The organism is Nocardiopsis suaedae (assembly GCF_027706745.1).
Lineage (GTDB): Bacteria > Actinomycetota > Actinomycetes > Streptosporangiales > Streptosporangiaceae > Nocardiopsis_A > Nocardiopsis_A suaedae.
On record NZ_JAQFWP010000011.1, the window covers coordinates 1 to 111,029 of the forward strand.

Sequence of the window (111,029 nt, forward strand, 5' to 3'; positions counted from 1 at the left end):
CTTATGATGTCCGTTTCAACCCCGACTTCCCCGAGATCGACAAGGGTGCCCACCGCCTCGCCACTCGCGCGATGATCTCGACGGAAGTGCTGTCATTCCGGCGGTTTTGGCAGCACGTTTGTCGAGATCAACGCGGGGAGGGCATCCGGTGGCCCGGCGGACGGCCGGGGCCTGTCAGCGGGGTACCGGCCGAGCCGCCCCCGCCCGCACCGCGAGGGACCCGCCGCCCGGCAAGCAGGCCAGGGGAGCCGCCCCGCTTCTGCCGTCGCCGCCCATCACGGCGACCACGCACACGCCAGACGGCCGACTGAGCAGTAGGTAGGGGCGCTGACCTCCGTCGTCGCCGCCATCCACCCCGCACCCCGGCGGCCCGGCGGACGGCCGGGGCCTGTCAGCGGGGTACCCGCCGAGCCGCCGCCCGCCCGGACCGCGAGGGGCCCGCCGCCCGGCAAGCAGGCCAGGGGAACCGCCGCGCTCTCGCCGTCGCCGCCCATCACGGTGACCACGCACCCACCCGGCGGCCGACAACGCTGCAGGTAGGGCCGCCGACCTTCGTCGTCGCCGCCGAACACCCCGACCACGCACACGCCAGACGGCCGACTGACCCGCAGGTAGGGCCGCCGACCTCCGTCGTCGCCGCCATCCACCCCGCACCCCGGCGACCCGGCGCCCGGGTGGGGCTCGTCAGCGGGGTACCCGCCGAGCCGCCTGACCCCCCGGACCGCGAGGGGCGCGCCGCCCGGCAAGCAGGCCAGGGGAACCGCCGCGCTCTCGCCGTCGCCGCCAACCACCCCGACCACGCACACGCCAGACGGCCGACAACGCACCAGGTCGAGCCGCCGACCTCCGTCGTCGCTCCAACGACACCGCCCCGAAACGACGGGCCCCGGCGGCGCGATGCGCCGCCGGGGCCCCAAGCGCTACCGGTGCTCCCCGTGTCACCAGCTCGTCGGGACCGGCTTGCCCTCGGTGAAACCGGCCGTGCTCTGCACGCCCACCGTGGCGCGCTCGGCGAACTCCTCCAGGTTCGCCGCACCCGCGTAGGTCATCGAGCTGCGCACGCCGGCCACGATCTCGTCGATCAGGTCCTCGACGCTGGGGCGCTCCGGGTCCAGGTACATCCGGCCCGAGGAGATGCCCTCCTCGAACAGGGCCTTGCGGGCCCGCTCGAAGGCCGAGTCCTCGGCGGTGCGCAGCCGGACCGCGCGCGCCGACGCCATGCCGAAGCTCTCCTTGTACATGCGCCCCTGGGCGTCGCGCAGCACGTCGCCCGGCGACTCGTAGGTCCCGGCGAACCAGGACCCGATCATCACGTTCGAGGCGCCCGCCGCCAGGGCCAGCGCCACGTCGCGCGGGTGGCGCACCCCGCCGTCCGCCCACACGTGGGCGCCCAGCTCCCGGGCGGCCTGCGAGCACTCCAGCACCGCGGAGAACTGCGGCCGCCCCACCGCGGTCATCATCCGCGTGGTGCACATGGCGCCCGGCCCCACGCCGACCTTCACGATGTCGGCCCCGGCCTCGACCAGGTCCCGGGTGCCCTCGGCGGTGACCACGTTCCCGGCCACCAGTGGCACCGACGGGTTCAGCCCGCGCACCTTGCGCAGCGCCGCGAGCATCTTCTCCTGGTGGCCGTGGGCGGTGTCGATGACCAGGGTGTCCACCCCGGCCTCCAACAGCTCCGCCGCGCGTCCGGCCACGTCGCCGTTGATGCCCACGGCCGCGGCGATCCGCAGGTCGCCGTCGTGGTCCACGGCCGGGTCGTACAGGGTGGCGCGCAGCGCGCCGGTGCGGGTGAGCACGCCCACCAGGGCGCCCTCGGCGTCCACCACCGGCGCCAGCCGGTGCCGGAAGTCGTGCAGGGTCTGGAAGGCCTCCTTGGGCTCGGTCCCCTCGCGGACCGTGAGCACGTCCCCCGACATCACCTCGTGCAGCTGGGTGAAGCGGTCCTGGCCGACGCAGTCGGCGTCGGTGACCACGCCCAGCGGGCGGCGGTCGCCGTCGATGACGATGACGGCGTTGTGCGCCCGCTTGGGCAGCAGGTTGAGGGCGTCGCCGATGGTGTCGGCCGGCCCCAGGGTGATCGGGGTGTCATGGACCAGGTTGCGCCGCTTGGTCCAGGTGATCACATCGGTCACCACGTCGATCGGGATGTCCTGCGGGATCACCGTGACGCCGCCGCGGCGGGCCACCGTCTCGGCCATCCGCCGCCCGGCGACCGCGGTCATGTTCGCGACTACGATGGGGATCGTCGTCCCCGTCCCGTCGCCGGTGGACAGGTCCACGCCCAGCCGCGAGCCCACCGCGGACCGCCGGGGGACCATGAACACGTCGCTGTAGGTCAGGTCATGCTGGGGTACCTGGTCGTTCAGAAAGCGCACGCCACTACCTCGGTCGATGCTGTCCGGGGCCGACCGGTCGGGTCACTGCCCGGCCGAATCCCGTCTTACTTGTCAATTATGACCGCGCCGATTGGAAGACCCGACACCGCGTCTGGGATGATCTTCCGGCCCGAACCGACCTCCCCTCCCGCAGGCGCCCTCCCGCAGGGGAATCCTCCGCCGCGGACGGACCGCCGCCGGAGCCGACACGCGGCGCCGGGGGAGGCCCGCAGGAGAAGAGATGACGACCTTTACCCTCGCCGACGTCCGCGAGCGGACCTATAAGAGCCGCGACGCCTGGTGGACCGTCTTCCTGGTGGACCCGCTCGCCTCCCGCCTGGTGGTGTGGACCGCCAACCGCACGGCCATCACCCCCAACCAGATCACCTTCGGCGCGGGTGTGCTGGGCGCGGGGTCGGCGGTGGCCTTCGCGATGGGGTCCTGGCCGTGGCTGGTGCTCGGCGCGGTACTGTTCCACCTGAGCTTCGTCCTCGACTGCATGGACGGCAAGATCGCACGGCTGAAGGGGACCGGGTCGGTCTTCGGCGCCTGGGTCGACTTCGTCTTCGACCGTATCCGCTTCTTCGGCTGCATGATGGCGCTGCTCGTCGGCCAGTGGGCGGTCACCGGGCAGGCCGTCTACCTGATCCTGGCGCCGGTCGCCGTCTTCGTCGACCTGCTGCGCTACCTGAACGGCGCCCAGGTCGCCAAGACCCGGCAGAGCATGCGGGAGAAGCTGCGCGAGGCCGCCGCCGGGGGCGAGGTCGACGCCTCCGTGGCCGACCCGGAGTGCACCGAGCCCGCCGTCGGCGCCGCCCCCGAGGCCGAGGGGGAGGAGGGCGCCGAGCGGGTCGTCTTCATGGAGGAGGCGCTGCGCGAGGACCCCTCCCTGGACCGTGAGCAGGTCTACGCCCGCGCCAAGGCCGAGGGCCTGCGGGTGGTCGACGTGCACGCCGGGTTCAGCGACCGGATGGGCTGGTACGAGCGCCTGCGGCGGTGGCTGCTGCGCAGCCGCGTGCGGCCGCACCTGTTCAGCGGCATCGAGTTCGAGATGTTCGTGTGCGTGGTGGCGCCGCTGACCGCCGTGCTCGCGGCGGTGTGGCCGGGCACCACGCTCATCGTTCCGGTGACGGTGCTGTCCTGCGCGGGGCTGCTCGCCTTCGAGTCCGCCATCGTCTACAAGCTGTGGATGGCCACCCGCGACTTCACCCGGGAGCTGTCCCGGCTGCAGGGGCGGGCCTGACGCGCGAGGGGGCCTGAAAAGAGGGCCTGAGACGAGACCTGAGACGAGACCTGAGACGAGGACGTGAGGAAGGGGCGGGGCCGATCGGCCCCGCCCCTTCCCCGTGTTCCTCCTCAGCGTCCCCCGGGGAGAGGCAGCGCCGGGGTCGGCCGTTCCTCACGGTCGCGCCGCAGGACCCAGTCGAGCTTCGGTTCGACCAGCCAGCCGGTCGCCTTGCGCATCCACGCCGACATCAGCACGAACGTCAGCCCCAGCCCCAGCAGGCCGGTGGCGGCGAACGCGCCGAGCCCGCCCAGCGTCCCGTTGGCCCAGTCGTAGTAGCCGAACCCTTCGGCGATCCGGATGACCAGCCCGTGCAGCAAGAACGCGTACATGGTCAGCGCGCCGTAGCGGGTGAACCACGTCTTCGCCCGCGGGGTCAGCGACAGCACCGCGATGGTCAGCGAGAACGCCAGCGCCATGAACAGGATCCGGCCGGGGATGCCCACCGGCAGCAGCTCCATGTCCCGGTCGGCCAGGCTCTCCCGCCAGTAGATCCACTCGCGGCTGAGCTGCTCCAGGTAGAGGTAGCTCATCGCGGCGGTCACCACCAGGACCCCCGCCGACCAGGCCCGCACCCAGCCCGACGTGAGCAGGTCCAGGTGGCGCTGCTCCATCAGCAGTCCGGCCACGAAGAACGGCAGCAGGCTCACGATGCGCGACATGCCCAGGATGTCGCCGGTGGCCACCAGGCCCCCGGCCAGCGACACGGCCACCGCCACCGCCATCGGGTAGCGGATCCGCTTCCACAGCGGCACCGTCAGCCGCCACACGAACAGCGCCGCGAGGAACCAGGTCAGCCAGAGCGGCTCCAGCGGGCCGTCGGGCAGCTTGCGGTCGACCGACAGCGACTGCAGCGCGTAGACGCCCCAGAAGATGAGGTAGGGCGCGGCGACCGTGGTCAGCAGCTTGTCGATGCGCCGCCCCGAACCGTCCTGGGACTTCGACAGGTACCCGCTGATCAGCACGAACGCGGGCATGTGGAAGAGATAGACCCAGAAGTAGACGGCCTCGGCGATGCGCGTCTCGGTCGTCGGTTCGATCGCGTGCCCCACCACGACCAGCACGATCAGCAGGAACTTGGCGTTGTCCAGCAGGGCGTCGCGCTTGGCCGGTGCGGGGCGCCGCTGCGCCGCCGGGCCCGTGCCGCCTGCGGCGGCCGGGGCTGGGGTCTCGTCGGGGAGTCGGGTCGTCGAGGCCACGGGGTCTCCGGGTCACCTTCTCGGGGCGTGGGAGTCGTCGGGACGGCCGCCCGCGCGGGGGGTGCGGCCGGGCTCCACGGCGCGGCCGGACGCCGCGGGCGGTGAAGCTGAGAATCCTGGGAGAACTCTGAGCAGGCACCATACCCGCCGTGGGGCGGGAACGGCCATACCCGGGGGTGCGCGGCCGTGTGCAGGGGAGAGTAATTCCAGGTCATGGCCGCCTGCAAGAGCCCGCGAAGGCACCTTGTTCCCGGCGGCCGATAACGTGACGATAACACTCGGCCGCCCCGGCCGCACCCGAACCTGGGCGATCTCACATGATCGGCGCGCCCCGGGGGCGGGCCGCGGAACCGACCCCGCGTTTGAGTTCCCCCGGGCCGGACGAGAGAATCGGCGGGCGGGCGAGGTGCCGGTGACCTGTGCCGTCCACCGCCGGTCCGCGGATCACGGAAACGGAAGGCGGTGGAGCACGTGCCGCAGGCTGTCGAACCCACCCGCGCCGCCCAGCACGGCGGCGCCGTCATGCGCCTCGTCGACGAGGTCTTCCCCCCGGTGGAGGGCTTCTACGTCGACCTGCACAAGAACCCCGAGCTGAGCCACCAGGAGTTCCGCACGGCCAGCGCCGTCGCCGAATGGCTGCGCACCGCCGGATACGAGGTGCACACCGGCGTCGGCGGGACGGGCGTGGTCGGACTGCTGCGCAACGGCGACGGGCCCACCGTCATGCTGCGCGCCGACATGGACGCCCTGCCCGTCGAGGAGAAGACCGGGCTGCCCTACGCCAGCACCGCCCGGGGCACCGACACCGACGGCTCCGACGTGCCGGTGATGCACGCCTGCGGGCACGACGTGCACACCGCCTGCCTGGTCGGCGCCGCCGACCTGCTGGCCCAGGCGCGGGACCGCTGGCACGGCACCCTGATGGTGGTCGCCCAGCCCGCCGAGGAGCACATGGACGGCGCCGCCGGGATGCTCCGCGACGGCCTCTACACCCGCTTCGGCCGTCCGGACGTCGTGCTCGGCCAGCACGTGGGGCCGCAGCCCGCCGGGATGGTCAGCCACCGGCCCGGGGTCATCCTGGCCGCCGGCGCGGTGCTGCGGGTGCGGGTGCACGGGGTCGGCGGGCACGCCTCCCGGCCGCACACCACGGTCGACCCGGTGGTCATCGCGGCCAACATCGTCACCCGGCTGCAGACCGTGGTGGCCCGGGAGATCAGCCCGGGGGAGATGGCCGTGGCCACCGTCGGCGTGCTGCGCGCCGGGACCAGGGCCAACATCATCCCGGACGAGGCCTACCTGGAGATCAACACCCGGGCGCTCAATGACGCGGTCGCCGAGCAGCTCCACGAGGCGATCCGGCGCATCGCCAAGGCGGAGGCGGCCGCCTCCGGCGCCCCGCGCGAGCCCGACGTGGAGGTCGCGCTGCGGGCCGAGCTCACCGACAACGACCCCGAGCACACCGCCGAGGTGATGGCCGCCCACCGCGCCTACTTCGGCGAGGACTACGTCCTGGAGATGCCCGAGCCGTTCACCGGCAGCGAGGACGTGGGCGAGTTCGGGCTCCCGGGCGACCCGCAGCCGGTGCCGTACGTCTTCTGGTTCATCGGCGGCACTCCGCACGACGTGTGGGAGCAGGCGCCGGGGCAGACGCCCTACGAGAAGCTGTCGGCGTTGCCCAGCAACCACTCGCCCTTCTTCGCGCCCGACCGCGAGCCCACGCTGCGCGCGGGGCTGGCCTCGCTCACCGTGGCGGCCCTGACCTACCTGGGGAACGGGACCGACGTCCAGGCGGCGCCGACCGGGGCCCAGACCCCGATGTACGCCGACGCCCCGCCGATGGCGCCGCCGATGGCGCCCACCGCGCCGGCGGAGGAGGCCCCGGTCTCCACTCAGCAGGCCGACATGGACGCGCTGCTCGCCATGGGCGAGTCCGCGCCCGGCGAGCCCGCGCCCCGCGGCGACGAGCAGTGGGACCTCGGGGCGGAGCCCACCCCGCCCCCCCCCCCCCCCGCACCGCCGGGGCCCGAGGGCTACCCGCCGGACCCGTACGCGCCCCCGGCGGAGCCCTACGCCGAGCCCTACGCCGACCCGTTCGGTGCCCCGCCGCAGGGCGTCCCGCAGGCCCCGCCGCCTCAGGGCCCGCCGATGGCCGCCCCGCCCCCGCAGGGGCCCCCGGTCGCCGCTCCGCCGCCGTCGGGTCCGGCCGTGTCGGCGCCGCCGCCCAGCGGTGAGCCCTTCGGCGACGCACCGCCGCCCACGGGCGACCCGTACCGTGAGCCCGACCCGTACCGGGACCCGCAGGACGGTGACGGCCGTGACGGCGGCTACGAGGATCCGCCGCAGCGCTTCTAGCCCCTTTCACGCTTCTTGCGGGTTGCCCCGCCTATCCGCGCGGACACAGGGCGGGCGCGGCTCGCGCACCCAGAATGGGGGCATGGCCAAGCGGTGGTTGTGGGGGGACCGGCGGCACGCCCGTGAACTACGGCACCCCTGGGAGAACATGCTCCTGGGGTTGTGCGTCTCGGTGACGGTGCTGGCGGTGGTCGGTGCCATCACGCGCGCGCTCGGGGGTGACACCGGCGAGCCGCTGATGCTGCTGGCGATCCCGGCGTTCGTGTTCTTCGCGCGCGGGCAGCTCTACGCCAAGCAGCGCGTGAACGGGGTGCAGATCACCGAGGACCAGTTCCCCGAGGCGCACCGGATGGTGCGGGAGGCGGCGCAGGCGTTCGGGATGGACAAGGTGCCCGACGCCTACGTGGTGCTGGGCAACGGGCAGATCAACGCCTTCGCCTCGGGGCACGGGTTCCGCCGGTACGTGGCGGTCCACAGTGACCTGTTCGAGATCGGGGGCCGCCTGTCGGACTCCGACGCCCTGCGGTTCGTGATCGGCCACGAGGTCGGGCACATCGCGGCGGGGCACGGGTCGTTCTGGCGGCAGTTCGGCGTCTCGGTGGCCAACGTGATCCCCGGCATCGGGGCGACGCTGAACCGTGCGCAGGAGTACACGGCGGACAACCACGCCTACCGGTTCTGCCCGGAGGGCATGTACGGCCTGCGGGTGCTGGCGGCGGGCAAGTACCTGTACGGGTCCGTCGACTTCGACGCCATCGCGGCCCGGGGGAACACGGACAACGGCCTGTTCGTGATGCTGGTGAACTTCCTGTCCACGCACCCGGTGAACACCTGGCGGTTCCAGGCCCTGGCCGACCGCTCCCGCCCCGGACGGGTGTTCTGAGGGGGATCCGAGGGGGAGCGGCGGCCCCGGGCCGGGTCACCTTCCCGCCAGGAAGTCCTCGAATGCGGGGCCGGCGAGGGCGTTGTCCGGGACGAGGTTGCCACCGGCGCGGAAGCCGCGCATGGTCGTGCCGGGGAGCGGGACTGACACCACGGGGCGGGCGCGGTAGGCGCGCGCGAGGTCGGCCATGGTGCGGATCTCGGGGCCGCCGAGGTCGGGCACGCGCCCGGATTCGCCTTCCTCGGCGAGGTCGGCCATGCGCTCGGCTACGACTCGCACGTCGACCGGCTGGAACCGCACGCCGGAGAGCACCGCGGTGACCGGCAGCGCGCGCTGCGCGGAGAAGAAGCGGGCGATCAGGTCGTGGAACTGGGTGGTGCGCAGGATGGTCCAGGGCAGGCCGGAGTTCTTCACCACGTGCTCGGTCGCCAGCTTCGCGCGGTAGTAGGACAGCGGGATCACGTCGATGCCCGCGATCGAGATGTAGAGCAGGTGCGGCTTGGCGCCCCCGCGGCGGGCGGCCTCGGCCAGGAGCCGCGTGGTGCGCACGTCGTCACGGCCCAGCGTGGTGGCGCAGTGGACGATGGTGTCGGCACCGGACACGGCCTCGGCGACCCCGGCCCCGGTCCGAAGGTCGCCGACGTACCTCTCCGCGTCCCCGGAGGGGCCGGGCCGTCGGCTCAGGACCCGCACCTCCCGCCCCGGAGCGAGAAGCCGCCGCACGACCGCCTTGCCGAGTGTCCCCGTACCACCGGTGATGAGAATCGTCTCCATGCCCTCAGGACAAGGCGGAACCCGAGGGTGTGACAACCACCGCCCCGCCCCTGGTGTCGAGGCCGACGACGGGGGTCACCGCAGGGGTTCGAGGACCGGGGCGCCGATGTCCAGGGCCGTCCCGTACAGGCGCGCCACCGGCAGGCGGATCACCAGGCGGCGCTCGGCCACCAGCCGTTCCAGGAAGGCCTGCTCTCCCTCGGGGCGCTCCTCTTCGGGGACCATCGCGAGCAGCTCCCTGCCGACGGCGTCACCGGGGGTGCGGGTCGTGTCCGACGGCTCGGCGTCGCCCTCGGCGACCGCGAACGTCCACACGTCCCCGCCCAGGACGTGCAGTGCGGCCCGGGGGTCGGCCGTGATGTGGCGGACCTTCAGCCGGTCGGCGGTGGTGGAGAAGCGCACCATCCGCGCCTCGGGGTCCCAGGTGTAGACCATGGTCGACAGGTGCGGGTGCCCGCTCCGCTTGACGGTCGCGAGCGTGCCGAACCGCTGCCCCGACAGGAGGTCGGACAGCTCGTCGTCGGACAGGGACCGGGGGGTCGGGCGATCACTCATGGCCACGCCAACACCGGCTTCCGGGCGGGAATTCCGGCTCGGGCGCGGATCCGCCGCGCGGACGGGGCGGCGGCCGCCGCCCCGTCGCGGGCTCAGTCGCGGCGGGTCACGGGTTGGGGGCCCGCGATGGGCCCTCCTGGCCCGGGAACCTGCGCGGTGTCTCGTTGTCGGGCGCGGTGGCGGGGCAGATGGACATGGTTGCCCTCGGCTTTCGCTGGGGTCGATCGCTCAGGGATGAAGGCGCCTCCATGAAGATGTGACGCGCCGCGCCCCGCTTTGGTCGTGGCCGTGACCGGACAGCACGCCGGAGCAGGCGGTCATGACCTCCGTCATGTCACCGCGGACATGCCGTGCGGGGCGGAACGGTGGCCGTGATCGTGACTCCGGGAGGATGTGCCCTGGTCACGCGCGCTTCTAATGTTCGGCCCCTGGCCCCCGGAGCGCAGCCGGGCGGCACGGGGCACGATCGAGGGGGAGAGCGATGCGGGAGTCTTCCGGACCCGGTCTCCGGTTTCCATGCGCCGGTGCGGCCTGCGCGGCCGCCGGCCTCGTGGCGATGGCCGCGGTGAGCTGGGCGGCCTGGGGGAGGATCCCGGAGACCCAGGCGCCGCGCTGGATCCCCGTCGCCCTTCTCCCGTCCCTCCACCTGCTCGTGTCCGCATCGGTGGTGGCGGCGGCCCCGCTGGGGCAGGTGATCGAGCGCCGTACCGGCGGAGGGTTCGCAGGCGCCGACTCCCGGCGCGCCGCGGGCCTCGATGCGGTCCTGGCGCTTCTATCGCTGATCTTCCTGGCGGTGCATGCGGTCGTGATCGCGGTGGGGACCGGGACCGAAATCGCGGTGGGACCGGTTGCGGCGGCCCTGTGCGGTGCGGTCCTCGGGGCGACCGGGCTCGCCCTGCCGCTCATCGCGGACGGGATGCGGGTGTCGGGAGCCCTGGTGCCGGTGCGGATCTGCGAAGAATGGAAGAGGTCGCACGTGCTTGGAGGACGGGTCATGGTGGCCACGGGCACGCTGCTCACGGTTTCGGCTCCCGTGCTCCCAGCCGTCGTCCAGGGGCGGGCCGCCCTGTTCGCGACGGTGGCGGTCGCGGTCGTAGCGGCGACATCGGCACCTTTCGCCGCGATGGCCGTGCGGACGGCGATGGCGGTGCGCGGGTAGCGCACGCAGGGCCGCGCCGAGGGGACGGGGCGGGCGGTGGGAAGCGCGGCGCTCCCGGCGTCCGCCCGCCGCGGCCCCTCAGCCCTCCGCCGCGACCTCCTCGCGGAACTTGCGGGCCAGGTTCGCCGGGAGCGGTTCGTGGCGCAGGTAGCGGCGGCTGAACGACCCGGTGCCGTGCGCCACCGACCGCAGGTCGACCGCGTAGCGCACCGTCTCCAGCTCCGGCACCTCCGCCTTGACCAGGGTCCGGCCGCCCTCCACCGGCTCGGTGCCCACCACCCGGCCGCGCCGCGCCGCCAGGTCGCTCATCACCGCGCCCACGTAGGCGTCGTCCACCAGCACCGACAGCTCGTCCACCGGCTCCAGCATGGCGGTGTCGCCGTGCTCGGCCGCGTCCCGCAGCGCCAGCCGCCCCGCCTTCTGGAACGCCATGTCGGAGGAGTCCACCGAGTGCGCCTTGCCGTCGTAGAGCGTCACCCGCAGGTCCACCAGCGGGAACCCGGTGCGCCCCCCGCTCTCCATCTGCGCCCGCACGCCCTTCTCCACCGACGGGATGAACTGGCGCGGCACCACCCCGCCGACGATCTTGTCGACGAACTCCAGGCCCGCCCCCGACGGCAGCGGCTCCACCGTGATCCGGCAGATGCCGTACTCGCCGTGCCCTCCGCTCTGCTTGACGTTGCGCCCCAGCCCCTGCGCCGGGACGGTGAAGGTCTCCCGCAGCGGGATGCGCACCTCGCCGGTCTCCACCTCCACCCCGTACCGGGACCTCAGCCGGTCCAGGGCCACGTCCAGGTGCGCCTCGCCGGTGCACCACAGCACCATCTGCCGGGTCTCGGCGTTCACCTCCACCTTGAGCGAGGCGTCCTCGGCGGACAGCTTCGCCACCGCCTGCGCCAGCCGGTCCTCGTCGGACTTGGCGGCCGCGCGCAGCGCCACCGGCAGCAGCGGCTCCGGGAACGACCAGGGCCGCACCGTCATCGGGCGGTCCCGCCCCGAGAGCGTGTCCCCGGTCTCGGCCGCCGACAGCTTCGCCACCGCGCAGATGTCGCCCGCCACCGCCTTGCCCGCCGGGAGCAGCCGCCGCCCCATCGGCACCGACAGCGCGCCCACCCGCTCCTCGGCGTCCCGGTCGGGGCGGCCGCGGTCCTCGGGGCTGCGGCCGGACACGTGCACCGACTCGTCCGGGCGGAGCGTCCCGGAGAACACCCGCACCAGGCTGACGTGGCCCACATAGGGGTCGCTGACGGTCTGCAGCACCTGCGCGAGCAGCGGCCCGCCGGGGTCGCACTCCAGGCCCTCCACCGGGCGCCCCGACGGGTCCTCCGTCTCGGGCACGGGGCGCTCGACGGGCGAGGGCGTCGACTTGGGCAGCTCCTCCAGCAGCTCGGCCACGCCCGGCCCGTGCACCGGCGAGACCGGCAGCACCGGGTGCAGCCCGCCGCGCGCCACCGCCGTCTCCAGCGAGGCGACCAGGCGGTCCGGGTCGAGCTCGCCGCCCTCCATGTAGGCCTCCATGAGGACCTCGTCCTCGCTCTCCTGGATGACCTCCTCGATGAGCCCGTTGCGCAGCTCCTCCGCGCGCTCGGCGACGTGCCCGGGGATCGGGCCGCCGACCGCGCCCGGGCGCGGCGCGTCGGGCCCGTAGTCGAAGTACCGCCGGGACAGCAGCCCCACCAGGCCGGTCAGCGTGCGGTCGTCGCCCTCGCCGGTGTAGACGGGCAGGTAGGCGGGGGTCACCCCGGCGCCCAGCTCGCTGCGGAACGCCTCGACGGTGGCGGCCACGTCGGCGCGCGGGTGGTCGACCCGGGTCAGGGCGACCGCGCGCGGCATCCCGGCGGCGGCGCACTCCTCCCACAGCAGCCGGGTGCGCGGGTCCACCCCGTCCAGGGCCGAGAGGGTGAACAGGGCGGCGTCGGCGGCGCGCAGCCCCGCCCGCAGCTCACCGAGGAAGTCGGCGTAGCCGGGGGTGTCCACCAGGGTGATCTTCAGGCCGCCGGCCGACAGCGGGGCGGTGCTCAGCCCCACCGACCGCTTCTGCCGGACCGCCGCCTCGTCGTGGTCGCCGACGGTGGTGCCGTCCTCCACCCGGCCGCGGCGGTCGGTCGCCCCGGCGGCGTGCAGCAGGGCCTCCATCAGCGTCGTCTTGCCCGCCCCGCTCGGGCCGACCAGCACGACGTTGCGGATGTCCGCGGGCCGGTCGGCCTCGGGTGCCCTGCCGGTGGTCGCCGGTCCGGATTTGTCCGCCATGCTTCCCGCCTTCTCTCGCCCATCGGGTGTGATCCAGGACACTTCCCACCGTCGCCCGAGCGGCCCCGTATCACAAGGGGGTGTCGGCGCGTCGAACCGGGGGTGTCGCCGGGGTGTGCACGGGGACGGGCGGAGACGGGCGGAAAGTTCCGGAATGTGCCGCCCGGGGGCGCGCATCTCCTAGGCTGAGCTCCGTGCCGTGGTCCGAGAGCATTCCTCAGTTCAGTCTCGCCGGGACGGTCCTGGCGGTCGTCCTGCTGGTGTACGCGGCGGTCGGCGAGCCCGTGCTCGGCCGCTTCGCCTACCGGAGGGTCTCCGCCTCCCGTGAGCGGGACCCGCGCGCCCTCGTCCGCTTCTACGGGCTGACCCTCGGGATCCAGTGGGCCTGGGCGGGCGTCATCGCCGCCGCCGTCCTGCTGTCCCCCGGGGTGGCCTGGGGCGACCTGGGCCTGCGCGCCCCCTCGGCGTGGGGACCGCTGGTGGCTGCCGGGCTGGGATTCGCCCTGGCGCTGGCGGTGATCTGGGTGCTCTCCCGGGCCTCCCGGAGCGGGCGCCCCGGGCCCGCCCTGGCCCCGTCGCCCGAGCCGGGCGGCGACGTCATCGCGGGCCTGGCCCCGCAGACCCGCGGGGAGCGGCGCATGGCCGCCGCTCTGGCCGTCACCGCGGGCGTGTGCGAGGAGCTGCTCTACCGCGGCCTCCTCACGGTGCTCGGCGTCTCCGTCGGCCTGCCGGTCTGGGCGGCCGCCGTGCTGTCGTGCGCGCTCTTCGCGCTGGCCCACCTGTACCAGGGGTGGTGGGGCCTGGTGGGCCCGGGCGTGCTGGGGGCCCTGCTGACGGTGCTGTACCTGGGGACCGGGAGCCTGCTCTTCCCGATCCTGCTGCACGTCGCCGTGGAGGCCCGGTCGCTGCTGTTCACCGGGCGCGGCAGGCGCCACGCGGGCCGCCGCGGCGGGCACCGCGGAAGGAAGGGGCCCGCCGGCGCCGCTCCCGAGGAGGAGCCGTACGAGCCGGAAGGGCGTGAGCGGTATCACGAGCCCTACCACGCCCCTGGGCCTGCGACGCCGCCCGCGCCGATGCCGGGCCCGCCGCCCGCGCCGATGCCGGGCCCGCCGCCAGGACCCCAGGGGCCGCAGGCACCGCCCTACCGCCCCGGCGACGGCGGGTGGCCGCCCCGCTAGCCTCCCCCGGCGCCGGTGGGGCACGCCCTCCCCCCCCCCCCCGGGACACAGGCACCCACGACCGCCGATCCCCGGACCGGTCGGGCACGATGGTGGGGTGACCGACGCACCGCTGCGAACCGCCTTCCTGAACCTGCCCGAACGCCGCATGCTCACCGCGTCCGACGGCGTGCCCATCGACACGGTCCTGCTGCGCGGCGCCCCCGGCCGCACGGCCGCCGTCGTGGTCGCCAACGGCTTCACCGGGACCTGGCGCAGCCCCGACACCCGGATGATCGCCCAGCGCCTGCTGGCCGCCGGGGACGTGCTGCTCTTCGACTTCCGCGGGCACTACGGCTCCGGCGGCCTGTCCACCGTGGGCAACGAGGAGGTCCGCGACCTGGAGGCCGCCGTCGCCCACCTGCGCGGCCTGGGGTACACCGACATCGCCACCGTCGGCTTCTCCATGGGCGCGGCCGTGGTGGTGCGGCACGCGGGCCTGCACGGGGGCGTCGGCGCCGCCGTGTCGGTCAGCGGCCCGAGCCGCTGGTACTACCGGGGCTCGCGGCGGATGCGGCTGCTGCACTTCGGGGTCGAGCGCACCGCCGGACGCTTCTTCCTGCGGGCGGCCCGGCGGGTGCGGGTGACCGACCGGCACTGGGACCCGGTCCCGCCCGACCCCACCGAGATGGCCGCGCACGTGGCCCCGGCGCCGCTCCTGGTGGTGCACGGCGACGCCGACGCGTACTTCCCCCTGGAGCACGCCCGGCGCCTGCACGAGGCCGCCGACGGCGGCGGCGAGCTGTGGATCGAGCGGGGGATGGGCCACGCCGAGCGCGCGATGACCTCCGAGCGCGCGCAGCGCGTCGCCGACTGGATCGCGGCCAACCGGGTCCCCGCACCGGCCCCGCGCGTGCACGGATGAGTACCATCATCGGATGAATTCCCTCGCCGCGGCCCCCGGAGGGGCGCGCACCGGCCTGCGCGGACGGCCCTTCCGGCTGCTGATGGCCGCCACGGTCGCCAGCTTCACCGGCTACGTCCTGATGCTGCCCCTCGTCCCGCTGTGGGCGGTGCGGCACGGCGCCTCCGAGGCCGGGGCGGGGGCCGCCACCGCGGTGTTCATGGGGGCCACCGTCGCCGTCCAGCTCTTCATGCCCTGGCTGCTGGGCCGGGCCGGGGGCTACCGGTGGACCTTCCCGGTCGGCGCCCTGCTCATCGCCCTGCCCACGCCGCTGCTGCTGCTCAGCGGCGACCTGGGCCCGGTGCTCGCGGTCAGCGCCGTGCGCGGCGCCGGGTTCGGCCTGTTCAGCGTGGCCGGGGCCGCCCTGTCGGCGCGGCTGGTGGAGCCGCGCGAGATCGGCCGCGCCGCCGGGTACTACGGGCTGGCGGTCGGCGTGCCCAATGTGGTCTTCCTCTCCACCGGCGTCGGCGTCGCCCTCCAGGTCGGCTTCGCCCCCGCCTTCTGGACCGCGACCCTGCTGCCGCTGCTGGGCGCCGCCGCCTCGGCCTTCATCGGCCCGGGCCGCGTGGCCGGGGGAGGGGCCGCCGCGCCGGCCGCGCCCGCGCCCCCGCGCCGGGAGCAGGCCGCGGCGATGGCGGTGCCGCTGGCGCTGATGCTCGCCGCCGCGGCCGCGGCCGCCGGGTTCCTCACCTTCCTGTCCATCCCCTTGGAGCGCCTGCCCTGGGCGGCCGCGGCGGCGCTGCTGGGATACGGGGCCGGGTCGGTGGTGCTGCGCTGGGCCGCCGGGGCGGCCAGCGACCGCTGGGGGCGCCCGGCCCTGCTGGTGCCGGGGATGGCCGCCTCCGCCGCCGGCGCCGCCCTCACCGGGTGGGCGCTGTGGAGCCCGGCCCCCGACGGTGCCGCCGCCTGGATCGCCGTGGCCGGTGCGACGCTCTTCGGCGCCGGGTTCGGCGCGGCGCAGAACGACACCATCACCGTCATGTTCCGGCGCGGTGGGCCCAGCTCCTACGGCACCGCCAGCGCCGCGTGGAACATCGGCTTCGACGGCGGCACCGGCGTCGGCGCCGTCGCCCTCGGCTGGGCGTTCGGCGCCGCCGGGTACGGCCCGGCCTTCCTCGGCGCCGCGGCGGTGGTGCTGGCCGCCGTGCCCGCCGCCGCGCTCACCGCCCGGCCCCGCGCGTGAGAAGGCCCTCCCCGCGCGGTGCGCGGGGAGGGCCGAGGGCCGGCCACGGGCCTCAGAACGACGAGATGTGCACGTGGTCGTAGTGGTTCTGGGTGGGGCTGCCGCGGTCCTCCATCTGCTTCCACCCGGCGCCCGGGTTGCGGGAGTCCCAGATGCGCTGCTCCCAGATGATGTACTTCACGCCCAGCCGGTCCGCGTTGCTCTTGGCGTAGTCGGCGACGTTCTGCCCGATCTGCTGGTTCTGCCCGCTCGGCATGGACCCGCCCGCGCTCATCATGAAGTCGCACGCCTGGCCGGTGCCGTGGTCGTCGGCGCTGTTGCGCACGCACCCCACCTCGTAGGGGAGGGAGAAGTTGGCGATGATCTCGTCGCGGATCGCCGCCATGCGCGGGGTGGCGCCGTCGAAGCCCCAGCCCTTCAGGCGCTCGGGGACCGGCCCGCCGCCGGTGCCGCCACCGCCGCCGGAGCCGCCCTCCTCGGGCGGCTCGGGGACCTGTTCGGCCTCGTAGCGCTCGATGCGCTCCTTGATCTCGTCCTTCTTGTCCTTGAGCTCGTCGACGATCTCCTTGGCCTCGTCGAACTCGGCGTCCGCCTGCTCGGAGGCCTCCTCGAGCTCGGCCTTGGAGTCGGTGAGGGCCAGCAGCCGCTCGCCGTTGTTGTGCGACACCTGCCCGGCCATGGCGGCCTTGCCGAGGGTCTGCTCGGGGTCGCCGCTGAGCACGACCTCCATGGCGGGGTCGATCCCGCTGCCCTTGTACTGGGCGGCGGCGAGCTCGGTGACGTTCCCGCGGGCCGTCTCGTACTGCTCCTCGACCTTCTCCAGCAGCTTCTGGGCCTTCTCGGCCTCGGCCTTGGCCTCGTCGTAGACGACGAGTTCGCCGTCGAGCTCCTCCTCCAGGCCCTCGGCCTCGGCGTTGAGCTCGTCCAGGCTGGGCTCGTCGTCGTCGGCGTAGGCCGAGGGGGCCGTCAGCAGGAGGGCTGCCGAGGCGGCGGCGCCGATGATCGTGGCGCCCGCGCGGACACGGGTCGAGCGTCTATGGATTCTCACTTCAGGGATCTCCGTCGGGGAGGGGCTGCGTCCGGCCCCACCGGGGCGCTCAGCGGGAGGGGCGGCTGAGGCCAGGGGGCCGCGCGATGCTGCGCCACACCATACGTGATCCCGTCGTTATCCGCCTAGTGGGCCGGTCCGGTGCCGCCGAAGGCGCTCGGGAGCGCGGAGGGGGCGGGGGCCTCAGCGGGGAGGAACCAGTCCGAGCGGCGCACCTCGCGCAAGGCCTGCCGCCGGGCCTCCTTGTCCAGCCGGTCCAGGTAGACGATCCCGTCGAGGTGGTCGGTCTCGTGCTGCAGGGCGCGCGCCATCAGCCCCGACCCGCTCACCTCCACCGGCTCGTTGCGCAGGTCCACTCCGCGCACGGTGGCGTGCATCGCCCGGCGTGTGGGGAACCACAGGCCCGGCACCGAGAGGCAGCCCTCCTCGTCGTCCTGGACCTCCTCGGACAGCTCCGTGATCTCGGGGTTGATCACGTAGCCGGTCCTGCCGTCCACGCGGTAGCTGAACACCCGCAGCCCCACGCCGATCTGCGGCGCGGCCACCCCGGCGTGCCCGGGTTCGTCCACGGTGTCCAGCAGGTCGCCGACCAGCTTGCGGGTGTGGTCGTCGAACCGTGTGACCGGGGCGGTCGGGGAGACGAGGACGGGGTCGCCGAAGCGGACGATGGGGCGCTTGCTCATGCCCCAAGCCTATTGCCCCGGAGGGACGGGAGGTCCGGGAACGGGCGGTCTCAGGCGGCCGAGGGCTCCAGGGCGTCGTCGAGGACCATCTCGATGTAGTCCAGGGCGGCGCGGCGGCGCTCCAGCGCGTTCTCGAACAGCGGGGGCAGCTCGCTGCCGCGCCGCACGCGGAGGCACTCGTTGACGATCTTGTGCCAGCGTTCCGGGAAGGCGTGCAGGGCGTACGCCCCGGCGCCGGACTTGGACGTGATCTCGCTGGTGCGCAGGGTGAAGTGCAGCCGCGAGACGCTCAGCACGCTCCACGACGGGGCCAGCGACCCCAGTGCGGCCAGGCCGCGCGGGGTGAGCAGCCGCCCGGCCTTGGCGCGCCAGCGGCGCCACTGCTCCTCCAGGTTGCCCAGGGACCAGGCGCGCAGGCTGCCGGTCTGGTCGCACACGGCCAGCTCCACCGGCGCCGGTCCGCGCACGGCCACCCCGCGCTCGGCGAGCACGTGCCAGGTGACCGGGTTGACCTCGGCCCGGGTGGCGGAGCGGAACCGGCCGCCGACCACGGCCGGGACCGGGCCGCAGGCGGCCGGGTCGCGGGTCAGGTCGTCCCAGGTGAGGTGGACGCCGTTGAACTGCGGGCGGTGCACGCGGGCCCGGGTGGCCCCGTGGGCGCGGCGCAGCGCGGCCCGCTCGTCCGGGGTGGGCGCCTGGTCGGTGACGACCACGAAGTCCACGTCGCTGGTGTGCGGCCGAAAGTCCCCGAGCGCCACCGACCCGGTCAGGTAGAGCCCGCGGACCAGCCCGGGCGCCTCGGCGTCCGCGTTCCGCAGGAACTCATCGGCCAGCGCCTGCACACGCGGGTGGATCATTGCGGGGCACTCCAGATCTGCTCGGGGCGGGGGAGGGGCGGCCGTGCGGAGGGGGCGTGCCGCGTCCCTCCACGTCACGGCACCAAGTCTGAGCGGCGCGGGCGGCGATGGCAAGTGATCGCGCCGCATCAGCGTCCTGTCTCCCCACGTCAGGAGGTGTGCGGCTGTGGAGACAAGGTGGTGCGCTCCCCCTTGACGAGCCGCTCGCGGACATGCTACAGGCAGCATTCGCGGGATTGCAGATGGGAAATTCGGCCGCGACCCGCCCGGACGCGCCGGTGCACGGCCCAATGCACGTTCATTTTCCGTTTCGCCATGCGGATAGTCGTGGAAAGTCTTTTTAAAGGTTTGTCGCGCGCGTTCCCATGGGTATTCAAGATTTCCCTGATGATCCCCTGCAGTCGTGCGCCGCGCGTTACGGGTTCTTCTCTGGAGAGCTTGTCGGATCGGCGTTCCGGAGTAGCCTTCATGGTTCCGGTGTCCGCGGCGTGCGCGCGTCTGACGTGCTCTGGGGCGAGTGGAGAGGAAGGCGTGAATTCCCATTCGGAGAAACGTGCGATCCGGGCTATCGTCCGTCCGTCGCCTGCCCCGGCCCGGGCCGCCGCGCGCCCTCGCGCCGCGCGTTATCGCGCGCGTAACACCTGGTCACCGGAGCGAAACCGCCGGACCCTAGCATTCGGGCGACGGGCCGGCGCCATGGCGATCGAAAAGGAGGCGGTAATGGTCCCCACGATGGTCCTCGTGGCCGACGACTCGCACGACGCCCACCGCGCGCGCTCCCTGTACGGCCTCGCCGACGCCGTCGCGGGGCGCGGCGAGGCACCGGTGGTGCCCGCGTTCGGCTCCCGGAAGGAGGTGCAGCGCGAACTGGACGCCGTCACCGGGCCCAAGGTCGTGGTCCCCGCCTACGTCGCCGGGGGCTGCGTGGACAGCGCCGGGCTGTACGCCTCGCTCGACCTGGGCGGTGGGCCGGACACCGAGGGCGGGGTGTGCGCCACCGCGCCGCTGGGCGCCGTGCCCTCCATCGTCGCCGACCTGGCCGGGCGGCTCTCCGACCGCGGCTGGGAGCCCGGCGACGGGGTGGTGCTGGCCGCCGACGGCGGCGAGTCCGCCGAGGAGCGCCAGGCCGTCGCCGAGGTCGCGCGGATGCTCAGCCGTCGCCTGCGCGCGCCGGTGCAGGTCGGGTACGTGACCGCCTGGGCGCCGACCGTGGCCGACGCGGTCGAGCGGCTGCGCTCCGCCGCCGCCGGCCGGGTGGCGGTCGCCGCCTGGAGGCTGGTGGCCGATGCCGACTTCGACCGGCTGCGGGCGCTGGACGCGGTGGTCACGCCGCCGCTGTGGCCCTCCGACAACGTCGTCGACACCCTGCTGGCCCAGCACCGGGCCGCCACCGCGCGCCTGGCGGTCTGAGCGGTCCGGTAGGTTGACCCGCATGATGGGCGTCTCCATTCTCATTGTCCTCGCGATCGTGCTGGTCGTCGTGCTGGTCGTGGTCGGAATCGTGGTGGCGGTCGTGGTCGGGGCCCGCAAGTCCCCGGCCGGGCCGCAGCAGCCGTACGGACCCCCGCCGCCTCCGCAGCAGGGGCCCGGCCAGGGGCCGCCTCCCGGCCCGCCGGGACCCGGTCCGTCAGGCCCCGGGCCGCAGGGGTACCCGCCGCAGTAGCTGGGCGTTGAGCGCCACCACGATGGTGGACAGGCTCATCAGCACCGCGCCCACCGCCGGCGGGAGCACGAAGCCGACAGGGGCGAGCACCCCGGCCGCCAGCGGCACCGCCACCACGTTGTACCCGGCCGCCCAGACCAGGTTCTGCACCATCTTCCGGTAGCTCGCCTCGGAGAGCGTCCGCACCGACAGCACCCCGCGCGGGTCGTCGGAGGCCAGTACCACCCCGGCCGACTCGATCGCCACGTCCGTCCCGGCCCCGATGGCCACGCCCACGTCCGCGCGGGCCAGGGCCGGGGCGTCGTTCACCCCGTCGCCGACCATCGCCACGGTGTGCCCGCGGCCCTGCAGGTCCCGCACCACCGAGTCCTTGTCGTCCGGGCGGACCTCGGCGAAGACCTCGTCCACGCCCAGCCGGGAGGCGACCGCGTCGGCGACGTTGCGCGCGTCCCCGGTCACCATGGCCACCCGCACCCCGCGGGCGTGCAGGTCCCGCACGGCCTCGGCGGACTCCGGCCGCACCTCGTCGGCCAGCGCGAGCGCCCCGGCGATCTCCCCGTCGGTGATCACGTGCAGCACCGTCGAACCGGCGGACCGCCAGTCGCGCGTCTGCTGGGCCAGCGCCGCGGGCTCGGTCAGGTCGCGGTCGGCGAGCATCCCCGGGCCGCCCACCGACACCTCGGTGCCCTCGACGGTGGCGTGTACGCCGCGCCCGGTCTCGGAGCGGAAGCCCTCGGCCCGCGGCATCCCGCCGCGCTCCCCGGCGGCCCGCACGATGGCCTTGGCCAGCGGGTGCTCGGAGTCGGCCTCGGCCGCCCCGGCCAGGGCCAGCACCTCCTCCTCGGTGCGCCCGGGCGCCGCCGCGGTGCCGGCGACCGCCGGGCGGCCCTTGGTCAGCGTGCCGGTCTTGTCGAACAGCACCGTGTCCACCTGCCGCGTCCGCTCCAGCGCCAGCCGGTCCTTGACGAGGATCCCGGCGCGGGCCGACTTGGCCGTGGAGATGGCGATCACCAGCGGGATGGCCAGCCCCAGGGCGTGGGGGCAGGCGATGACCAGCACCGTCACGGTCCGGGTGACCGCGTCGGAGGGGGCGCCCAGCAGCGACCACACCACCGCGGTGATGATCCCGGCGCCCAGGGCGAACCAGAACAGCAGGGCCGCGGCGCGGTCGGCCAGCGCCTGGGCGCGCGAACGCGACTCCTGGGCCTCGGAGACCAGCCGCTGGATCCCGGCCAGGGCGGTGTCGTCGCCGACCGCGTCCACCCGCACCCGGATCGCCGAGTCGGTGGCCACCGTCCCGGCGACGACGGACGCGCCGGGGCCGCGGCGCACGGTGCGCGACTCGCCGGTGATCATCGACTCGTCCATGGCGGCGCCGCCCTCGGCGACGGTGCCGTCGGCGGGGACCCGGCCGCCCGAGCGCACCAGCACGGTGTCCCCGGCCCGCAGGTCGGAGACGGGCGCCTCTTCGACCGCGCCGTCGGGGCCGATCCGCTCGGCGGTGTCGGGCAGCAGCTCGGCCAGGGCCTCCAGGGCCCCCGAGGCCTGCCCCAGCGCCCGCATCTCCAGCCAGTGGCCGAGCAGCATGATGACCACCAGCAGCACCAGCTCCCACCAGAAGTCGAGCTGCGGGCCGACGGCGCCCAGGGAGGAGAGCAGGCTGGAGCCGAAGGCGACGGTGATCGCCATGGCGACGAGCGTCATCATCCCCGGGCGCAGGGAGCGCAGCTCGGAGACGGCGCCGCTGAGGAAGGGCCGGCCGCCGTAGAGGTAGACGGCGGTGCCCAGCAGCGGGGGGACCCAGGCCAGCGGGGAGGGCACGGTGTAGCCGAGCCATCCGGCGACCATGTGGCTGGTGAAGACGACGGGGACCGACAGGGCCAGGCTCAGCCAGAACCGGTCGCGGAAGACCGCGGCGTGGTCCCCGTGCCCGCCGTGCCCTTCGTGGCCGCCTTGGCCCCCGTGTCCTTCGTGGTGGGCGTGCTCCGCGTGGTCGGCCGCCATGATCCGCCTCCATGGGGTGTCGTCGTCGGGCTGTCCGTCTTCCTTTTATACCCCTAGGGGGTATTGGTATGTCAAGGGTGCGGGGCGGCGGGTCGCCGGGGCTCCGGGAAAGCGGCGCGCCGCATGGGGGCGGGGGGTATAGAACGCGGAGCGCGGTGGGTAGGAGTCCCGCGACGCCGTCCGGCACGGGGGCGGTTCCACGGTCATCGCGGCGTCGGCAAGGGGGCGACATCAAACCCGGACCACGGGGCGTACCGATCCCTAAGGTGGACCCATGAGCTATGGCACAGCGCAGTTGGTCGACGACAGGCAGCGACAGCGCTTGGTGCGCAGATTCGGCGGCGGCGCGACGGGGTGGCTGGACGGGCTCCCCGAGCGGGTGGAGGCGCTCGCCCGCGAATGGGGCCTGACCGTCGACGGCCCCGCCCCCCACGGGCGCACCTCGGTCGTGCTGCACTGCACGCGCTCCGACGGCTCGGCCGCCATCCTGAAGGTCTCGCCCGACCCGGGCCTGGGCACCTCCGAGGCGCGGGTGCTGCGCCTGTGGGAGGGCACCGGCCGGGTCCCCCGCGTATGGGGCGTGGACCGGGCCCGCGGCGCCCTGCTGCTGGAGGCCATCGGCGAGGGCCGCACCGTCGCCATGGGCAGGACGGTCCCGCCCATGCGCGAGATCGGCGCCCTCATCGCCGACCTGCACGCGGTGCCCGTCTCACAGCAGGAGCGGATGGAGCTGAACCCGCTCGTCAACCGCATGCAGTTCCTGTTCGACCAGTGGGAGCGGGTGCGCGCCGACGGGCCCGCCGCCGACCTGGTCCCCGCCTCGCTGCTGCACCACGGCCACGCCTGGGCCCGCGCCCTGGCGCACGGCGCGAGCGAGGAGGACCGCGTCCCCCTCCACGGGGACCTGCACCCCGGCAACGTCCTGGACGGTGGGCCCGAGCGCGGCCTGGTCGCCGTCGACCCGCGGGCCTGCCTGGGCGACCCCGCCGCCGACGGGATCGACTGGGTGCTGTGGCGCACCCGGGGGTGCGACGAGGCCCGCACCCGGGCCGCGGAGCTGGCCGAGGCCATGGGCGTTCCCACCGAGCGGCTGATGGACTGGTCCCGCGCGGTCGCGCCCGTCTACGCCGTGGCCCTCGCCGACCGCGGGCGCGCCGAAGGCGACCAGTTCGCCTTCCTCATGGAGCTGGCCGACGGCCGCTGACGCGCGGAGCCCGGGAGGCGGCGGGCGGCGGCGGGTGGCCACAAGCGGACCGCCCATTTACTTTTCCGGTGCGCGTGGGTTTTCGTTCAAGCCGAGTGAAGCCCGGCGACGCACGGGTGCGGAAACGTCCCATGGCGCCCGTGCACCACCCGCGGACATAAGGAGACCCATGCCGCGCACCCCCAGATGGATCGCCCTGGCCGCCACCGCCGCCACCGCCGGAGCGCTCCTCGCCTCCGTGCAGGCCCCCGCGGCCGCCGCCCCGGCCGAGCGGCCGGTCCCGGCGCCCACCGAGGAGTCCCTGGTCGAGGAGCCCTGGGTGATCGCCCACCGCGGTGCCTCCGCCTACCGCCCCGAGCACACGCTGTCCTCCTACCGGCTGGCCTACAGGATGGGCGCCGACGTCGTCGAGCCCGACCTGGTGCCCACCAAGGACGGCCACCTGGTGGCCCGGCACGAGAACGAGCTGAGCGGCACCACCGACGTCGCCGACCGGCCCGAGTTCGCCGACCGCCGCACCACCAAGACCATCGACGGGCGCAGCGTCACCGGCTGGTTCTCCGAGGACTTCACGCTCAAGGAGATCAAGACCCTGCGGGCCGTCGAGCGCGTGCCCGACATCCGCCCGGACAACACCCGCTTCGACGGCGCCTTCACAATCCCCACCTGGGAAGAGGTCGTCGCGCAGTGGGAGCGCAAGACCAGGAACCCCTGGCACCGGGACGTCAAGCTCATCCCCGAGCTGAAGCACGGCGGCTACTTCGACTCCATCGGCCTGGACACCGAGGAAGCCCTCGCCGCGTCCCTGGAGGAGCACGGCCTGGACGGCGAGGACGCCCCCGTCATCGTCCAGTCCTTCGAACCGGAGAGCGCGCGCGAGGTGGACGAGCGGGTCGACACCCCCGTCGTGCAACTCATCGGCTCCGGCCAGCAGGAGCTGACCACCCCAGAGGCGCTGGACGGCATCGCCGAGTACGCCGACGCCATCGGCCCCGATATGCGCTGGGTGCTGCCCATCGGCGAGGACGGCCGCGCCGGGGAGCCCACCGGTCTGGTCGCCGACGCCCACGAGCGGGACCTGCTCGTCACCCCCTACACCCTGCGCAGCGAGAACGGGTTCCTGCCCGAGGGGTACCGCACGGGCGACGACCCCACCGCCTACGGCGACTACCGGGGCTACTACACCGCGGTCCTGCGCACCGGCGTGGACGGGGTCTTCACCGACAACCCCGACCACCTGCGCCGGGTCCGCGACGCCTGCCTCCGCGCGTGGGCCTGAGCCCGCTCGGCCGCTCTTTCAGCCGCTCTTCTCGAAGCGGTAGCCCATCCCCGCCTCCGTGATCAGGTGGCGGGGGTGGGCGGGGTCCGGCTCCAGCTTGCGCCGCAGCTGCGCCATGTACACGCGCAGGTAGTTGGTCTCGCTCTGGTACGCCGGGCCCCACACGTCGTGCAGGAGCCGGCGCTGGCTCACCAGCCGCCCGGCGTTGCGCGCCAGGATCTCCAGGATGTGCCACTCGGTGGGGGTGAGCCGCACCTCCCGGCCGTCCCGCTCCACCCGCTTGGCGCCCAGGTCCACGGTGAAGGAGTCGGTGGCCACCACCGGCGCCTCCTCCACGTGCACCGAGCGGCGCTGGGCCGCGCGGATCCGCGCCAGCAGCTCGTCCATCCCGAACGGCTTGGTCACGTAGTCGTCGGCGCCCTGGTCCAGGGAGCGCACCTTCTCGCTGGCCGAGTGGCGCGCCGAGAGCACGATGATCGGCACCTGCGTCCACCCGCGCAGCCCCTCGATCACGTCGCCGCCCTCCATGTCGGGCAGGCCCAGGTCGAGCAGGACCAGGTCCGGGGGGCTCTTCGCGGCCGCCTGCAGGGCCGAGGCCCCGTCGAAGGCGGTGGCCACGTCGTAGCCCCGGGCGCGCAGGTTGATCCGCATGGCCCGGATGATCTGGGCGTCGTCGTCGACGACGAGAATCCGCATCAGGCGTCCTCGGTTTCCGGTTTGGGCCCCGCGCCCCCGGGGGCGGCGGAGCGCAGGGTGAAGACCATCGTCAGCCCCCCGCCAGGGGTGTCCTCGGCGGCCAGGCCGCCGTCCATGGCCTCGGCGAACCCGCGGGCCACGGCCAGCCCCAGGCCGATGCCGGTGCCGCGGGGCGCGTCCCCGAGGCGTTGGAAGGCCTCGAAGATGCGCTCCTTGTACTCGTCGGCGACCCCGGCGCCGTGGTCGACGATGCGCAGCTCCACGGTGCCCCCGTGGGCGCTGGCGGCCACCCGCACCGGCGGCCCGCCGACGGGGGAGTGGCGCACCGCGTTCTGCAGCACGTTGGCCACCGCCCGCTCCAGCAGGCCGGTGTCCACCCGCACCCGCGGCAGCGCGTCGGGAACGTCCACCTCCACCGCGGCCGGGGGCACCCCGATGAGCGCGGCGGGGACCACCTCCTCCAGCCCCACCTCGCGGATCTTGGGCGTGACCGTCTCGGTCTGCAGGCGGCTCATGTCCAGCAGGTTGCCCACCAGCCCGTTGAGGCGGTCGGTGGACTCCTCGATGTTCTCCAGCAGCTCGCCGCGGTCCTGGTCGTCGAGGTGGATCTCGGGCGAGCGCAGACTGGACACGCTGGCCTTGATCGAGGTGAGCGGGGTGCGCAGGTCGTGCGAGACCGCCGCCAGCAGCGCCGTGCGGATCTTGTTGCCCGCCGCCTGGCGCCGCGCCAGGGCGGCGTCGCGGGCCAGCCGCTGGCGCTCCAGGGCGATGCCGATGTGGCTGGCGAAGGCGCTGAGGATCTGCCGGTCGGCGGCGGGCAGCACCCGCCCGCGCAGCGCCAGGGCGAGCGAGTCGCTGACCGAGACCAGGGCGTCGGCCTCGTCGGGTGTGGCGCAGGGCGCCTCGCCGTGGCTCTCCACCAGCGACCAGGTGCCGTCGTCGCGCTGTTCCAGCAGCGCCACCGAGCGCTGCGCGAACGTCTCGCGGATGCGGACCAGCAGGGCGCGCAGCGGGTTCTCCGAGGCCAGTACGCTCCCCGCCAGCAGGGAGATGGTGGAGGCCTCCGAACGCGCGCGGGCGGCGGCCAGGGAGTGGCGTTTGGACAGGTCCACCACGAACGCCACCAGCACGCCGACGAACACGAACACCGCCAGCGCGAGCGCGTTGTCGGGATCGGCGACGGTGCCCCGGTACAGGGGCGGTGTGAACAGTACGTTCAGCAGGAGGCTGCCCCAGACCGCGGACACGATCGACGGCCACATGCCGCCCACCATCGCCACCCCCACCGTCCCCACCAGGAACAGGAGCAGGTCGGTGGTGAGCCCCAGGCCGTCGAACGGGGGCAGGTGCAGCACCCCCGCCAGCAGCGGCGGGAGCAGCACCCCCATCACCCAGCCCCAGGCGGCGCGGGCCCGGCTGATCGACCCGCGCAGCGGCGGCAGCAGCCCCCGGCCGCTGCCCACCTCCTCGTGCGTGACGATGTGCACGTCGATGTCGCCGGACTCGCGGGCCACCGTGGCGCCCACGCCCGGTCCGAACGCGTGCTGCCAGGCGCGGCGGCGCGAGGAGCCCAGCACGATCTGGGTGGCGTTCACCCCGCGGGCGAACTCCAGCAGCGCCGTGGGCACGTCGTCGCCGATCACCTGGTGGTAGGTGCCGCCCAGCTCGGCCAGCAGCCGCTTCTGCCGCACCAGCGCGTCGGTGGCCACCCGGGCCAGCCCGTCCCCGGCGGCCACGTGCACCGCCATCAGGTGGCTGGGCTGGGGCTGGCCGCCGCGCAGGCGCGCCGAGATGCGCGCCGCCCGCCGGATCAGCGTCTCGCCCTCGGGGCCGCCGGTCAGGGCGACCACGATCCGCTCGCGGGCCTCCCAGGTGTGCCGGATCTTGTGCTCGCCGCGGTACCGGGCCAGCCCCTCGTCGACCCGGTCGGCCACCCACAGCAGCGCCAGCTCGCGCAGGGCGGTCAGGTTGCCCTCGCGGAAGTAGTTGGACAGCGCGGCGTCGACCTTCTCGGCCGGGTAGATGTTCCCGTGCGACATGCGGCGCCGCAGCGCGTACGGGGACATGTCGCACAGCTCGATCTGGTCGGCGCGGCGCACGATCTCGTCCGGGATCGTCTCGCGCTGCCGGGTGCCGGTGATCTGCTTGATGACGTCGTTCAGCGACTCCAGGTGCTGGATGTTCACCGTGGAGATCACGTCGACCCCGGCGTTGAGCAGCTCCTCCACGTCCTGCCAGCGCTTGGCGTTGCGGCTGCCGGGGACGTTGGTGTGCGCCAGCTCGTCGACCAGCGCCACCTTCGGGGCGCGGCGCAGCGCGGCGTCCACGTCGAACTCCTCGAACACCGCCCCGCGGTGCTCGATGCGGCGGCGCGGCAGCGCCTCCAGGCCCTCGGCGCGCTCGGCCGTGCGGCCGCGGCCGTGGGCCTCGACGAAGCCGATGACCACGTCCGTGCCGCGGGCGGCGCGGCGCCGGGTCTCGCTCAGTGCGGCATAGGTCTTGCCGACCCCGGGCGCCGCCCCGAGGTAGATCCGCAGCCGTCCTCGTGTCACACCAACCATTGTGGGTGATTTCGCCTGGTCTTCCACTGCAGACCGGTCCGGCGGGGGCCGCGCGCCTCCGGGGACCGGAACCGGCCGATTCGCCATTGAAGTGGGTATCCGGGGATGAATCGCCGCATCTTAACGGGGCCCTGACGCCCGTCCGGGGGACCTTGACGGGCCGTTGACGCCGCCCGGGGCGGGGCCCACCGGTTGTACGGTGATTCGCGTCCCGAAGTTCCGGGCGTTTCCCCCGTGTCCCCCCGAGGAGTCCCCACGATGTCCGTCAATCCCCCCAACCCGCCGTACGGTCCCCAGGGGCCGGGGGGCGGCCCACAGTTCCCCGGGGCGCCCGGAGGCCCGGCCTTCCCCGGTGCGCCGGGCGGCCCCACGCCCCCTCCGCCCGGAGGGATGCCGCCGGGCGGTACGCCTCCCGGAGGCCCGCCCCAGGGCGGGATGCCGCCCGGAGGGATGCCCCCGGGGGGAATGCCCCCGGGGGGAATGCCCCCGGGGGGACCGGCGCAGGGCGGCCGGCCCAACCGGGGCATGCTGTTCGCCCTCGTGGGCGGCGGTGCCGCTCTGGTCCTGGTCGTCGCCGTCGTCGCGGTGGTCCTCGCCACCCGGACCGGCCCCGCCTACGCGGCCCTGCCCGGCTGCGACGACATCCTGCCGGAGGACGCCCTGGCCGGGATCGGCGACCTCGAAGGGGCCGATATGGAGGAGTCGGCCGGGGGCGCCGGCGAAGACGAGGACATCGTCGAAGGCGTGATCTGCACGGACGTCGACGGCGGCGGTGAGGACCTGCCGCGGTTCAACGTGAGCATCGCCCTCTACGACCCCGACACCCGCGAGCGCGACTACCGGCAACTGGAGCGCGAGTTCGAACGGGCGACCGAGGACTACGACGACATCCTGGCCGGCGACATGGAACCCGACGACGAGGAGTACCTCTCCGAGCCGCTGGAGGAGCTTTCCGTGTCGGTCGGAGACGACCGGCGCGGGTACCTGATGTCGGACGACTTCATGACCGAGGAGGTGGAGTACGGCGTCGTCTACTTCCGGATGTCCAACATGTTCGCGATCGTCAGCTACTACGGCGAGGACGAGCCGGTCGAGGAGAAGGGCGACCTCGCCGTCGACTTGGCCCAGGAGGTCGCCTCCGGGCTGAAGGGCGAGGCCGAGCGCGCCTGAGGCGCCCGGCCGGGGTCCGGCAGGCGGCCGAGGAGCGCCGTCGCGTCGTCGTGGCGCTTGCCCCGCGGCGGCGCGGCCCGCACCTCCTCGTTCCGCACCCAGGAGACGAGCGCCCCGGGGCCCACGTCCTCCAGGCACTTCCACACCCGGTCCCACCCGTGGCCGAACCGCTCGGCCAGCCGGGTGCACCCGTCGGTGAGCAGGGCGAACCGGCGGTCCGGGGAGCCGTCCGGCGCCGCAGGGAACGGGCGCACCCCGGTCAGCGCCTCGCGGGCGGCCTCCGGCCGGGAGCCCGCCACCCAGAACCCGCCCGGAGCGTTGCGCATGGCGCGCACCAGGGCCGGGCTGTAGGGGCGCCCGCCGGGCAGCCGGTCGAGCCGGTCGTCGGTGAGCACCTCCGGCGGGCCGCCGGGCACCGGCAGCAGCACCGCCGAATCGGCCAGCACCAGGTACTCCAGGCCGCCGGGGGCGGCGCGCACCGCCGCGACCGTCGTCGCCGGGGCGTCGGGGTGGTCGGGGTCGCATCCGGGGCCGTGTGCGGCGCGCGTGCGGACGGTCGCCTCCTCCAGCGCGGAGGCGAGCGGGAGCCGCCGGGCGCCTTCGCCCGGTACGCCGTCCAGCAGCGCCGCCAGCTCGGCGGCCAGGCGCCGCACCGTCCAATGCACGCCGTGCCCGCACGCCTCCTCGGCCCCCTGCGGGGCGGTCGCGCCGTCCAGCACGAACGCCCAGCCGTCGCCGGAGGCGGCCACGTCCTCGTTGAACGCGCCCTCTCCCGGCCGTGACGCCCACGCGATGTCCACGCGCGGCACTCTACGCGCGCGGAGAGGGCGGCGGGATCAGCTTCCCGGGGTTCATCACGCCCTCGGGGTCCAGCCGGTCCTTGACGGCCCGCAGCACCTCGGCGCCCAAGGGGCCGATCTCCTTCTCCATCCACGGCAGGTGGTCGGTGCCCACGGCGTGGTGGTGGCTGATGGTGCCGCCGCCGTCCGCGATCGCGTCCCCCGCAGCGCGCTTGGCGCGCTCCCACCGTGTCAGCGGGTCGTCCCCGGCGGCGGTGACCACGGTGAAGTACAGGGAGGCGCCCTCGGGATAGGTGTGCGAGATGTGGCACAGCACCACGGCGTCGCCCTCCGGCCCCTTGAGGGCCTGGGAGACCGCCCCTGACACCGACCGGTAGAGGGGGAGCAGGTCCGCCCACGTGGCGGCGGTCTCCAGGGTCTCGGCGAGCACCCCCGCGGACAGCAGGGTGTCGCGCAGGTAGGGGGCGTGGAAGCGGGAGCCCCGCCAGTCGGCGACCGGCTCCGGCCCCAGCGGCGTGCCGCCCGCCTCGGCCAGCGCGCGTGCGCACGCCGCCCGCCGGGCCTCCACGTCGTCCTCCGCGCCGTCGAAGCCCACCACCGCGAGGCAGCCGGGGGCGGCCTCCTTGCCGGAGAGCGCGGCGTTCACGAACGTCTCGGTCTCGTCGGACAGCCGGGCCGTGGTCGGGCGCAGCGGCGACCGGGCCAGCGCGCGCAGCGCGGCCGCGCCCTCGGTGAAGGAGGGGAACGCCCACGCCTCGTCGAGGTGCGCCGCCGGGAGCGGCCGCACGCGCACCGTCACCTCGGTGATCACACCGAAGGCCCCCTCCGACCCCAGCAGGAGCTGCCGCAGGTCCGGCCCGGCGGCGGAGGCGGGGGCGCGCCCGGCCTCCAGGGTGCCGCGCGGGGTGGCGGCCTTGAGCGCGAGCACCATGGCGTCGAAGCGGCCGTAGCCCGAGGAGGCCTGGCCGCTGGAGCGGGTCGCCGCGTAGCCGCCGATGGTGGCGTACTCGTAGCTCTGCGGAAGGTGGCCCAGGGTGTAGCCGTGCGCGCCGAGCAGCTCCTCGGCCTCAGGGGTGCGCAGCCCGGCCTGCAGGACGGCGGTTCCCGACTCGGGGTCCAGGCGCACGAGCCGGTCCATCTCCCTCAGGTCCAGCGCGACGACGGCGGAGAACGGGCCGCGCAGCGGGTCGACCCCGCCGACCACGCTGGTGCCGCCGCCGAACGGCACCACCGCGACCCGGTGCCGGGAGCAGGCGGCGAGCACCGCCTCCACCTCCTCGTGCGCTGCGGGCAGCACGACGGCGTCGGGGGCGCGCACGTCCCGGCCGGCGCGCATGCGCAGCAGGTCCGGGGTGGACTTCCCGGCGCCGTGATGCAGCCGTGCGGCGCGGTCGTCGCGCACCCGCCCGGCGTCGCCGCCGACGGCGGCCACCAGGTCGGCGCGGGCGGGGCCGGGCAGCGCCGGGTCCGGCAGGCGCACCGTGTCCTCGGGCGCGGGCGGCAGGTCGCGCAGCTCGGCGCCGAGGGTCTGGGCGATCAGGGCGCGCACGTTCGGGTCGAGGGGCGCGGCGCGGTCCGGGTCGCCCCAGGCGTACCAGGACATCGCGCCGGTGCGGGCGGCGGGACGCTGCTGCATGCTCATGGCGTACAGTTTTACACATGACGTCAAGACGTAACGTTGAGGACGCGGTCCTGGACGCCGCCCGCGCCTGCGTCGAGGCCTTCGGCATCCGCCGCACCACACTGACCGACGTGGCCCGCAGGGCGGGGGTGAGCCGTCCGACCGTCTACCGCCGCTGGCCGGACGTCACCGCCCTCGTGGCCGACCTGCTCACGCGCGAGCTGCTGGCGCTGCTCGACCGGGCCGACGACACCGGCGGTGCGGCGGGCGACGGCGCGGGGTCCGGCGGCGCCGCGGCCGCGCGCACCGCGCGGGAGCGGCTGACCGCCCAGGCCGAGGGGCTGATGCGGGAGGCGCTGCGCCACCCCCTGTTCACCCGGATCATCGACCACGAGCCCGAGACCATGGCCGTCTACGCCTTCCAGCGCCTGGGCACCAGCCAGTTCGCCGCGCTGGACCTGCTCCGCTCCGGCATCGAGGACGGGCAGGCCGACGGGTCGGTCCGGCCGGGCGACACCGAGGGGATGGCGCGCATCGTGCTGCTGTCCGTGCAGTCGCTGATGACCTCGCGGCGCCTCACCGAGGACGTGCTCGACGAGGACGCCCTCGTCGCGGAGGCGCGCAGGCTCCTCGACGGCTACCTGGCACCGGAGGAGGGGCGATGAGCACGGTCCTGGACGCGGCGCGCCGCGAGGCCGACCTCGACGCCCTGGCCGACGGGGGCGCCGTGGACGTGCTCGTGGTCGGCGCCGGGGTGACGGGCGCGGGGACCGCGCTCGACGCGGCGGCGCGCGGGCTGAAGGTCGCCCTCGTGGAGCGCGGGGACCTGGCGCACGGCACCAGCCGCTGGAGCTCCAAGCTCGTCCACGGCGGGCTGCGCTACCTCGCCCAGGGGCAGGTGGGCGTGGCCATGGAGAGCGCGCGCGAGCGCGGGGTCCTGCTGGAGACCACCGCCCCGCACCTGGTGCGGACGCTGCCCATGGTGCTGCCGCTGCACGAGGCCGTGGACACCGCGCACGCCGTCGCCGCCCGTGCGGGGATGGCCGTCGGCGACCTGCTGCGCGTCGCCGCCGGGACCGGCCGCCGGGCGCTGCCGCGCTCGCGCGGGCTCACGGCGGAGCAGACCCTGCGGCTGCTGCCGGGGGTGCGCGCCGAGGGGCTGCGCGGGGGAGTGCTGTCCTTCGACGGGCAGCTGACCGACGACGCGCGCCTGGTCGTGGCCCTGGCGCGCACCGCCGCCGGGTTCGGGGCGCGGGTGGTCACCCGGTGCGCGGCCGAGCGCCTGGGCGGCGACGGTGCGGTGCTGCGCGACCTGCGGTCGGGGCGGAGGATCGAGGTGCGGGCGCGCGCGGTCGTCAACGCGGCGGGCGTCTACGCGGGGGAGCTGGTCCCGGACGTGCGGATGCGGCCGAGCAGGGGCACGCACATCGTCCTGGGGGCGGAGGCGGTGGGGCGGCCGAAGGCGGCGCTGATGGTGCCGGTGCCGGGGACCGCCAACCGGTTCGTGTTCGCGCTGCCCCAGGCGGACGGGCGGGTGTTCGCCGGGCTGACCGACGAACCCGTCGACGGCCCGCTGCCCGAGGTCCCGGAGGCGCCGGAGGAGGACGTCGCGTTCCTGCTGGAGGTGCTGAACCGGGCGCTGGGGACGGCGCTGGAGCGGTCGGACGTGGCGGGGGCGTACGCGGGCCTGCGCCCGCTGCTGGAGGGCAGCGGGGGCGGCGCCAGCGCCGACCTGTCCCGGCGGCACGCGGTGCTCCGGTCGGCGGACGGCGTGCTGACGGTGGTCGGCGGGAAGCTGACGACGTACCGCAGGATGGCCGAGGACGCCGTGGACGCCGCGGTGGAGTCGGCGGGCCTGAGGGCGGGGGCGTGCAGGACGCGTGCGCTGCCGGTGGTCGGGGCGGCGCCGTGGGGGGAGCTGGACGCGGTCGACGCCCCGAGGAGGCTGATCGCCCGGTACGGCACGGAGGCCCCGGCGGTGGCGGCGATGGCGGAGGGCGACCCCGAGCTGTTGCGCCCGGTGGCGGCGGGAGTGACCCCGGCGGAGATGCGCTTCGCGGCGACGGTGGAGGGGGCGTTGGAGACGGAGGACATCCTGGAACGGCGGACGAGGCTGGGGTTGGTGGCGGAGGACCGCGAGGCGGGCCTCCCGGCGGCGGAAGAGGCGATCGAGTGGGCGAGGGGCGGGGGTGCCGGGTCGGCGGTCATAGCCGCGATGCGGAAGGAGGAGGCGTAAAGTTGCGTGAGTGGGGGTCTCGCCGCCCCAGAACCCCAGGTCAACGAGAGTGCTCCCCGCACGCGCGGGGATGGACCCCTTCAGGAGATCCGCCCTAAGGGCTACCAACCGTGCTCCCCGCACGCGCGGGGATGGACCCGCGGCGAAGAGCGGCTGGGTAGAGGAATCGGCGTGCTCCCCGCACGCGCGGGGATGGACCCCGACCCCACTCCACCGGCACACCCTTTCATTCGTGCTCCCCGCACGCGCGGGGATGGACCCCTCACACTTGCAGAGACTATTTTTCTCACTCTGTGCTCCCCGCACGCGCGGGGATGGACCCGCGGTCATGCTCCTTCTCGTGCCCGAGCTGGCGTGCTCCCCGCACGCGCGGGGATGGACCCCCCATCCACGTCGGCAAGCGGTTCCTGCTGCAGTGCTCCCCGCACGCGCGGGGATGGACCCACGCCCTCGCCGGACCGCATCGGCCGGAGCTGGTGCTCCCCGCACGCGCGGGGATGGACCCGGCAACCCTGAAGATCATGTTCGTAGTGTCGAGTGCTCCCCGCACGCGCGGGGATGGACCGCGATCGCGGCGACCCCGGCCACGATGGTGATGGTGCTCCCCGCACGCGCGGGGATGGACCCGGGTCGCAGCTGCGGCTCCAGCTCCGCGGGAAGTGCTCCCCGCACGCGCGGGGATGGACCCGTCGCCCCGCTGTCCGTGATCCCGAGCTGGGAGTGCTCCCCGCAGGCGCGGGGATGGACCCACCCCGAGGAAGAGGGGGGCTGAGGAGGCTCTGTGCTCCCCGCACGCGCGGGGATGGACCCCTCTACGGCTTCGGCCGTGAGGTGCTGGGGCTGTGCTCCCCGCACGCGCGGGGATGGACCCGCCCGGAGTCGAGGAGTGCCTCGGCGTCGGCCTGCTCCTCCCACGCAGTCGCCTTCGGCCGCCTCTCACCGGGTGGCCGAAGGGGGGCCACCACCCGGGCCGGAACGCCTCGGTGGGAAAGCTCCCACGCGTCACACCCGCCCCACGCGATCGTGTCCTTCCCGGTTGACCGGCATTCCTGTCCGGAACAGGACATCGGCAGGGCTTTCGCCCTATTGACTCCTTAACGCCACCTCCGTAGGACGGGTGAGGACCGGAGGGAACGCGGGAGGGGAGCCGATCATGCAGCCGGTGGTGGACACCGTCACCGGGCGGGTGCGGGGCGCCCTCGACGGTGGGGCCGCGGTCTTCCGCGGCATCCCCTACGCCGCGCCCCCGGTCGGTGACCTGCGCTTCCGGCCGCCGCGGCACCCCGCCCCCTGGGACGACGTCCGGGACGCCACCGCCCCCGGGCCCACCCCTCCCGCGCCGCCGCCGTCCGCCGACCCCGCCCTGCGCCCCCTCCTGCCCGACCGGCGGGTGCCCGGCGAGGGCTACCTCAACCTCGACATCTGGACCCCCGACCCGGGCGGCGGAGGGCTGCCCGTCATGGTGTGGATGCCCGGCGACGGGTTCCACCGGGGCTCCGGGGCGGGCGCCGGCCCCGGCTTCGGCCCCACCGCCGTCACCGACGGGGCCGCCCTGGCCCGGGAGGGCGTGGTCGCCGTCGCGTTCCACCACCGGGCGGGCGCCGAGGGCTTCGCGCTGCTCGACGGCGGCACCCCCAACGTCGGCCTGCTGGACCAGATCCACGCCCTGGAGTGGGTGCGGGACAACATCGAGCGGTTCGGCGGCGACCCCCGCAAGGTCACCCTCTTCGGCCACTCCTCCGGCGCCATGTCCGCGGTCACCCTGATGGGGGTGCCCCGCGCCCGCGGCCTGTTCCGGCGCGTCATCGCCCAGTCCGGCGCCGGGCACCACGCCAACCGGAGCGGGGACGCCCGGCGGGTCGCGGCCCAGCTGGCCCGCCGCGCGGGCGTGCGCTCCGCCTCCGCCGCCGCCCTGGCCCGCCTGCCCGTCGGGCGCCTGCTGGACGCCCAGGCCTCCATCGCCGACGAGTTCACCGGCGGTTCCGACCCGGCGGTGTGGGGGGAGCGGCTGTCCCACCCGGCGGCGCTGCCCTTCGCCCCGGTGGTCGACGGCGAGCTGATCACCCGCCGCCCGGTCGACGGCCTGCGGGCGGGGGACGGCGCCGAGGTGGACCTGCTCATCGGCACCGCGGCCGAGGAGTTCCGGCGCTACGCCGTCCCCGCGGGCCTGCACCGGTCCGGGGACGAGAAGGCGCTGACCGACGCGGTGGCGCGCCTCGGGCTGGAGGCCGAGGCGGCGACGGTGTACGCCGCCGAGCACCCGGGCGGCCCGGGTGAGGCCCTCGCCGCGCTGCTGGGCGACGCGCTCTTCCGCATCCCGGCCTACCGGGTGCTGGAGGCCCGCTCCCGGGTGGGCGTGCGCGCCTACGGCTACGAGTTCGCCTGGCGCTCGCCCGGGTTCGGCGGGGAGCTGGGCGCCTGCCACGGGGTCGAGCTGCCGTTCCTGTTCGGCACCCTGCCCCGCGCCGAGGGCCTGGTCGGCGCCTCGCCGCCGGAGCGCCTGTCCCGCGAGATCCGCTCCGCCTGGGTGCGGTTCGCCCGCACGGGGGACCCGGGGTGGGCGCCGTGGAACCCGGCGAGCCGCCCGGTGTGGCGGTTCGCCGACCCGGAGTCGTCCCTGGCGGTGGACCCCGGGGCGCGGACCCGGCGGCTCTGGGACGCGGCCCCGGCGGCCCGCTAGCCCTGCGCCGCCCGCTCGGCCCCGGCCCGTTCGCGCGCGTCCTCGATGGCGGCGATCGCGGCGCTCCGGTTCTGCCAGCCGCGGACCTCCGAGCTCTTGCCCGGCTCCAGCAGCTTGTAGATCTCGAAGAAGTGGGTGACCTCGCGGCGCTGGAACTCGGGCAGGTCCTTCAGGTCGCGGATGTGCTCCAGGCGGGGGTCGCCCGCCGGCATGCACAGGACCTTGGCGTCCGGCCCCTTCTCATCGCGCATCCAGAACACCGCCACCGGCCGCACCCGCACCAGGCACCCGGGGAACGACGGCTGCTCCAGCGGCACCATGGCGTCCAGCGGGTCACCGTCCTCGGCGAGCGTGCCGGGGAAGTAGCCGTAGTCGGCCGGGTACTGGGTCGAGGTGAACAGGGTGCGGTCCAGGCGGATCCGCCCCGACCGGTGGTCCATCTCGTACTTGTTCCGCGACCCCTGCGGGATCTCCACGACCATGTCCAGGTGCATGCGCGCTCCTTCCGACCGTCGGGCGGCGCCCGGCGCCCGGGCTCCTACCCGCTTCCCGGCCGCCCGACCCTCCCCGGGGCCCCTTCGGCCCCTCCGGCCCCGCGGACGGAGGGGTGCATACTGTCCACACTGTGAAATGGCTAGCATTGCCCTGCTTTGGCGGTCCACGATCGAGGAGGCAGTGTGGCCGGTGCACACGACGACGCCGGGCGCCCGAGCGCGCCCCGGGAACCGATACGCCGACCGTGGGTGTGGATCGTGACCGCCGTGCTCCTCGTCGGCGGAGTGCCCTGGTACTGGCCGCCCGGGACCGTCCACCCCCTGGTCCTCGGCGTCCCCCTGTGGGCCCTGGTCAGCATGGCCTTCACCGTGGCCCTCGCCGCCCACCTCAGCCACGTGTGCCGCACCCAGTGGGCGATGGCCGATGACGGCGCGGACGGCGCCGGCGGCACCGGCGGCACCGGCGGTGCGGACCGGGCGGAGGGCGGCGCGTGAACGACCTGACCTTCGGCGGCGCCCCCGGGATCGCCGTCCTCACCGCCTACGCCGTCATCATGCTGGGCATCGGCTTCTGGGTGAGCCGACGCCGCCCCGGTGTGCGCGACGGCATGAAGAGCTACTACCTGGCCGGCGGCCACCTGGGCGCCGTCGTCCTCTTCTTCACCCTCTACGCCAGCCAGTACAGCGGGAACAACGTGGTCGGCTACGCCCCGGCCGCCTACCGGTCCGGCTTCACCTGGTGGCAGTCGGTCACGTTCATGACCGCCATCATCGGCGGCTACCTGCTCTTCGCGCCCCGGCTCTACACCGTCGCCAAGCGCGAGGGGTTCGTGACCCCGACCGACTGGATGCGGTACCGCTTCGGCGGAGCCCGCAGCTCCCTGCTGGCCGCGGTGCTGATGCTCTGGGCGCTGGCCAACTACCTGCTGGAGCAGCTGGTCGCGATGGGCCACGGCATCGCCGGGCTCACCGGCGGCACCGTCCCCTACCAGGCGGCGGTCATCGGCTTCGTCGTGGTCATGCTGGCCTACTCGTGGATGGGCGGCATGCGGGCGGTCGCCTTCACCGACGTCATGCAGGGCATCGCGCTCCTGGTCGGGGTCACCGTGCTGCTCGCCGGAGGGCTGTGGCTGGCCGGGGGCTCCCTGGGCGGGGTGGTCGACCACATCATCGCGACCGAGCCCGACAAGGCGGCGGTGCCGCCGGTGCGCGACTCGGTGAACTGGCTGTCCCTGGTCGTCATGGTCGGCATCGGCGCGGCCCTGTACCCGCACGCGGTGCAGCGCATCTACGCGGCCGACAGCGAGCGCACCCTCAAGCGGTCGCTGTCCCGGATGGCGTGGATGCCCCTGGTCACCACCGGTGTGGTGTTCGCCGTGGGCCTCATCGGCATCCGGCTCTTCCCCGGCCTGGACGACACCGGGTCCGAGCAGCTCGTCGGCCTGATCGCCAACGAGGTCGCCGGGATCAACGTCTTCTTCTACGTCATGATGATCCTGCTGTTCGGCGGGGTCGTCGCGGCCATCGTGTCCACCGCCGACTCGGTGCTGCTGTCCCTGTCCTCGATCATCTCCAAGGACGTCTACGCCCGGCACATCGCGCCCGGCGCCGACGAGAAGAAGGCGGTGGCGGTCGGCAAGGGCGTCGGCGTGGCCGCCGTCGCGGTGCTGCTGGTGCTGGCGTGGAACCCGCCCACCCTCCTGGTGAACATCTTCGTGCTGAAGTTCGAGCTGCTCATCCAGGTGGCGCCCGCGTTCATCCTCGGCCTGTACTGGAAGCGGCTGGCCGAGGGGCCGGTGTTCTGGGGCATGGCGGCCGGGGCCGCGCTCGCGGGCGGGCTGGTCCTGGCCGGGGTGGAGGACGTGTACGGCGTCCACGGCGGGCTGGTCGGGCTGGCCCTGAACACGCTGGTGTGCGTGGTGGGCACGCTCATGAAGCGGCCAGGGGCCGGGCCCGTCCCCGTCCCCGAGGTCAGGGACGCGGAACGTTCCGCAGATTAGAACGCGCCAGGTCGAGCATCCTCCCGACGCCCCCTTCCAGCACCGTGCGCCCGGCGGACAGCGCGAACCCCTCCCGGAGGGCCCCGTCGACACCGGCGGGGTCCTGCGCGCGCCACGCGGGCATCCCGCAGGCGCGGGCGATCGCCGAGAAGTCGGCCTGCGGGTGGTCGGTGCCGAAGGCGGGCGGGTCGTCGACCATCATCTCCAGCTTCACCATCCCCAAGGACGCGTTGTTGAAGACGACGGTCTCCACCGGGAGGCGGTACTGCACCACCGTCAGCAGCTCGCCCATGAGCATGCTCAGCCCGCGAACGCACCGGCCTCCTCGTTGCGGACGTCCACCCATCTCCAGGCGGCCGTCGCGGCGCACGGCGTCCACGACCGGGTTGAGGCTGTCGCCGACCACCCCGTAGATCCGCTCGGCGCCCGCTTCGAGCAGGACCCGTACCGGCTGGTCGGCGATGCGCTCGGCAGCCATGCCCCGGACGCTAGGCGCCCGGCCCCGTGGCGCGGCGGCGGCACACGGGCCCGGGACGATCTTGTACCCGGCGCCTCTCACCCGGCGGGGCTCACCTCCCGGCCGCGTAGCCCTGGGCGCCGCGCGGGTTGGCGGCGGCGCGCAGCACCCCGCTCGCCGGGTCGCGGACCACGGCCGACAGCCGCCCCAGGGTCCACGGGCCCGAGACGGTGACCCGGTGGCCGCGGCGGCGCAGCTCGTCGATGGTCCCGGCGCCCAGCCGGTCCTCGACCACCAGCTCGCCGGGGACGATCTCGCGCGGGTAGAAGGAGCTGGGCAGGGCGTTGGTGTGGAACATGGGGGCGTCGATCGCCGCCTGCAGGTCGCCCTCCAGGGGGTGCGCGGCCCCGTGCGCCAGGCGCAGGAAGAGCGTCAGCGACCACTGGTCCTGCTGGTCGCCGCCGGGGGTGCCGAGCGCCGCCACCGGCTCCCCGCCCCGCGTGACCAGCGTCGGCGACAGGGTCGTGCGCGGGCGCTTGCGCGGGGCCGGGGCGCTGGGCGAGCGCGGGTCGAGCCAGAACATCTGGCCGCGGGTGCCCAGCGGGAACCCCAGGCCGGGGACGACGGGGGAGCTGGCCAGCCAGCCGCCGGAGGGGGTGGCGGCGACCATGTTGCCCTCGGCGTCGACGACGTCCAGGTGGCAGGTGTCGCCGCGCTGGGCGCCGGAGCGCTCCACGGTCGGCTCGCCCCCGGCCCGGTCGGCGGCGCTCGCGCCGGCGTCGAAGTCCAGGTCGGGCAGGTGGGGGGAGCGGCCGCCGGGGGAGCCGGGGCGCAGCTCCATGGAGGCGTGCGCGTCGACCAGCGCGGCGCGTTCGGCGGCGTAGGCGGGCGAGAGCAGGGCGTCCAGGGGGACGTCGGTGAAGCGCGGGTCGCCGTAGTGGGCCTCGCGGTCGGCGAAGCCGAGCTTGGCGGCCTCGGTGACCAGGTGGACGAAGTCGGCCGAGAGGGGGTCCGCGTCCCCGGTGCCGAGGGCCTGGGCCAGGCGGAGCTGCTGCAGGAAGACCGGGCCCTGACCCCAGGGGCCGGTCTTGTGCACGGTCAGGCCCGCGTACTCGACGGCGCAGGTCTCCTCGTAGGTGGCGCTCCAGCAGGCCAGGTCGTCCCCGCTGAGCAGGGCCCGGTGCGGCTCCCCGGTGCCGCTGGGCACGGGCTCGGCGAGGAAGTCTAGGATCGCTTCGGCGATGAACCCCTCCCGCCAGACGCGGCGGGCGGCGTCGTAGACCCCCTCGCGGCCGCGGGCGGCGGCCTCGGCCTCGCGGAGGAGCCGCTCGTAGGCGTCGGCGAGGGCGGGGTTGCGGTGGAACCCCCGGGGGTCGGGCACCGCGCCGCCGCGGTCCAGCCACACGTCGGCGGAGGTGGGCCAGTGCTCCAGGAAGACGGGGCGCACGGCGGCGATCTTCTCGGTGATCTGCGGTATGAGGGGGAAGCCGGAGCGGGCGTAGCCGATGGCGGGCGAGAGCAGGTCGCGCAGCGGCAGGGTGCCGTGGTCGCGGGCGAGCAGCGCCCAGGCGTCGAAGGCCCCGGGCACGCAGGCGGGGAGCACGCCGCTGCCGGGGATGCGCCCCATCCCGTCGAACGCCTCGGGCACGGCGGCGGCGGGTGATGGGCCCTGTCCGCAGAGCACGGCGGGGCGCTCCCCGGCGGCCTGGAAGATGATCGGCACCTCACCGCCGGGCCCGTTGAGGTGGGGTTCGACGACCTGGAGGGTGAACCCGGCGGCGACCGCGGCGTCGAAGGCGTTGCCGCCGCGCTCCAGGACGGACATCCCCACGGCACTGGCGGTCCAGTGCGTCGAGGCGACCATCCCGAAACTCCCGCGCAGCTCGGGCCTGGTGGTGAATCCGCTCATCCGATGGTCCCTCCTATGCGCCGCTGTGACGCCGCACACGGTATACCGCGCCCTCCCTGCGGCGGCAGGGGCCCAGGTACCGGAGTTTTCCATCCTGGTCGAATGACCTTGTCCGTGTGCTCGTCGGGCCGGGAGGATGCCGGATCCGCCTCCGTCCCCCGCCGCCCCCAGGAGCCAACGCGTGAACCCGTATGGACGCCGACCGCTGGTGTGGAGGTTCGGTATCGCGGCAGGGGCCCTCTGCCTGGTCGCCGGGGGCGTTGTGCTGGTGGGGGCCCAGATGGCGACCGGGCCTTCGATCACGGTCACGGGGGAAGAGCAGGCTTTGAGCATCGTCTGGGAGGCGTCCGCGGACGCCTCGGGACCGGTCGAGTCCCGATTCGACGACTGGGCCGCCCTCTGGCCGACGGCCGGTGCCGTCGTGCACGCCGACCACCGGGGAGTGACCGCCTACTCCTCCGACGAGGGGGCGCACCTCTGGGATTTCACCCCGGAGGGGCGTGGGTTGTGCGCCGCGGCCGAGACCCCCGCCGGAAAGAAGGGGGACATCGGGGTCGTCCTCGTCGAAGAGGCCGACGGCGACGGCGATTACGGGGGCTACGGCAACGCCTGCCGCACCGTGGTCGCCCTCGACCTGGAGAGCGGCGAGGAGGTGTGGACCGCCGAGGCCGGTCCCCCGTGGGAGGGGGCGAAGAAGGAGGCAGAGCGGTATCCGTGGGCGACCGGGGCGGAGGTCTGGGCCGACGGCCCGCGTGTGGTGGTCCAGCGCGGAGAGATCCTGCTCGGGCTGGACGCCGACGAAGCGGGGCGCGAGGTCTGGCAGGAGGAGAACCCGCTGTTCCCCGACGCCGAAGAGAAGGAGTGGGCGAACGGCCCCGACTACTCCTGCCTCGACGTGGAACAGTCGCCGCTCCCCGGAGGCGAGGGAGAGCTGGCGGTTCTGGCCGCCTGTGACTACCAGTGGAGGGTCGGGGTCCTGGATACCGCGACGGGCGAGGTGTCCGAGCGCAGCGACGCCTCGGATACCAAGGCCCCTCTCCTGTCGGGCGACCCGCTCGTGAGGTCCTGCTGGGACCGAGGAGAGTGCCGACCGCCCGGCGGTGGGTTCGATGTGCACGTATTCGACGGCGGCGACGCGGAGATCGTCCACGCCCAGCAGGAGCGGGGGGCGCTCCCCGAGGGGCCGGGCGAGGAGCCCGACTACGCATACCCGCCCGCCCTCGGGGGCGGGGAGAGCTACACCGTCGACGACGGCATCCTCTACTTGATCGCGTCCGGAAGAGAGGAGCCCTGGGACCGGCTGGCCGCCGTCGACCTGACGACCGGGCAGACCCGCTGGGCCTACTACGCCGAGCGGTACACGCCCCGAGAGGTGCTGGGGGTCGAGAACGGCCGTGTCCTCGTCCTGGCCTGGCACGAACCTGAAGCGTCGGCGCCCCCGAGTGCCGAGGAGGACCTGCGCCTGCTCTCCTTCCCGGCCGACGGCGAGGGGCCCGCCGAGGTGATCGCCGACGGGCTCCCCGCCCTTCCGGGGAGCGCCGTCTCCGACGTCCGCGTGAGCGTGTCCGGCGGCCGCTACTACCTCGCGCTCCCGCCGCGCGCCCTGGGGGAACGGACCGACGACGAGCCGGTCGCCCCGCTATACACCGTCGGCTGATCCTTCGCCGTCGAGCCGAAACGGCTGTACTGAGACAGTGGGGACATGCTCCCCGTTGCTCCCAGCCGGATCCTGCGCAGTGCCATCGGCAGCGCCCTCGTCCTCCTGTACGGCCTCGCCCTGATGGGCGGTGCCGCCTATGCGGTGGCCGCCAACCTCGCGGACGGCCACCGGGACAACCGCGCCTACCTTGCCGCCGAGCCCTGCCCTTCTCCTCCCGAGGGGGCGGCCGACTGCTTGTGGGACCAGGAGTTCACCGCCTCCGACATCGTCAATGAGCGGGGCAGGAGCGGTACGCGCGCGCTGACGCTCAACGCCGAGGACGGCACCCGGATCAGAGTCGGCACCGACGGCAGGGGCCCCGTCCTGCGGACCCTGGACGAGGGGCAGAAGGTGACCGGCACGATGTGGCGCGGCCTGCCCAGGGAGATCGCCGCCGAGGGGATGACCCAGCGCACCGCGGAGTACCCGATCGACATGCGGCACACCGCCCTGGTCCTCGCGCTCATACTCGCCCCGTCGGGGGCGGTGGTCACCGCCGTCACCGGGCTGCGGCTGATCCGATGGCGGCGGACCCCGACCAAGGCGGCGGCCTCCGCGCTCGGCCTCGGCCTGGCGCTTCCGCTCGCCGGACTCCTGATGCCCATGTTCCTCGGGGACCTGGTCTCCCGGCTCTGGGCCGCGACGCTGGTGTGGGCGGTGCTCGCCGCACTGATGACCCTGACGGCCTGGGTCTACGCGACCCACACCCCGCCGAAGGACGTCATCGACGCGGACCCCTCCACCGGCGGCCGGTGAGGCCGGTGAGCCGGCCTCAGAGGTTGAACCAGTGGATGTACCGGCACTCGGCGCAGATGTGGCAGGTGGCGCTCCGATTGAGGAAGTCCAGGTCGAAGAAGCTCATCCCCGCGGTGTTCAACTGCCACTCGCGCTGATGGAAGGAGTCGTTCCGGCACACCACGCACGCCAGGTCCGTCCCGTTGCGCAGCTTCACCCGGTGACCGGGCTGTTCGGCCGTATGCGTTCCCGCCTCCGCCCACACCTGAGGGGTTCCGGGCATACGAAAGACCAGCGGTCGCCGAAGCCTTCCCGCTGGTCTTCACAGTGCCCCCTGGAGGATTCGAACCTCCGCACACGGCTCCGGAGGCCGTTCGTTTCGACGCCCCCGACCTGCAAGGACGCTTCGCGGCTGTGTTCTCTGACCACGAGGTGACCACAGCGGCCCCTGTCGGGGCCGCTGGCAGGTCCCATCCCCACCGTCCGTAGGTGGGTGGTCCCCCTTGCTTGGCGGGCCCCCCGAGCCGCGCGTCGGTGCTGGGCGCGCGGTCTGCTTGTGTTGTAGGGGGCTACTGGCTGCCTTCGTTATTGGCTGCTGAACGAGACTGTGGCCCCTGTTCCAGTTGCTGCTCTCGCTTCCGTTGGTCTAGTTTGATTTTTTCTGTTTTCTCCGCAAAATCCTTAAGTCGATTGACGTCATCGTCGGTGTCTCTGTATGAGTTGATGCCAAGTTCTGCAGAATTATATTCATACTCCAAGTCATCTGCGGCTCGTTGCATATTTACTCCGCGTTCGCGAAACTTGAAGTACCCATTAAGGGAAGTTGCCGTGGCGACAAGGAAGCTGGCTGCCACTCCAGCCCATTGCAAGGCCGGGAACTGGCTGGAAGCTGTAACAAGTAGACTCACGGCAACTGAAAAGACGATGATAAATCCCTGGAACCAGTTGCCAACTTTGCGTTGCTTTGAGGCGCCTGACCGGTATTCGTCTATCGATGCAGCGACGTCGGAGTGGTAGTGCCACAGGATGTTCCTGGAGGCGTTGTCGGGGAGCCGGAGACGCGCGCTCTTCTCAGAATCCCTATGCTTCCTTCGGAGATCCCAAAGTTCAACGAGATCTTTATTGAATTTTGAGATAAAGAAGGCTGAAGTGACGATAGCTGTCAGAGTTACAACAATTCCTCCGATGTTCGTCCAAAGCGGATTTATGGGAGGAGATGGTGTAAAATTCAGGAGTGCAATTGGGAGCCAAAGCGACAGGGAGACGAATATTGCAGCCCAGGAATATTTCTTCCTGAGTTCGGCCCTGTCGATTTTAGTTCGGTTATCGTGAAGTTTAAACCGTGCTTGTGCTAGGTCGTAAGCAACGGCATTGGCCCCTTCTTTGGTGTTCTGGTTCTTGGATTCATTGTCGCCTGTGTTGGCGATTTCCTCGTCTGACATGCTGAACTACTCTTCTATGTGGTGAACACCCTGGGTCGTGGCCGAAGACACGATGGCGCGAGACTGTGCCGATGCGCGACCGGCTGGCCACTTTCGGTCATGAAAATGGGTAGCCTCTTCTCGCTCTGCAGTGGGTGTGTTAGCTACACCGTCACCGGGTCGCGTGGGTGCAGCTTCAGAGCTAGCCATAGGGGGTCTTCCCTTTAGAGATTTAAGAGGTGACAGGTTCCGCAGAGTCCGCAGCGGGCGCGAAACTGCGTATCACCTGCACGGATGCTGCGGAACCTGGCGCCGCCCGCCAGCTTCCGCGTAGGTTCCGCAGGTTCCGCACGGAAGTACCCCTGCGAAGCCGTGACCAGTAGCGACGGTGCGGAAGCTGCCCCTAATGGCTAGCTCCGAGGGCGCGGACACACGAAAGGGGCGGCCCCGGCTCGTGCCGGAACCGCCCCGTCACCGTCCTCAGGCCAGAAGCGAGGTCCCGTCATGGATCCGCACGAACGGGCCGCCCTCCCGGAACGCGTCGGTGACCCGGACGGCGCGCGCCTCCGGGGCCGCCCCGACGGCCTCTTCGACGGTCAGCCAGGAGGCGACGGTGGCCTCATCGGTCGCCCGGGGTTCGCCAGCCACCGGGTAGCAGCGGAAGGCCAGGGAGACGACCCCGAGCCGCATGTTCTTGTAGACGCCGATCAGCCGTTCCGGCTTGACCTCGACACCGGTCTCTTCGAGGACCTCGCGGACGACACCGCCCTCCGGCGACTCGTTCAGCTCCAGCACGCCGCCCGGCGGAACCCAGCGGCCGTCGTCAGCCCGCTTGATCATCAGAACGCGGTCATCGGAGCAGACCACGACACCGGTGACGCTGACGCTATGGCGCGGCGTGTCGCTCATGCGTCTTTCTCCCGGTGTAGAGGAGCCACGTACCCGAAAGCGGGAACCGTGCTGCCGTCGGGGACGCCGTGGCTGAGTTCACCGATGCGGCGCCATCCGAGGCGCTCGTATAGGCGGATGGCCGCCTGGTCCTTCGCCATCACATCAAGGAGGAGACGTCGGCCAATGCGGTTCGCCTCCTCCATAGCCGCTCGAACCAGTCGATCGCCAAGTCCCTGGCTCCGTGCCTCCGGGGCGACGAAAAGTCGCTCCAGGGCAGCGAGTGGCTCGTTCGAACCGGCCTGCTGCCTCCAGAGTGCGGCCGCGTCCTCGCCCTCCCCCGAAGCGAGGCTGACGTGTCCGACGATGCGGCCGTCCAGTTCTGCCACCCACGCCTTGAGGAGATTCTCAGGGGTGAGCCACCCGATGGGGTCGCTGACCCCTTCGACCGGATATCCGTTGGTCTCGTGGACACGTATGAGCGCCTGACCTGCGGATGCAAGGTCATCGTCACGCCGCTCACGTATTGCTGCGGACGTGCTCATCTCAGCTCCTTCAGTCCTTGACTGGCACGGTGTAGTCCAGGCCGCCGACGTCGGCCCGAATGACGAATTTCGTGACCTCGAATGGGCGTCCCTGATCATCGATCCCCGTGTGAAGGATCTCGAGTACGGGGACGCCGTCCGGGATGCTCAGCCCTTCGGCTTCGTCCGGGTCGGGCATCCGCGCGGAAACCTCTTCGCGACTCGCAGCGATGGGGTGCCCGAGGTCCTCGAAGCGTGCGTAGAGGCTCCCTTTGCCCATGTCGGCTGAGTAGGACAGGACGCTGCCTTCGGCGATCTCCCACGGGATGTACGTGATCCCGATCTGAACCGGGAACTCTTCGCCCTCACCGACGGCGTAGTACCAGTTCTCCCGTCGGGCCACGGTGCTGTCAGTCTCGGAGAGCCCAAGGCGTTCGGCCACGTCAGACGGGGGCGAGACGCGGGTAATCGACGGACAGTCGACGCGCGGGGTCAGCCCCTGCTTCGCGAGTTCGGCTCGGTAGGGGGAGACGCCGGTTTCCTCGCGTAGCCGTTTGGAGTAGCGGTCGCCGAACCGGAGCAGTTGACGTCGACGGCGCACGAAGACGCCCTTGCCGTGGTGCGTGTCGACCAACCCCTGTTCAGCCAACTGGCGGATGGCCTCGCGGACCGTATTGCGGGCCGCGTCATGGTCTGCGGCCAGCTTTCGCTCAGACGGGAGCTTGCCGTCCTTGCCGTCTTCGGTGAACTCGCCGGCGGCGATCCTGCGCCGCAGCTCTTCGGCGATTCGCCTGCTCGGAAGGTCTTTACCGCTCATCCCAACAGACTACCGAACTGGTTTGAGCCAGAGGGTTGACAGGGGTGACGCCTCGTGCTTGTATCTGGCTTAAACCAGTACTGGTTCAAGCCAGTTGATGGAAGGGGATCTTCATGCGCGCCACCGATCGGAACCTCCTGGCCGCGATCGACCGTGACGAGCTGAAGGCCCTCCTCTACGGCGAGGTCACCACCGCCGACCAGGAGGCCGCACTGCGGGTGCTGGCCGATGAGGCCGGTGTCGACCACGCGCTCCTGCCGCGCGAGGCCACCGGCACCATCGGCGAGGACCCGCGCACCCACGTTCCCGCCGCTGAGCAGCCCGAGCCGGAGCGCTCCGAGCCCCGCGAGCCCAGCCAGGACGAGTTGGACGACCTCGCCGACGACATCGCGGCCCTGGAGTCCGACGACCTGGTCGCCGCCCACGCCGCCGACGTGGCCGAAGTCCTCGACACCGACATGGCCACCGCAGAGGCGACCGTCCGCGAGTGGGGCCCGGCGCCCCGCCCGGGGATCCTCGCCTTCCTGCTGAACCACGGGTCGCTGTGGACCCGCCTTCGCCTGGTCACCGACCTGGCCGCATGATCCCGGCGGCATCCGCCGCCCTCTGCTCCCCGCCCTCTACCAGCGCCCCGGCGCTGCTCTGCCCTGCCCGAAAACCCCGCCTGGAGGACCCGTGAGCACCGACGCGAACGCCCTGTTCCCGCACGACGACACCGACCACCCGGCCGACGCGATCGTCCCCGAGCTCTACCGGGAGATGGCCGCTCCCCGAGCGATCGGCGAGCCCTTCGACGAGTTCCTCGCCCGTGTGACGGCGCTGGCCGACATGACCGCCGACCAGCACCCCGCCCCCGAAACCTCGCCCGCCCCCGCCGCCTCGTGGCGGCAGCGAGCGGCCTGAAGTCCCGGGAGGAACGCGTGGGAGTGCTCCTGCCGGTTCTCGGACTCATCGCGCTGATCGCCCTGGTGTGGGTGCTGACCCGCCCGCACCCCTGATGCCCCTGATCAGAACCTTCAAGGAGGCCAACGTGCCTGCCCTTCGCGCCCGCATCACCGACCTGGTCCAAGCCGTCCTCGACGCCCTGGTCTCCAGCACCCCCGTGGTGGTGCGCCACCACACCACCCGCCTGGTCCGCGACGCCGACGGCGCCGTGATCGGCACCGAACCCGACATGGAGATCATCCGCGGCGACGTCATCGCCGTCAGCGACGACAGCACCGCCGGAGCCTGGGCCCTCATCAGGGCCCGCGACTGGTCGCCCGCCACCGACGACACGCGCCCCGAAGCCGCCGCCCGCGAGCAGATGACCCACCGCATCCCGCTGGACAACCCGGCCTTCGAGATCGAATGGGGAACCCTGTGATGGCGGCCCGGACCCGACGCCGAACGCGGCGATCAGCCAGGGCCACCAACCCCCTGCTCGCGGCCGCGGTGCTCCTGCTCTTCGCCTGGCTGGTCTGGGGCCTGCTCGACACCTTCACCGGCCTCACGCCCGGCTCACCGGCATGGATGGCCCTGTTCGGAGCAGCCGTAGGCATCGCCCTCTGGGAGATCGTGTTCAAGCCCTTCGCGCGGGCCGTGGCCAAGGAGCTGCGGTGAACCGACGACGGCTTCGGCGCCTGGCCCGGTGGGGCCGCTTCTTCCTCGCCCTTTTTGAGGACCTGGCGCTCGGGGCCGACATCGCGATCGCCGCCCTGCTGAACACCCGCCCGCTGCAGCTCAAGCTCGTGAACCTCGCCGCCGCCGCAGGTCGGGTGTGGCGGCGAGCCAACCCGCCCGACTCCGCTTCCCATCCCGCGTTCGTCCTGTCACCTGCGAAGAAAGGAACGCGTCCATGAGCAGCAACCTGCTGATCCCCGAGAGCACCGAGCTGGTTGACAACGAGATCCTCACCAGCACCGTGCAGGACCTCCAGCAGTGGGCCCTGACCAACTCCCAGGACCTGCACGACCGGGCCGCCCTGCTGGAGGTCGGGCTGCGCTACGCGGCCTTCCCCGGTGGCCACCCGATGATGATGGGCCTGGACCAGCGGGCCGCTGCCTACCGGGTCGCCTCTCACCTGCACCGCATGGGCGAGCACGCCCTGCACGTCGGCACGTCGGCCACCAAGCTCATCGGTTCCTTCAACGCCCTGTTCCTGCAGCAGCCCGAGTCCCAGCCCAAGCCCGCCAAGAACCCCTTCGTCATCAAGTAGCGCCCGACCAGGAAGGAGGCTCCATGTCCAGCAAGGACATCGTGATTCAGCCCCAGCACGAGAAGTCGCTGGGCAAGCGGATGGCCGACCGCGCCGCAGAGCGCGCCGTGTCGGTCATCGGCCCGCTGGCCCCGCCCTACGTGGTGGGCGGCGGCCTGGTCGGGGCCGCCGGGCTGTTGCACAGCGTCTACGGCGGCACCGACGCCACCGCGTGGGTCACCATGGGCGAGACCGCCGCCGGTATGGCCCTGGCCGGTTTCACCTACGTCGTCTCCCATGCCCGGTCGGCCTTCGGGCGGATGCATTCGACCGTGACGGTGCTGGCCAGCACGGGACTGCTGGCGGCGGGCACCATCACCGGACCTCTGGAGTCTCCGACCGTCCACGCCCTGCTGTTCGGCGGGGTTCCGCTGGCCCTGTCGTGGAACATGCGCAGGGCCGTGCGCTCGGACGCCTTCGCCGACCTGCGGGAGCGGTGGATGAAGGGCGGTGTGCGCGAGGCCTTCGGCTTCGAGGGGTCGCGCTGGCGCACGACCGACGACAAGGAACACCGCTCCGAGCACGCGGTGCGGCTTCGCCCCGGTCAGGTCGCAGAAGACTTCACCCGGGAGCTGCCGCGCATCGCATCAGCCCTGAAGGTTCGGCGCGGCTCGCTGAGCGCGGTGGCCGATGAGGACCAGGCTGACCTGGTCAAGGTCACCCACATCAAGGGCGGGTCCATCGCGAAGGAGAGCCTGCCCTGGCCGGGCCCCTCGGCCCCCGGCGCCTGCATCTACGACTCGCCGCTGGTGCTCGGGGTCTCCGCAGACTGGGAAGCGGCCGGTTACTCCCCGGCCGACACCCACGTGCTGTTGTCGGGGACCTCCGGCGCCGGAAAGTCCTTCGGCGGGGCGTGGAACCTGGCCGCTGAGGTGATCAGCCGCAAGAACGCGGTGCTGTGGGGCGCGGACGCTGCCAAGTCGCTGCAGACCTTCGGGCCGATGATCGCCGGTATGGAGCGGTGCGCCCCGACCAAGAAGGCCGGGCGCCAACTCCTCAAGGTCATCCACGCCGTGATCGACCCGCGCACCAAGGAGCTGGGGCGCCGCAAGTTCAAGTCCTGGCACCCCGACTCCGGCCTGTCCTACATCGTGGTGCTGCTCGAAGAAGCCTCCGAACTGTTCACGGTCGAAGACCTGAAGAAGCTGCTGAGCATCGGCAAGGCCGCCCGCTCGGCAGGAATCCACCTGGTGGTTTCGCTCCAGCGCGCCACCCACGACCAGATGCCGACCACCCTGCGAGCCCAGCTCAACTCCGCGGTCTCCTTCGGCATCTCCGACAGCGCGGACAACCAGTTCGCCCTCCCCGAGCGCGCGATCGACGCCGGAGCCGACCCGTCCAAGTGGGGCGACCGCCGACCCGGCATGTTCTACGTCGCCGCTAAGGACACACCCGACGAGCGGCTCGCTGTAGAGAACCGCTCCTACGAGATCACCACGCAGCAAATGGAGGAACACGCCCACGCGTTCGGCGCCGGAGAGCTGGACCCCATCACCGCCAAGGCCGCGATCGCGGCGATCGGCGAGGCCGCCTGGGAGGCGCTGAACCCGCGCTCCGACCGGTTCATCGGCCTCTCCGACGACGGCGACCAGACCACCCCGGCAGCTACCCCGACGGGCCAGGCCCCGGCAACCGGACCGGATCAGGAGGAGAACGTGGACGAGAACGCGGCCACCCGTTACGACCCCGCCGACGATGACGAGTGGGCCGAAGAAGCCCCGGCCACCCCCGACGCTGACCCGGGCCTGCCCGCCGACCTGACCGTGCCGCCCCCGGTGCCGACGACCAAGATGTCGTTCGGCCCGCCCCCCACGGTGCGTGAGGTCTCGCCCGACACCGCCCGCCAGATGGTGCGCGCCGCGGTCGACCGGATGGGCGAGGAGCCGTTCAAGCGGCACCAGATCATCTCCGAGCTCGCGCCGATGGTCCGCAAGTCCCGCGCGTGGTACAGCGACCGCCTGAAGGAACTCGTGGAAGACGGCACGCTCGTCTTCGACCGCGAGGAACAGACCTACTGCAGGCGTGCACTGGTGCCCGCCTGACCAAGATCAACTTCGCGCGCGCACTGCCCAGGCGTAGCCGAGGTGACAGGGCTGACACCCCTCCGGGGGGCCGCCCCTCCTTTTCCTAGGTGAACAGGGGTGTCAGCCCCGGGGTGACACCCCCGACTGACACCCCCTGACACCCCGACTGACACCCCCGGCTGACACCTCTGTCGTCAGCCCTTGACACCCCCGATTCGAATGCTCTGCGGCCCGATTGCACAACCTCGATTCACCCGATCACCGGATCTATCGGAGGATCCTCATGGCGACTCTCGCCCCCGGTCTGGACACCCGGACCGCGCTGATGCTGATGTCCCTGCTCGAACTGCCCGCCCGCGACGCCCTGGTCAACCGCGACTGCCAGCAGCGCGCCGCCGCCGTCCTGGCCGACCTGCTGACCAACGACCTCCCTCTCGTCTCCTGGTCGATCCGCAACGGGATCCACCCGCACGTGAAGCTCGAGCGCCCCAAGGAATGGCCCTCCCTGGTCGGCCAGGCCTGCTCCCACCAGACGGTGCGCGACTACGCCTACTTCTTCGGCACCGACGTGGTTCTGGAGTACGGCGACACCCCCAAGACCACCACCGTGGTCGACGGGATCGGAGTCCAGGTGTGGTGCGCGCCGGAGTACCGCGACCGGATCGACGCGGCCGCCGGGGAGGTGGCCTGATGCTGTGCATCACCACCCGCGGCCGCCTGAAGGCGCTGGAGGAGAGCCTTTGCGAGCTGCAGAGGACCCGGCAAGAGCTGGAGGCCGCGCGCACCGACCACCACGCTTCGACCATCGACCTGTTGGACCACCTGCACGATGAGCGCCGCGCCGCCGCCGGGCTGCGGCGGCGCCTGGGCGAGGCCGAAAGCGAGCTGCGCACGCTGCGAGAGGGCCGGGAGCGCTTGCTCGCCGACGCCCACAATGCCGGGCGCCTCGCCCGCACCTTCGCCCTGCTGGAAGGCGCCGGCATGGGGTGCTCGCGCGGAACCGCTGAAGAGCGCCTGCTGGCCGGGGCGCGCATCTACGGGTGGATCGACGTCCCCGGATGGGAGTGCCAGAAGCCGGACTGCCCCGAGAGCAGGCGCGAGCTGGTCTGGCACCCCGACGTCCCCAAGCGCGCCCACCTGGTGTGCGCCTGCGGCCAGGTGTGGAAGGCGGCCCCGGGCGCTGTCGAGCGCGGCGATCGCGAGACCCGCGACCACCAGAAGCGGGGCACCCACCACAGCCACTCGCGCCGCTGGTCGCTGCTTCCCTCTCCCGTGCTGGAGGCCATCGACCGCGCGCTCCCCGCCCCTGCCCACACGCCGTATGAGGACGTGGACTGATGGACCTGCTGTCCGCGCTGGCCGCCGTCGCGGCCCGCCCGCCCTGGTGGCTGATCGCCGCTATGGCGCTGGCGGCCGCCGTGGTCGGCCAGCGCCTGCTGAAGAAGTACCTGACCAGGATCGCCGACAAGAAGAAGCCGAAGGAGAAGCCCTCACAGGCCGCACCAGAGGCGGGGGAGGGCTCGGGCCGCCGGGCGGGGGCGGTGCACGCCGTGGTGACCGTCGCGGTTCTGGCCGCCGCGGCCGTGCTGGTCGGCTTCGCCTTCGCCATGAGCTACGCGGCCCTTTTCCAGGCCGCCACCTGGCTGCAGGCGACCCCCTTCGGGGACCTGCGGTGGATGTTCCCCATCGGGATCGATGCCGTCATCGTCTACTTCCTGGCCTTGGACCTGGTCATGGAGTGGCAGGGGCGCCGTCACCCGCTCGCCCGCTACAGCGCCTACCTGCTGTCCGTGCTGACCGTGCTGCTCAACGTCGGCCAGTCCGGGCAGCACGCCGGGTGGGTGGAACTGCTCGGGCACGCCGGGCCGCCGCTGGTCATCATCCTCATCTCCGAGGGTGTGGCCGCCTGGATCCGCCACGTGGCCGGCCTGGTCCACGGCGAGTTGCCTGAGCGCATCCCCCCGGGGCGGCTCATCGCCCACCCGGTCTCCACGCTCAAGGTCATGCGGCTGATGCTGGGCTGGGGCATCTCCAGCTACGCCACCGCGCTGAAGCTGGAGAAGGCCCGCCAGTACGCGGTGTCGATGCTCAAACAGCAGCACGGCCGCGCCTGGCGCTCCAAGACCCCCGCGCACGTCATGTGGATGCTCGCCAACGGCCACGACCTGGCGCGCGCCTTCCGGCTGGTCGACGCCCTGACCCCGGACGTGCCTAAGACCGTGGATGACATCGCCACCGCCACGTCGGTGTCGCCCCCGCGCTCACAGGAAGCGACAGGCGAAGGGGACGTGTCGCCTTCCCCGCCTGTGGAGGCGACACCCGCCCACCGGACGGGCACCCCGCAGGGTGGCGCGGGCGACGACGGCGACGGTGTCGAGGCGCTGGCCCGGTTCGGCATCGCCGACATCGAACGCTTCCTGTCGCACGGCGACACCGGCGGGGGCGAAGGTGTCGCCACCCTGCCGCCCCATCCCCAAGAGGGCGACACCGGCGAGTCCGACGGCCGCCCCGAGCCCGCCGACGCGGCCCCTACGGCCCAACAGCCCGCAGATGCCGCCAGCGGGGACCAGAACGGCTCAGAGGACGGCCTGACGCTGCTGGAGCGCGCCCGCCGCGCCCTGGAGGCTCAGCCCGCACTGAGCGCCCGCGAGCTGGCCGACCGGCTCGGCTGCACCCGCGGCCACGCCGGGAAACTCGCCGCCGCCGTGCGGCGGGAGGGCGAGCGGCGCTCCCCCGAGGGGGAAGGCGACAGCGGCGACACCCCCACGGGGTGATGCGACACCGGCACCTCTGTGGTGCGACACCGGGCCGGGCCCGGTGTCGCACCGCCCCGCCAAGCCGCGGCACCTGCTCGGACCGATGCGACACCCCTGCCTCATGGAAGCGAGGTCCGTCTTGCACGCCGACCCGACCACCGCGCTGCTGACCATCGCAGCCCTCACCGGCGGCCACTACGCCGGTGACTACCTGTTCCAAACCGATCACCAGGCCACCAACAAGGGGCGCTGCGACCACCAGGGCCGCCGCGCCTGTACCGGGCACGTCGCCGCCCTGACTCTCGCTCAACTACTCCTGCTCGCGCTGGTCGCCGTGGTCACCCAAACCGCGCTGGAGCCGCTTCCGGCCGCGCTCGGGCTGGCCGTGAACGCGGGAACCCACTGGTGGGCCGACCGGCGTGCGCCCCTGCGTGGACTGGTCCTGGCCACCGACAAGTGGTTCAGGAAGCGGGACTTCTACGACAACGGACCCGGGGCGCCGCTGGTCGACCAGGCCTGGCACAAGGTCTGGCTCATCCCCGCCGGGCTGGTCGCCGCATCCCCGCCGCCCCTGGCGCTGATCCTCGCGGCCGCCTGCGCTGGCCTGCTGGCCGCAGCGGACATCGCATCGCGCCGGGCGCTGCAGGCCGAAGAGGCCGCGCGCCACCAGCAGGACAAGCCCGCCCACATGCAAGAGGCCCGGGACGGCCTCATCGACCAAGACGCGCCGTCCCGAGCCCACTCCAACTCCCGATGAGCACCGGAAGGAGGTGAGCCCCATGGTACGGGCCCTGCTCCGCCTGGCCACCCCCGCGTCGCGCTGCGTGTGTGGCCGACTGATCAACGTCTACCGCGAGACCTCCTGCGGCGACTGCGGCCGCCCCGTCTACAGCCGCCGGTGAGCCCGGCCGCGGCTCCGGCGGGCGCCGCCTCGCCGGGGCCGCCATCGTTTCCGCCCCCAAGGAGGCCCGCATGGACATCACCGACAACTCCGACGCCGTGCCCGAGGTCGTGGCACTGGCCGCTGAGATCGCCTACGTGGTCGATGGCGGCGCCACCCGGTACCGCGTCGACGGGCTGCGCATGGACGAGTCCGAGGCGCACTCGCACCTGACCAAGGTCCGCGGCGTCGAGGCGGGCGCTGCCCGGAGCGTCCTGGACCTGGTGCGCGTACGCGACATCACCGCAGCGCGAGCGCGCCTGACGGTCGACTACCACGTCGGTCTCGGGTACCGGATCTGCCGCCGCGGCCGCCGCATGGACTTCAACGAGGCCACGGACGTGCTGGTCCGGGAGTACAGGTGCACCCCCGATGAGGCCGAGGGCGCGGTCTCGCAGGCCCGCGCCAACTTCGACCGCTTCCACCTGTCGTATCCGTGGTTCCCCTCCGAGGGCTGACCGGCCGGTGCCCCTCGCCCCCGGCGCGTCCGCCGGGGGCGGGAGGGACCGACCGACGCCCGCGATTGGAGCCGCGGAATGGCCAACGAGACCGCTTTGACCCTGACCGGGAACCTGACCCGCGACCCGGAAGTGCGCTGGCTGGAGGGCGGCACCCCGGTCGCCTCTTTCCACGTCGCCTCCACACCCCGCTACTTCGCCCGCGAGGCTTCCGAGTGGCGCGACGGCGAGCCGCTGTTCCTGCGCTGCAGCGCTTGGCGCGCCCTTGCCGAGCACGTCGCCGAATCGCTGGGCAAGGGCGACCGCGTGATCGTGACCGGGCGCCTGAAGCAGCGCGCCTTCACCGGCGAGGACGGCGAGAACCGCACCCTCTTCGAGCTGGAGGTCGACGACATCGGCCCGAGCCTGCGGTGGGCCACCACCGCCGTCACCAAGACCCGCGGCACCGCCGCCCCCGCCGCCGGCCAGAGCGCGCCCGGCGACCGCCCGCCCTTCTGAGAAGGAGACAGCCCTGATGGCGATCACGTCCGCCACCTACTACCAGATCACCTGCGGCCTGTGCGGCCATCCCTACGAAGCCGACGGCGGGCCCCTGCTCTTCGCCACCCGCAGCGACGCGGCCGCCGCGGTGGCCGCCGACCCCGAATGGGGACGCACCGGCCCCGGCGGCGGCCAGGAGGTGTGCCGCTCCTGCCTGGATGGCCTGGAGTGCGAGCGCACCGCCCACCCCTGGCGCGCCACGAGCCGCCCCGGGCTGGTGCTGTGCGACCGCTGCCACCGCTTCGAGCGCCGCGAGAACGTGACGGGCCCGGTGCTGCCCGAGCTCCCCGCGCCCCCGGCGCCCGGCCCGGCGCCGGTGCGCTGGCGCGTCCGCAGCGGCGCCGGTGCCCCGCCGCCGTTCTAGAACCCGCCCGTGAGGCCCGGAGCGACCCCCGTTCCTCCGGGCCTCGCCTATGCCCAAGGAGGCCCTGATGCCCCTGATCAGCTTCGGCCCTCGAAAGCGGGTGGCCGTGATCTGCGACCGGTGCGGTCCGGCCTGGGCCGACGACCTGGCCGCCGGGTTCGACACCACCTTCTCCGACGCCGACACGGCCCGCCGCGTGCTGACCGCCTTCGAGTGGACCTTCGCCGATGACCGGGTGCTGTGCGGCGCGTGCACCGTCTGGGAGGCCTGCGGCGCCGAATGCGACAAGCACGGCCATGTGTGGGCCGACGACCTCGCCGGATCGCGCGAGGTCGGCCTCAAGGGCGAGCCGCTGCCCGGCCACCGGTACTGCCGCCGCTGCGGCACCAACATCCCGCTCGCCCTCGCCGACGGCACCGGCCACCCCGAGCAGGTGCCCGGCCTGCTCACCGAAGCCCAGGCCGCCGCCCTGATCGCAATGGAACTGCACTTGCGCGAGGGGGAGGGGTGAGCTTCTCCCGCTTCTACGACCCTGACGGCGCACGGTTCGGCCTGCCGTCCTGGCCCTGGGGGTGGGCACCGCCCTACCTGGCCACCCGCGGCCAGCTCGCCGCCCGCGGGCTTCGCCCCGGCGGACAGGAACCGGTCGGGCAGATCACCTGGCGCTCCCGCCGCGCCCCCACAGGGCGCGGCGGGATCCGCTACGCCCTGCTCTACGACACCCGGACCGCCAAGCCCAAGCGCGCCCCCACCCCGGCGGTGCTCGCCTCGCTGGAGCGGGCGATGGCCGCCCGCCGCACCTGCCCCACCTGTCGGCACACCTTCGACTTCTGCCTGCCCACCTCGCTCGGCCAGTGCCCCGACTGCCACTACGGCACCGCCGCCGCGTGAACCACCACGAGAGGAGATCCACCATGCGGATGACCTTCGTCAAGGCCCCGCCCCCGGACGCCTACCAGCCCCGACAGAAGCGCAGCCCCCACCACGAGATCGCCCGCGCCCTGCGCAACCGCCCCGGGACGTGGGCACGCATCAGCGGGCACCCCACCCGCTCCACAGCCTGCTCCGTGGCATCGGGCATCCGCAGCGGGCAGAGCAAGGGCGGGGCCCGTGCCTACCAGCCCTCTGGTGCCTTCGAGGCCCGCTACGTCACCACCCAGGACGGCCGCCACGAGGTCTACGCCCGCTACATCGGCCCCCGCTCCGGTGAGGAGGCCCGGTGAAGCCCGAGAGTTGGCAGCGCCGGGCCCGCTGCCGCTTCGAGCCGAAGGCGCTGTTCTTCCCGCCCGAGGGTGAGCGCCCCGACCAGCGCGAGGCGCGCGAGCGCCGCGCGATGAAGACGTGCGCGGCCTGCCCGGTCATCGAACAGTGCGGAGAGCACACCCTGGACCGCCCCGAGCCCTACGGCATCTGGGGCGGCATGACCCCCGACGACCGCCGCATCGAACGCCGCCGCCGACGCGAGACCGCACGAGCGGCCTGATGGCCGTCCGCCGTGTGCCCCTGCTGCCCCGGCTTTGCCCGGGGCGGTGGGGAGATGCGACGGAACCCCTGACACCCACCCTGCTAGGAGGGCTTGTTCGCCATGCCCGGATTCGACCCGGTCGACTACCCGCTGGCCGCTGCCCGCCGCGGCTGGCACGTCTTCCCCCTCGCCCCCGGCACGAAGAACCGGCAGCTGGTCAAGTGGTCCCGGACCGCCACCACCGACCCCGGAACCGTGCGCACCTGGTGGGCCCGGTGGCCGGACGCGAACTACGGCATCGCCACCGGCCCCTCCGGCCTGGTGGTCATCGACCTGGACACCCCCGACCCGGGCGAGCACCCGCCCGAGCCTTGGCGGCGCCCCGGCATCACCGACGGCGCCGACGTGCTGGCCGCCCTCGCCGAACACGCCGGGGCCGACACCGGCGAGCTGCTGGGCACCTTCACCGTGGCTACCGCCTCGGGTGGCACCCACCTCTACTACACCGCCCCGCCCGGCCAGCAGCTCGGCAACACCGCCGGAGACCGGGGCCGCGGCCTGGGGTGGCTTATCGACACCCGCGCCGTCGGCGGATACGTCGTCGGCCCTGGATCCACCACCCGAACCGGCGCCTACCGGGCCACCAGCCCGCCCGGCACCCCGGTGGCGCCGCTGCCCGCATGGATCGCCGAACACCTCAAGCCCCCGCCCACCGCGAGTGCCGACGCCGTGCTCGCCGACGTCGCGACCGCCGACCGGCGCCGCACCGCCTATGCGACCGCCGCCCTGCGAGGCGAGGCCGCCAAGGTCGCCCGCGCCGTGTGCGGCGAGCGGAACACCTCGCTGTACGTCGCGGCGGTCTCCCTCGGACAGCTCGCCGCCAAGGGGCTGCTGGAGCCCGGAGAGATCACCGCCGTGCTCACTCGCGCCGCCCAAGCAGCGGGTGCCGCCGGGGGCGCCCCCGATTCGCCGTCCCAGATCGCCGCCACCATCCGCTCGGGCCTGACCAAGGGCCTGCAGATCCCACGCCGCACACGACAAGGAGCCATCTGAGATGAGCAGCGCCGGGCCCGCCGATGCCCACGACGAGGGAGGAAAGCAGAAGCAGCCGTCGCAGGCGACCCGGCTCATCCAGCTCGCAGACGACCTGGTCGACGTGGTCGCCGGGACCGACGGGCGCGCCTACGCCACCGCCCGCACCGGCACCGCCCGGCACATCGCCTTCCCCCTCAAGGGCCAGCGGGGCCTTCGCGCCCGCCTCGCGCGCTTCTACACCGAAGAGTGCGGGTCGGTTCCGTCCCAGTCCGCGCTCACCGACGTCACCGCCGTTCTCGAAGGCAGAGCAATGGATCTTGAACCGCGCCCGGTCGCGCTGCGACTCGCCACCCACCAGGGGCGGGTCGTGCTCGACTTGGGAGGCGCCGACGGGCGGTGCGTCATCGCCGGACCCGACGGCTGGCAGGTGACCACCGACTCGCCGGTGCTGTTCCGCCGCACCGGGCTCACCTCCCCGATCCCCGCCCCGGGCGAGCCGGGCCGCACCGAGGCCGGCATCGGCAGGCTCCGCTCCCTGCTCAACGTCGATGAGGCCGGGCTGCGGCTGGTGGTGGGGTGGCTGGTCTCCGGGCTGATCCCCGACATGCCCCACCCGATCTTCGCCGCCCGCGGCGAACAGGGCACCGGCAAGTCCACCGCCCTGGCCATGCTGACCAACCTCATCGACCCCTCCCCGGCCCCTTTGCGCTCGCTGCCCAAGGACCAGAAGTCCTGGGCTACCACCGCGTCCGCCTCCTGGGCAGTGTGCCTGGACAACGTGTCCACGATCGCCCCCTGGCTGAGCGACACGCTGTGCAAGGCGGTCACCGGCGAGGGCGTGGTCGACCGGGCGCTGTACTCCGACGACGACGTCACCGTGCTGTCCTTCCGGCGGCTGCTGTCGATGACTTCCATCGACACCGGCGCCCTGGCCAGCGACCTCACTGAGCGGCTGCTGCCAGTGGAGTTCCTGCCCATCAAGCGCGACCAGCGGCGCACCGACGCCTCGCTGCAGCAGGCCTACCAGGACGCCACCCCGGACATCCTCGCCGCTCTTCTAGATCTACTTTGTCAAGTCCTGGAAGAACTGCCCAGGACGCACCTGCCGGAGCTGCCGCGCATGGCCGACTTCGCCCGCGTGCTCGGGGCCCTGGACCGGGTGACCGGCTGGTCGACCCTGGACACCTACCTCGCCGCCACCGAGGTCACCACCTCGGACCTGTTGGACGCGCGCCCCTTCACCGCGGCCGTGGCCGCCATGGTCGAAGAGGCCGGGGAGTTCACCGGCACCATCGGACAGCTCATGGAGGTCGTCCCGCCGCCCGAGCCGCGTCCCAAGTCCTGGCCGGTCGACGCGACCCGCGCGGCCGGACAGCTCAAGCGCGACGCCCCCGTCCTACGGGCGGTGGGCATCACCGTCGAAGACGCCGGCCGATCCCGAGACCGCCACCGCAGCAAGCTCTACCGGATCGCCCTCCAGGGCGAGCATCCGCAGAACCCGCAGCGCCCGACCCCGGGTCCCGCCCCCGATAGGGGTGGTGACCAGGAAGGGCGCGATTTTTCGGCCCACGAGACCACACCTGCACCGCCAGGGCCAGCTTCCGCAGAACCCGCACCAGAACCCGCAACAACAGCCGAGAATCCGCAGGCCACGGGCGCGGGCGGAAGCTGGGGCGCTGCGGAAGCTGACGCCGCCCAACTCTCTAACGGCGACACCCCGGCCCCGGTAGAGGCGGGCACCTGCCGCACCTGCCACCGCACCTACCGCCGGTACCGGCGCGGCACGGGTTACGGCGACCAGTGCGCCTCGTGCGCGCTGGGAGTCCCGCCGCCCGACAACTCGCCGGGCTGACCCGGCCTTCCACCGAATCCGAACACGAAGCGGCCCCGGCACGCCTGCAAGCACTCGCCGGGGCCGCACCTCTACCCAGAGAGGCACGTCCATCATGACCGACTCCCCGACACCAGCGAAGGGCGAGCACGTCTCGGTTCGCCTGACCGGCCCCAAGGCGGCCGTCGACGAACTGCTCGCTGCTCTGCCCACCCACTGGGACGCCGCCCGCGAACGGCGCTTCCCTGCCGACTTCCCCGGGCACATCCGCGTCTACCTGGAGGTCACCCCCCGATGAGCGCCACGGAGGCGCGCCCCGCGCCGCACAACCCCAACGAGATGCTCACGGTCGCCGAAGTCTGCCGCGAGCTGCGCATCTCCCGAAGCACCTGGGACCGGATGATCCGCCTCCAGCGGGCCCCGAAGTTCAAGCGCATGGGCGGAAAGCGCGGCGAGATCCGTGTCCGCCGCCGCTGGTTGGACGAATGGCTGGAGGGCGCCACCCGATGACCACCATGAGCTACGACGTGGTCTTCTACAAGATCCGCTTCCGCAAGAAGCCGGGGTCGAAGGGCGAAGCGGACGGCTACCCCCGCCCCTACCAGGTGCGTTGGAAGGTCGCTGGGAAGGAGCACCACGACTCGTTCGCGACCTCCGACCTCGCTGACGGACGACTCTCCGACCTGCGGCGGGCCGCTCGCAAGGGCCAGCAGTTCGATGTGGAATCCGGTCTCCCCGAGGAGGAACTCCGGGCCCTCGAAGAAGCAGCCCGGAACGTCTCCTGGTTCGCCCATGCTGTCGAGTACGCCCACTTCCGGTGGCCGGACATGGCGGGCAACACCCGCGCCAGCATGGTCGAAGCCCTCATGGCGGTCACCCCCGTCCTGGTCGATGACCTCCCGGGGGCGCCTGACAAGGAGACCCTCCGTTTCGCGCTCCGGAACTGGGCATTCGACCCCAACAAGGAGCGTGCGCAGGCACCCAGGAGTACCCAGGCCGCCCTTGAATGGCTGGAGAAGGCGTCCCTGCCGATCAAGGCGCTCACCGATGCCAAGTTCCTCGGAGCGGCCATGCGCGCGTGCGCGACCAAGCTCGATGGCACCTCTGCGGCGAGCGACTACTACAGCCGACGGCGGCGCGGCTTCAGCGGCGCCCTCACCTTCGCCGTCACCAAGAAGAGGCTCGCTGAGAACCCGCTGAAGGACAAGGAGCTTCCGCAGGTGTGGCAACCTCCCAAGCTGGAGGACGAAGTCGACCCCCGAGCGATCGGCAACCCGCAGATCGTCCGCCATACGCTCACGATGGTGAGCTACGTCGGGCGCACCCAGGGGCCGCGGTTCGCCGCGTGGTTCGGCTGCATGTACTACGCGATGATGCGGCCCGAAGAAGTCGCCGGGCTCAAGCGCTCCGGGTGCAAGCTGCCTGTCGACGGCTGGGGCAAGCTCACCTTCGCAACGAGCACGGCGGCCCCCGGGCGCCAGTGGACCGACTCGGGGGAGGTCCACGAGGAACGGGAGCTGAAGGGGAGGGGGAGGAAGAGCTCGCGGACGGTCCCCATCCCGCCGGTTCTCGTGCGGATGCTCCGCGAGCACATCGCGGCCTTCGGCACCGACCCGAAGGGGCGGCTCTTCCACAGCAGGAACGGCAACCGGATTCAGCCCTCAACGTATTGGCAGGTCTGGCAGCGCACGCGGGAGCTGGCATTCGCTCCGGAGCAGCGGGAGGGGCCGCTGCTGAAGCGCCCCTACGACCTCCGGCACGCCGGGGTCACCTACCGGTTGAACCGCGGGGTGCCGGCCACGCAGGTCGCCAAGTGGGCGGGCCACAGTGTCGAGACCCTGCAGCGGGTGTATGCCCAGGTCTGGGCAGAGATGGACGAAGTCTGGATCGACCGTATGGGCGAAGACTGGTGACGTGACGCAGATCACACGCGCGTAGCGCGCTGAAGGCGGAGACCCTGTCCGATACGGGGTCTCCGCCTTTTTTGTTCCATATGTCCTGACCGCACTGTGACCAGAGAAGTCCGCGAAACGTGCTTCCGGGTGACACGAGATGACATACAAAAACCAGCGGGCGCCGAAGCATTCCCGCTGGTCAGAGTGCGATCTGTGGAGGTCGCTGCGATGTGCCCCCTGGAGGATTCGAACCTCCGCACACGGCTCCGGAGGCCGTTGCTCTATCCCCTGAGCTAAGGGGGCGCGCTGCGTGATCCACTCTAGCAGTACTGCGGGGGTGGATCGTGCGAAACGGCCGCGCGGGCGGCGGTGCGGGCGCTACTCTCGCGGACGTGAAAGAAGCGGTGGCTCGGGTGCTGGTGGTCGACGACAACGAGGTCATCAGGCAGCTCATAGCGGTGAACCTGCAGCTCGAAGGGTTCGAGGTGCACCAGGCCGTCGACGGCCGGGAGTGCCTGGAGCGGGCCGAGGAGGTCCGGCCGCACGTCATCACGCTCGACGTGATGATGCCGCGGCTCGACGGCTGGGTCACCGCCACGCGCCTGCGCGAGAACGCCGGGACCCGCGAGGCCAAGGTCGTGCTCATCACCGCCCGCGCCCAGGGGGAGGACCTGCGGCGCGGCGAGGAGCTCGGCGTCGACGCCTACCTCACCAAGCCCTTCGACCCGAACGAGCTCATCGGCACCGTCCGCGAGCTCGCCGGGGTCGCCTGATGGCGCTCGCCTCCGCCTCCCCCTGGGAGCTCGACGCCGCCGTGCGCCGCGCCGCCGCCCGCGTCCTGGGGGCCGACCCCGCCGCCCTCCCCCCGGCCGACCCGCGCAGGGACAGGGACGCCCTCGCCTTCACCTCCGCCATCGCCCTGAGGGCGGGGGAGCAGGCGGGGCAGGACACGGAGTCGCTCGCCCTCGGTATCGCCGACCGCCTCAGACGCGAGGACGGCATCGTCGACGCCTCCGCCGGCCCCGGCGGCCGCCTCCTCCTCACCCCCGACCCCCGCCTCTTCGGCCCCCTCCTCCGCGACGCCCGCGACGGGGCGGTGTTCCTCGCCTCCGGGCGGCGCCCCGCGCCCCCGCTCCCCGGGCTCACCGGCCTCGCCGACCTCCCGACCCTGCACTCCGCCCGTGCCGCCGCCCGCGACGACGCCCGGAGGAGATTGGGGAGACCGGAAGGAACAGCGGGAGGGGGAGAGGACGGGGGAGCACGGGAAGGAGAGGGGCGGGCCGGCGCCGGTTGGCGGGAACCGCTCGTCGACCGCCCCCGCCTCGACACCGAGCCCGGCCGCCTCATCGCTGCCGTCGGGGAGGCCTCCGCCCGCTTCGCCTTCTGCCGCTCGCTCTCCGAACACCCCCGTCCCGGCGAGCTCACCGGCCCCCGCCTGCCCGCCCTGCCCACCGCCGACGACCCCGGCGCCTGGGCCCACCTCACCGCCGACAACCCCGCCTTCGCCGTCCGCTACGCCCACGCGCACGCCGTGGCGGCGCAGCGGTGGCAGGCCGGGGAGGAAGGGGAGGGGAGAGAAGGGGAGGGGGACGCGGGAAGAGACGCGGCGGGACGCGCGTTGCACCTTCCGGGAGAGCCCGACCCGGACCTGACCGGCCTCCTCGGCGCCCTCTACGACGGGCCCGGCACCGCCGCCGCGGCCGCGCGGCGTGGGCGACCCCATATGCTGGTCAGATACCTGGAGGGGCTCGCCACGGCCTACCATGTGTGGGCCGGTCCCCGCGACGGCGCGGGGGCAGCGGGGGAGCGCGCCGCCCACCGGCAGGACCTGCGCGCCGCCGTGTCCGGAGTCCTCGGAGCCGGCCTCCTCCTCATCGGTGTGACCGCGCCCACAAGGCTCTAGGCACCCCGGCCCCGCCCCGCCCGTGACACGCTTCCCAGAGCCCCGACACACCGCCGAGAGCCGTACATGAGCCGTTACGCCCACCCCGCAGGCCCCCGCCACGCGGACGTGCTGCCCGAGGACCACCCGCCCGCCCCGCCCGACGTCCTCTACGCCCTCGACCCGCGGGTGTGGCCCGGCGGCGCCCACCGCGCCGGCGGGGAGATCGTGCTGGGCGGGATCCCGGCCGCCGACCTGGCCCGCGAATACGGCACCCCGCTGTTCATCCTCGACGAGGAGGACTTCCGCGCCCGCGCCCGCGAGTTCCGCGACTCCTTCGCCGCCGTCGGCGCCGACGTCTACTACGCCGGCAAGGCCCTGCTCACCAAGGCCGTCGCCGGGTGGGTCCGGGACGAGGGGCTCAAGCTCGACGTGTGCAGCGGCGGCGAGCTCGCCGTCGCCCTGGCCGCCGGGTTCCCTCCCGAGGACATCGGCCTGCACGGCAACAACAAGTCCGGGGCCGAGCTGGCCCGCGCCGTGGACGCCGGGGTGGGCCGCATCATCGTCGACTCCTTCGACGAGATCGACCGCCTCGAGCGCATCGCCGCCGACCGCGGCGCCCGCCCCCGGGTGCTGGTCCGCGTCACCACCGGCGTGGAGGCGCACACCCACGAGTTCGTCGCCACCGCCCACGACGACCAGAAGTTCGGCCTGGCGCTGAGCACCGGCGCCGCCGAGCGCGCCGTGCGGCGCCTGCTCGAATCCGACCACGCCGAGCTGGTCGGCCTGCACTCGCACATCGGCTCGCAGATCTTCGACACCGCCGGTTTCGAGGTCGCCGCCCGCCGCGTCGCCGCGTTCCTGGCCCGCATCCACGCCGACACCGGCGCCACCCTGTCCGAACTGGACCTGGGCGGCGGTCTGGGCATCGCCTACACCCCCGCCGACACCCCGCTGGCCGCCAAGGACATCGCGCAGAGCCTCAGCGCCATCGTCGCCCGCGAGTGCGAGGCCGGGGGCCTACCGGTCCCGCGGCTGTCGGTCGAGCCCGGCCGCGCCGTCGCCGGGCCCGCCGGGGTCACCCTCTACACCGTCGGCACCGTCAAGGACGTCGAGGGCATCCGCACCTACGTCAGCGTCGACGGCGGCATGAGCGACAACATCCGCACCGCCCTGTACGGCGCCGAGTACACCTGCGCCCCCGCCTCCCGCGCCGGCTCCGCCGAGCCGATGCTCTCCCGCCTGGTCGGCAAGCACTGCGAGAGCGGCGACATCATCGTGAACGACCTGTACCTGCCCCGGGACCTGCGCCCCGGCGACCTCGTCGCGGTGGCCGCCACCGGCGCCTACTGCCACTCGATGGCCAGCAACTACAACCACCTGCCCCGCCCGGCGGTGGTCGCGGTGCGCGGCGGGGCGTCCCGGACGCTGGTGCGCCGCGAGACCGAGGAGGACCTGCTCCGCCTCGACCAGGGCTGACCGGGACAGGAACAGGAACCGCAGAAGCACATGAGAGAAGTGGGAGTCACCCCCCTATGGCGATGAAGGTGGCGCTGCTCGGATGCGGCGTCGTTGGTGCTGAAGTCGTCCGCCTGATCGACGAGCAGTCCGAGGAGCTCGCCGCGCGCATCGGCACGCCCGTCGAGATCGGCGGGATCGCGGTGCGGCGCCTGGGCCGCTCCCGCGGCACGGGCCTGGACCCCGAGCTGTTCACCACCGACGCCGCGTCCCTCGTCACGCGCGACGACATCGACCTGGTGGTGGAGGTGATCGGCGGGATCGAGCCGGCCCGCTCGCTCCTGCTGTCGGCGATCAAGGCCGGCAAGTCGGTGGTCACCGCCAACAAGGCGCTGCTCGCCGAGGACGGCGCCACCATCCACGACGCCGCCCGCGAGGCCGGGGTGGACGTGTTCTACGAGGCCGCCGTCGCCGGGGCCATCCCGCTGCTGCGGCCGCTGCGCGACTCGCTGGCCGGGGACCGCGTCCGCCGCGTCATGGGCATCGTCAACGGCACCACCAACTTCATCCTCGACCGGATGGACGCCCAGGGCGCCGGGTTCGCCGAGTCCCTGGAGGAGGCCCAGGCGCTGGGCTACGCCGAGGCCGACCCCACCGCCGACGTGGAGGGCTTCGACGCCGCCGCCAAGGCCGCCATCCTGGCCCGGCTGGCCTTCCACACCCGGCAGGTCACCGCCGCCGACGTGCACCGCGAGGGCATCACCGGGGTGACCGCCGCCGACATCGCCAGCGCCAAGGCCATGGGCTGCGTCGTCAAACCCCTGGCGATCTGCCAGCTCTCCGAGGACGGCGCCTCGGTCGGGGTGCGCGTGCACCCGGCCATGCTGCCCCGCGAGCACCCGCTGGCCACCGTCGGCGGCGCCTACAACGCCGTGTTCGTGGAGGCCGAGTCGGCCGGGCGGCTGATGTTCTACGGCGCCGGCGCCGGGGGCGCCCCCACCGCCAGCGCCGTGCTCGGCGACCTGGTCGCGGTGGGCCGCAACCGGCTCGCCGCCACCTCGGTGGGCGAGGGCGCGCACGACACCGGCCTGCCGGTGCACCCGATGGGCGCCACCGTCACCCGCTACCACCTGTCCCTGGACGTGGCCGACCGGCCCGGCGTGCTGGCCCGGGTGGCCGAGGTGTTCGCCGAGAACGGGGTGTCCATCATGAACGTGCGCCAGGAGGGGCGCGGCGACGACGCCCAGCTCGTCCTGGTCAGCCACCCCGCCCCGGACGCGGCGCTGGACGCCACCGTGGAGCGGCTGCGCGCCCTGGACGAGGTGCGCTCGGTGGCCAGCGTCATGCGGGTCGAGGCGCTCGGTACGGGCATCTAGACTGCTGGCGCGGGTTCCCGCGTTTTCCGTATCACTTCTGATCAATCACTTCTGATCGCGAGAGGTCCCTGTCGTGAGCATGGCACGGGCGTGGCGCGGGGTGGTCGAGGAGTACCGCGACCGCCTCCCCGTCACGGCGAACACCCCGGTGGTCACCCTCCAGGAGGGCGGCACCCCGCTGGTACCGGCGCGGCGGGTGTCGGAGCTGACCGGCTGCGAGGTCTTCCTGAAGGTGGAGGGCCTCAACCCCACCGGCTCCTTCAAGGACCGCGGCATGACGATGGCCATCAGCAAGGCCGCCGAGGACGGGGCGCAGGCGGTCATCTGCGCCTCCACCGGCAACACCAGCGCCAGCGCCGCCGCCTACGCGGTGCGCGCCGGCATGACCTGCGCGGTGCTGGTGCCGCAGGGCAAGATCGCGATGGGCAAGCTCGCCCAGGCGCTCGTGCACGGCGCCAAGCTGCTGCAGGTCGACGGCAACTTCGACGACTGCCTGGAGCTGGCGCGCAAGCTGTCGGTGGACTACCCGGTGGCGCTGGTCAACTCGGTCAACCCCTACCGGCTGCAGGGCCAGAAGACCGCCGCCTTCGAGGTGGTCGACGCCCTGGGCGACGCCCCCGACGTGCACTGCCTGCCGGTGGGCAACGCCGGGAACATCACCGCCTACTGGATGGGCTACAAGGAGTTCGCCGCCGAGGGCCCCGCCACCGGCACCCCGCGCATGCTCGGCTTCCAGGCCAGCGGCGCCGCGCCGATCGTCGGCGGCGAGCCGGTGCGCTCCCCGCGCACCATCGCCACCGCGATCCGCATCGGCAACCCCGCCTCCTGGCAGACCGCCGAGCAGGCCCGGGACGAGTCCGGCGGGGCCATCGCCTCGGTCACCGACCGGCAGATCCTGGCCGCCTACCGGATGCTCGCCGCCGAGGAGGGCGTCTTCGTGGAGCTCGCCTCGGCCGCCAGCGTCGCCGGGCTGCTGCAGAGCGCCGAGGCCGGGGGCGTCGCGCCCGGCTCCCGGGTGGTCTGCACGGTGACCGGGAACGGCCTGAAGGACCCCGACTGGGCGCTGGCCGGCGCCTCGTCGGCGACCACGGTCCCGGTGGACGCCCGCGCCGCCGCGGGCGCCCTGGGCCTGGCGTGAGCGCCGCGCCCGCCGGGGTGCGCGTGCTCACCCCGGCCACCAGCGCCAACCTGGGCCCCGGCTTCGACGCCATGGGGCTGGCCCTGGACCTGCACGACGAGGTCGAGGCCCGCGTCCGCGACGACGGGCGGGTGCGCGTGTCGGTCGAGGGCGAGGGCGCCGGGACGGTGCCCGAGGGGCCGGGACACCTCGTCGCCCGCGCCTTCCGCGCCGCCTGGGAGGCCGCGGGGGAGCGGCCCCCGGGCGTGGAGCTGCGCTGCCGCAACGCCGTCCCGCACGGGCGCGGGCTGGGCTCGTCGGCCTCGGCGATCACCGCCGGGGTCGCGGCCGCCGCCGCCCTGGCGGGGCGGGTGGGGCCGGACGGGGACGTCGACCGGGACTGGGTGTTCGGCACCGCCGCCGACATCGAGGGCCACCCCGACAACGTGGCCCCCTGCGTGTACGGGGGGTTCACCCTGTCCTGGGGCGGGCGCGGGGCCTGGCGGGCGCTGCGCCTGGAGCCCGACCCGCGGCTGCGGCCGGTGGTGTGCGTCCCGGACGCCGAACTGTCCACCGAGGCCGCGCGCGGGCTGCTGCCGGCCGAGGTGCCGCACGCCGACGCCGCGTTCACGGCGGGCCGGGCGGCGCTGCTCACCGCGGCCGTTTCCGGCCACCCCGAGCTGCTCCTGGAGGCGACCGAGGACCGCCTGCACGAGCGCTACCGTGCCGCCGCCATGCCCGAGAGCGCCCGTCTGGCCGCCGACCTGCGCGGACGGGACGGCTTGGCCGCGGTGGTCTCCGGCGCGGGGCCCACCGTGCTGGTGCTCGCCGCCGATGGGGGCACCGGTGCCCGAAACGCCCCAGTGGCGGGCGATGTCGGGCAAATCCATCGGGATGCGGTTGATTCGATTCGCGCCCGAACGGGTACGGCTTGGCACATACGCCCCTTAGCAATCGATCCGGCTGGGGTGCGGATCAGTTCTCCCCGTTCATTGACCAGTGTCGAGGAATAGCCTTGGGCTCCGGTGATGTTAGGCTGGTCGTAGCACCAGATGCCCCGTTGCGGGGCGTGTGCTCATCCGCCACAGGGACCTCCGCGCCACGCGGGCCGGCCCCCGTGTCGAGCTCACGTCGCCCCCGCGGCCCCGCCCATCCCACCGAGGCGCCGTCCTCGCCCGGCGAGAGCGACAGAACGGTCCGCGGGACGAACCATCGAGCTCACCGCCCCGACGTCTGGCTGTACCCAGAGCCCGCCGCGATTGGGTAAGGGCGCCGACCGACGGTTCCCGACAACCACGTGGGGCACGCCCGACCCGGCCCCCGCCGGTTCGCACCACCGGGCCGGCCGTTCTTGACATGACAACGGCACGAGCCCGCTCCTTGGGAAGGACCCTTAGTGAGCGACACCACCGAACTCCACACGGACGCGGCGGTCAGCACCAACGACGATTCCACCGCGCCCGCTGCGGACGCCGGCGACGGCGCGGAACGCGCCGCCAAGAGCGGCCCGTCCCGGTCCCGGGCCGGATCCGGCGCCACCGGGCTGTCGGCGCTCAAGCTCACCGAGCTCCAGCGGCTCGCGTCGAGCCTGGGCATCACCGGCACGGGGCGGATGCGCAAGAACGACGTCATCGCCGCCATCGAGGCCAAGCAGGGCGGCCCGGTGGCCGCCCCCCAGGCCGACCGCAAGGACGCGCCCAAGGACGCGCCGAAGGACGCCCCGGAGAAGGGCTCCGCCGGAGGGTCCGCCAAGAAGGGCCGGGCCGCCGGGGGCGGCGGCAAGGGCGCCGAGAAGGGCGCCGAGAAGAGCACCGAGAAGAGCACCGAGCAGGACGGCCCCAAGGCCGACAAGGACACCGCGGGCCGCGGCCGCCGCTCGGCGCGGCGCCGTTCCGACGAGGCCGAGCAGGCCCCGGCGGCCGCGGAAGCGACCGAGACCCCGACCTCCGCGAGCAGTGTGAAGACCTCCAGCACCTCCCAGAAGAGCGGCCCCGACGGCGGCGAGGGCCGCAAGCAGGGCCGCGAGCGCCAGCGCAACCGCCGCAACCGGGGCGGGCGCGACGACGGCCCCGCCGAGGGCCACGGCGACGGCGGCCAGCAGCACGGCGGCTCCGGCGGCCAGGGCGGCCGGCAGAACGCCGACGACGACTCCGGCGGCGGGCGCCGCCGCGGGCGCCGCCGGGACCGGCGCGACCGCCGCGGCCGCGACCGTCCGGACACCGAGCCGGTGATCAGCGAGGACGACGTCCTGCTGCCGGTCGCCGGGATCCTCGACATCCTGGACAACTACGCGTTCGTGCGCACCACCGGCTACCTGCCCGGGCCCAACGACGTCTACGTCTCGCTGGCCCAGGTGCGCAAGTACGGCCTGCGCAAGGGCGACGCGATCACCGGCGCGGTGCGCCAGCCCCGCGAGGGCGAGCGCCGCGAGAAGTTCAACGCGCTGGTGCGCCTGGACACCATCAACGGGATGGCGCCCGACCAGGCCCGCAACCGCCCCGAGTTCTCCAAGCTCGTCCCGCTGTACCCGCAGGACCGGCTCCGCCTGGAGACCGAGCCGAACGTGCTGACCACGCGGATCATCGACCTGGTCGCGCCGATCGGCAAGGGGCAGCGCGGCCTGATCGTGTCCCCGCCCAAGGCGGGCAAGACGATGGTGCTGCAGTCCATCGCCAACGCGATCACCGAGAACAACCCCGAGTGCCACCTCATGGTCGTCCTCGTCGACGAGCGGCCCGAAGAGGTCACCGACATGCAGCGCACGGTCAAGGGGGAGGTCATCCACTCCACCTTCGACCGCCCGGCCGAGGACCACACGACCGTGGCCGAGCTGTCCATCGAGCGCGCCAAGCGCCTGGTGGAGATGGGCCTGGACGTGGTCGTGCTGCTGGACTCCATCACCCGCCTGGGCCGCGCCTACAACCTGGCCGCCCCGGCCAGCGGGCGCATCCTGTCCGGCGGTGTGGACTCCACCGCGCTGTACCCGCCCAAGCGGTTCTTCGGCGCGGCCCGCAACATCGAGAACGGCGGCTCGCTGACGATCCTGGCCACCGCGCTGGTGGACACCGGCTCGCGGATGGACGAGGTCATCTTCGAGGAGTTCAAGGGCACCGGCAACATGGAGCTCAAGCTCAACCGGTCCCTGGCCGACAAGCGCATCTTCCCGGCCGTGGACGTGGACGCCTCCTCCACCCGCAAGGAGGAGATCCTCATGTCCCAGGAGGAGCTGTCCATCATCTGGAAGCTCCGCCGGGTGCTGCACGCGCTGGACACCCAGCAGGCGGTCGAGCTGCTCCTGGACAAGATGAAGGACAGCAAGAGCAACGCGGAGTTCCTGATGCAGGTGCAGAAGACCAGCCCCGGGGGCGACTAGACCGCGCCGGCCGAGCGCCCGGGCGGCCCTCCCCCTCGCGGGAGGGCCGCCTTTTCGCGTCCCGGCGCCTTTACGGGGCCCACACGGCGGGCTTAGCATCCTTCCAGCTCGTGTATACGGTGTACTCCAGCCCCCCCCGGGAGTTGCCTGGATGGACGACCTCGCCCTGCTCAGCCTCTTCGCCCTGGCCCCCGTTCTGACCGTCGGCGTCCTGCTGGTGGGGCTGCGCTGGCCCGCCAAGTACGCGATGCCCGCCGGGTACGCGGTGGTCGTGGCCGTGGCCGCCCTCGTCTGGGACGTGGACGCGACGGTCATCGCCGCCTCCAGCGTCCAGGGGCTGATCCTGGCCGCCGGACTCCTCTACATCGTCTTCGGCGCCCTGCTCCTGCTGGCCACGCTCACCCAGAGCGGGGCCATCGCCACCGTCCGCGCCACCTTCACCGGCATCAGCCCCGACCGCCGCGTGCAGGCGGTCATCATCGGCTGGCTGTTCGGCAGCTTCATCGAGGGCGCCTCCGGCTTCGGCACCCCCGCCGCCGTCGTCGCCCCGCTGCTGCTCGCCCTGGGCTTCCCCGCCATGGCCGCGGTCATGGTCGGCCTGATCATTCAGAGCACCCCGGTGAGCTTCGGCGCCGTGGGCACGCCCATCCTGGTGGGCGTCAGCGGCGGCCTGGAGGGCGCGCCGAACGTCGAGGCGCACACCGCCGCGGCCGGCACCTCCTTCACCGCCCTCGTCGACGGCATCGGCCTGCAGACGGCGCTGCTGCACGCCCTCACCGGAACCCTGGTCCCGGTCTTCCTGTGCTGCATGCTGTGCGGCTTCTACGGCGGCCGCCGCCGCTTCACCGACGGCCTGGCCGTGTGGCCCTTCGCCCTGTTCGCCGCCCTGGCCATGGTGGTTCCCTCGGTCCTGTACAACGCCTTCCTGGGCGTGGAGTTCACCTCCCTGCTCGGCGGCCTGACCGGGCTGCTGATCGTCGTCACCGCGGCCCGCGCCGGGTTCCTGATGCCCAAGGAGCCGTGGGACTTCCCGCCCCGCTCCGAGTGGGAGGAGCGCTGGACCGGGCGCCTGGTGCCCGACGCCGCGCCCGCGGACGGCGACGGCCCCCGCATCGGCCTGCTCCGCGCCTGGGCGCCCTACCTCCTGGTGGCCGCCGTCCTCATCGCCACCCGGATGATCACCCCCGCCAAGGAGTGGCTGGAGGGCGTGGAGCTGGGCGCCGACGACATCCTCGGCACCGGCATCGGCGAGGCGGTGCCGGTGCTCTACTCCCCGGGCGCCGCGTTCATCGCCGTCTGCCTGGCCACCTACGCCCTGCACCGGATGAGCGGGCGCCGCATCGCCGCCTCGTGGCGCACCGCCGGGGGCCAGCTCGCCGGGGCCGCGGTGGCGCTGCTGTTCGCGGTGCCGCTGGTGCGCGTCTTCATCAACAGCGGCGAGGAGTTCTCCGGCGCCGGGCTCGCCAGCATGCCGCTCACCCTCGCCGAGGGGGCGGCCGCCATCGGCGGCGGCGCCTGGCCGCTGTTGGCCCCGTGGATCGGCGCGCTCGGCGCGTTCATCGCCGGCAGCAACACCGTCTCCAACCTGATGTTCTCCCTGTTCCAGTTCTCCACCGCCGAGCAGATCGGCGCCGCGCCGCCCACGGTGGTGGCCGCGCAGGCGGTCGGCGGCGCGGCCGGGAACATGATCACGGTGCACAACGTCGTCGCCGCGTCCGCGGTGGTCGGCCTGGCCGGGCGGGAGGGCGACCTGATCCGGCAGACCGTGATACCGCTCACGTACTACCTGCTGGCGTCGGGAGCGCTGGCCTATCTCTTCGCCTACGGGGCGGGCGTGAACGCGGGGGCCGTCCAACTGGCGGCGCTCCTGCTCGCGCTGGCCGCGGCGGTGGTGCTGCTGCGCCGCCGGGACAAGGCCGAGGCGGCGGCACGCGCGACCGCAGGGGGCGGGGGATAGCCGCTTTTTCCTACCCGCACGGCGGTTCGCCAAAACCCCGGTTCCGTGCTTCCATGCCACCCGATGGACAAGAAGAGATGGGCCGCCGCCGCGGGAGTGTGCGCGGTCGCGCTGGCCGCCGGGGGCGTGCTCGTCGCCGCCCCGTGGTCCTCCGATGCCGACGCCCCGGCGCCGTCCGCCTCGTCCCCGCCCCCCGAGCCGCCGCGCATCAGTGCCGAGCGCCGTCTGGCGCTGCAGCGCGCGCTGAACGAGACCGTGGCCGGGGGGTCGGCCAGCGGCGCCGTGGCCGAGTACGTCGAGCACGGCGAGGGCGGCAGCGACTCCTGGAGCGGCGTGGCCGGCGTGGCCGACCTGTCCACCGACGTCCCCGTCGACCCGCAGGCGCACTTCCGCGTGGCCAGCATCTCCAAGCCGTTCGTCGCCGCCACCGTGCTGCAGCTCGTCGAAGAGGGCCGGGTCCGCCTCGACGACACCCTGGAGGACGTGCTGCCCGGGCTGGTCGACGGCGGCGACCGGATCACCCTGCGCATGGTGCTCAGCCACACCAGCGGGCTGTACAGCTACAACAAGTCCATGCCCAGCGTGCGCAGCGACCCCGGGCGGGCCTGGCGCCCCGAAGAGCTGGTGGAGATCGCCAACGAGCACGACCCGGTGTTCCCTCCCGGCTCCGACGTGGAGTACTCCAACACCAACTACGTGCTGGCCGCCCTGGTCATCGAGAAGGTCACCGGCAACCCCTACCGGGAGGAGGTCCAGGCGCGCATCCTGGACCCCCTGGGGCTGACCGAGACCTCCATCCCCACCGGCACCGGCGTGCCCGCGCCGTCCATGCACGGCTACGCCTGGGTCTCCGACGGCGCGGGCGGGCACACCGCCGAGGACGTCACCTCCTTCGACACCTCCCGCTGGTACGGCACCGCGCAGGTCGTCTCCACCGTGAGCGACATCAACACCTACTGGCGCGCCCTGCTCGACGGCGAGGTGCTCGGCGCGGAGGTGCTGGAGGAGATGCTCACCGTCCAGGCCTACAACGCCGGCGACTACGGGTACGCCCTCGGCCCGCGCTCCTACACCCTGGAATGCGGCACCCGGGTGTGGATGCACCCCGGCAACATCCCCGGCCACCGCACCTGGACCGTCCACTCCGAGGACCGCGACCTGACCGTCTTCCAGGCCCGCTACCGCGAGGACCCCGACCCGCCCGCCTGGGCCATGATCGAGCTGGCCATGTGCCCCGAGGACGCCCCCGGGGACCCCTCGCCCTCGCCCACCCCCGAGGACTACCCCAGCGAGGACGTCGCGGGAACCGGCCGCGGCAAGGACGGCGGGAAGTAGTCCCGGTCGGTTCTTGTTGCACTCTCTGGCAGACTGGTAGGGGAAGGAACCCCTCTGCCCAGCGCAGGGGCACGCCAGGTCCGTATGAGAGACCGAGAGGCGGTACCGGTTCCCGCGCGCCGCAGACCTCTGCACCCGTGTCCAGCGTTCCTTCCGTGGCGCGCGTCCGGCGACCGCACAGCGAGGAGACCCAGTGAAGGCCGAGATCCACCCCGAGTACGTCGTCACCGAGGTGACCTGCACCTGCGGGAACAGCTTCACCACCCGCAGCACCAAGACCGAGGGCGCCATCCGCGCCGACATCTGCTCCGCCTGCCACCCGTTCTACACGGGCAAGCAGAAGATCATGGACACCGGCGGCCGGGTCGCCCGCTTCGAGAAGCGCTTCGGCAAGCGCAAGTAGCGCCAGCCGCAGCGGCGCCGGGACGTGCGACGGCGCGTCCCGGCGCCGCGCCTTGAGACCCGACCGCGCTATCGATGGGGACTGACGACACGTGAAGCTGGACGACCTCCTCGGCGAGTACTACGAACTGGAGCAGCAGCTCGCCGACCCCGACGTGCACGCCGACCCGGGCCGCGCGCGCTCCCTGGGCAAGCGGTACTCCCAGCTCACCCCCGTCATCGCCGCCTACCGCGAGCTCCAGCAGGTGGAGAGCGACCTGGAGGCGGCCCACGAGCTCGCCGCCGAGGACCGCTCCTTCGGCGAGGAGGCCGACCGCCTGGAGGCCGAGCGCGAGCGGCTCACCGAGCGGCTGCGCGTGCTGCTCGTCCCGCGCGACCCCGCCGACGACAAGAACGTCATCCTGGAGGTCAAGGCCGGCGAGGGCGGCGAGGAGTCCGCCCTGTTCGCCGGCGACCTGGTCCGGATGTACCTGCGCTACGCCGAGAACCGCGGCTGGAAGACCGAGGTGATCGACTCCACCGCCTCCGACCTGGGCGGGTACAAGGACATCACCATCGCCTTCAAGAACAAGGGCGGCGCCCCCGAGCCCGGCGAGGGCGTGTGGCCCCGCCTGAAGTTCGAGGGCGGCGTGCACCGCGTCCAGCGCGTCCCGGTCACCGAGTCCCAGGGCCGCATCCACACCTCGGCCGCCGGGGTGCTGGTGGTCCCCGAGGCCGAGGAGATCGAGGTCGAGATCAGCGAGAACGACCTGCGCATCGACGTGTACCGGTCCTCGGGCCCGGGCGGGCAGAGCGTCAACACCACCGACTCGGCCGTGCGCATCACCCACCTGCCCAGCGGCATCGTCGTCTCCTGCCAGAACGAGAAGAGCCAGCTGCAGAACAAGGAGCAGGCGATGCGCATCCTGCGCGCCCGCCTGTACGCCGAGGCCCAGGCCAGCGCCGACGCCGAGGCGGCGGCCGAGCGCAAGAGCCAGGTCCGCACCGTGGACCGCTCCGAGCGGGTGCGCACCTACAATTTCCCGGAGAACCGCATCTCCGACCACCGGGTCGGCTACAAGGCCTACAACCTCGACCAGGTCCTCGACGGCGAGCTGGACGGCGTGCTGCAGGCCCTGATCGACGCCGACACCACCGAGAGGCTGGAGCAGGCCCAGTCATGAACTTCCTGCTCGACGAAGTCGCGCGCGCCACGCTGAGGCTGGCCGAGGCGGGCGTCGACTCGCCCCGCACCGACGCCGAGGAGCTCGCGGCGTTCGTGCACGGCGTTCGTCGAGGAGAGCTCCACCAGGTGGCCGACGCCGACTTCGACGCCCTGTACTGGGAGTGCGTCGCCCGCCGCGCCGCCCGCGAGCCGCTGCAGCACATCACCGGCCGCGCCTACTTCCGCTACCTGGAGCTGGCGGTGGGCCCCGGGGTGTTCACCCCCCGCCCGGAGACCGAGATCATGGTCGACTGGGCGATCGAGACGCTGCGCGCCATGGACGTCGCCGACCCCGTCGTGGTCGACCTGGGCACCGGCTCGGGCGCCATCGCCATCTCCATCGCCCAGGAGGTGCCGCGCTCGCGCGTGCACGCCGTCGAGCTCGACCCCGGGGCGCTGGCCTGGGCGGAGCGCAACATCGACGCCACCGGCCACGGGGAGCGGGTCACCGCCCACCACGCCGACATGCGCACCGCCCTGGCCGAGCTGGACGGCCGGGTGGACATGGTGGTGAGCAACCCCCCGTACGTGCCCACCGGCCAGGCCGGCACCGTCCCCCCGGAGGTGCGCGACCACGACCCGGCCCCCGCCCTGTGGGCCGGGGCCGACGGCCTGGACCTCATCCGCGGCCTGGAGGCGGTCGGCCGCCGGCTGCTGCGCCCCGGCGGCGCGATGGCCATCGAGCACGGCGACGGACAGGGCATCGACATCCCCCCGCTCTTCCCCGAGGAGCGGGGGTGGCGCGACGTGCGCAACCGCAAGGACCTGGCCCGCCGGGACCGGTTCGTGGCCATGCGCCGCGCCGACGACTGAGGACGCTTGGGAGAAGGGGACCGATGAGCCGCCGCTACGACTGCGCACAGGAGTCCGAGCGCAAGGACGGGGTCGCCGACGCCGCCTCGACCGTGCGCCGGGGGGAGCGGGTGGTGCTGCCCACCGACACCGTGTACGGGATCGGCGCCGACGCCTTCAGCCCCGCCGCGGTGGCCGGGCTGCTGGAGGCCAAGGGGCGCGGGCGGGACATGCCGCCGCCGGTGCTGGTGGGGTCGGTGCGCGCCGCGCACGCCCTCATCGACGACCTGGGCGGGCACGGCCAGGACCTGATCGAGGAGTTCTGGCCCGGGCCGCTGACCATCGTGTGCACGGCCACCCCCAGCCTGTCCTGGGACCTGGGCGACACCAAGGGCACCGTGGCGGTGCGCATGCCGATGCACCCGGTCGCCCTGGAGCTGCTCAAGGAGACGGGCCCGATGGCGGTCAGCAGCGCCAACGTCTCCGGTGAGCCCGCGGCGACCACCGCCGCCGAGGCCGAGGCCCAGCTCGGCGAGAGCGTCGCGGTCTACCTGGACGGCGGCCCCTGCGCCGAGGCGGTGCCCTCCACCATCGTCGACCTGACCTACGCGGTGCCGCGGGTGCTGCGCCTGGGCGCCATCCCCATCGAGAAGCTGCGCGCGGTGTGCGGCACGGTGATCGGGGAGGCCAAGCCGCGGCGCAAGCCCGAACCCGAGCCCGAGTCCGGGCCCGCGCAGGAGAACGACGGGGCGGAGCCGGGCGAGGCGTCCGCACCGTGACGCCGGGGGTGCTAGGTTCGTGCCCATCCGCAAGCCGTTCCCGCCAGCCAGCTCCGTGAAAGGCCTCCGGTCACGCCGTGCGTGAGTACGCGCTCACTTTCGTCATCGCCCTGGCGGTCACCTATCTGCTGACCCCCTTCGTGCGCCGGGCGGCGATCGCGGTCGGGGCCGTGCCCCCGGTGCGCGACCGCGACGTGCACACCGAGCCGATCCCGCGGATGGGCGGCATCGCCGTCTACGGCGGGTTCGCCGCGGCGCTGCTGATCTCGGCGCAGCTGCCGCACCTGCAGGACGTCTTCCGCACCGACACGGCCAAGATCTGGGCCGGGCTGCTGCTCAGCGGCGGGCTGATCACGGTGATCGGGATCATCGACGACCGCTGGGGGATGGGGCCGGTCCCCAAGCTGGCCGGGCAGACCGCCGCCGCGGGGATCCTCGTCTCCCAGGGGGTGCAGCTGCTCTGGCTGCCGCTGCCCGGCATGCAGCTCTCCCTGGGCCCCTGGCTGGGGGCGGTGCTGTCGGTGCTGCTGGTGCTGGTCACCATCAACGCGGTCAACTTCGCCGACGGGCTGGACGGCCTGGCCGCGGGCATCGTCGCCATCTCGTCGCTGGCGTTCTTCGCCTACTACTACGTGGCCGCCGTGGACCGCGGCTTCGACCGCCAGTCCTACCCCGCGATGATCGCGATCATCCTGGTCGGGGTGTGCGTGGGGTTCCTGCTGCACAACTTCAACCCGGCCCGGGTGTTCATGGGCGACACCGGGTCGATGCTGCTGGGGCTGCTGCTGGCCTCCATCACCATCTCGGTGACCGGGCTGTTCCTGCCCGAGAGCCAGGCCGCCCCCGAGGCCGGGGGGCTGGGCGGCATCCACTCGCTGGCCGCGTTCCTGCCGGTGCTGCTGCCGCTGCTGGTGCTGGCGCTGCCGCTGGCCGACCTGGTGCTGGCGGTGGTGCGGCGCACCCTGGCGGGCAAGTCGCCGTTCGCCCCGGACAAGAAGCACCTGCACCACCGGCTGCTGGAGCTGGGGCACTCGCACAAGCGGGCCGTGCTGCTGATGTACCTGTGGGCGGCGATCATCGCCTTCGCCTCGGTGTCGCTGTCGGTCCTGGACTCGCCGTTCACCGTGCTGGCCGTGACCACATTGGTAGCCGCCTGCGCCGTGGGACTGATCACGCTGCCGCGGCTGCGCCGGCGCCGGGCCGCGGCCGCCGGCCGGCACTGACCCAACAGGGGCCGACGTGCGGTGATCGGTTCTGTGAACTCCTGGCACACCGGGCCTGGGGGCTGAGCCCGGGGGGCGGTGCGGAGCATCCGGGAGCAGCGCTTACTCTGGAGCAGTACCCCGGAACCGGACAACTCGGGCGACGGTAAGCTCGCGGTAAAGGTCCCAGGCGACGGGGTGCAGAAATCCTTGTGATAGCTTTCACGAGCAAGCACCCCACTGAACATCCCGGAGCTCCGCACATGCAGGAACACGACGCCCGGATCCTCCGCGGCGCCGCGATTCCCACGGCCGCCGCCGGTCTGATCGGCATGGCCGCCGCCGCGGCGGCGGCAGGCGTCCACGGACTCCTCGGCGCCCTGTACGGCACCCTCCTCGTCGTGGGCGCCTTCGTGGTGTCGGCCTGGGTCATCGCCCGCACGGGCGAGAAGAACCCGCAGCTCATGCTGCCGGTCGCATTCCTGGTCTACACCACCAAGGTCGGTGTTCTGGCGGTCGTCCTGGTGCTCTTCGGCGGGTCCACGGCCTTCGACCACACCGCCTTCGCCTTCACCGCGCTGGCCTGCGTCATCTGCTGGCTCGGCGGGCAGGCGTGGGCGAGCAGGCGGGTCAAGCAGCCGACCGTGGTCCCCGACGCCGAGTCCGAGGACGAACCGGCGGAGGCCGAGCAGGCCGAACCGGTCGAGGGGGGCCGGTGAGCCCCTTCCGGCAGGGGGATGTGCGAACGGTTATCACCTCCTGCTATCTTCCGGAGCGACGAGATGAACGAGCGTACAGACGCGGTCGGCGGCGAGGAGCCGCCTCGCGCGAACGCCGGCGCGGTCCTCTCGTATCTGCTGGGAGGCCTGGCCTTCTGGGGCCTCATCGGCTGGGGGGTGGATTCGGCCCTCGGGTTCGACTCACTGTTCCTGCCCATCGGCCTGCTGCTGGGACTGGTCGGGGGGATCTACCTGATCATCACCCAGTACGTCCGGTCCTGAACGTCCAGCCCGGTAGCCCGCGGCTCCCCGAGAGCAGCGCGGCAGGGCCCTATAAATCGAGGATTGAGTTGCGTCACGACGAAAGGGTTCGCCGTGAGTGCTGACGTTATGTACAGCGCCGCCTCCGAGGAGGGCTGCCACCTCTTCGACCCCGGCTGCAAGTTCGAAGCTCCCGGCACGGACCTCTTCTTCCCCACCCCTTGGCTGGACTTCGGTCTGCCCGCCACCTCCGGCATCACCAAGTACACACTGGTGCTGGTCGTCGCGCTGCTGATCTCCGCCGGGTTCTGGTACTTCACCACCCGCAACTCCAAGGTGGTGCCGAGCCGGGGCCAGAGCCTGGCCGAGCTGTTCGTCGGCTTCATCCGGGACCAGATCACCCGCACCACCATGGGCAAGGCGGGGGACAAGTTCATCCCCCTGCTGGTGACCCTCTTCCTGTTCATCTTCACGATGAACGTGATGGGGATCATCCCGGGACTGCAGCTGCCGGTGACCTCCAACCTGGCCTTCCCCGCGGTCCTGGCGATCTTCGTCTTCGTGCTGTGGAACGCCGTGGGCATCCGCAGGCACGGTGTCGGCGGCCACTTCAAGGCGCGGCTGGTCCCCGGCGGCGTCCCCGCGTGGATCCTGCCGGTCGTGGTGCCCATCGAGGCCCTCTCGAACTTCATCATCCGCCCGGCCACGCACATGATCCGGCTCTTCGCGACCATGTTCGCCGGGCACCTCCTGCTCGCGGTCTTCGCCGCCGGCGGCTGGTACATGTTCAACCTCTTCGGCGCCCCCAACATCGGGCTCGGCCTGCTCTCCACGGGCTTCTCGGCCATCGCGCTGATCGGGTTCCTGGTGTTCACCGCCTTCGAGCTCTTCATCATGGCCGTCCAGGCCTATGTGTTCGTCCTGCTGTCCTCCATTTACCTCGGTGAGGCCATGGAGGGTGCGCACTAGGACCGCTCCCCGGCGGCCCGCCCCGTGCGCGCGCTTTACGACCCCAGTCCGGTAATCAACGTCAGTTCGACGGCACGAAATGCCCGTCGGCGTGTCTGAGTAAAGAGGAATCAGAATGGAAATCACCGGTAGCCTCGCGACCATCGGTTACGGTCTCGCCGCCATCGGCCCCGGCATCGGCGTCGGCCTCATCTTCGGCATGGGCGTGCAGGCCATCGCCCGCCAGCCCGAGGCCCGCGGCATCCTGCAGGGCCAGATGATCTTCGGTTTCGCGGTCGTCGAGGCGCTGGCCATCCTCGGTTTCGTTCTCGCGTTCATCCAGTCGGGCCAGTAGTAGCCAGCTGACGAAACGCGACTACGAAGGAGATGCCAGCCATGATCGAATTGGCTGCGGAAGAGAACATCCTGCGCATCCACTGGGATGAGTTCGTCTTCGGCTCCATCGCCTTCCTCATCATCTTGGGCGTCGTCTACAAGATGTGGCCCAAGCTGACCTCGGCTCTGGACGAGCGTGCCAACCAGATCGAGGGTGGCATCGAGCGTGCGAAGAAGGCCGAGGCGGAGGCGGAGGAGATCCGCCAGCAGTACCGGGAGAAGCTCGACGAGGCGCACCGCCAGTACGCCGCGGAGCTGGAGAAGGCCAAGGAGCAGCGCGCCGCCATCATCGCGGAGGCGCGGGAGGAGGCCCAGGCCGAGTCCCGCCGCATCATCGAGGCGGCGCACCAGCAGATCGAGGCCGACCGGCAGCACGCGTTCGCCCAGCTGCGCACCGAGATCGGGACCCTGTCCACCGATCTGGCCTCGCGCATCGTGGGCGAGTCGCTGAACGACGACGGGCTGCAGTCCCGCGTCGTGGACCGGTTCCTGGAGGAGCTGGAGCAGGGCGCCGACAGCAGCGACCGGGCCGAGGTGCGCTGATGCGTGGGATCAGCCGCACCTCCCTGGAAGAGGTGACCCGGCGCCTGGACGCGATCCTCCCCTCCGCCAACGCCGCCACGCTGGGGCACGAGCTCTTCGAGGTCGTGTCCCTCTTCGAGGGCGAGCACTCGCTCCGGCGGATGCTGGCCGACCAGGCCGTCGACGCCGACGCCAAGTCGGGGCTGATCGGCGGGCTGCTGGAGTCCAAGGTGTCGCCGTCCACGGTGCTCGTGGTCGGCGACATCGTCCGGGCCAAGTGGTCCCGCCCGCGCGACCTGGTCGACGCCGCCGAGCGGATGGCGGTCTACGCGACCGCCGCCGGCGCCGAGGGCACCCGGCTCGACGAACTGGAGGACGAGCTCTTCCGGTTCGAGCGCATCGTCGCGGCCCAGCCGGAGCTGCGGGCCGCCCTCACCCGCGAGGGCGTGGCCGCCGAGCACAAGCGGAGCCTGGTCGAGAACCTGCTCTCGGGCAAGGTCAGCGCCCCCTCGCTGTCCCTGATCACCGAGTCGGTCACCCGCCCCCGCGGCCGTACCCTGGAACAGGGCCTGGAGTACTTCGGCCAGGTCGTCGCCGAGCGCGCGCAGCGGTTCATCGCCGTGGTGCGCACGGCGTCGCCGCTGAGCCAGGACCAGCAGGAACGGCTGCAAGCGGTGCTCACCCGCACCTACGGCCGGGAGATCCACCTGAACATCGAGGTCGTCCCCGAGCTCGTCGGAGGCCTGTCCATCCGGGTCGGCGACGAGGTGATCGACGGCAGCGTCGCCGGGCGGCTCGCGGAGGTCCGCCGCCGCCTGGCCGGCTGAAACGACGGATACACGCAACGCAAGACGCACGGCGCCGGGCAACGCGGCGCCATACGAGAGCAAGGACATACCTGAGATGGCGGAGCTGACGATCCGGCCGGAGGAAATCCGGAACGCGCTGCAGCGCTTCGTCCAGTCGTACGAGCCCGACGCCGCCGCGCGCGAGGAGGTCGGTACCGTCACCAGCGCAGGTGACGGGACCGCCCGCATCGGTGGCCTTCCCTCGGCGATGGCGAACGAGCTGCTCGAATTCGAGGACGGCACCCTGGGCCTGGCCCTGAACCTGGAGATCGGCGAGATCGGCGCCATCGTCCTGGGCGACTTCACCGGCATCGAGGAGGGCCAGACGGTGCGCCGCACCGGCCAGGTCCTGTCGGTGCCGGTGGGCGACGGCTTCCTGGGCCGCGTGGTCGACCCCATGGGGCGCCCCATCGACGGCCAGGGTGAGATCGCGACCACCGAGCGCCGTGAACTTGAGCTGCAGGCCCCCACCGTGATGCAGCGGCAGCCCGTGGGCGAGCCGATGCAGACCGGCATCAAGGCCATCGACTCGATGACCCCGGTCGGCCGCGGCCAGCGCCAGCTGGTCATCGGCGACCGGCAGACCGGCAAGACCGCGGTCTGCATCGACACCATCATCAACCAGAAGGCCAACTGGGAGTCCGGTGACCCGGACAAGCAGGTGCGCTGCATCTACGTCGCGGTGGGGCAGAAGGGCTCGACCATCGCCGGCGTGAAGGGCGCCCTGGAGGAGGCCGGGGCGATGGAGTACACCACCATCGTCGCCGCCCCCGCCTCCGACCCGGCCGGCTTCAAGTACATCGCCCCCTACACCGGCTCGGCCATCGGCCAGCACTGGATGTACGAGGGCAAGCACGTCCTGATCGTCTTCGACGACCTGACCAAGCAGGCCGAGGCCTACCGCGCCGTGTCCCTGCTGCTGCGCCGCCCGCCGGGCCGCGAGGCCTACCCGGGCGACGTGTTCTACCTGCACTCCCGCCTGCTGGAGCGGTGCGCCAAGCTCTCCGACGAGATGGGCGCGGGCTCGATGACCGGCCTGCCGATCATCGAGACCAAGGCCAACGACGTGTCGGCCTACATCCCGACCAACGTCATCTCGATCACCGACGGCCAGGTGTTCCTGGAGTCGGACCTGTTCAACCAGGGCCAGCGCCCCGCCATCAACGTCGGTGTGTCCGTCTCCCGTGTGGGCGGCTCCGCGCAGACCAAGGCGATGAAGAAGGTCAGCGGTTCGCTGCGGCTGGGCCTGGCCCAGTACCGCGAGCTGGAGGCCTTCGCCGCGTTCGGCTCGGACCTGGACGCCGTGTCCAAGCAGCAGCTGGAGCGCGGCCAGCGGCTCATGGAGCTGCTGCGCCAGGGCCAGTACGAGCCGCTGGCCATGGAGAAGGAGGTCGTCTCCATCTGGGCGGGCACCACCGGCCAGATCGACGACGTCCCGGTCGAGGACGTGCGCCGCTTCGAGGCGGACTTCCACGACTTCCTGGCCCGCGAGCACGCCGGGGTGCTGGACGCCATCCGCGAGAGCGGCAAGTTCGAGGACGAGACCGAGGCCGCGCTGAAGGAGGCGGTCACCGCCTTCAAGCAGACCTTCCAGACCTCCGCCGGATCGATCCTCGGCTCCGAGGAGGCCGAGGCGCTGGGCGAGGACGAGGTCGGCCAGGAGTCCGTCAAGGTCGCCAAGGGCTCCGGGAAGTAGCCGCATGGGAGCACAGCTTCGCATCTACCGCCGGAGGATCCGCGCCACCAAGTCGACGGCGAAGATCACCCAGGCGATGGAGCTGATCGCCACCACCCGCATCTCCAAGGCGCAGCGGGCGGTCGAGGCGGCACGCCCCTACGCCAAGGAGATCACCCGGGCGGTCTCCGCCGTCGCCAGCCGGGTCAGCGACCACGCCCTGCTCACCGAGTCCCCGGACCCGGTCCGGGCGGCGGTGCTGGTCGTCACCAGCGACAAGGGCCTGGCGGGCGCGTACTCGGCCAACGCCATCAAGGAGGCGGAGTCCCTCACCGCCCTGCTCTCCGAGCAGGGCAAGGAGGTCGTCACCTACATGGTGGGCCGCAAGGGAGTGGCCTACTACAGCTTCCGCGACCGGCCCCTGGAGCGGACGTGGGAGGGGATCACCGAGCGCCCCGCCTACGCGGACGCCAAGGAGATCGGTGAGGCCCTGATGGGCCGCTTCACCCAGGACTCCGCCGAGGGCGGCGTGGACGAGATCCACATCGTCTCCACCGAGTTCGTCTCGATGCTCACCCAGCAGGCGTCCGCCCGCCGGGCGCTGCCGCTGGAGCTGGAGGAGGCCGACGCCGAGGAGCTGGAGAAGCAGAACGGGGGCGCGCTCCCGCTGTACGAGTTCGAGCCCTCCGCCGAGGAGGCGCTCGACCAGCTCCTTCCGCAGTACGTGACGAACCGGATCTATTTCGCCCTCCTCGAGTCGGCGGCCTCGCAGTGGGCCTCGCGCCGCAACGCCATGAAGGCGGCGACCGACAACGCCGAGGAGCTTGTCAAGACCCTGACCCGCCAGGCCAACCAGGCCCGCCAGGCGGAGATCACGAACGAGATCAGCGAGATCGTCGGCGGTGCCGACGCCCTCGCCGCAGCCAGCGGGGAGTGAGTAAGGAAAGTGACTGCGACAGTTGAAGGGACCGCCGCCGAGGCGGGGCAGGCCACGGGGCGGATCGCCCGCGTCACCGGCCCGGTCGTCGACGTGGAGTTCCCCGTCGGCTCCCTGCCGGACATCTACAACGCCCTGAAGACCGACGTCACCGTCGGCGGCGAGGAGCGCACCGTGACCCTGGAGGTCGCCCAGCACCTGGGTGACAACCTGGTCCGCTGCGTCTCCCTGGCCCCGCAGGACGGCATGGTCCGCGGCGCCGAGGTGCGCGACACCGGCGAGCCGATCAGCGTGCCGGTGGGCGACGTCGTCAAGGGCCACGTGTTCAACACCCTGGGCGAGCCCCTGGACGTGCCGACCTCGGAGCTGAAGGTCTCCGAGCGCTGGCCCATCCACCGCAAGGCGCCCGACTTCGACCAGCTCGAGTCCAAGACCGAGATGATGGTCACCGGCATCAAGGTCATCGACCTGCTGACGCCCTACGTGCGCGGCGGCAAGATCGGCCTGTTCGGCGGCGCGGGTGTGGGCAAGACGGTGCTCATCCAGGAGATGATCACCCGTATCGCCCGCAACTTCGGCGGTGTGTCGGTGTTCGCCGGCGTCGGCGAGCGCACCCGTGAGGGCACCGACCTGTTCCTGGAGATGGACGAGATGGAGGTCCTCCAGGACACCGCGCTCGTCTTCGGCCAGATGGACGAGCCCCCGGGCACCCGTCTGCGGGTGGCCCTGTCGGCGCTGACCATGGCGGAGTACTTCCGCGATGTGCAGAAGCAGGACGTGCTGCTGTTCATCGACAACATCTTCCGCTTCACCCAGGCCGGCCAGGAGGTCTCCACCCTGCTGGGCCGCATGCCCTCGGCCGTGGGCTACCAGCCCAACCTGGCCGACGAGATGGGCCAGCTGCAGGAGCGCATCACCTCCACCCGCGGCCACTCGATCACCTCGATGCAGGCGATCTACGTGCCCGCGGACGACTACACCGACCCGGCGCCGGCGACCACGTTCGCCCACCTGGACGCGACGACCGAGCTCTCCCGCCCGATCTCGCAGAAGGGCATCTACCCGGCGGTGGACCCGCTGGCCTCCACCTCGCGCATCCTCGACCCGCAGTACGTGGGCCAGGAGCACTACGACGTGGCCCAGCGCGTCAAGGAGATCCTGCAGCGCAACAACGACCTGCAGGACCAGATCGCCATCCTCGGTATCGACGAGCTGTCCGAGGAGGACAAGATCATCGTCAACCGGGCGCGGCGCCTGGAGCGCTTCCTGTCGCAGAACATGTTCGTCGCCGAGAAGTTCACCGGCAACCCGGGCGTGTTCGTGCCGCTGGAGGAGACCATCGCCTCCTTCAAGGCCCTGTGCGACGGCGAGTACGACCACCTGCCCGAGCAGGCCTTCCTCGACGTCGGCAACATCGAGATGGCCGTCGAGAAGGCCAAGTCGCTGCAGGGCTAGACGCTGCAGGGCTGAGGCGCCCGTGGACGGGCGGGCTCCCCTGCGGGGAGCCCGCCCGGCGCGGATCCGCCCGCGGACGAAGGAGTTTGTGGCAGTGTCGAAGAAGCTTTTCGTCGAGATCGTCTCGCCCGAGCGCGAGCTGTGGGCGGGCGAGGGCGACATGGTGATCGCCAAGACGGTCGACGGCGAGTTCGGCGTGCAGCCCGGGCACACCCCGGTGCTGGCGCTGCTGGCCTCCGGGTCGGTGGTGCGGGTGCTGGGCGGCCGGGAGACCGGCGAGGTGCGGGCGGCGGTGCACGGTGGCTTCATGTCGGTCACCGATGACGACCGGATCTCCATCCTCGCCGAGGTCGCCGAGCTGGCCGAGGAGGTCGACGTCGAACGCGCCAAGCGGGCGCTCAGCGAGGTCGAGTCCGAGGGCGTGTCCGCCGAGGACACCGAGGCCCAGGACCGGGCCGCGCGGGCGCGCAGCCGCCTGGCCGCCGCCGGCGGGGACGCGGCCTAGGACGGAAGAGGCGGACGCGCAGTGGGGGAGCGGCTGACCGGGGTGCAGATCGCCGAGTGGTCCTTCCTCGTCCTGCTCGCCGCCGCGCTGGTCGGCGTCGCGGCGCTGGCCGTACGCCGCTACGCGCTGGAGCGGCGGGGCGGCGCCGTCGAATGCTATCTCCGCCCCTACGGGGGCGGCCCCTGGCGCATCGGGCTGGGCCGGTACGGGAGCTCCGCGCTCCACTGGTACCGGGTCCTGTCCCTCTGGCCGCGGCCGGCAGCGACGCTGCCGCGCCGCGGCCTCGTCATTGTGGGGCGGCGCGCCCCGGACGCGGGCGAGGACGCCGAGCTGACCGGTGACATGACCGTGGTGCAGCTCGGCTGGACCGGGCCCGACGGCGCCGACCCCGACACGCCCGGCTACGAGCTGGCGATGGGGGCCGGTGCGCTCACGGGTTTCCTGTCCTGGCTGGAATCCATGCCCCCGGGCCCCCATTGGGAGGGCTGAGGCCCGGTTAGGGTGAGGGCATGATCGTCGCATTCTCAGTGAGCCCGATGGGCGACGGGGAGTCGGTGGCCCCCGCGGTCGCCCGCGCCGTGCGGGTGGTCCGCGAGAGCGGGCTGCCCAACCGCACCGACGCCATGTTCACCACCGTCGAAGGCGAGTGGGACGAGGTCATGGACGTGCTCCGGCGGGCCGTGGAGGCCGCCGGGGAGGGCGCGTCCCGGGTGAGTCTGACCCTGAAGGCCGACATCCGGGACGGCGTCACCGACGGCCTCACGTCCAAGGTGGAGGCGGTCGAGCAGGAGCTCGCCCAGGGGGACTAGAGGCCCCTCAGCGTTCTCCGCCGGGCTTCCACAGCACCTCGCCGCCGTCGCGGCCCAGGTACCGGCAGAGCACGAACAGCAGGTCGGACAGGCGGTTGAGGTAGCGGGCGGTGAGCGGGTTGACCCCGCCGTCGCCGGTCCCGTGCTCCTCGGCCGCCGCCCAGGCCGACCGCTCGGCCCTGCGGGCCACCACGCGCGCCGTGTGCATCAGCGCGACGGCGGGGGCGCCGCCGGGCAGGATGAAGCTGCGCAGGGTCGGCAGCTCGGCGTTGTAGGCGTCGCAGGCCTCTTCGAGGCGGTCGATGTAGTCCTGCTCGACGCGGAGCGGGGGGAACTCCGGGTCCTCGGCCAGCGGGGCGGACAGGTCCGCCCCCAGGTCGAACAGCTCGTTCTGGACGCGCCCCAACAGGGCGCGCACGTCCTCGGGGACCTCCCCGAGCGCCAGCGCCGTGCCGATGGCCGCGTTGGCCTCCTCGACGTCGGCGTAGGCCGTGATGCGGGTGTCGGTCTTGCGGGCGCGGCTCATGTCGCCCAGGCGGGTCTGGCCGCCGTCGCCGCCGCGGGTGTAGATCTTCGAGAGCACGACCGGTTTGTCGGTGTCCTTCTTGGTCATGGGGCCACCCTAAGGGTGTCGCCTCGGGTAACCGTTCGGCAACGAGGGGTTATGGGCCCCGGGCGGCGCTGATACTGTGTGAAACACGCAACGCACGGAGCGTAGTCGGTCGGTGCCGAGGGGGACACCGTCGACCGGGTGAGAACCGGGGGCCATCCGGTAGAGGCCGCGCCGGCACGGAGGGGACGTGCCCGGGAGGGGCGGCCGGAGCGGTTCGGGCGGGCGGTGCGGGTCGGGGGGCCCACCGCCCGTCCGGATCCGCCGCAGAGCCGGAGACGGCCCCACCCGCCCGTCGGCTCCGTGCCGCGGACGCGGCGGAGCCCGCCGGGGCGTACCCGGCGGGCTCCTCAGCGCGTCAGCGCCTCACCGCGTCACCGCGTCACCGCAACCACAGGTCGCCCAGCCGCTCCGGCGGGCCCTGGGCCGACAGCGAGCGCACCTTGCCGTTCACCGGCAGGGTGGACTCGGAGAACGTCTCCACCGAGTGCGCCAGCCCGCCGGACAGGATGTCGACCGACTCCCAGCTGATGTTGTCCAGGTCGTCCTCGGGGGTGTGGTAGTTCGGGTCGAAGGTGATCCCGGGCGTACCGCCCCACTTCTGGGCCTGCTCCTCGGTCTTGATGGCGTCGCCGCCGCTGAACAGCCCGCCGACCGGGACCCCGGCGCTCATGAAGGGGTAGTGGTCCGAGCGCGAGCCCAGCACCGTGGGGTCGGTGTCCAGGTTCTGCCCGGCGAAGTAGTCCTCGAAGGTCTTCTGGATCGCGCCCGAGCCCGACGGGGCCGGGTCGGACTCCGGCAGCTCGCCGCGGCCGTCGTAGACCAGCAGCCCGTAGTTGGGCGAGCCGAGCATGTCGAAGTTCAGGTAGAGCCCGATCCGGTCGAGCTTCTTGGGCGACAGCCCCTCCACGTACTTCGTGGACCCGATCAGGCCCTGCTCCTCGGTGCCCCACCAGGCGAAGCGGACCTTGTTCTTGGGCTTGTCGTCCAGCTCCGGGTACTGGAGCGCGGTCTCCAGCAGCGAGGCCGAGCCGCTGGCGTTGTCGTTCATGCCCGAGCCCTCGGGCACGCTGTCCAGGTGCGCCCCGGCGACCACCACGTTGTCCTTCGCCCCGCCCTTGGCGTCGGCGATGATGTTGTAGGAGGTCTCGGTGACCACGCTGGCGTCCACGAGGACCCGCAGCTCCAGGCCCTCGGTGGCGACCAGCTCCTCGCCCACGGCCAGGCTGGTGCTCAGCGCCGGGATCTCGCTCTCCTCGCCCAGCGTGCCGTAGAACAGCTCGGTGGTGGCCGGGTCGCTCGGGTCGCTGCCGGAGTTGAACACCACCGCGGCCGAGGCGCCGGCGTCGGCGGCGTTCTGCGTCTTCTGCGCGAAGCTGCACGCGCCGCGCCGGATGACCGCGACCGCGCCCTCGGGGAAGCCGTCGAACTGTCCGGCCTCACAGCCGCTGTTGGACGCGTCCGGCGCCACGGGCACGCCCGGGGCGGTCACGTCCCCGGCCGCCGAGAACGTCATCGGAGCGTACTCCTCGTCCTCGGTGTAGGTGTAGGAGTCGGGCGCGGTGCGCGTGAACTCCGCGTCCGAGTGCTGCCGCCAGAGCGAGTACTCGTACTCGTTCTTCTTGGGCTTGTACCCGGCCTGCTTCAACTGGTCGATGACGTAGTCCGCGGCCACGTCGTAGCCGGGCGTGCTGGTGGCCCGGTTGCCGCCGTTGTAGTCGGCGATCGTCTGGAGGTTCTCCATGTGGCCGCGGATCGCGTCCGTGGTCACCAGCTGGTCCAGGGACGCCGGAGAGGCCGCGGCGGGGGAGGCCGGGGCCAGGCCGAGGGCGACGACGGCGGCCAGGCCGGCGCCTCCGGCGGCCGCGCGGCGGAGCGCCGAGGCGCGGCGGGGGGAAGGGGATGTAGGGATTCTGCGCACGGAACGTCCTCCTGTTGGGCCCGCCCACGGGGAGCGCGGGTCGGGCGCGAACGGTGCGAGGTACGGTGCAGCCTGTCACCGGCATGGTGCAGGGAGCAAGAAATCGGACGGCCTGTTGCCACATTCAGCCAGAGGGGTTACGGATGTGCCCCGGGGTGTGCTGTGATGGTCGCTTTCGTCTAACCCGGTGGGGGGTCGGCGGGTCGGCTAGCCCAGCAGCCCCGCGCGCATCGCCCGGGTGACCGCCGCGGTCCGGTCGGACACCTCCAGCTTGGCGTAGATGCGCACCAGGTGGGTCTTGACCGTGGTGGCGCCGATGAACAGCCGCGCCCCGATCTCGGCGTTGGTCAGCCCGTCGGCGGCCAGTCGCAGCACCTGAACCTCCCGTTCGGACAGCGCCGGTGCCTCGGCCCGCGCCCGCATCCCCGACACCAGCCGGGTGGCCACCGACGGCGACAGCGCCGTCTCCCCGCGCGCGGCCGCCCGCACCGCCGCCGCCAGCTCCGTACGCGGCGCGTCCTTGAGCAGGTAGCCGGTGGCCCCGGCCTCCACCGCGCGCAGGATGTCGGCGTCGGTGTCGTAGGTGGTCAGGATGAGCACCCGCACCCCCGGCGCCTCGCGCCGCAGCCGCCCGGTCGCCTCGGCTCCGTCCCCGCCCGGCATGCGCAGGTCCATCAGCACCACGTCGGCGGCGACCGCGGCGGCCACCGCCACCGCCTCGGCGCCCGAGGCGGCCTCCCCGGCCACCTCGATGTCCTCCTCGGCCGCCAGCATCCCCCGGATGCCCTCGCGGACCACCGGGTGGTCGTCGGCCAGCACCACGCGGATCATGCGCCCTCCTCTGTTCCCTGCGGTGTTCCCACCGGCCCCTCCGGGTGCGGGATCTCCAACCGGACCTCGGTTCCGCCGCCCGGGGCGGTCTCCAGGGCGAAGCGCCCGCCCGCCGCCTCGGCCCGGCGGCCCATCCCCGCCAGCCCGAAGCCGCTCCGCGGCGCCCCCGGGTCGAAGCCGCGCCCGTCGTCGCCGACGGTGACCCGGTAGGCCCCCGGTAGGTACTCCAGCACCACGGTGATGCGGGACGCCCCGGCGTGGCGGCGGGCGTTGGCCAGCGCCTCCTGCGCGCCGCGCAACAGGTCCACCTGTGATCCGGCGGGCAGGTGCGCCGGGGCTTGGCCGCGCACCGTGAACACGGTGTGGGCCCCGGCCTCCTCCCCGGTGCGCTCGGCGGTGCGGCGCAGCGCCTCCTCCAGCTCCAGGGCGGCCCCGCCCGCCAGGCCCCCGGCCACCAGCGCCCGCGCCTCGGCCAGGTTCTCCCGCCCGGTCTCCTTGATCAGCTCCAGGTGGCGCCGGGCCGCCCCGGGGTCGCGGTCCATCTCCGACTCCACGGCCTCCGCCAGGGCCACGACGCTGGTGAAGCCCTGGGCGAGGGTGTCGTGGATGTCGCGGGCGATGCGCTCGCGCTCGGCCAGCGCGCCCGCCCGCGCGGACAGCGCCGCCGCCTGCTCCCGGCTGCGCTCCAGCTCCTCGATGAGCATCTTCCGTTCGGCGCTCTGCCCGATGATCCGGCCGATCCACCCGCCGAACCACAGCGAGAACAGCAGGATGACGGTGAGCACCGGCAGTTCGACCACCAGCCCGGCGGCCGCCGACGGGTCCAGCGCGGCGCGCAGCAGCGCCGGGCCGAAGAGGAGGGCGGCCACGGCGGCCCCGGCGGGAGCCCCCGGGGCGGTCATGAACACCAGCGGCGCCAGCGCGAACATGGCGGTGGCCACCGAGGGGACCGCGGTCGCGGCGGGAAGGTACAGCGCGGCGTATCCGGCCAGCGCCGGGGCCGCCCGCCACCTTTGGAACGGCCCCCGGCGCAGCACCCGCCGCCCGTACACCAGGTAGAAGGCGGCCAGGGCGGCCAGCGCCCCGGCGGCGGTCCACCGGGCGGCGGCGCCCTCGCCCGAGACGGCCCCCAGGAACGCCATCAGCCCCAGAACGGCCACCACGAAGGCGTCCCAGTAGGGCGTGGCGACCCAGTCCTCCGGCACGTCGGGCAGCCGCGGCGGCCTCAGCCGTCGCGGGCGCCCTTCCAGCGGAACGTCAGCAGACACAGCACCGATCCTCCTGCACACCATGCGGCCAGTACGAGGGCGACCGTCCCCAGCGCCCACGACCCGCCCGCCTCCGCGGCCGCCGCAGACTCCGGGAGGAACACCGACCGCAGCCCTTGGGCCATCCACCTCAGCGGGAACGCCGCGCCGACGTTCAGCAGCCACGGCGGCAGCGCCTGGACGGGGACGAACACCCCGGAGGCGAACTGCAGCAGCAGGAAGGGGAGCGCGACGACCGCCTGGGCCGCGCGCGCCGTGCGGGCGGCGGAGCTGACGGCGATGCCGAGCAGCGTGCAGGCGGCCGTCCCCAGCAGCAGGATCCAGGCCAGGTCCAGCCACCGGCGCGGATCGGCCGGCAGGTCCATCCCGAAGCCCGCCGCCCCGGTTCCGACGAGCAGCGCCGTCTGCAGCACGGCCAGCGCCAGCACCATGCCCGCCTTGCCCGCGAAGTAGGCGGCCGCGGGCAGCGGCATCCCCCGCAGCCGCCGCAGGGTGCCGTCGCCCCGCTCGGCGGCGATGGCGGTGCCCAGGTTCTGGAAGCTGACCGCCATCAGCCCCATGGCGGTCAGCGTGGGCACATAGTAGGCGGCGGCCCCGGCGGAACCGCCCGCGAACCCCTGGCCGAAGACGGAGGTGAACAGCAGGAGCAGCAGGAACGGCAGGGCGAAGGTGAAGACCACCTGCAGCCCCTCCCGGAAGTACTCCCGCAGCTCCAGGACGGCCCGTGAGGCGCCCAGCCGCAGCACGGTCACGCGGCGGCCCCCTCGTGCTCCCCGCCGATCAGCGACAGGTAGACCTCCTCCAGCGTGGGCCGGTGCACCGACAGCTCCGGCACCTCGCCCCCGAACCGCGCCGCCAGGTCCGCGACGGTCCGCGTCGGCTCGTCCGTGGCGACCCGGCGGGGCGCGCCGCCCTCGGTCCAGGACACGGTGGCCCGCGCGGTGCGGCGCCCGCCCAGCGTGGCCGCGTCCCCGCGGGCGGCCACGCGCCCGGCGCGCAGCACCACCACCTCGTCGGCCAGCGCCTCGGCCTCCTCCAGGTAGTGGGTGGTGAGCAGCACCGAGGTGCCGCCGTCGGCGAGGGAGCGCACCATCGCCCAGAAGCGGCGGCGGGAGGCCGGGTCGAACCCGGTGGTCGGCTCGTCCAGGAACAGCAGCTCGGGGCGGCCGACCAGGCCCACGGCCACGTCCAGCCGCCGCCGCTGGCCGCCGGAGAGCGCGCGGGCGCCCGAGCGGGCCCGGTCGGACAGGCCGACGAGCTCCAGCGCCTCGTCCGGGTGCAGGGGGTCGGGGAAGTACCCGGCGAAGTGCCGGAGCAGGTCCCGCACCGGCAGCGGCGAGGGCTCCACCGGCTCCTGCCAGACGATCCCGATGCGCGCCCGCCAGGCCCGCCCGGCGCGGGCCGGGTCGGCGCCCAGCACCCGCACGTGCCCCGCGTCGGGGGTGCGGAAGCCCTCCAGGATCTCCACGGTGGTGCTCTTCCCGGCGCCGTTGGGGCCGAGCAGGGCGGTGATCCGCCCCCGCCCCGCCTCCAGGTCGACGCCGTCGACGGCGGGGGCGCCCCCGTAGGCCTTGCGCAGCCCCCGCACGTCGATCACGGGTCCATCGGTCTCGGTCATGGTCCGATCCTCCGGCGCGGGGCGCCGTTCCGGTATCGGTGCGGTGGACGGCGGGGGGTCGTCCGTTCGGAGGACCCCGCGCCGCGGGGCGGGGTGGGCCCGGGGCCTACCATCGTCCCCGTCGGCCACACCCGAACAGCGGAGGCACACATGGCGGCGACCCCCGACTCCGATGTCGACCCCCTCTACCGGGACATCCTGCGCCGCAACCCCGGGCAGGAGGAGTTCCACCAGGCGGTGCGCGAGGTCCTGGACACCCTCGGCCCGGTGCTGGCGCGGCGGCCCGAGTTCGCCGAGGCCGCGCTGGTGGAGCGGATCGCCGAGCCGGAGCGGCAGCTCATCTTCCGGGTGCCCTGGACCGACGACGCGGGCCGGGTGCACATCGCCCGCGGCTTCCGGGTGGAGTTCAACAGCGCGCTCGGCCCCTACAAGGGCGGCCTGCGCTTCCACCCGTCGGTGGACCTGGGCACCGTCAAGTTCCTCGGGTTCGAGCAGATCTTCAAGAACGCGCTCACCGGGATGGCCATCGGCGGCGGCAAGGGCGGCAGCGACTTCGACCCCAAGGGCCGCTCGGACGCCGAGGTCATGCGGTTCTGCCAGTCCTTCATGACCGAGCTCTACCGCCACCTGGGCGAGCACACCGACGTGCCCGCGGGCGACATCGGCGTCGGCGGCCGCGAGATCGGCTACCTGTTCGGCCAGTACCGGCGGATCACCAACCGCCACGAGGCGGGCGTGCTCACCGGCAAGGGCACCGGCTGGGGCGGCTCCCAGGCCCGTACCGAGGCCACCGGGTACGGCTGCGTGCTGTTCACCAAGGAGATGCTGCGCATGCGCGGCCGGGACCTGGAGGGCATGCGGGTGGCGGTCTCCGGGTCGGGCAACGTGGCGGTGTACGCCGCGCAGAAGGCCCAGCAGCTCGGCGCCACGGTGGTCACCGTCTCCGACTCCGGCGGGTACGTGGTGGACGACAAGGGCATCGACGTCGACCTGCTCAAGCAGGTCAAGGAGGTCGAGCGGGGCCGGGTCGCCGACTACGCCGAGCGGCGCGGCGGCGAGGCCCGCCACGTTCCCGGCGGCCGCGTCTGGGAGGTGCCGTGCGACGTGGCGCTGCCGTGCGCCACGCAGAACGAGCTGACCGCCGACGACGCGCGCACCCTGGTCGCCAACGGGGTGCAGGCCGTGGCCGAGGGCGCCAACATGCCGACCACCCCGGAGGGCGTCGCGGTCTTCCAGGAGGCGGGGGTGGCGTTCGGCCCGGGCAAGGCCGCCAACGCCGGCGGGGTGGCCACCAGCGCCCTGGAGATGCAGCAGAACGCCTCCCGGGACGCGTGGTCCTTCGCCCGCACGGAGGAGCGGCTGACCGCGGTGATGCGCTCGATCCACGACGCCTGCCACTCCACCGCCGAGCGCTACGGCCGCCCCGGCGACTACGTGGCCGGGGCCAACATCGCCGGTTTCGAGCGGGTCGCCGAGGCGATGCTGGCCCAGGGCGTCATCTGACCCGCTCCCCGGTGCCCACCGCCCGCCTCAGGTCGGCGACCTCGGACCGCAGCGCGCGGAGTTCGGCGAGCAGGGCCTCCTGGCCCTCCCGGGAGCCCTGCTCGCGCTCCTCGCGCCGCGCCCTGCCGCCGCCCTGCTCCAGGGCCTCGACCGCGACGGCGATGAACAGGTTCAGCGCGATGAAGGTCGAGACCAGGATGTAGGCGACGAAGAACACCCAGGCCAGCGGCTCGTCCTCCATCACCTCGCGGGCGATGGAGCTCCAGGAGTCGCCGGTCATGATCTGGAAGAGGGTGAACAGCGAGGTCCACAGGTCGCCGAAGTGGTCGGGGGCCTGCTCCTGGAACAGCTTGGTGCCCATCACCGCGGACACGTACAGCAGCAGCACCAGCAGCAGCGAGATGGACGCCATCCCGGGAAGCGCCCGGAACAGTCCGGTCACCACCATCCGCAGGGACGGGATGACCGACAGCAGGCGCAGCACCCGGAGCACGCGCAGCACCCGCAGGACCGAGAACGGGCCGGTGGCCGGCAGCAGCGCGATACCGATGATGACCAGGTCGAACCAGTTCCACGGGTCGGACAGGAAGCGCCGCCCGTGCGCGTACCAGCGCAGGGCGATCTCGGTGACGAAGACCCACACCAGCATGCGGTCGAGCGTGTGCAGCAGGGGGCCGTGGGCCCCGACGACCGCGGGAGAGGTCTCCAGGCCGAGTATCCCGGCGTTGACGAGGATGAGGACGATGACGGCGCGCTGGAACAGCGGCGCGTCGACCAGGGCGAGGACGTGGGGGCGCACGGGGGGTGGGGCTCCCGGGTCGGTCGGGTCAGAACAGCCGCGGCGTGTCCGGCTCGATGCCGCGCAGCGCGTCGTAGTCGAGGGTGAGGCACCCGATGCCGCGGTCGGTCGCCAGCACCCGCGCCTGCGGCTTGATCTCCTGGGCGGCGAACACCCCGCGCACCGGCTTGAGCGCCGGGTCCCGGTTGAGCAGCTCCAGGTAGCGGGTGAGCTGCTCGACGCCGTCGATGTCGCCGCGCCGCTTCAGCTCCACGGCCACGGTGCCGCCGTCGCCGTCCCGGCACAGGATGTCCACGGGGCCGATGGCGGTGGGGAACTCCCGCCGGATCAGCGTGTACCCCTCGCCGAGGGTGGTGATGTGCTCGGCGAGCAGCTCCTGCAGGTGCGCCTCGACGCCGTCCTTCTGCAGGCCCGGGTCGGGGCCGAGCTCGTGGGTGCTGTCGTGCAGCACCTCCTCGATGCGCAGCACCAGCTTCTCGCCGGACTTGCCGTGGGTGACCGTCCACTCGGCGGTGCCGTCCTCGGCGGCCCCCTCGCGCACCGTGCACGGCGGGTTCATCCAGTTCAGCGGTTTGAAGGCGCGGTCGTCGGCATGGACCGAGACCGAGCCGTCGGCCTTGAACAGCACGAGCCGCGGGGCCATGGGCAGGTGGGCGGTGAGGCGGCCGACGTAGTCGACGCTGCAGCGGGCGATCACGAGTCTCACGGCCCCCGATCCTAGCGGCGCAGCGGAGCCCGATTCCCCGGAACCTTCCCGGAACCGGTGGCGCCGAACGGTAATGATAACTATTTTCATATAGCGGCCGGGACAGCCTTCTGTGGCCCCCGGGCCCCGTGACGCGCCGTGGCACGGGGCTTACCGTCGCAACGACCGCCCGACGAGAAGATGGGACACCCATGTCGCTGACGGTTCCTCCCGAACTGCTGGACGAGGCCGAACGGGGCGAGGTCTCCGACGCCGACTTCATCGCCTGCATCCGCGAATCGCTGCCGTACGCCTGGTCCCTGGTGAGCGGCCTGGCCGAGCGCGCCGGGGCCGACGCCGACGGCACCGGCTTCGCCGCCAACGAGACCCCGCCGCCCAGCGAGGCCGAGCGCGGCCAGCTCCTGCGCATGGTGGCCAGCGACGCCATGCGCGCCGCCGTCGAGCGCCACTTCGGCATGCGGCTGGCCTTCCAGAACTGCCACCGCCTCGCCCTGTTCCCGCCCGGCACCGACGACGCCTACGCGGCGTTCACCACCCCCCGGGCCCAGCTCCTCAACCAGTCGCCCGAGCTCGTCGACTGCTGATCCGGCCCCGACACGGGCGCGGCGGCGCCGCTCAGGCGCCGCCGCGCACCAGCGGCAGCACCTCCTCGCCCAGCCGGGCGATGTTCTCCAGCACCGCCGCCTCCTCGCCCGCGCCCTCCACCAGCAGCATCAGCGCGTCCGCGCCGGTCTCCTCCGCCCGCCCGCGCAGCACGGCGGCGCAGTCCTCCGCCGAGCCCACCGCGTGCGCGTCGCACAGGAACCGCGCATAGGCGTCCGGATCCCGCTGCGGCCGCGGCCGCCCGTCCACCGGCACGTAGCCCTCCAGCCCCGGGCCCAGCCACCGCGGCAGCGCCTCCAGCAGCACCTTGCGCGCCTGCCCGCGCGAGTCCGCCACATGCGCCACCGCCGCCGCCACGTGCCCGCCCACCGGGCCGCCCCCGGCCTCCGCGCGCAGCTCCCCGTAGCGCCCCAGCATCGCCGCCTGGGCGGCCCCGTCCTGGTGCAGGCCGAGCATCACCGGCAGCCCCGCCCCCGCGGCCAGCGCCAGCGTCGGCTCCGACGTCGCCGCCACCACCACCTCCGGGTGCGGCAGCGTCCGCGGCCCCGGCACCACCTCCACCTCGCGGAACCCGAACACCGCCCCGTCGGCGCGCATCGGCCCACCGCGCAGCGCCTCCAGCAGCACCTCCAGCGACTCGCCGAACCCCCGCTCGTACCGCTCCAGCCCGGTGCCGAACACCTCCAGATCCACCCACGGGCCGCCGCGCCCCACCCCCAGCCGGAACCGCCCCCCGGACACCTGGTCCAGCAGGTTGGCCTGCTCGGCCAGGGCCACCGGGTGGGCGGTGCTCAGCACGCTCACCGCGGTGCCCACCCGCACCCGGCGGGTGCGGCCCAGCACGAAGGCGGCCATCGCCACCGCCGACGGGCACACCCCGTAGGACATGAAGTGGTGCTCGGCGAACCACACGTCGTCGAACCCGGCCCGCTCGGCGGCCTCGGCCGCCCGCGCCGCCGCCTCCAGGGTGGTGGTGTGGTCCCGGCCGGGGAACCCGGCCGCGGGAAGGAAGGCTCCGATGCGCATGGGGCCATTGTGCTGCGCCGCCCGGCGCCGCGGGGGCGGAACCGGGCCACCGGGGGGAGACCGTCTAGGGTTGGCCCCATGGTGCAGGAATTCAACAAGGTCGGAGTGGTCGGGCTCGGCACGATGGGCGCGGGGATCGCCGAGGTCTTCGCCCGGGCCGGCTTCTCCGTCACCGGAGTCGAGATCGACACGGACGCCGTCGAGCGCGGCCGCGGACACATCGCCGCATCCCTCGGGCGCGCCCGCGACAAGGGCAAGATCACCCAGGAGGAGCACGACACGATCCTCGCGCGGATCGCGCTGACGACCGACCGCGAGGACCTGGGCGACGCCGACTTCGTCGTCGAGGCCGTCCCCGAACGGCCCGACATCAAGCGCGACGTCTTCACCGACCTGGACCGGATCTGCCCGCCCGGCACGATCCTGGCCACCAACACCTCCTCGCTGTCGGTCACCGAGATCGCCGCGCTCACCGACCGCCCCGGCCTGGTCGTCGGCCTCCACTTCTTCAATCCCGCCCCGGTGATGAAGCTGGTCGAGGTGGTCTCCACCCCCTCCACCGACCCCGGCACCGCCGCCGTGGCCGAGGAGGTCGCCAAGCGCATCGGCAAGACCCCGGTCAGCGTGGGCGACCGCGCCGGGTTCGTCGCCAACGCCCTGCTGGTGCCCTACATCAACGACGCCGTCTCCCTCTACGGGCGCCGCCTGGCCTCCCGCGAGGAGATCGACGCCGCCGCCTCCGAGGGCGCCGGGCTGCCCATGGGGCCGCTCACCCTCGCCGACCTGGTCGGCCTGGACGTGTGCCTGGCCGTCATGGACGTGCTCTGGGAGGAGTTCCGCACCCCCCGGTACGCGGCCGCGCCGCTGCTGCGCCGCATGGTCACCGCCGGGATGCTCGGCCGCAAGAGCGGCCGCGGCTTCTACCCCTACGGCGGGGAGGCCCCGGCCGCCGAGGACGCCCCCTCCGGCCCCATCGCGCAGGCCGTCCGCGACGGCTCGCTCGGGTTCGGCCTGGCCGACCTGCTGCTGGCCCCGCACATGGACGACGCGCTGCGGATGGTCGGCGACGGCTACGCCACCGCGGTGGACGTCGACACCGCCATGCGGTTCGGCTGCGGCTATCCCAAGGGCCCGGTCGAGCTGGCCGAGGAGCGCGGCGGCGCCGAGGTGGCGCGCGTCCTGCGCGCCGTCGCCGACGCCGGCCTCGCCCCCTGCACACCCTCCCCGCTCACGGCCAAGGCGGCGCGGGAGAACGCGTAGAACGGCAGCACCCCGGGGCCCCTGGACGCTCCAGGGGCCCCTACCCTTGAAGGGTGAGCCCGCGCCGAAACACACCCCGCCGCCGAGGGGCGCCCGCCCGCGACGCCGACCCCGACGCCCTGATGCTGCGCGTCACCGGGGGCCAACGGCGGGAGACCGGACCCGACGGCGAGTGGGTGCTGCGGCAGATCAGCGGCGCCGCGGCCGCCAAGACCTACCGCTGCCCCGGGTGCCACCAGGACATCCGGCCGGGCACGCCGCACGTGGTGGCCTGGCGCCCCTACGGCGACGGCGAGGACCGCCGGCACTGGCACTCCTCCTGCTGGCAGCGGCGCGCGCACCTGCGCTGAGAGGAACCCATGGAGATCCGCGCCACCACGGTGCTCCCCGCCGAGCGCCGCCCCATCACCCTGCACACCGCCGACGGCCTGGAGCTCGTCGGCGAGCTGGCGCTGCCCGGGGGCGGCGCCGCCCCCGCCGCCACCCTGGTGTGCCTGCACCCGCTGCCCACCGCCGAGGGCATGATGGACAGCCACGTGCTGCGCAAGGCCGCCTTCCGGCTGCCGGCGCTGGCCGACACCGCGGTGCTGCGGTTCAACACCCGCGGCACCTCCTCGCGGCACGGCACCAGCCAGGGCTCCTTCGGCGACGGCGAGGCCGAGCGCTACGACGTGGCCGCCGCCATCGAGTACGCCGAGTTCGAGGGGCTGCCCCGGCCGTGGCTGCTGGGCTGGTCCTTCGGCACCGAGCTGGCCCTGAAGTGGGGGCGCGACCCGGAGGTGGAGGGCGCCGTGCTGCTGTCGCCGCCGCTGCACCGGGCCACCGACGCCGACCTGGACGCCTGGGCGGAGTTCGGGCGTCCGCTGACCGCGCTGGTCCCCGAGTTCGACGACTACCTGCGCCCCGACGAGGCGCGGCGCCGCTTCGCCCGGGTGCCGCAGGCCGAGGTGGTCGGCGTCCCGGGCGCCAAGCACCTGTGGGTCGGTGAACCCTCGGTCCGCACCGTCCTGGACGCGGTCGTCCAGCGCGTGGCCCCCAAGGCCCACCCGCTGCCGACCGAGTGGGACGGCCCCGCGACCAAGGACACCGGGCTGTAAACGCGCGAAGGCCCGGCCCCCGCGGGGGCCGGGCCTTCGCGCGTGCTCAGGGCCGGTGCGCTACTCCTGCCACCAGTCCTCGTCCTCCTCGCCGGAGGAGGCGTTGACCGCCTCCTTCTTCTTGGCCTCGCCGTTGGCGGCGGCCTTCCCGTTGGAGGAGGCCTTCTGCTCCAGGGCGGGGGCCTCCGCCGCGGCCGGGGCCGCGGGGGCGGCCGGGGCCGGGGCGTCGCCGCCGCCGAGCAGCTGGCGCAGCTGCTGCAGGTGCGACTGGATGCTGTCGCGCTGCTTGGTCAGCTCGTCGACCTGCTGGCGGGCGGCGGTCAGAACGCGGTCCGCCTCCGACTTGGCGTCGCTGACCAGGTGGTCGGCCTTGGAACGGGCCTCCTGGCCGATCTGCTCGGCCTGCTTCTTGGCGTTGCCGACGACCTGCTTGGCGTGCTGCTCGGCCTCCTTGCGGGTCTGCTCGGCCTGGCTGCTGGCCTTGGTGGCGCGCTGGTCGGCGCTGGCGGCCCGCTCCTCGGCCTCGGCCACCAGCTTCTGGGTGGCGGCCTGGGCGGCGGCGAGCCGCTCGGAGTCCTGCCGCTCGGCCTCCTCGCGGCGGCCGGCCAGCTGGATCTCGAACTCCGACTCCTCCTGGGCGCGCCGGGCCTCGCTCTCCTCCATGTTCCGCTGCGCCTGCGCGCGCAGCTCCTCGGCCTGGCGCTTGGCGGCCTGGATGGTCTCGTCGCGCTCGCGCTTCATGGCCGCGCGGGCCTGGGTGCACTCGCGCTCGGTGGTCATCCGGATCTTGGAGATCTCGGCCTCGTGGGTGGCCTGGCGCTCCGCCATCTCGTGCTCGACCTGCGAGATCTTCTTCTGGACCTCGCGCTCGGTGGTGGCGGTGAGCTCATCGGCCTGGCGCCGCGCGGTGGTGCGGACCTCCTCGGCCTCGTTCTCGGCGGAGGTGCGCATCTCGTCCGCCTCGCGCTGGGCGGTGGTGCGCAGCTCGGTGGCCTCGTTCTCGGCGGCCGCGCGCATGTCGGCGGCCTCGATCTTGGCCTCGGCGCGGATGTCGTCGGCCTCGGCGCGCGCGCCCTGCACGAGCTCGGCGGCCTGCTCCTCGGCCAGACGGAGGAGCTGCTCGATGCGCGCGCCCAGACCCGCGTAGGTCGGGCGCTCCTGCTCCTGGAGCTGGCGCTTGACCTCGGTGAGCTCGTTGCGCGCGCCCTCGGCGTCCTCGCGCGCCTGGGTCAGGTCGGTGTGCTTCTGGGTGATGTACTCCTGGACCTGCTGCCGGTCATAGCCGCGCAGGACCACGTCGAACTCGGTCGACTGGGTGCCTTCATCGAAGAAGTTGGTGAGCTGGGCTTCAATATCGGACGACATGTGGCGGAATCCTGAACGGTGACGAGACGGCAAGCGGACGGACGGGTGGCGAGTCGCCCTCCGCGCACGCCCTCCAGGGGAGGGTACTGCGCGCCGACCTCAGGCGTATCGAAGTTCTCTCCATTGATACGGAGTCTTGGTCGGCCGTTGCGGACGCCATTAGCGCCGGGGGGACGCCGTCGGCTCCGGGGGAGGCTCGCCGGCCGTGGACGACTGGGCGGGCGCCAGGATCCTGGCGGTCAGCAGACTTTACCAAGCGCGGGGAGGCCCTGTGTGACGGTTGCGTCACGAACCTTCCGGATCGGGCCCGGAACCGGCCGCCTGGACCAGCTCGGTCAGCACCCCGCCGCAGTCCTTGGGGTGCAGGAAGGCGATGCGCGACCCCATCGACCCCGGGCGCGGCTCGGCGTCCAGGACGCGCACCCCGCGCCCGGCGACCGCCGCCGAGGCCCCGGCCACGTCCCCGGTGCCGAACGCCACGTGGTGCACCCCCTCGCCGTGCCGGTCCAGGAACTTGGCGACGGGGGAGTCGTCCCGCACCGGCTCCAGGAGCTGCAGGTAGCTGGCGCCGCCGTCGTCGGTGCCGCTGACGCGCAGCATCGCCTCGCGCACCCCCTGCTCTTCGTTGACCTCTTCGTGGGCCACCTCGAAGCCGTAGGTGGAGCGGTAGAACGCGACGGCGGCGTCCAGGTCGCGGCAGGCGATGCCGACGTGGTCGATGCGCGTGAACACGGGTGCCGATCCTCCCGGGAGGCGGTCGAGCGGACATCTGTATCGTGGCAGAACAAGTGCGACCAGGAACACGGGGAGGCCCCACATGCCCGGATCCGTCATCGTCAGCGGCGCCCGGACGCCGATCGGCCGGCTCCTCGGCGGGCTGGCCCCGCTGAAGGCGGTCGACCTCGGCGCGGCGGCCATCGCCGCGGCCCTGGAGCGCGCCGGGATCTCCGGCGACCAGGTCGGCTACACCGTGATGGGCCAGGTGCTGCAGGCCGGGCAGGGGCAGATCCCCTCCCGCCAGGCGGCCGTCAAGGCCGGGATCCCGATGACCGTGCCCTCGCTGACCGTCAACAAGGTCTGCCTGAGCGGCCTGGACGCCATCGCGCTGGCCGACCAGCTCATCGGCGCCGGGGAGTTCGACGTCGTCGTCGCCGGGGGCATGGAGTCCATGACCAACGCCCCGCACGTGCTGCCCGCGGGCCGCAAGGGCCACAAGTACGGGGCGATCGAGGTGCTCGACGCCACCGAGCACGACGGGCTCACCGACCCCTTCGACGGCGAGTCGATGGGCGCCTCGACCGACCGGCACAACGCCCGCCTCGGCCTCACCCGCGAAGAGCAGGACGCCTTCGCCGCCCTTTCCCACCAGCGCGCCGCCGCCGCCCAGAAGGACGGCCGGTTCGACGACGAGATCACCCCGGTGCGCATCCCCCAGCGCAAGGGCGAGGACAAGGTCGTCGCGGCCGACGAGGGCGTGCGCCCCGACACCACCGCCGAGGGGCTGGCCCGGCTGCGCCCCGCCTTCGGCGAGGGCGGCACCGTCACCGCCGGGTCCGCCTCCCAGATCTCCGACGGCGCCTGCGCCGTGGTCGTCATGAGCCGCGCCAGGGCCGAGGAGCTCGGCTGCGAGGTGCTCGCCGAGATCGGCGCGCACGGGAACGTGGCCGGGCCCGACAACTCCCTGCACTCCCAGCCCTCCAACGCCGTCCGGCAGGCGCTGGGCAAGGCCGGGGCCGACGTGGCCGACCTGGACCTCGTCGAGATCAACGAGGCCTTCGCCGCCGTCGCCGTGCAGTCCATGCGGGACCTGGGCGTCACCGAGGAGAAGGTCAACGTCAACGGCGGCGCCATCGCGCTGGGCCACCCCATCGGCATGTCCGGGGCGCGGCTCGCCCTGCACCTGGCCTTCGAGCTGCGCCGCCGGGGCGGCGGCCTGGGCGCGGCCGCCCTGTGCGGGGGCGGCGGCCAGGGCGACGCGCTGCTGCTGCGGGCGCCCGGGGCCTGAGCCGTGGACGCGCTTCAACGGGTCATGGCCGCCGCCCCCGAGGGCGGCGAGCGCGAGGTGCTGGAGTCCTTCCTGGACGCCTTCCGGGTGTCCGTGGAGGAGAAGGCGGCCGGGCTGTCCGACGGGGACGCCCGGCGCCGCCTGGTGCCCTCCCGCACCACCCTGGCGGGGCTGCTGCGGCACCTGGCCCTGGTCGAGCGGAACTGGTTCGGGCACGTGCTCCAGGGGATCCCGTCCGGGGAGCTGGGCCTGGACCCGACCGACCCCGACTCCACCTGGGAGCTGCGCCCCGGCGACACGGTGGCCTCCCTCACCGAGGACTACCGGCGGGCCTGCGCCGAGTCGCGGGCCGCGGCCGCGCGGTTCGCCCTGGAGGACGCGGTGCCCCAGCCCGAGCTGGGGCGGGTCACCCTCCGCTGGATCTACGTGCACATGATCGAGGAGACCGCCCGGCACGCCGGGCACGCCGACATCCTGCGCGAGCAGACCGACGGCTCCACCGGCCGGTTCGCGGCGGAGCACGAGCGGCACTAGCGGTACGAGCGGCACGAGCGGCACGAAGGAGTGGCAGGTTGGACGTCCCCGGTCTCGTCGAGCGGGTGCTGCGCGGCGAGCGGCGCGCGGTGGCGCGCGCCGTGTCCCTGGTGGAGAACGGCGCCCCGCAGCTGCGGGAGGTCATGGCCGGGCTGGCCCCGTCGGCGGGGCGCGCCCGCATCGTCGGCCTGACCGGCGCCCCCGGCGTCGGCAAGTCGACCACCACCAGCGCGCTCACCGCCGAGCTGCGCAAGCGCGGCCGCACCGTGGCCGTGCTCGCCGTCGACCCGTCCTCGCCCTTCAGCGGCGGGGCGCTGCTCGGCGACCGGGTGCGCATGCAGGACCACGCCACCGACCCGGGGGTGTTCATCCGCTCCATGGCCAGCCGCGGGCACCTGGGCGGGCTGTCCTGGGCCACCCCGCACGCGCTGCGGGTGCTCGACGCCGCCGGGTTCGACACCGTGCTGGTGGAGACCGTCGGCGTCGGCCAGGCCGAGGTGGACATCGCCGGGCACGCCGACACCACGGTCGTGCTGGCCGCACCCGGCATGGGCGACGGCATCCAGGCCGCCAAGGCCGGGGTGCTGGAGATCGCCGACGTGTTCGCGGTCAACAAGGCCGACCGGGAGGGCGCCCGCGCCACCGTGCGCGACCTGCGCCAGATGGTGGCCATGGCCGAGCGGGAGACCGGGGAGTGGAAGCCCCCGGTGGCCAGCACCGTCGCCTCCGCCGGCGAGGGCGTCGACGAACTGCTCGACCACCTGGACAAGCACGCCGAGTACCTGCGCGCGTCGGGCCTGCTGGCCCGGCGGCGCCGCGCCCGCGCCCGCGAGGAGGTCGAGGCCATCGCGATGAAGGCGCTGCGCGACCGCCTGGCCGACGTGCACGGCCACGACGCGCTGGACCGCCTCGCCGACGAGGTCGTCGCCGGGGCCGACCCCTACACCGCCGCCGACTCCCTGCTCAAGGCGCTGAACGGCGCATAGGCACGTGGGGGATGCCGTCCTCCAGGAATTCGGGCCCGTCCTCGGCGAAGCCGTAGCGCGCGTAGAGGCCCCGGACCCGCGTCTGGGCGTCCAGGACGGCCTCCCGCGGGCCGATGCGCTCCAGGGCCGCCTCCACGAGGCGGCCCGCCACGCCCCGGCCGCGGGCCTCGGCGGCGGTGGCCACCCGCCCGATCCGGGCGGTGCCGCCCTCCTCTTCCAGCACCCGCAGGCACCCCAGCACGCGGTCCCCTTCGGCGGCCCACACGTGCAGCGTCCCGGGCTCGGTGTCGCGCCCGTCCAGCTCGGGATAGGGGCAGTCCTGCTCGACGATGAACACGTCGACGCGCAGGCGCAGCAGGTCATAGAGGGTGGAGGCGTCCAGGCCGGCGAAGCCCGACGCCCGCACGGTGATCACGGACATGGGTCCGAGCATAGGGCGGGGCGCCGCCGTCTCCCGTCGGCAGCGCCCCGCGTCCGGGGAGGGCCTACTCTCTTCCGTTCAGCTCGCCGTGCAGGGCGGCGGTCAGCTCACCCTGCGCGGTGTCGCCGTCCAGGGACCAGGCCATCGCGCCGCTGAGCCCGTACTCGCGCGCCCAGGAGGCCTTCTGGGCGATGGCGGTGGCGTCGTCGTAGTTCCACCACTGGTCGCCGTCGTAGATCCAGGCCGTGCCCGCGTGGTCGTCCCGGTGCACGGTGAACCCCTCGGAGGCGGCCATCTCCTTGAGGACGTTGAAGTCGTTGTAGCCGGGGTCGCGGGGTCCGGGCGCCGCGCCGTCGGCCGCCTGCCACAGCCCGTCCCCGTCCGGCCCGGGCTCCACGCCCTGCCAGCCGCGCCCGTAGAAGGGCATGCCCATCACGATGTCCTCGGGGTCGGCCCCGCGGTCCACCCACTCCTGGACGACCGTCTCGTAGGAGCGGGGCGCCCCGGCCGGGTCGCCCTCGGCCACCCGCACGTTCGCCTGGTGCCCGGTGGCCGGGTTCCAGGCGCCGGTCAGGTCGTAGCCCTGCACGTTGATGAAGTCCAGGTCCTCCATGAGCGCGGGCACCTCGTACCCGGCGTCGATGGCGCCGGTGTTGGCCGGCATGAACGAGGTGAGCAGGTACTCCTGGCCGGTCTCCTCGCCCAGGGCGTCCATCTGGCCGCGGAACTCCTGCACCAGCGCGGTGAAGTTCTCCTTGTCCTCGGGCCGGACGACGTTGCCGGGCTCGCCCGGGGTGGCGGGCCACTCCCAGTCCAGGTCGATGCCGTCGAACAGCCCCGCGGCGGCGCCCTCGCCGCCCGCGCCGTTGCGCTCGGGCAGGTTCCCGCGCAGGAACATGTCGACGCAGGAGGCGACCGCCTCCTCGCGGTTCTCCGGCAGCGCCGCGTCCGAGAAGTCCGTGGACCACGACCAGCCGCCCAGGGCGATGGACACCTTCAGGCCGGGGTTGGCCTCCTTCAGCTCGCGGAGCTGGTTGAAGGTGCCGCGCAGCGGCTGCCCGTCGGCGTCGGCGGTGCCGTCGACGCTCTCCTCGGCGGGGTAGGGGCGGCCGTAGTCCCAGAAGGCCTCGCCCTCGCCCTCCTCGTCGCTGGCGAAGCAGCCGTCGCCGTCGATGTTGGCGAAGGCGTAGATGACGTGGGTGAGCTTGTCGGCCTGCCCGGTGTCCTCCAGCGTCCTGGGGTGGAAGCCCTTGTCCTCGGCGCCCCACTGGGTGAAGTAGCCGACCTGGCGGTACTCGGGGTCCTCGCCGCCTCCGTCGCCGTCCCCGTCCCCGTCGTCCCCGCCGTCGCAGGGGGCGCCGTTGAGGGTGCAGGCGACCGGGTCGGTGGCGCCGTCCCCGTCGTAGCGGCCGTTGTAGCCGAAGGTGGAGGTGCCGCCGGGCGGGACGGCCGCGCCCCAGTGCGGGGGAGCGGCGGTGTAGCCGCCGCCGGACTCCTCCAGCTCGGCGTTCCACATCTGGTGGACCTCGGCGCCCTCGGGGAGGGCGAACTCCAGGCTCCAGTCCTCCAGCGGTTCGGTGCCGGGGTTGGTGATGGTGATCTGCGCCTGGTAGCCGCCGGGCCACCGGGAGATCTCGGTGTGCTCGGCGGTGGGGGCGGGGCCGCCGCCCGGCGCGGCCTGGGCCGCGCCGGGCGCGAGCGGGACGAGCAGCAGGGCGGCGGCCGTGGCCGCCCCGGCCGCGAGGGGGATGCGGGCAGAGCGCATGCGGGGGGTACTCCCTCTGACGTGCCGAACTTTTAAGAAACTTAACTATTTCCTTCGGTGGCGGTCAACGGAGGTTCCGCGCTGCACAACGCCCTGCTCCGCGTCCCCTGCTCCGCGTCCCCTGCTCCGTCCCCCGCGGATCAGGCCAGCGAGCCGTCCAGCGACCGCATCAGCGTCCCCTGGGCATCGTCGCCGTCGAGCGACCACACCATGGCCCCGCCCAGGCCCCGGCCGTTGATCCAGTCGGCCTTGCGGCGCATCTCGGTCTCGTCGTCGAAGGTCCACAGGGTGGTGCCGTCGTAGATCCAGGCGGCCCCGGCCTGCTCGTCGCGGTGCAGGGTGTACCCCTGGCCCGGCAGGTCCTTCAGCCGCTTCCAGTCCTCGATGCCGTCCTCATAGGTTCCGGGGGCCGGGCCGGTGGAGGACTGGAACATCCCGTCGCCGTTCGGCCCCGGCTGCACGCCGGTCCACCCGCGGCTGTAGAAGGGCACGCCCATCACGATGTCCGCGGGGTCGGCGCCGCGCGAGGTCCAGGCGTCCAGCGCGATCTCCCCGCTGAACCGCCGTTCGGGCTCGCTCGGGTCGTCCGCGGCCAGCACCAGGTTGGACTGGTGGGCCGTCGTCGTCTCCCAGGCGCCGTGGTAGTCGTACCCCTGCAGGGTGATGAAGTCGAAGTCCGGCATGATCTTCGCGACCTCGAATCCGGCCTCCACCTTCGCCGGGTCCGCCGGCATGAAGGACGTCAGCTCGAACGTGCGCCCGGTCTCGGTCTCCAAGGCGTCGAGCTGGGAGCGGAACTCGGCCACGAGCGCGGTGAAGTTCTGCTTGTCCTCGGGCTTGAAGACGTTGTCCGGGTGGCCCTCCGAGCCCGGCCACTCCCAGTCCAGGTCGATGCCGTCGAACACGCCGTAGGCCGACCCGGGGCCGCCCGCGCCGTCGAAGGCCGGCAGGTTGCCGCGCAGGAACATGTCGATGCACGAGGAGGCCATGCGCTGCCGCGACTCCGGCGTGCTCGCCGCGTCCGAGATGTTCTTGGACCAGGTCCACCCGCCGATCGACAGGTTCACCTTCAGGTGCGGGTGCTTCTCCTTGAGCTCGCGGAGCTGGTTGAAGTTGCCGCGCAGGTCCTGGTCCCAGGTGTCGCCCACGCCGTCCACGCTCTCGTCGGCGCGGAAGGAGCGGCCGTAGTCGGCCCAGGCGTCGCCCTGGCCGAGCTGGTTGGCCTGGAAGCACTGCCCGTTGGCGTTGATGTTGGCGAAGGCGTAGTTGATGTGGGTCAGCCGGTCGGCCGTGCCGCTGGTGTCGACGTTCTTCACCAGGTAGCCGCGGTCGTAGATGCCCCACTGGGTGAAGTAGCCGACCCGCTTGCCGCCGCCGGGCCCGCCGGGGTCGCCGCCGGTGTCCGTGCGGGCGGTGGCCGCCGTGCTCTCGGCCGACCGGTTGCCCGCGGCGTCGAAGGCGCGGACGGTGAAGGTGTACTCGGTGTCGGGGTCCAGGCCCGAGACGGTGGCCGACGGGGTGTCCCCGATGACGGTGCGCACCGCCTGTCCGCCGGAGAGCACCTCGTATCCGGCCACGCCGACGTCGTCGGTGGAGCCGGTCCAGGACAGCCCGACGCTGCTGGAGGTGG

The 111,029-nt window shown here is 73.2% G+C and carries 111 protein-coding genes, 2 tRNA genes, 1 pseudogene and 1 CRISPR repeat array (1 of these 115 running past the window's edge); of the genes and pseudogenes, 77 read left to right on the top strand and 37 right to left on the bottom strand.

The window, feature by feature from the left end; translation table 11 throughout:
- Positions 1–938: 938 nt before the first annotated feature.
- Positions 939–2,378, bottom strand: a complete 1,440-nt coding sequence (locus O4U47_RS07785) for a GuaB1 family IMP dehydrogenase-related protein (RefSeq protein ID WP_270676952.1) — start codon at positions 2,376–2,378, stop codon at positions 939–941.
- Between the two features lie 241 nt (positions 2,379–2,619).
- Here O4U47_RS07785 and O4U47_RS07790 point away from each other — a divergent pair, with 241 nt between their 5' ends.
- Complete coding sequence (locus O4U47_RS07790; protein WP_270676953.1) at positions 2,620–3,621, top strand: CDP-alcohol phosphatidyltransferase family protein; 1,002 nt, start codon at positions 2,620–2,622, stop codon at positions 3,619–3,621.
- A gap of 113 nt (positions 3,622–3,734) precedes the next feature.
- Here the strand turns inward: O4U47_RS07790 and O4U47_RS07795 are convergent, their stop codons facing one another.
- Complete coding sequence (locus O4U47_RS07795; RefSeq protein WP_270676954.1) at positions 3,735–4,862, bottom strand: acyltransferase family protein; 1,128 nt, start codon at positions 4,860–4,862, stop codon at positions 3,735–3,737.
- A gap of 462 nt (positions 4,863–5,324) precedes the next feature.
- On the opposite strand from O4U47_RS07795, the gene O4U47_RS07800 reads away from it, so the two are divergent.
- Together O4U47_RS07800 and O4U47_RS07805 are read left to right on the top strand one after the other, a co-directional pair.
- The gene (locus tag O4U47_RS07800) at positions 5,325–7,214 is read left to right on the top strand and encodes an amidohydrolase (protein ID WP_270676955.1); all 1,890 of its coding nucleotides are present in this window, start codon (positions 5,325–5,327) and stop codon (positions 7,212–7,214) included.
- 82 nt (positions 7,215–7,296) lie between these two features.
- Positions 7,297–8,097 (top strand): M48 family metallopeptidase, encoded by an 801-nt coding sequence (locus tag O4U47_RS07805; RefSeq protein WP_270676956.1) that lies wholly within the window; start codon positions 7,297–7,299, stop codon positions 8,095–8,097.
- 36 nt (positions 8,098–8,133) lie between these two features.
- On the opposite strand, the gene O4U47_RS07810 is transcribed toward O4U47_RS07805, so the two are convergent.
- Positions 8,134–8,871 (bottom strand): SDR family oxidoreductase, encoded by a 738-nt coding sequence (locus O4U47_RS07810; protein ID WP_270676957.1) that lies wholly within the window; start codon positions 8,869–8,871, stop codon positions 8,134–8,136.
- 75 nt (positions 8,872–8,946) lie between these two features.
- Positions 8,947–9,426: a TIGR03618 family F420-dependent PPOX class oxidoreductase gene (locus O4U47_RS07815; protein ID WP_270676958.1), complete on the bottom strand. Its 480-nt coding sequence runs from the start codon at positions 9,424–9,426 to the stop codon at positions 8,947–8,949.
- Between the two features lie 556 nt (positions 9,427–9,982).
- Here O4U47_RS07815 and O4U47_RS07820 point away from each other — a divergent pair.
- Positions 9,983–10,585, top strand: coding sequence for an SdpI family protein (locus O4U47_RS07820; RefSeq protein WP_270676959.1), 603 nt, complete (start codon positions 9,983–9,985; stop codon positions 10,583–10,585).
- 78 nt (positions 10,586–10,663) lie between these two features.
- Here the strand turns inward: O4U47_RS07820 and O4U47_RS07825 are convergent, their stop codons facing one another.
- Complete coding sequence (locus O4U47_RS07825) at positions 10,664–12,835, bottom strand: elongation factor G-like protein EF-G2 (protein WP_270676960.1); 2,172 nt, start codon at positions 12,833–12,835, stop codon at positions 10,664–10,666.
- A 194-nt stretch (positions 12,836–13,029) separates the two neighbouring features.
- On the opposite strand from O4U47_RS07825, the gene O4U47_RS07830 reads away from it, so the two are divergent.
- The 3 genes from O4U47_RS07830 (at position 13,030) to O4U47_RS07840 (ending at position 16,139) form a co-directional block, all read left to right on the top strand.
- On the top strand, positions 13,030–14,013 hold the full coding sequence (locus tag O4U47_RS07830; RefSeq protein WP_270676961.1) for a CPBP family intramembrane glutamic endopeptidase: 984 nt from the start codon (positions 13,030–13,032) through the stop codon (positions 14,011–14,013).
- A 97-nt stretch (positions 14,014–14,110) separates the two neighbouring features.
- Positions 14,111–14,917: an alpha/beta hydrolase family protein gene (locus O4U47_RS07835; protein WP_270676962.1), complete on the top strand. Its 807-nt coding sequence runs from the start codon at positions 14,111–14,113 to the stop codon at positions 14,915–14,917.
- A 13-nt stretch (positions 14,918–14,930) separates the two neighbouring features.
- Positions 14,931–16,139: an MFS transporter gene (locus O4U47_RS07840; RefSeq protein ID WP_270676963.1), complete on the top strand. Its 1,209-nt coding sequence runs from the start codon at positions 14,931–14,933 to the stop codon at positions 16,137–16,139.
- Positions 16,140–16,191: 52 nt separating this feature from the next.
- Here the strand turns inward: O4U47_RS07840 and O4U47_RS07845 are convergent, their stop codons facing one another.
- From O4U47_RS07845 to O4U47_RS07855, 3 genes are all read right to left on the bottom strand, one after another.
- Positions 16,192–17,187: a coiled-coil domain-containing protein gene (locus O4U47_RS07845; RefSeq protein WP_270676964.1), complete on the bottom strand. Its 996-nt coding sequence runs from the start codon at positions 17,185–17,187 to the stop codon at positions 16,192–16,194.
- A 125-nt stretch (positions 17,188–17,312) separates the two neighbouring features.
- Positions 17,313–17,870: a peptide deformylase gene (gene def, locus O4U47_RS07850; protein ID WP_270676965.1), complete on the bottom strand. Its 558-nt coding sequence runs from the start codon at positions 17,868–17,870 to the stop codon at positions 17,313–17,315.
- A 50-nt stretch (positions 17,871–17,920) separates the two neighbouring features.
- Entirely contained in the window at positions 17,921–18,727 is an 807-nt protein-coding gene (locus tag O4U47_RS07855; RefSeq protein WP_270676966.1) for a nucleotidyltransferase domain-containing protein, read from the bottom strand.
- Positions 18,728–19,447: 720 nt separating this feature from the next.
- On the opposite strand from O4U47_RS07855, the gene O4U47_RS07860 reads away from it, so the two are divergent.
- A complete protein-coding gene (locus tag O4U47_RS07860) occupies positions 19,448–20,137 on the top strand; it encodes a sirohydrochlorin chelatase (protein WP_270676967.1) in 690 nt (229 codons plus the stop codon).
- Positions 20,138–20,159: 22 nt separating this feature from the next.
- Entirely contained in the window at positions 20,160–20,390 is a 231-nt protein-coding gene (locus O4U47_RS07865) for a hypothetical protein (RefSeq protein ID WP_270676968.1), read from the top strand.
- On the opposite strand, the gene O4U47_RS07870 is transcribed toward O4U47_RS07865, so the two are convergent.
- The gene (locus O4U47_RS07870) at positions 20,355–22,394 is read right to left on the bottom strand and encodes a copper-translocating P-type ATPase (protein WP_270676969.1); all 2,040 of its coding nucleotides are present in this window, start codon (positions 22,392–22,394) and stop codon (positions 20,355–20,357) included. The two genes, O4U47_RS07865 and O4U47_RS07870, sit on opposite strands and share 36 nt — an antisense overlap.
- A 274-nt stretch (positions 22,395–22,668) precedes the next feature.
- On the opposite strand from O4U47_RS07870, the gene O4U47_RS07875 reads away from it, so the two are divergent.
- Positions 22,669–23,598 carry an aminoglycoside phosphotransferase family protein gene (locus tag O4U47_RS07875; RefSeq protein WP_270676970.1) on the top strand — a complete coding sequence of 310 codons (930 nt, stop codon included), beginning with the start codon at positions 22,669–22,671 and terminating at the stop codon, positions 23,596–23,598.
- A 169-nt stretch (positions 23,599–23,767) separates the two neighbouring features.
- Positions 23,768–24,877 (top strand): glycerophosphodiester phosphodiesterase family protein, encoded by a 1,110-nt coding sequence (locus O4U47_RS07880; protein WP_270676971.1) that lies wholly within the window; start codon positions 23,768–23,770, stop codon positions 24,875–24,877.
- 18 nt (positions 24,878–24,895) lie between these two features.
- On the opposite strand, the gene O4U47_RS07885 is transcribed toward O4U47_RS07880, so the two are convergent.
- Positions 24,896–25,573 (bottom strand): response regulator, encoded by a 678-nt coding sequence (locus tag O4U47_RS07885; RefSeq protein WP_270676972.1) that lies wholly within the window; start codon positions 25,571–25,573, stop codon positions 24,896–24,898.
- Complete coding sequence (locus O4U47_RS07890; protein ID WP_270676973.1) at positions 25,573–28,134, bottom strand: sensor histidine kinase; 2,562 nt, start codon at positions 28,132–28,134, stop codon at positions 25,573–25,575. The genes O4U47_RS07885 and O4U47_RS07890 overlap by 1 nt, the downstream gene beginning before the upstream one ends.
- 525 nt (positions 28,135–28,659) lie before the next feature.
- Between O4U47_RS07890 and O4U47_RS07895 the strand changes: the two genes are divergently transcribed.
- Positions 28,660–29,304 (top strand): hypothetical protein, encoded by a 645-nt coding sequence (locus O4U47_RS07895; protein WP_270676974.1) that lies wholly within the window; start codon positions 28,660–28,662, stop codon positions 29,302–29,304.
- Here the strand turns inward: O4U47_RS07895 and O4U47_RS07900 are convergent.
- On the bottom strand, positions 29,205–30,104 hold the full coding sequence (locus O4U47_RS07900; protein WP_270676975.1) for a protein phosphatase 2C domain-containing protein: 900 nt from the start codon (positions 30,102–30,104) through the stop codon (positions 29,205–29,207). The genes O4U47_RS07895 and O4U47_RS07900 overlap by 100 nt on opposite strands.
- 10 nt (positions 30,105–30,114) lie before the next feature.
- Positions 30,115–31,707: an FAD-binding oxidoreductase gene (locus O4U47_RS07905; protein ID WP_270677098.1), complete on the bottom strand. Its 1,593-nt coding sequence runs from the start codon at positions 31,705–31,707 to the stop codon at positions 30,115–30,117.
- Between the two features lie 56 nt (positions 31,708–31,763).
- On the opposite strand from O4U47_RS07905, the gene O4U47_RS07910 reads away from it, so the two are divergent.
- The 3 genes from O4U47_RS07910 (at position 31,764) to O4U47_RS07920 (ending at position 36,641) form a co-directional block, all read left to right on the top strand.
- Positions 31,764–32,390, top strand: coding sequence for a TetR/AcrR family transcriptional regulator (locus O4U47_RS07910; RefSeq protein ID WP_270676976.1), 627 nt, complete (start codon positions 31,764–31,766; stop codon positions 32,388–32,390).
- Complete coding sequence (locus tag O4U47_RS07915; RefSeq protein ID WP_270676977.1) at positions 32,387–33,961, top strand: glycerol-3-phosphate dehydrogenase/oxidase; 1,575 nt, start codon at positions 32,387–32,389, stop codon at positions 33,959–33,961. Before O4U47_RS07910 ends, O4U47_RS07915 begins: the two co-directional genes overlap by 4 nt.
- 49 nt (positions 33,962–34,010) lie before the next feature.
- Positions 34,011–34,832: direct repeats of the CRISPR family, unit length 29 nt; unit sequence GTGCTCCCCGCACGCGCGGGGATGGACCC.
- A 282-nt stretch (positions 34,833–35,114) separates the two neighbouring features.
- On the top strand, positions 35,115–36,641 hold the full coding sequence (locus O4U47_RS07920) for a carboxylesterase/lipase family protein (RefSeq protein ID WP_270676978.1): 1,527 nt from the start codon (positions 35,115–35,117) through the stop codon (positions 36,639–36,641).
- On the opposite strand, the gene O4U47_RS07925 is transcribed toward O4U47_RS07920, so the two are convergent.
- Positions 36,638–37,135, bottom strand: coding sequence for an inorganic diphosphatase (locus O4U47_RS07925; protein WP_270676979.1), 498 nt, complete (start codon positions 37,133–37,135; stop codon positions 36,638–36,640). The genes O4U47_RS07920 and O4U47_RS07925 overlap by 4 nt on opposite strands.
- 183 nt (positions 37,136–37,318) lie before the next feature.
- Here O4U47_RS07925 and O4U47_RS07930 point away from each other — a divergent pair, with 183 nt between their 5' ends.
- Positions 37,319–37,630 (top strand): hypothetical protein, encoded by a 312-nt coding sequence (locus O4U47_RS07930; protein ID WP_270676980.1) that lies wholly within the window; start codon positions 37,319–37,321, stop codon positions 37,628–37,630.
- Positions 37,627–39,135 carry a sodium:solute symporter family protein gene (locus O4U47_RS07935; protein ID WP_270676983.1) on the top strand — a complete coding sequence of 503 codons (1,509 nt, stop codon included), beginning with the start codon at positions 37,627–37,629 and terminating at the stop codon, positions 39,133–39,135. Before O4U47_RS07930 ends, O4U47_RS07935 begins: the two co-directional genes overlap by 4 nt.
- Here O4U47_RS07935 and O4U47_RS07940 read toward each other — a convergent pair.
- Both O4U47_RS07940 and O4U47_RS07945 read right to left on the bottom strand, forming a co-directional pair.
- Positions 39,107–39,442: pseudogene (locus tag O4U47_RS07940) on the bottom strand (thiamine pyrophosphate-dependent enzyme); the annotation flags it as partial. The gene O4U47_RS07935 and the pseudogene O4U47_RS07940 overlap by 29 nt on opposite strands.
- 262 nt (positions 39,443–39,704) lie before the next feature.
- On the bottom strand, positions 39,705–41,501 hold the full coding sequence (locus O4U47_RS07945) for a gamma-glutamyltransferase family protein (RefSeq protein WP_270676984.1): 1,797 nt from the start codon (positions 41,499–41,501) through the stop codon (positions 39,705–39,707).
- 181 nt (positions 41,502–41,682) lie between these two features.
- On the opposite strand from O4U47_RS07945, the gene O4U47_RS07950 reads away from it, so the two are divergent.
- On the top strand, positions 41,683–43,158 hold the full coding sequence (locus tag O4U47_RS07950; protein ID WP_270676986.1) for an outer membrane protein assembly factor BamB family protein: 1,476 nt from the start codon (positions 41,683–41,685) through the stop codon (positions 43,156–43,158).
- Positions 43,159–43,203: 45 nt separating this feature from the next.
- Positions 43,204–43,956: a hypothetical protein gene (locus O4U47_RS07955; RefSeq protein WP_270676987.1), complete on the top strand. Its 753-nt coding sequence runs from the start codon at positions 43,204–43,206 to the stop codon at positions 43,954–43,956.
- 16 nt (positions 43,957–43,972) lie between these two features.
- On the opposite strand, the gene O4U47_RS07960 is transcribed toward O4U47_RS07955, so the two are convergent.
- The 6 genes from O4U47_RS07960 to O4U47_RS07985 form a co-directional block, all read right to left on the bottom strand.
- Positions 43,973–44,218, bottom strand: coding sequence for a hypothetical protein (locus O4U47_RS07960; protein WP_270676988.1), 246 nt, complete (start codon positions 44,216–44,218; stop codon positions 43,973–43,975).
- A 45-nt stretch (positions 44,219–44,263) separates the two neighbouring features.
- Positions 44,264–44,340, bottom strand: a tRNA-Arg gene (locus O4U47_RS07965).
- Positions 44,341–44,504: 164 nt separating this feature from the next.
- The gene (locus O4U47_RS07970; protein WP_270676989.1) at positions 44,505–45,377 is read right to left on the bottom strand and encodes a DUF4231 domain-containing protein; all 873 of its coding nucleotides are present in this window, start codon (positions 45,375–45,377) and stop codon (positions 44,505–44,507) included.
- 459 nt (positions 45,378–45,836) lie between these two features.
- Positions 45,837–46,265 (bottom strand): NUDIX hydrolase, encoded by a 429-nt coding sequence (locus O4U47_RS07975; protein ID WP_270676990.1) that lies wholly within the window; start codon positions 46,263–46,265, stop codon positions 45,837–45,839.
- Positions 46,262–46,789, bottom strand: a complete 528-nt coding sequence (locus O4U47_RS07980) for a GNAT family N-acetyltransferase (RefSeq protein WP_270676991.1) — start codon at positions 46,787–46,789, stop codon at positions 46,262–46,264. Before O4U47_RS07980 ends, O4U47_RS07975 begins: the two co-directional genes overlap by 4 nt.
- Positions 46,790–46,799: 10 nt before the next feature.
- Positions 46,800–47,585, bottom strand: a complete 786-nt coding sequence (locus O4U47_RS07985) for a GntR family transcriptional regulator (protein WP_270676992.1) — start codon at positions 47,583–47,585, stop codon at positions 46,800–46,802.
- A 113-nt stretch (positions 47,586–47,698) separates the two neighbouring features.
- Here O4U47_RS07985 and O4U47_RS07990 point away from each other — a divergent pair, with 113 nt between their 5' ends.
- The 24 genes from O4U47_RS07990 (at position 47,699) to O4U47_RS08105 (ending at position 63,147) form a co-directional block, all read left to right on the top strand.
- A complete protein-coding gene (locus tag O4U47_RS07990; RefSeq protein ID WP_270676993.1) occupies positions 47,699–48,169 on the top strand; it encodes a hypothetical protein in 471 nt (156 codons plus the stop codon).
- 91 nt (positions 48,170–48,260) lie between these two features.
- The gene (locus O4U47_RS07995; RefSeq protein WP_270676994.1) at positions 48,261–48,488 is read left to right on the top strand and encodes a hypothetical protein; all 228 of its coding nucleotides are present in this window, start codon (positions 48,261–48,263) and stop codon (positions 48,486–48,488) included.
- 127 nt (positions 48,489–48,615) lie between these two features.
- On the top strand, positions 48,616–48,951 hold the full coding sequence (locus O4U47_RS08000) for a hypothetical protein (RefSeq protein WP_270676995.1): 336 nt from the start codon (positions 48,616–48,618) through the stop codon (positions 48,949–48,951).
- Positions 48,951–49,187, top strand: coding sequence for a hypothetical protein (locus O4U47_RS08005; RefSeq protein WP_270676996.1), 237 nt, complete (start codon positions 48,951–48,953; stop codon positions 49,185–49,187). The genes O4U47_RS08000 and O4U47_RS08005 overlap by 1 nt, the downstream gene beginning before the upstream one ends.
- Entirely contained in the window at positions 49,184–49,426 is a 243-nt protein-coding gene (locus O4U47_RS08010; RefSeq protein ID WP_270676998.1) for a hypothetical protein, read from the top strand. The genes O4U47_RS08005 and O4U47_RS08010 overlap by 4 nt, the downstream gene beginning before the upstream one ends.
- Positions 49,423–49,782, top strand: coding sequence for a hypothetical protein (locus O4U47_RS08015; RefSeq protein ID WP_270676999.1), 360 nt, complete (start codon positions 49,423–49,425; stop codon positions 49,780–49,782). Before O4U47_RS08010 ends, O4U47_RS08015 begins: the two co-directional genes overlap by 4 nt.
- A 23-nt stretch (positions 49,783–49,805) precedes the next feature.
- Positions 49,806–51,863: a hypothetical protein gene (locus O4U47_RS08020; RefSeq protein WP_270677000.1), complete on the top strand. Its 2,058-nt coding sequence runs from the start codon at positions 49,806–49,808 to the stop codon at positions 51,861–51,863.
- A gap of 265 nt (positions 51,864–52,128) precedes the next feature.
- Positions 52,129–52,536, top strand: coding sequence for a hypothetical protein (locus O4U47_RS08025; protein ID WP_270677001.1), 408 nt, complete (start codon positions 52,129–52,131; stop codon positions 52,534–52,536).
- A complete protein-coding gene (locus O4U47_RS08030) occupies positions 52,536–53,183 on the top strand; it encodes a hypothetical protein (protein ID WP_270677002.1) in 648 nt (215 codons plus the stop codon). Before O4U47_RS08025 ends, O4U47_RS08030 begins: the two co-directional genes overlap by 1 nt.
- Entirely contained in the window at positions 53,183–54,619 is a 1,437-nt protein-coding gene (locus O4U47_RS08035; RefSeq protein WP_270677003.1) for a DUF2637 domain-containing protein, read from the top strand. The genes O4U47_RS08030 and O4U47_RS08035 overlap by 1 nt, the downstream gene beginning before the upstream one ends.
- Before the next feature lie 103 nt (positions 54,620–54,722).
- A complete protein-coding gene (locus tag O4U47_RS08040) occupies positions 54,723–55,358 on the top strand; it encodes a hypothetical protein (protein ID WP_270677004.1) in 636 nt (211 codons plus the stop codon).
- A 13-nt stretch (positions 55,359–55,371) separates the two neighbouring features.
- Positions 55,372–55,503, top strand: coding sequence for a hypothetical protein (locus O4U47_RS08045; RefSeq protein ID WP_270677005.1), 132 nt, complete (start codon positions 55,372–55,374; stop codon positions 55,501–55,503).
- Positions 55,504–55,573: 70 nt separating this feature from the next.
- Complete coding sequence (locus O4U47_RS08050; protein WP_270677006.1) at positions 55,574–55,999, top strand: hypothetical protein; 426 nt, start codon at positions 55,574–55,576, stop codon at positions 55,997–55,999.
- 78 nt (positions 56,000–56,077) lie between these two features.
- A complete protein-coding gene (gene ssb / locus O4U47_RS08055; protein WP_270677007.1) occupies positions 56,078–56,497 on the top strand; it encodes a single-stranded DNA-binding protein in 420 nt (139 codons plus the stop codon).
- Positions 56,498–56,513: 16 nt separating this feature from the next.
- A complete protein-coding gene (locus O4U47_RS08060) occupies positions 56,514–56,903 on the top strand; it encodes a hypothetical protein (protein WP_270677008.1) in 390 nt (129 codons plus the stop codon).
- A 67-nt stretch (positions 56,904–56,970) separates the two neighbouring features.
- Positions 56,971–57,414, top strand: a complete 444-nt coding sequence (locus O4U47_RS08065) for a hypothetical protein (RefSeq protein ID WP_270677009.1) — start codon at positions 56,971–56,973, stop codon at positions 57,412–57,414.
- Entirely contained in the window at positions 57,411–57,794 is a 384-nt protein-coding gene (locus O4U47_RS08070) for an RRQRL motif-containing zinc-binding protein (protein ID WP_270677010.1), read from the top strand. Before O4U47_RS08065 ends, O4U47_RS08070 begins: the two co-directional genes overlap by 4 nt.
- A gap of 23 nt (positions 57,795–57,817) precedes the next feature.
- Complete coding sequence (locus O4U47_RS08075; RefSeq protein WP_270677012.1) at positions 57,818–58,126, top strand: hypothetical protein; 309 nt, start codon at positions 57,818–57,820, stop codon at positions 58,124–58,126.
- Positions 58,123–58,386, top strand: a complete 264-nt coding sequence (locus O4U47_RS08080) for a WhiB family transcriptional regulator (protein WP_270677013.1) — start codon at positions 58,123–58,125, stop codon at positions 58,384–58,386. The genes O4U47_RS08075 and O4U47_RS08080 overlap by 4 nt, the downstream gene beginning before the upstream one ends.
- Before the next feature lie 102 nt (positions 58,387–58,488).
- Entirely contained in the window at positions 58,489–59,421 is a 933-nt protein-coding gene (locus tag O4U47_RS08085; protein ID WP_270677014.1) for a bifunctional DNA primase/polymerase, read from the top strand.
- Between the two features lies 1 nt (position 59,422).
- On the top strand, positions 59,423–61,255 hold the full coding sequence (locus tag O4U47_RS08090; protein ID WP_270677015.1) for an ATP-binding protein: 1,833 nt from the start codon (positions 59,423–59,425) through the stop codon (positions 61,253–61,255).
- Between the two features lie 94 nt (positions 61,256–61,349).
- Positions 61,350–61,532, top strand: coding sequence for a hypothetical protein (locus tag O4U47_RS08095; protein ID WP_270677016.1), 183 nt, complete (start codon positions 61,350–61,352; stop codon positions 61,530–61,532).
- Positions 61,529–61,744 carry a helix-turn-helix transcriptional regulator gene (locus O4U47_RS08100; RefSeq protein WP_270677017.1) on the top strand — a complete coding sequence of 72 codons (216 nt, stop codon included), beginning with the start codon at positions 61,529–61,531 and terminating at the stop codon, positions 61,742–61,744. Before O4U47_RS08095 ends, O4U47_RS08100 begins: the two co-directional genes overlap by 4 nt.
- Positions 61,741–63,147, top strand: coding sequence for a tyrosine-type recombinase/integrase (locus tag O4U47_RS08105; RefSeq protein WP_270677018.1), 1,407 nt, complete (start codon positions 61,741–61,743; stop codon positions 63,145–63,147). The genes O4U47_RS08100 and O4U47_RS08105 overlap by 4 nt, the downstream gene beginning before the upstream one ends.
- A 213-nt stretch (positions 63,148–63,360) precedes the next feature.
- Here the strand turns inward: O4U47_RS08105 and O4U47_RS08110 are convergent.
- Positions 63,361–63,432 (bottom strand) — tRNA-Arg (locus O4U47_RS08110).
- A gap of 110 nt (positions 63,433–63,542) precedes the next feature.
- On the opposite strand from O4U47_RS08110, the gene O4U47_RS08115 reads away from it, so the two are divergent.
- The 26 genes from O4U47_RS08115 (at position 63,543) to O4U47_RS08240 (ending at position 89,081) form a co-directional block, all read left to right on the top strand.
- On the top strand, positions 63,543–63,902 hold the full coding sequence (locus O4U47_RS08115) for a response regulator transcription factor (RefSeq protein WP_270677099.1): 360 nt from the start codon (positions 63,543–63,545) through the stop codon (positions 63,900–63,902).
- Positions 63,902–65,032, top strand: coding sequence for a DALR anticodon-binding domain-containing protein (locus tag O4U47_RS08120; RefSeq protein ID WP_270677020.1), 1,131 nt, complete (start codon positions 63,902–63,904; stop codon positions 65,030–65,032). Before O4U47_RS08115 ends, O4U47_RS08120 begins: the two co-directional genes overlap by 1 nt.
- Before the next feature lie 66 nt (positions 65,033–65,098).
- Positions 65,099–66,490 carry a diaminopimelate decarboxylase gene (gene lysA / locus O4U47_RS08125; RefSeq protein ID WP_270677021.1) on the top strand — a complete coding sequence of 464 codons (1,392 nt, stop codon included), beginning with the start codon at positions 65,099–65,101 and terminating at the stop codon, positions 66,488–66,490.
- A gap of 56 nt (positions 66,491–66,546) precedes the next feature.
- The gene (locus O4U47_RS08130; protein WP_270677023.1) at positions 66,547–67,845 is read left to right on the top strand and encodes a homoserine dehydrogenase; all 1,299 of its coding nucleotides are present in this window, start codon (positions 66,547–66,549) and stop codon (positions 67,843–67,845) included.
- Positions 67,846–67,924: 79 nt separating this feature from the next.
- Complete coding sequence (thrC, locus tag O4U47_RS08135; protein ID WP_270677100.1) at positions 67,925–68,983, top strand: threonine synthase; 1,059 nt, start codon at positions 67,925–67,927, stop codon at positions 68,981–68,983.
- Positions 68,980–69,975 (top strand): homoserine kinase, encoded by a 996-nt coding sequence (gene thrB, locus O4U47_RS08140; protein ID WP_270677024.1) that lies wholly within the window; start codon positions 68,980–68,982, stop codon positions 69,973–69,975. The genes thrC and thrB overlap by 4 nt, the downstream gene beginning before the upstream one ends.
- 383 nt (positions 69,976–70,358) lie before the next feature.
- Positions 70,359–72,335: a transcription termination factor Rho gene (rho, locus tag O4U47_RS08145; RefSeq protein WP_270677025.1), complete on the top strand. Its 1,977-nt coding sequence runs from the start codon at positions 70,359–70,361 to the stop codon at positions 72,333–72,335.
- A 151-nt stretch (positions 72,336–72,486) separates the two neighbouring features.
- Positions 72,487–74,292, top strand: a complete 1,806-nt coding sequence (locus tag O4U47_RS08150; protein WP_270677026.1) for an L-lactate permease — start codon at positions 72,487–72,489, stop codon at positions 74,290–74,292.
- Positions 74,293–74,355: 63 nt separating this feature from the next.
- Positions 74,356–75,627, top strand: a complete 1,272-nt coding sequence (locus O4U47_RS08155; protein WP_270677027.1) for a serine hydrolase domain-containing protein — start codon at positions 74,356–74,358, stop codon at positions 75,625–75,627.
- A 193-nt stretch (positions 75,628–75,820) separates the two neighbouring features.
- Entirely contained in the window at positions 75,821–76,030 is a 210-nt protein-coding gene (rpmE, locus tag O4U47_RS08160) for a 50S ribosomal protein L31 (protein ID WP_270677028.1), read from the top strand.
- Between the two features lie 91 nt (positions 76,031–76,121).
- The gene (gene prfA, locus O4U47_RS08165) at positions 76,122–77,192 is read left to right on the top strand and encodes a peptide chain release factor 1 (protein WP_270677029.1); all 1,071 of its coding nucleotides are present in this window, start codon (positions 76,122–76,124) and stop codon (positions 77,190–77,192) included.
- Entirely contained in the window at positions 77,189–78,046 is an 858-nt protein-coding gene (gene prmC / locus O4U47_RS08170) for a peptide chain release factor N(5)-glutamine methyltransferase (protein ID WP_270677030.1), read from the top strand. The genes prfA and prmC overlap by 4 nt, the downstream gene beginning before the upstream one ends.
- 23 nt (positions 78,047–78,069) lie before the next feature.
- The gene (locus O4U47_RS08175) at positions 78,070–78,804 is read left to right on the top strand and encodes an L-threonylcarbamoyladenylate synthase (RefSeq protein ID WP_270677031.1); all 735 of its coding nucleotides are present in this window, start codon (positions 78,070–78,072) and stop codon (positions 78,802–78,804) included.
- Positions 78,805–78,881: 77 nt separating this feature from the next.
- A complete protein-coding gene (locus O4U47_RS08180; protein ID WP_270677032.1) occupies positions 78,882–80,027 on the top strand; it encodes a glycosyltransferase family 4 protein in 1,146 nt (381 codons plus the stop codon).
- A 242-nt stretch (positions 80,028–80,269) separates the two neighbouring features.
- On the top strand, positions 80,270–80,725 hold the full coding sequence (locus O4U47_RS08185) for a hypothetical protein (RefSeq protein WP_270677033.1): 456 nt from the start codon (positions 80,270–80,272) through the stop codon (positions 80,723–80,725).
- A 63-nt stretch (positions 80,726–80,788) separates the two neighbouring features.
- Positions 80,789–81,007 carry a hypothetical protein gene (locus O4U47_RS08190; RefSeq protein ID WP_270677034.1) on the top strand — a complete coding sequence of 73 codons (219 nt, stop codon included), beginning with the start codon at positions 80,789–80,791 and terminating at the stop codon, positions 81,005–81,007.
- A 108-nt stretch (positions 81,008–81,115) separates the two neighbouring features.
- A complete protein-coding gene (gene atpB, locus O4U47_RS08195) occupies positions 81,116–81,955 on the top strand; it encodes a F0F1 ATP synthase subunit A (RefSeq protein WP_270677101.1) in 840 nt (279 codons plus the stop codon).
- Between the two features lie 115 nt (positions 81,956–82,070).
- Positions 82,071–82,289 (top strand): ATP synthase F0 subunit C, encoded by a 219-nt coding sequence (atpE, locus tag O4U47_RS08200; RefSeq protein ID WP_270677035.1) that lies wholly within the window; start codon positions 82,071–82,073, stop codon positions 82,287–82,289.
- A 41-nt stretch (positions 82,290–82,330) separates the two neighbouring features.
- Positions 82,331–82,873, top strand: coding sequence for a F0F1 ATP synthase subunit B (locus tag O4U47_RS08205; protein WP_270677036.1), 543 nt, complete (start codon positions 82,331–82,333; stop codon positions 82,871–82,873).
- Positions 82,873–83,679 (top strand): F0F1 ATP synthase subunit delta, encoded by an 807-nt coding sequence (locus O4U47_RS08210; RefSeq protein ID WP_270677037.1) that lies wholly within the window; start codon positions 82,873–82,875, stop codon positions 83,677–83,679. Before O4U47_RS08205 ends, O4U47_RS08210 begins: the two co-directional genes overlap by 1 nt.
- A gap of 76 nt (positions 83,680–83,755) precedes the next feature.
- Positions 83,756–85,396: a F0F1 ATP synthase subunit alpha gene (gene atpA / locus O4U47_RS08215; protein WP_270677039.1), complete on the top strand. Its 1,641-nt coding sequence runs from the start codon at positions 83,756–83,758 to the stop codon at positions 85,394–85,396.
- Positions 85,397–85,400: 4 nt separating this feature from the next.
- Positions 85,401–86,312: a F0F1 ATP synthase subunit gamma gene (locus O4U47_RS08220; protein ID WP_270677041.1), complete on the top strand. Its 912-nt coding sequence runs from the start codon at positions 85,401–85,403 to the stop codon at positions 86,310–86,312.
- Positions 86,313–86,321: 9 nt separating this feature from the next.
- Positions 86,322–87,767, top strand: coding sequence for a F0F1 ATP synthase subunit beta (gene atpD, locus O4U47_RS08225; protein ID WP_270677042.1), 1,446 nt, complete (start codon positions 86,322–86,324; stop codon positions 87,765–87,767).
- Positions 87,768–87,861: 94 nt separating this feature from the next.
- Positions 87,862–88,272, top strand: coding sequence for a F0F1 ATP synthase subunit epsilon (locus O4U47_RS08230; RefSeq protein ID WP_270677043.1), 411 nt, complete (start codon positions 87,862–87,864; stop codon positions 88,270–88,272).
- Between the two features lie 21 nt (positions 88,273–88,293).
- A complete protein-coding gene (locus O4U47_RS08235; RefSeq protein ID WP_270677044.1) occupies positions 88,294–88,761 on the top strand; it encodes a DUF2550 domain-containing protein in 468 nt (155 codons plus the stop codon).
- 20 nt (positions 88,762–88,781) lie between these two features.
- Positions 88,782–89,081: an MTH1187 family thiamine-binding protein gene (locus tag O4U47_RS08240; protein ID WP_270677045.1), complete on the top strand. Its 300-nt coding sequence runs from the start codon at positions 88,782–88,784 to the stop codon at positions 89,079–89,081.
- Between the two features lie 7 nt (positions 89,082–89,088).
- On the opposite strand, the gene O4U47_RS08245 is transcribed toward O4U47_RS08240, so the two are convergent.
- From O4U47_RS08245 to O4U47_RS08270, 6 genes are all read right to left on the bottom strand, one after another.
- Positions 89,089–89,694 carry a cob(I)yrinic acid a,c-diamide adenosyltransferase gene (locus O4U47_RS08245; RefSeq protein WP_270677046.1) on the bottom strand — a complete coding sequence of 202 codons (606 nt, stop codon included), beginning with the start codon at positions 89,692–89,694 and terminating at the stop codon, positions 89,089–89,091.
- 379 nt (positions 89,695–90,073) lie between these two features.
- Positions 90,074–91,612, bottom strand: a complete 1,539-nt coding sequence (locus O4U47_RS08250) for a M28 family peptidase (RefSeq protein ID WP_270677047.1) — start codon at positions 91,610–91,612, stop codon at positions 90,074–90,076.
- 207 nt (positions 91,613–91,819) lie between these two features.
- Positions 91,820–92,443 (bottom strand): response regulator transcription factor, encoded by a 624-nt coding sequence (locus O4U47_RS08255; RefSeq protein ID WP_270677048.1) that lies wholly within the window; start codon positions 92,441–92,443, stop codon positions 91,820–91,822.
- Positions 92,440–93,711 (bottom strand): sensor histidine kinase, encoded by a 1,272-nt coding sequence (locus O4U47_RS08260; protein ID WP_270677050.1) that lies wholly within the window; start codon positions 93,709–93,711, stop codon positions 92,440–92,442. Before O4U47_RS08260 ends, O4U47_RS08255 begins: the two co-directional genes overlap by 4 nt.
- On the bottom strand, positions 93,669–94,463 hold the full coding sequence (locus O4U47_RS08265; protein WP_270677051.1) for an ABC transporter permease: 795 nt from the start codon (positions 94,461–94,463) through the stop codon (positions 93,669–93,671). The genes O4U47_RS08260 and O4U47_RS08265 overlap by 43 nt, the downstream gene beginning before the upstream one ends.
- Positions 94,460–95,329 (bottom strand): ABC transporter ATP-binding protein, encoded by an 870-nt coding sequence (locus O4U47_RS08270; protein ID WP_270677052.1) that lies wholly within the window; start codon positions 95,327–95,329, stop codon positions 94,460–94,462. The genes O4U47_RS08265 and O4U47_RS08270 overlap by 4 nt, the downstream gene beginning before the upstream one ends.
- 150 nt (positions 95,330–95,479) lie before the next feature.
- On the opposite strand from O4U47_RS08270, the gene gdhA reads away from it, so the two are divergent.
- Positions 95,480–96,832 carry an NADP-specific glutamate dehydrogenase gene (gdhA, locus tag O4U47_RS08275; protein ID WP_270677053.1) on the top strand — a complete coding sequence of 451 codons (1,353 nt, stop codon included), beginning with the start codon at positions 95,480–95,482 and terminating at the stop codon, positions 96,830–96,832.
- Here the strand turns inward: gdhA and O4U47_RS08280 are convergent.
- Complete coding sequence (locus O4U47_RS08280) at positions 96,825–97,631, bottom strand: ion transporter (protein ID WP_270677054.1); 807 nt, start codon at positions 97,629–97,631, stop codon at positions 96,825–96,827. The genes gdhA and O4U47_RS08280 overlap by 8 nt on opposite strands.
- Positions 97,632–97,659: 28 nt before the next feature.
- Positions 97,660–98,337: an endonuclease NucS gene (gene nucS / locus O4U47_RS08285; protein WP_270677055.1), complete on the bottom strand. Its 678-nt coding sequence runs from the start codon at positions 98,335–98,337 to the stop codon at positions 97,660–97,662.
- Between the two features lie 191 nt (positions 98,338–98,528).
- Here nucS and O4U47_RS08290 point away from each other — a divergent pair, with 191 nt between their 5' ends.
- Positions 98,529–98,921 carry an SCO5389 family protein gene (locus O4U47_RS08290; protein WP_270677057.1) on the top strand — a complete coding sequence of 131 codons (393 nt, stop codon included), beginning with the start codon at positions 98,529–98,531 and terminating at the stop codon, positions 98,919–98,921.
- 31 nt (positions 98,922–98,952) lie between these two features.
- On the opposite strand, the gene O4U47_RS08295 is transcribed toward O4U47_RS08290, so the two are convergent.
- Entirely contained in the window at positions 98,953–99,966 is a 1,014-nt protein-coding gene (locus O4U47_RS08295) for an LLM class flavin-dependent oxidoreductase (protein WP_270677058.1), read from the bottom strand.
- 78 nt (positions 99,967–100,044) lie between these two features.
- On the opposite strand from O4U47_RS08295, the gene O4U47_RS08300 reads away from it, so the two are divergent.
- The 3 genes from O4U47_RS08300 to O4U47_RS08310 are packed head-to-tail and all read left to right on the top strand — an operon-like array spanning position 100,045 to position 102,323.
- Positions 100,045–101,226 (top strand): 3-hydroxyacyl-CoA dehydrogenase, encoded by a 1,182-nt coding sequence (locus O4U47_RS08300; RefSeq protein WP_270677059.1) that lies wholly within the window; start codon positions 100,045–100,047, stop codon positions 101,224–101,226.
- A 53-nt stretch (positions 101,227–101,279) separates the two neighbouring features.
- Positions 101,280–101,576: an ATP/GTP-binding protein gene (locus tag O4U47_RS08305; RefSeq protein ID WP_270677060.1), complete on the top strand. Its 297-nt coding sequence runs from the start codon at positions 101,280–101,282 to the stop codon at positions 101,574–101,576.
- 9 nt (positions 101,577–101,585) lie between these two features.
- Complete coding sequence (locus O4U47_RS08310; RefSeq protein ID WP_270677061.1) at positions 101,586–102,323, top strand: alpha/beta hydrolase; 738 nt, start codon at positions 101,586–101,588, stop codon at positions 102,321–102,323.
- Between the two features lie 60 nt (positions 102,324–102,383).
- Here the strand turns inward: O4U47_RS08310 and O4U47_RS08315 are convergent, their stop codons facing one another.
- Together O4U47_RS08315 and mce are read right to left on the bottom strand one after the other, a co-directional pair.
- Complete coding sequence (locus tag O4U47_RS08315; RefSeq protein WP_270677062.1) at positions 102,384–103,688, bottom strand: DivIVA domain-containing protein; 1,305 nt, start codon at positions 103,686–103,688, stop codon at positions 102,384–102,386.
- 285 nt (positions 103,689–103,973) lie between these two features.
- Complete coding sequence (gene mce, locus O4U47_RS08320; protein WP_270677063.1) at positions 103,974–104,420, bottom strand: methylmalonyl-CoA epimerase; 447 nt, start codon at positions 104,418–104,420, stop codon at positions 103,974–103,976.
- An 85-nt stretch (positions 104,421–104,505) separates the two neighbouring features.
- Between mce and O4U47_RS08325 the strand changes: the two genes are divergently transcribed.
- The 3 genes from O4U47_RS08325 to meaB are packed head-to-tail and all read left to right on the top strand — an operon-like array spanning position 104,506 to position 107,213.
- Entirely contained in the window at positions 104,506–105,693 is a 1,188-nt protein-coding gene (locus O4U47_RS08325; RefSeq protein ID WP_270677065.1) for an acetyl-CoA C-acetyltransferase, read from the top strand.
- A gap of 3 nt (positions 105,694–105,696) precedes the next feature.
- Positions 105,697–106,227, top strand: a complete 531-nt coding sequence (locus O4U47_RS08330; protein WP_270677066.1) for a DinB family protein — start codon at positions 105,697–105,699, stop codon at positions 106,225–106,227.
- Between the two features lie 38 nt (positions 106,228–106,265).
- The gene (gene meaB, locus O4U47_RS08335) at positions 106,266–107,213 is read left to right on the top strand and encodes a methylmalonyl Co-A mutase-associated GTPase MeaB (protein WP_270677067.1); all 948 of its coding nucleotides are present in this window, start codon (positions 106,266–106,268) and stop codon (positions 107,211–107,213) included.
- Here meaB and O4U47_RS08340 read toward each other — a convergent pair.
- The 3 genes from O4U47_RS08340 to O4U47_RS08350 all read right to left on the bottom strand — a co-directional run.
- Entirely contained in the window at positions 107,191–107,634 is a 444-nt protein-coding gene (locus tag O4U47_RS08340) for a GNAT family N-acetyltransferase (protein ID WP_270677068.1), read from the bottom strand. The genes meaB and O4U47_RS08340 overlap by 23 nt on opposite strands.
- Before the next feature lie 64 nt (positions 107,635–107,698).
- Complete coding sequence (locus O4U47_RS08345) at positions 107,699–109,399, bottom strand: glycosyl hydrolase family 18 protein (protein ID WP_270677069.1); 1,701 nt, start codon at positions 109,397–109,399, stop codon at positions 107,699–107,701.
- A gap of 140 nt (positions 109,400–109,539) precedes the next feature.
- Positions 109,540–111,029: the 3' portion of a glycosyl hydrolase family 18 protein gene (locus O4U47_RS08350; RefSeq protein ID WP_270677070.1), read on the bottom strand. It continues 493 nt past the right edge of the window; the window shows 1,490 of its 1,983 coding nt (coding positions 494–1,983); the start codon falls outside the window, past its right edge; it ends in the stop codon at positions 109,540–109,542.

What these genes read in the sequence shown, in the direction of transcription:
- O4U47_RS08310 (WP_270677061.1), top strand. Translation starts at nt 101,586, where the DNA reads ATGGAGATCCGCGCCACCACGGTGCTCCCCGCCGAGCGCCGCCCCATC.
- O4U47_RS08040 (WP_270677004.1), top strand. Translation starts at nt 54,723, where the DNA reads ATGGAAGCGAGGTCCGTCTTGCACGCCGACCCGACCACCGCGCTGCTG.
- atpA (WP_270677039.1), top strand. Translation starts at nt 83,756, where the DNA reads ATGGCGGAGCTGACGATCCGGCCGGAGGAAATCCGGAACGCGCTGCAG.
- O4U47_RS07810 (WP_270676957.1), bottom strand. Translation starts at nt 8,871, where the DNA reads ATGGAGACGATTCTCATCACCGGTGGTACGGGGACACTCGGCAAGGCG.
- O4U47_RS07840 (WP_270676963.1), top strand. Translation starts at nt 14,931, where the DNA reads ATGAATTCCCTCGCCGCGGCCCCCGGAGGGGCGCGCACCGGCCTGCGC.
- O4U47_RS08205 (WP_270677036.1), top strand. Translation starts at nt 82,331, where the DNA reads ATGATCGAATTGGCTGCGGAAGAGAACATCCTGCGCATCCACTGGGAT.
- O4U47_RS08090 (WP_270677015.1), top strand. Translation starts at nt 59,423, where the DNA reads ATGAGCAGCGCCGGGCCCGCCGATGCCCACGACGAGGGAGGAAAGCAG.
- O4U47_RS08030 (WP_270677002.1), top strand. Translation starts at nt 52,536, where the DNA reads ATGCTGTGCATCACCACCCGCGGCCGCCTGAAGGCGCTGGAGGAGAGC.
- O4U47_RS08270 (WP_270677052.1), bottom strand. Translation starts at nt 95,329, where the DNA reads ATGACCGAGACCGATGGACCCGTGATCGACGTGCGGGGGCTGCGCAAG.
- O4U47_RS07955 (WP_270676987.1), top strand. Translation starts at nt 43,204, where the DNA reads ATGCTCCCCGTTGCTCCCAGCCGGATCCTGCGCAGTGCCATCGGCAGC.
- O4U47_RS08025 (WP_270677001.1), top strand. Translation starts at nt 52,129, where the DNA reads ATGGCGACTCTCGCCCCCGGTCTGGACACCCGGACCGCGCTGATGCTG.
- prmC (WP_270677030.1), top strand. Translation starts at nt 77,189, where the DNA reads ATGAACTTCCTGCTCGACGAAGTCGCGCGCGCCACGCTGAGGCTGGCC.
- O4U47_RS08290 (WP_270677057.1), top strand. Translation starts at nt 98,529, where the DNA reads ATGTCGCTGACGGTTCCTCCCGAACTGCTGGACGAGGCCGAACGGGGC.
- O4U47_RS07915 (WP_270676977.1), top strand. Translation starts at nt 32,387, where the DNA reads ATGAGCACGGTCCTGGACGCGGCGCGCCGCGAGGCCGACCTCGACGCC.
- O4U47_RS08120 (WP_270677020.1), top strand. Translation starts at nt 63,902, where the DNA reads ATGGCGCTCGCCTCCGCCTCCCCCTGGGAGCTCGACGCCGCCGTGCGC.
- O4U47_RS08175 (WP_270677031.1), top strand. Translation starts at nt 78,070, where the DNA reads ATGAGCCGCCGCTACGACTGCGCACAGGAGTCCGAGCGCAAGGACGGG.
- O4U47_RS08340 (WP_270677068.1), bottom strand. Translation starts at nt 107,634, where the DNA reads ATGTCCGTGATCACCGTGCGGGCGTCGGGCTTCGCCGGCCTGGACGCC.
- O4U47_RS08105 (WP_270677018.1), top strand. Translation starts at nt 61,741, where the DNA reads ATGACCACCATGAGCTACGACGTGGTCTTCTACAAGATCCGCTTCCGC.
- O4U47_RS08255 (WP_270677048.1), bottom strand. Translation starts at nt 92,443, where the DNA reads ATGATCCGCGTGGTGCTGGCCGACGACCACCCGGTGGTCCGCGAGGGC.
- gdhA (WP_270677053.1), top strand. Translation starts at nt 95,480, where the DNA reads ATGGCGGCGACCCCCGACTCCGATGTCGACCCCCTCTACCGGGACATC.
- O4U47_RS07920 (WP_270676978.1), top strand. Translation starts at nt 35,115, where the DNA reads ATGCAGCCGGTGGTGGACACCGTCACCGGGCGGGTGCGGGGCGCCCTC.
- O4U47_RS08155 (WP_270677027.1), top strand. Translation starts at nt 74,356, where the DNA reads ATGGACAAGAAGAGATGGGCCGCCGCCGCGGGAGTGTGCGCGGTCGCG.
- O4U47_RS07870 (WP_270676969.1), bottom strand. Translation starts at nt 22,394, where the DNA reads ATGGCGGCCGACCACGCGGAGCACGCCCACCACGAAGGACACGGGGGC.
- O4U47_RS08190 (WP_270677034.1), top strand. Translation starts at nt 80,789, where the DNA reads ATGAACGAGCGTACAGACGCGGTCGGCGGCGAGGAGCCGCCTCGCGCG.
- O4U47_RS07980 (WP_270676991.1), bottom strand. Translation starts at nt 46,789, where the DNA reads ATGAGCACGTCCGCAGCAATACGTGAGCGGCGTGACGATGACCTTGCA.
- O4U47_RS07905 (WP_270677098.1), bottom strand. Translation starts at nt 31,707, where the DNA reads ATGTCCTGGTACGCCTGGGGCGACCCGGACCGCGCCGCGCCCCTCGAC.
- O4U47_RS08130 (WP_270677023.1), top strand. Translation starts at nt 66,547, where the DNA reads ATGGCGATGAAGGTGGCGCTGCTCGGATGCGGCGTCGTTGGTGCTGAA.
- O4U47_RS08095 (WP_270677016.1), top strand. Translation starts at nt 61,350, where the DNA reads ATGACCGACTCCCCGACACCAGCGAAGGGCGAGCACGTCTCGGTTCGC.
- O4U47_RS08150 (WP_270677026.1), top strand. Translation starts at nt 72,487, where the DNA reads ATGGACGACCTCGCCCTGCTCAGCCTCTTCGCCCTGGCCCCCGTTCTG.
- O4U47_RS08060 (WP_270677008.1), top strand. Translation starts at nt 56,514, where the DNA reads ATGGCGATCACGTCCGCCACCTACTACCAGATCACCTGCGGCCTGTGC.
- O4U47_RS07790 (WP_270676953.1), top strand. Translation starts at nt 2,620, where the DNA reads ATGACGACCTTTACCCTCGCCGACGTCCGCGAGCGGACCTATAAGAGC.
- O4U47_RS07890 (WP_270676973.1), bottom strand. Translation starts at nt 28,134, where the DNA reads ATGGTTGGTGTGACACGAGGACGGCTGCGGATCTACCTCGGGGCGGCG.
- thrC (WP_270677100.1), top strand. Translation starts at nt 67,925, where the DNA reads ATGGCACGGGCGTGGCGCGGGGTGGTCGAGGAGTACCGCGACCGCCTC.
- O4U47_RS08245 (WP_270677046.1), bottom strand. Translation starts at nt 89,694, where the DNA reads ATGACCAAGAAGGACACCGACAAACCGGTCGTGCTCTCGAAGATCTAC.
- O4U47_RS07855 (WP_270676966.1), bottom strand. Translation starts at nt 18,727, where the DNA reads ATGATCCACCCGCGTGTGCAGGCGCTGGCCGATGAGTTCCTGCGGAAC.
- O4U47_RS08240 (WP_270677045.1), top strand. Translation starts at nt 88,782, where the DNA reads ATGATCGTCGCATTCTCAGTGAGCCCGATGGGCGACGGGGAGTCGGTG.
- O4U47_RS07985 (WP_270676992.1), bottom strand. Translation starts at nt 47,585, where the DNA reads ATGAGCGGTAAAGACCTTCCGAGCAGGCGAATCGCCGAAGAGCTGCGG.
- O4U47_RS08020 (WP_270677000.1), top strand. Translation starts at nt 49,806, where the DNA reads ATGTCCAGCAAGGACATCGTGATTCAGCCCCAGCACGAGAAGTCGCTG.
- ssb (WP_270677007.1), top strand. Translation starts at nt 56,078, where the DNA reads ATGGCCAACGAGACCGCTTTGACCCTGACCGGGAACCTGACCCGCGAC.
- O4U47_RS07815 (WP_270676958.1), bottom strand. Translation starts at nt 9,426, where the DNA reads ATGAGTGATCGCCCGACCCCCCGGTCCCTGTCCGACGACGAGCTGTCC.
- O4U47_RS07945 (WP_270676984.1), bottom strand. Translation starts at nt 41,501, where the DNA reads ATGAGCGGATTCACCACCAGGCCCGAGCTGCGCGGGAGTTTCGGGATG.
- O4U47_RS07925 (WP_270676979.1), bottom strand. Translation starts at nt 37,135, where the DNA reads ATGCACCTGGACATGGTCGTGGAGATCCCGCAGGGGTCGCGGAACAAG.
- O4U47_RS08345 (WP_270677069.1), bottom strand. Translation starts at nt 109,399, where the DNA reads ATGCGCTCTGCCCGCATCCCCCTCGCGGCCGGGGCGGCCACGGCCGCC.
- O4U47_RS08015 (WP_270676999.1), top strand. Translation starts at nt 49,423, where the DNA reads ATGAGCAGCAACCTGCTGATCCCCGAGAGCACCGAGCTGGTTGACAAC.
- O4U47_RS07990 (WP_270676993.1), top strand. Translation starts at nt 47,699, where the DNA reads ATGCGCGCCACCGATCGGAACCTCCTGGCCGCGATCGACCGTGACGAG.
- O4U47_RS07825 (WP_270676960.1), bottom strand. Translation starts at nt 12,835, where the DNA reads ATGGCGGACAAATCCGGACCGGCGACCACCGGCAGGGCACCCGAGGCC.
- O4U47_RS08325 (WP_270677065.1), top strand. Translation starts at nt 104,506, where the DNA reads ATGCCCGGATCCGTCATCGTCAGCGGCGCCCGGACGCCGATCGGCCGG.
- O4U47_RS07970 (WP_270676989.1), bottom strand. Translation starts at nt 45,377, where the DNA reads ATGTCAGACGAGGAAATCGCCAACACAGGCGACAATGAATCCAAGAAC.
- O4U47_RS08220 (WP_270677041.1), top strand. Translation starts at nt 85,401, where the DNA reads ATGGGAGCACAGCTTCGCATCTACCGCCGGAGGATCCGCGCCACCAAG.
- O4U47_RS07960 (WP_270676988.1), bottom strand. Translation starts at nt 44,218, where the DNA reads ATGCCCGGAACCCCTCAGGTGTGGGCGGAGGCGGGAACGCATACGGCC.
- O4U47_RS07975 (WP_270676990.1), bottom strand. Translation starts at nt 46,265, where the DNA reads ATGAGCGACACGCCGCGCCATAGCGTCAGCGTCACCGGTGTCGTGGTC.
- O4U47_RS08035 (WP_270677003.1), top strand. Translation starts at nt 53,183, where the DNA reads ATGGACCTGCTGTCCGCGCTGGCCGCCGTCGCGGCCCGCCCGCCCTGG.
- O4U47_RS08300 (WP_270677059.1), top strand. Translation starts at nt 100,045, where the DNA reads ATGGTGCAGGAATTCAACAAGGTCGGAGTGGTCGGGCTCGGCACGATG.
- O4U47_RS08185 (WP_270677033.1), top strand. Translation starts at nt 80,270, where the DNA reads ATGCAGGAACACGACGCCCGGATCCTCCGCGGCGCCGCGATTCCCACG.
- O4U47_RS08050 (WP_270677006.1), top strand. Translation starts at nt 55,574, where the DNA reads ATGGACATCACCGACAACTCCGACGCCGTGCCCGAGGTCGTGGCACTG.
- O4U47_RS07805 (WP_270676956.1), top strand. Translation starts at nt 7,297, where the DNA reads ATGGCCAAGCGGTGGTTGTGGGGGGACCGGCGGCACGCCCGTGAACTA.
- O4U47_RS08210 (WP_270677037.1), top strand. Translation starts at nt 82,873, where the DNA reads ATGCGTGGGATCAGCCGCACCTCCCTGGAAGAGGTGACCCGGCGCCTG.
- O4U47_RS07895 (WP_270676974.1), top strand. Translation starts at nt 28,660, where the DNA reads ATGCTGTTCGCCCTCGTGGGCGGCGGTGCCGCTCTGGTCCTGGTCGTC.
- atpB (WP_270677101.1), top strand. Translation starts at nt 81,116, where the DNA reads ATGTACAGCGCCGCCTCCGAGGAGGGCTGCCACCTCTTCGACCCCGGC.
- atpE (WP_270677035.1), top strand. Translation starts at nt 82,071, where the DNA reads ATGGAAATCACCGGTAGCCTCGCGACCATCGGTTACGGTCTCGCCGCC.
- O4U47_RS08005 (WP_270676996.1), top strand. Translation starts at nt 48,951, where the DNA reads ATGGCGGCCCGGACCCGACGCCGAACGCGGCGATCAGCCAGGGCCACC.
- O4U47_RS07820 (WP_270676959.1), top strand. Translation starts at nt 9,983, where the DNA reads ATGGCCGCGGTGAGCTGGGCGGCCTGGGGGAGGATCCCGGAGACCCAG.
- O4U47_RS08295 (WP_270677058.1), bottom strand. Translation starts at nt 99,966, where the DNA reads ATGCGCATCGGAGCCTTCCTTCCCGCGGCCGGGTTCCCCGGCCGGGAC.
- O4U47_RS08315 (WP_270677062.1), bottom strand. Translation starts at nt 103,688, where the DNA reads ATGTCGTCCGATATTGAAGCCCAGCTCACCAACTTCTTCGATGAAGGC.
- O4U47_RS08085 (WP_270677014.1), top strand. Translation starts at nt 58,489, where the DNA reads ATGCCCGGATTCGACCCGGTCGACTACCCGCTGGCCGCTGCCCGCCGC.
- O4U47_RS08100 (WP_270677017.1), top strand. Translation starts at nt 61,529, where the DNA reads ATGAGCGCCACGGAGGCGCGCCCCGCGCCGCACAACCCCAACGAGATG.
- lysA (WP_270677021.1), top strand. Translation starts at nt 65,099, where the DNA reads ATGAGCCGTTACGCCCACCCCGCAGGCCCCCGCCACGCGGACGTGCTG.
- O4U47_RS07875 (WP_270676970.1), top strand. Translation starts at nt 22,669, where the DNA reads ATGAGCTATGGCACAGCGCAGTTGGTCGACGACAGGCAGCGACAGCGC.
- O4U47_RS07885 (WP_270676972.1), bottom strand. Translation starts at nt 25,573, where the DNA reads ATGCGGATTCTCGTCGTCGACGACGACGCCCAGATCATCCGGGCCATG.
- O4U47_RS07910 (WP_270676976.1), top strand. Translation starts at nt 31,764, where the DNA reads ATGACGTCAAGACGTAACGTTGAGGACGCGGTCCTGGACGCCGCCCGC.
- O4U47_RS07880 (WP_270676971.1), top strand. Translation starts at nt 23,768, where the DNA reads ATGCCGCGCACCCCCAGATGGATCGCCCTGGCCGCCACCGCCGCCACC.
- def (WP_270676965.1), bottom strand. Translation starts at nt 17,870, where the DNA reads ATGAGCAAGCGCCCCATCGTCCGCTTCGGCGACCCCGTCCTCGTCTCC.
- O4U47_RS08075 (WP_270677012.1), top strand. Translation starts at nt 57,818, where the DNA reads ATGCGGATGACCTTCGTCAAGGCCCCGCCCCCGGACGCCTACCAGCCC.
- O4U47_RS07865 (WP_270676968.1), top strand. Translation starts at nt 20,160, where the DNA reads ATGATGGGCGTCTCCATTCTCATTGTCCTCGCGATCGTGCTGGTCGTC.
- O4U47_RS07860 (WP_270676967.1), top strand. Translation starts at nt 19,448, where the DNA reads ATGGTCCCCACGATGGTCCTCGTGGCCGACGACTCGCACGACGCCCAC.
- O4U47_RS08065 (WP_270677009.1), top strand. Translation starts at nt 56,971, where the DNA reads ATGCCCCTGATCAGCTTCGGCCCTCGAAAGCGGGTGGCCGTGATCTGC.